114 protein-coding genes, 3 tRNA genes and 1 pseudogene (2 of these 118 only partly in view) are annotated in these 113,140 nt (G+C 58.3%); 58 read left to right on the top strand and 60 right to left on the bottom strand.

Features of this window, described 5'->3' with window-relative positions; genetic code table 11:
- The 3 genes in view from J4721_RS09160 to dnaQ are tightly spaced (each overlapping or abutting the next) and all read left to right on the top strand, a layout consistent with a single transcriptional unit that may run on beyond the window.
- Positions 1-617: the 3' portion of a shikimate dehydrogenase gene (locus J4721_RS09160; protein ID WP_211002586.1), read on the top strand. Its footprint begins 217 nt before the window's first position; only the last 617 of its 834 coding nucleotides appear in the window; the start codon falls outside the window, past its left edge; its stop codon occupies positions 615-617.
- The gene (coaE, locus tag J4721_RS09155; RefSeq protein WP_211002587.1) at positions 614-1,207 is read left to right on the top strand and encodes a dephospho-CoA kinase; all 594 of its coding nucleotides are present in this window, start codon (positions 614-616) and stop codon (positions 1,205-1,207) included. The genes J4721_RS09160 and coaE overlap by 4 nt, the downstream gene beginning before the upstream one ends.
- On the top strand, positions 1,200-1,937 hold the full coding sequence (gene dnaQ, locus J4721_RS09150; RefSeq protein WP_076618167.1) for a DNA polymerase III subunit epsilon: 738 nt from the start codon (positions 1,200-1,202) through the stop codon (positions 1,935-1,937). Before coaE ends, dnaQ begins: the two co-directional genes overlap by 8 nt.
- 79 nt (positions 1,938-2,016) lie before the next feature.
- Here the strand turns inward: dnaQ and secB are convergent, their stop codons facing one another.
- Together secB and J4721_RS09140 are read right to left on the bottom strand one after the other, a co-directional pair.
- On the bottom strand, positions 2,017-2,511 hold the full coding sequence (gene secB / locus J4721_RS09145) for a protein-export chaperone SecB (RefSeq protein WP_014876402.1): 495 nt from the start codon (positions 2,509-2,511) through the stop codon (positions 2,017-2,019).
- A gap of 78 nt (positions 2,512-2,589) precedes the next feature.
- Positions 2,590-3,096 (bottom strand): FxsA family protein, encoded by a 507-nt coding sequence (locus J4721_RS09140; RefSeq protein WP_014876403.1) that lies wholly within the window; start codon positions 3,094-3,096, stop codon positions 2,590-2,592.
- A 115-nt stretch (positions 3,097-3,211) separates the two neighbouring features.
- Here J4721_RS09140 and J4721_RS09135 point away from each other — a divergent pair, with 115 nt between their 5' ends.
- Genes J4721_RS09135 through J4721_RS09125 form a run of 3 tightly spaced genes read left to right on the top strand, consistent with a single transcriptional unit; the run spans position 3,212 to position 5,522 of the window.
- Positions 3,212-3,868, top strand: coding sequence for a Tim44/TimA family putative adaptor protein (locus tag J4721_RS09135; protein ID WP_014876404.1), 657 nt, complete (start codon positions 3,212-3,214; stop codon positions 3,866-3,868).
- Positions 3,865-4,920 carry a murein transglycosylase A gene (locus J4721_RS09130; protein WP_102875206.1) on the top strand — a complete coding sequence of 352 codons (1,056 nt, stop codon included), beginning with the start codon at positions 3,865-3,867 and terminating at the stop codon, positions 4,918-4,920. Before J4721_RS09135 ends, J4721_RS09130 begins: the two co-directional genes overlap by 4 nt.
- Positions 4,920-5,522, top strand: coding sequence for a Smr/MutS family protein (locus tag J4721_RS09125; RefSeq protein WP_014876406.1), 603 nt, complete (start codon positions 4,920-4,922; stop codon positions 5,520-5,522). Before J4721_RS09130 ends, J4721_RS09125 begins: the two co-directional genes overlap by 1 nt.
- Positions 5,523-5,543: 21 nt before the next feature.
- On the opposite strand, the pseudogene J4721_RS09120 reads toward J4721_RS09125, so the two are convergent.
- The 4 genes and pseudogenes from J4721_RS09120 to hslV form a co-directional block, all read right to left on the bottom strand.
- Positions 5,544-6,690: pseudogene (locus J4721_RS09120) on the bottom strand (alpha/beta hydrolase).
- An 85-nt stretch (positions 6,691-6,775) separates the two neighbouring features.
- A complete protein-coding gene (gene hslU / locus J4721_RS09115; protein WP_014876408.1) occupies positions 6,776-8,086 on the bottom strand; it encodes an ATP-dependent protease ATPase subunit HslU in 1,311 nt (436 codons plus the stop codon).
- 12 nt (positions 8,087-8,098) lie between these two features.
- Positions 8,099-9,169 (bottom strand): hypothetical protein, encoded by a 1,071-nt coding sequence (locus J4721_RS09110; RefSeq protein ID WP_211002588.1) that lies wholly within the window; start codon positions 9,167-9,169, stop codon positions 8,099-8,101.
- Position 9,170: 1 nt separating this feature from the next.
- Positions 9,171-9,734, bottom strand: coding sequence for an ATP-dependent protease subunit HslV (hslV, locus tag J4721_RS09105; protein ID WP_014881547.1), 564 nt, complete (start codon positions 9,732-9,734; stop codon positions 9,171-9,173).
- Positions 9,735-10,068: 334 nt separating this feature from the next.
- Here hslV and J4721_RS09100 point away from each other — a divergent pair, with 334 nt between their 5' ends.
- Positions 10,069-10,263, top strand: coding sequence for a DUF1127 domain-containing protein (locus J4721_RS09100; protein ID WP_211002589.1), 195 nt, complete (start codon positions 10,069-10,071; stop codon positions 10,261-10,263).
- Between the two features lie 81 nt (positions 10,264-10,344).
- Here J4721_RS09100 and J4721_RS09095 read toward each other — a convergent pair whose 3' ends face one another.
- The 10 genes from J4721_RS09095 to regB form a co-directional block, all read right to left on the bottom strand.
- Positions 10,345-10,710, bottom strand: a complete 366-nt coding sequence (locus J4721_RS09095; protein ID WP_076618177.1) for a Lin0512 family protein — start codon at positions 10,708-10,710, stop codon at positions 10,345-10,347.
- Positions 10,707-11,054, bottom strand: coding sequence for a Lin0512 family protein (locus J4721_RS09090; protein ID WP_211002590.1), 348 nt, complete (start codon positions 11,052-11,054; stop codon positions 10,707-10,709). The genes J4721_RS09095 and J4721_RS09090 overlap by 4 nt, the downstream gene beginning before the upstream one ends.
- Positions 11,055-11,146: 92 nt before the next feature.
- Positions 11,147-11,467, bottom strand: a complete 321-nt coding sequence (gene trxA / locus J4721_RS09085; RefSeq protein ID WP_014876414.1) for a thioredoxin — start codon at positions 11,465-11,467, stop codon at positions 11,147-11,149.
- 62 nt (positions 11,468-11,529) lie between these two features.
- Positions 11,530-14,898, bottom strand: a complete 3,369-nt coding sequence (addA, locus tag J4721_RS09080) for a double-strand break repair helicase AddA (protein WP_211002640.1) — start codon at positions 14,896-14,898, stop codon at positions 11,530-11,532.
- Entirely contained in the window at positions 14,895-17,828 is a 2,934-nt protein-coding gene (addB, locus tag J4721_RS09075) for a double-strand break repair protein AddB (protein WP_211002591.1), read from the bottom strand. Before addB ends, addA begins: the two co-directional genes overlap by 4 nt.
- Entirely contained in the window at positions 17,818-18,492 is a 675-nt protein-coding gene (locus J4721_RS09070) for a nucleotidyltransferase family protein (protein WP_211002641.1), read from the bottom strand. Before J4721_RS09070 ends, addB begins: the two co-directional genes overlap by 11 nt.
- Before the next feature lie 23 nt (positions 18,493-18,515).
- On the bottom strand, positions 18,516-19,514 hold the full coding sequence (locus tag J4721_RS09065; RefSeq protein WP_211002592.1) for an aminoglycoside phosphotransferase family protein: 999 nt from the start codon (positions 19,512-19,514) through the stop codon (positions 18,516-18,518).
- Complete coding sequence (gene tsaE / locus J4721_RS09060; protein WP_076618182.1) at positions 19,511-19,990, bottom strand: tRNA (adenosine(37)-N6)-threonylcarbamoyltransferase complex ATPase subunit type 1 TsaE; 480 nt, start codon at positions 19,988-19,990, stop codon at positions 19,511-19,513. Before tsaE ends, J4721_RS09065 begins: the two co-directional genes overlap by 4 nt.
- Positions 19,991-20,090: 100 nt before the next feature.
- On the bottom strand, positions 20,091-21,641 hold the full coding sequence (locus tag J4721_RS09055; RefSeq protein ID WP_102875214.1) for a PAS-domain containing protein: 1,551 nt from the start codon (positions 21,639-21,641) through the stop codon (positions 20,091-20,093).
- Positions 21,642-21,733: 92 nt separating this feature from the next.
- Complete coding sequence (gene regB, locus J4721_RS09050; RefSeq protein WP_014881555.1) at positions 21,734-23,131, bottom strand: sensor histidine kinase RegB; 1,398 nt, start codon at positions 23,129-23,131, stop codon at positions 21,734-21,736.
- Positions 23,132-23,519: 388 nt separating this feature from the next.
- Between regB and J4721_RS09045 the strand changes: the two genes are divergently transcribed.
- Together J4721_RS09045 and J4721_RS09040 are read left to right on the top strand one after the other, a co-directional pair.
- Complete coding sequence (locus J4721_RS09045; protein WP_211002593.1) at positions 23,520-24,140, top strand: SCO family protein; 621 nt, start codon at positions 23,520-23,522, stop codon at positions 24,138-24,140.
- Between the two features lie 81 nt (positions 24,141-24,221).
- The gene (locus tag J4721_RS09040) at positions 24,222-24,776 is read left to right on the top strand and encodes an ActR/PrrA/RegA family redox response regulator transcription factor (protein WP_014876423.1); all 555 of its coding nucleotides are present in this window, start codon (positions 24,222-24,224) and stop codon (positions 24,774-24,776) included.
- Positions 24,777-24,819: 43 nt separating this feature from the next.
- Here J4721_RS09040 and J4721_RS09035 read toward each other — a convergent pair whose 3' ends face one another.
- On the bottom strand, positions 24,820-25,416 hold the full coding sequence (locus J4721_RS09035; protein WP_061050088.1) for an HD family hydrolase: 597 nt from the start codon (positions 25,414-25,416) through the stop codon (positions 24,820-24,822).
- 272 nt (positions 25,417-25,688) lie between these two features.
- On the opposite strand from J4721_RS09035, the gene J4721_RS09030 reads away from it, so the two are divergent.
- The 4 genes from J4721_RS09030 to J4721_RS09015 all read left to right on the top strand — a co-directional run bounded on the left by J4721_RS09030 (position 25,689) and on the right by J4721_RS09015 (position 29,046).
- Complete coding sequence (locus J4721_RS09030) at positions 25,689-26,003, top strand: hypothetical protein (RefSeq protein WP_014876425.1); 315 nt, start codon at positions 25,689-25,691, stop codon at positions 26,001-26,003.
- Between the two features lie 144 nt (positions 26,004-26,147).
- The gene (gene ahcY, locus J4721_RS09025) at positions 26,148-27,539 is read left to right on the top strand and encodes an adenosylhomocysteinase (protein WP_014876426.1); all 1,392 of its coding nucleotides are present in this window, start codon (positions 26,148-26,150) and stop codon (positions 27,537-27,539) included.
- Positions 27,540-27,794: 255 nt separating this feature from the next.
- Positions 27,795-28,454, top strand: coding sequence for a PRC-barrel domain-containing protein (locus tag J4721_RS09020; protein WP_102875216.1), 660 nt, complete (start codon positions 27,795-27,797; stop codon positions 28,452-28,454).
- 250 nt (positions 28,455-28,704) lie between these two features.
- The gene (locus J4721_RS09015) at positions 28,705-29,046 is read left to right on the top strand and encodes a DUF2853 family protein (protein ID WP_211002642.1); all 342 of its coding nucleotides are present in this window, start codon (positions 28,705-28,707) and stop codon (positions 29,044-29,046) included.
- 369 nt (positions 29,047-29,415) lie between these two features.
- Here J4721_RS09015 and J4721_RS09010 read toward each other — a convergent pair whose 3' ends face one another.
- The 5 genes from J4721_RS09010 to tsaD are packed head-to-tail and all read right to left on the bottom strand — an operon-like array spanning position 29,416 to position 32,608.
- The gene (locus J4721_RS09010) at positions 29,416-29,811 is read right to left on the bottom strand and encodes a DUF1761 domain-containing protein (protein WP_014876429.1); all 396 of its coding nucleotides are present in this window, start codon (positions 29,809-29,811) and stop codon (positions 29,416-29,418) included.
- 44 nt (positions 29,812-29,855) lie between these two features.
- Positions 29,856-30,278, bottom strand: a complete 423-nt coding sequence (locus J4721_RS09005; RefSeq protein ID WP_211002594.1) for an EVE domain-containing protein — start codon at positions 30,276-30,278, stop codon at positions 29,856-29,858.
- Positions 30,278-30,550, bottom strand: coding sequence for a YciI family protein (locus tag J4721_RS09000; RefSeq protein ID WP_211002595.1), 273 nt, complete (start codon positions 30,548-30,550; stop codon positions 30,278-30,280). The genes J4721_RS09005 and J4721_RS09000 overlap by 1 nt, the downstream gene beginning before the upstream one ends.
- 1 nt (position 30,551) lies before the next feature.
- Positions 30,552-31,514: an NAD(P)H-dependent glycerol-3-phosphate dehydrogenase gene (locus J4721_RS08995; protein ID WP_211002596.1), complete on the bottom strand. Its 963-nt coding sequence runs from the start codon at positions 31,512-31,514 to the stop codon at positions 30,552-30,554.
- A complete protein-coding gene (gene tsaD / locus J4721_RS08990; RefSeq protein ID WP_014876433.1) occupies positions 31,511-32,608 on the bottom strand; it encodes a tRNA (adenosine(37)-N6)-threonylcarbamoyltransferase complex transferase subunit TsaD in 1,098 nt (365 codons plus the stop codon). Before tsaD ends, J4721_RS08995 begins: the two co-directional genes overlap by 4 nt.
- Between tsaD and J4721_RS08985 the strand changes: the two genes are divergently transcribed.
- The 11 genes from J4721_RS08985 to J4721_RS08935 all read left to right on the top strand — a co-directional run bounded on the left by J4721_RS08985 (position 32,502) and on the right by J4721_RS08935 (position 45,976).
- Entirely contained in the window at positions 32,502-33,416 is a 915-nt protein-coding gene (locus J4721_RS08985; protein ID WP_371816065.1) for a uroporphyrinogen-III synthase, read from the top strand. The two genes, tsaD and J4721_RS08985, sit on opposite strands and share 107 nt — an antisense overlap.
- A gap of 53 nt (positions 33,417-33,469) precedes the next feature.
- Positions 33,470-34,828, top strand: a complete 1,359-nt coding sequence (locus tag J4721_RS08980) for a COG4223 family protein (RefSeq protein WP_254659227.1) — start codon at positions 33,470-33,472, stop codon at positions 34,826-34,828.
- Between the two features lie 10 nt (positions 34,829-34,838).
- Positions 34,839-36,362, top strand: a complete 1,524-nt coding sequence (locus J4721_RS08975; RefSeq protein ID WP_211002597.1) for a heme biosynthesis protein HemY — start codon at positions 34,839-34,841, stop codon at positions 36,360-36,362.
- Positions 36,363-36,433: 71 nt separating this feature from the next.
- Positions 36,434-36,509 (top strand) — tRNA-Thr (locus J4721_RS08970).
- A 145-nt stretch (positions 36,510-36,654) separates the two neighbouring features.
- On the top strand, positions 36,655-38,271 hold the full coding sequence (locus tag J4721_RS08965; protein ID WP_211003475.1) for a GMC family oxidoreductase: 1,617 nt from the start codon (positions 36,655-36,657) through the stop codon (positions 38,269-38,271).
- Positions 38,272-38,296: 25 nt separating this feature from the next.
- Positions 38,297-39,916, top strand: a complete 1,620-nt coding sequence (locus tag J4721_RS08960; protein WP_211002599.1) for a long-chain-fatty-acid--CoA ligase — start codon at positions 38,297-38,299, stop codon at positions 39,914-39,916.
- Positions 39,917-40,106: 190 nt separating this feature from the next.
- Complete coding sequence (locus J4721_RS08955; protein ID WP_014881572.1) at positions 40,107-40,943, top strand: flagellar motor protein MotB; 837 nt, start codon at positions 40,107-40,109, stop codon at positions 40,941-40,943.
- A gap of 102 nt (positions 40,944-41,045) precedes the next feature.
- Complete coding sequence (locus J4721_RS08950; RefSeq protein WP_014876440.1) at positions 41,046-42,368, top strand: flagellar hook protein FlgE; 1,323 nt, start codon at positions 41,046-41,048, stop codon at positions 42,366-42,368.
- Between the two features lie 48 nt (positions 42,369-42,416).
- On the top strand, positions 42,417-43,865 hold the full coding sequence (flgK, locus tag J4721_RS08945; RefSeq protein ID WP_102859541.1) for a flagellar hook-associated protein FlgK: 1,449 nt from the start codon (positions 42,417-42,419) through the stop codon (positions 43,863-43,865).
- A gap of 3 nt (positions 43,866-43,868) precedes the next feature.
- Entirely contained in the window at positions 43,869-44,876 is a 1,008-nt protein-coding gene (locus J4721_RS08940) for a flagellin (RefSeq protein WP_102875241.1), read from the top strand.
- Complete coding sequence (locus tag J4721_RS08935; protein ID WP_014881576.1) at positions 44,873-45,976, top strand: flagellar basal body P-ring protein FlgI; 1,104 nt, start codon at positions 44,873-44,875, stop codon at positions 45,974-45,976. Before J4721_RS08940 ends, J4721_RS08935 begins: the two co-directional genes overlap by 4 nt.
- A gap of 431 nt (positions 45,977-46,407) precedes the next feature.
- Here J4721_RS08935 and fliP read toward each other — a convergent pair whose 3' ends face one another.
- The 4 genes from fliP to fliF are packed head-to-tail and all read right to left on the bottom strand — an operon-like array spanning position 46,408 to position 49,718.
- The gene (fliP, locus tag J4721_RS08930; RefSeq protein WP_027248295.1) at positions 46,408-47,151 is read right to left on the bottom strand and encodes a flagellar type III secretion system pore protein FliP; all 744 of its coding nucleotides are present in this window, start codon (positions 47,149-47,151) and stop codon (positions 46,408-46,410) included.
- On the bottom strand, positions 47,148-47,444 hold the full coding sequence (locus J4721_RS08925) for a FliM/FliN family flagellar motor C-terminal domain-containing protein (RefSeq protein WP_014876445.1): 297 nt from the start codon (positions 47,442-47,444) through the stop codon (positions 47,148-47,150). Before J4721_RS08925 ends, fliP begins: the two co-directional genes overlap by 4 nt.
- Positions 47,437-48,033, bottom strand: a complete 597-nt coding sequence (locus J4721_RS08920; protein ID WP_014881577.1) for a hypothetical protein — start codon at positions 48,031-48,033, stop codon at positions 47,437-47,439. Before J4721_RS08920 ends, J4721_RS08925 begins: the two co-directional genes overlap by 8 nt.
- Positions 48,033-49,718, bottom strand: coding sequence for a flagellar basal-body MS-ring/collar protein FliF (fliF, locus tag J4721_RS08915; protein ID WP_211002600.1), 1,686 nt, complete (start codon positions 49,716-49,718; stop codon positions 48,033-48,035). Before fliF ends, J4721_RS08920 begins: the two co-directional genes overlap by 1 nt.
- Positions 49,719-49,836: 118 nt before the next feature.
- Between fliF and fliL the strand changes: the two genes are divergently transcribed.
- From fliL to J4721_RS08865, 10 genes are all read left to right on the top strand, one after another.
- Positions 49,837-50,361 (top strand): flagellar basal body-associated protein FliL, encoded by a 525-nt coding sequence (fliL, locus tag J4721_RS08910; protein WP_014876448.1) that lies wholly within the window; start codon positions 49,837-49,839, stop codon positions 50,359-50,361.
- 9 nt (positions 50,362-50,370) lie between these two features.
- Positions 50,371-50,835 (top strand): hypothetical protein, encoded by a 465-nt coding sequence (locus J4721_RS08905; protein WP_102859542.1) that lies wholly within the window; start codon positions 50,371-50,373, stop codon positions 50,833-50,835.
- Positions 50,835-51,482 (top strand): MotE family protein, encoded by a 648-nt coding sequence (locus J4721_RS08900; protein WP_014876450.1) that lies wholly within the window; start codon positions 50,835-50,837, stop codon positions 51,480-51,482. Before J4721_RS08905 ends, J4721_RS08900 begins: the two co-directional genes overlap by 1 nt.
- A 77-nt stretch (positions 51,483-51,559) precedes the next feature.
- Positions 51,560-52,429 carry a flagellar motor stator protein MotA gene (motA, locus tag J4721_RS08895; RefSeq protein ID WP_014876451.1) on the top strand — a complete coding sequence of 290 codons (870 nt, stop codon included), beginning with the start codon at positions 51,560-51,562 and terminating at the stop codon, positions 52,427-52,429.
- Complete coding sequence (locus J4721_RS08890) at positions 52,429-54,885, top strand: hypothetical protein (protein ID WP_211002644.1); 2,457 nt, start codon at positions 52,429-52,431, stop codon at positions 54,883-54,885. Before motA ends, J4721_RS08890 begins: the two co-directional genes overlap by 1 nt.
- Before the next feature lie 207 nt (positions 54,886-55,092).
- The gene (locus J4721_RS08885; RefSeq protein ID WP_014876453.1) at positions 55,093-55,827 is read left to right on the top strand and encodes a transglycosylase SLT domain-containing protein; all 735 of its coding nucleotides are present in this window, start codon (positions 55,093-55,095) and stop codon (positions 55,825-55,827) included.
- A gap of 27 nt (positions 55,828-55,854) precedes the next feature.
- Positions 55,855-57,933 (top strand): flagellar biosynthesis protein FlhA, encoded by a 2,079-nt coding sequence (gene flhA, locus J4721_RS08880; protein WP_247656047.1) that lies wholly within the window; start codon positions 55,855-55,857, stop codon positions 57,931-57,933.
- On the top strand, positions 57,930-58,709 hold the full coding sequence (locus tag J4721_RS08875) for a flagellar biosynthetic protein FliR (RefSeq protein WP_014876455.1): 780 nt from the start codon (positions 57,930-57,932) through the stop codon (positions 58,707-58,709). Before flhA ends, J4721_RS08875 begins: the two co-directional genes overlap by 4 nt.
- Positions 58,706-59,785: a flagellar type III secretion system protein FlhB gene (gene flhB, locus J4721_RS08870; protein ID WP_061050064.1), complete on the top strand. Its 1,080-nt coding sequence runs from the start codon at positions 58,706-58,708 to the stop codon at positions 59,783-59,785. The genes J4721_RS08875 and flhB overlap by 4 nt, the downstream gene beginning before the upstream one ends.
- Positions 59,785-60,186: a hypothetical protein gene (locus J4721_RS08865; RefSeq protein ID WP_014876457.1), complete on the top strand. Its 402-nt coding sequence runs from the start codon at positions 59,785-59,787 to the stop codon at positions 60,184-60,186. The genes flhB and J4721_RS08865 overlap by 1 nt, the downstream gene beginning before the upstream one ends.
- A 76-nt stretch (positions 60,187-60,262) precedes the next feature.
- Here J4721_RS08865 and J4721_RS08860 read toward each other — a convergent pair whose 3' ends face one another.
- Genes J4721_RS08860 through J4721_RS08820 form a run of 9 tightly spaced genes read right to left on the bottom strand, consistent with a single transcriptional unit; the run spans position 60,263 to position 64,835 of the window.
- Positions 60,263-60,745, bottom strand: a complete 483-nt coding sequence (locus J4721_RS08860; RefSeq protein ID WP_014876458.1) for a flagellar basal body-associated FliL family protein — start codon at positions 60,743-60,745, stop codon at positions 60,263-60,265.
- 9 nt (positions 60,746-60,754) lie between these two features.
- On the bottom strand, positions 60,755-61,495 hold the full coding sequence (gene flgH, locus J4721_RS08855) for a flagellar basal body L-ring protein FlgH (protein WP_014876459.1): 741 nt from the start codon (positions 61,493-61,495) through the stop codon (positions 60,755-60,757).
- Positions 61,495-61,911 (bottom strand): flagellar basal body P-ring formation chaperone FlgA, encoded by a 417-nt coding sequence (flgA, locus tag J4721_RS08850; protein ID WP_014876460.1) that lies wholly within the window; start codon positions 61,909-61,911, stop codon positions 61,495-61,497. Before flgA ends, flgH begins: the two co-directional genes overlap by 1 nt.
- A complete protein-coding gene (gene flgG / locus J4721_RS08845) occupies positions 61,911-62,696 on the bottom strand; it encodes a flagellar basal-body rod protein FlgG (protein ID WP_014876461.1) in 786 nt (261 codons plus the stop codon). The genes flgA and flgG overlap by 1 nt, the downstream gene beginning before the upstream one ends.
- 10 nt (positions 62,697-62,706) lie before the next feature.
- Positions 62,707-63,423 carry a flagellar hook-basal body complex protein gene (locus tag J4721_RS08840; RefSeq protein ID WP_014876462.1) on the bottom strand — a complete coding sequence of 239 codons (717 nt, stop codon included), beginning with the start codon at positions 63,421-63,423 and terminating at the stop codon, positions 62,707-62,709.
- Positions 63,423-63,695: a flagellar biosynthetic protein FliQ gene (locus J4721_RS08835; protein WP_014876463.1), complete on the bottom strand. Its 273-nt coding sequence runs from the start codon at positions 63,693-63,695 to the stop codon at positions 63,423-63,425. The genes J4721_RS08840 and J4721_RS08835 overlap by 1 nt, the downstream gene beginning before the upstream one ends.
- A 4-nt stretch (positions 63,696-63,699) precedes the next feature.
- A complete protein-coding gene (gene fliE, locus J4721_RS08830) occupies positions 63,700-63,996 on the bottom strand; it encodes a flagellar hook-basal body complex protein FliE (protein WP_014876464.1) in 297 nt (98 codons plus the stop codon).
- A 44-nt stretch (positions 63,997-64,040) separates the two neighbouring features.
- On the bottom strand, positions 64,041-64,433 hold the full coding sequence (gene flgC / locus J4721_RS08825) for a flagellar basal body rod protein FlgC (RefSeq protein ID WP_014876465.1): 393 nt from the start codon (positions 64,431-64,433) through the stop codon (positions 64,041-64,043).
- A 12-nt stretch (positions 64,434-64,445) separates the two neighbouring features.
- Positions 64,446-64,835 (bottom strand): FlgB family protein, encoded by a 390-nt coding sequence (locus J4721_RS08820; protein WP_014876466.1) that lies wholly within the window; start codon positions 64,833-64,835, stop codon positions 64,446-64,448.
- Between the two features lie 88 nt (positions 64,836-64,923).
- Here J4721_RS08820 and J4721_RS08815 point away from each other — a divergent pair, with 88 nt between their 5' ends.
- The gene (locus tag J4721_RS08815; RefSeq protein WP_014876467.1) at positions 64,924-66,252 is read left to right on the top strand and encodes a FliI/YscN family ATPase; all 1,329 of its coding nucleotides are present in this window, start codon (positions 64,924-64,926) and stop codon (positions 66,250-66,252) included.
- Between the two features lie 836 nt (positions 66,253-67,088).
- Here J4721_RS08815 and flbT read toward each other — a convergent pair.
- From flbT to J4721_RS08790, 5 genes are all read right to left on the bottom strand, one after another.
- Positions 67,089-67,493, bottom strand: coding sequence for a flagellar biosynthesis repressor FlbT (gene flbT / locus J4721_RS08810; RefSeq protein WP_014876468.1), 405 nt, complete (start codon positions 67,491-67,493; stop codon positions 67,089-67,091).
- A gap of 2 nt (positions 67,494-67,495) precedes the next feature.
- The gene (flaF, locus tag J4721_RS08805) at positions 67,496-67,867 is read right to left on the bottom strand and encodes a flagellar biosynthesis regulator FlaF (protein WP_014876469.1); all 372 of its coding nucleotides are present in this window, start codon (positions 67,865-67,867) and stop codon (positions 67,496-67,498) included.
- A gap of 81 nt (positions 67,868-67,948) precedes the next feature.
- Entirely contained in the window at positions 67,949-68,761 is an 813-nt protein-coding gene (locus J4721_RS08800) for a flagellin (RefSeq protein WP_102855735.1), read from the bottom strand.
- Positions 68,762-68,969: 208 nt separating this feature from the next.
- Entirely contained in the window at positions 68,970-69,329 is a 360-nt protein-coding gene (gene flgN, locus J4721_RS08795) for a flagellar export chaperone FlgN (RefSeq protein WP_014876471.1), read from the bottom strand.
- Entirely contained in the window at positions 69,322-69,612 is a 291-nt protein-coding gene (locus tag J4721_RS08790; protein ID WP_014876472.1) for a rod-binding protein, read from the bottom strand. The genes flgN and J4721_RS08790 overlap by 8 nt, the downstream gene beginning before the upstream one ends.
- A gap of 236 nt (positions 69,613-69,848) precedes the next feature.
- On the opposite strand from J4721_RS08790, the gene J4721_RS08785 reads away from it, so the two are divergent.
- The 6 genes from J4721_RS08785 (at position 69,849) to J4721_RS08760 (ending at position 77,361) form a co-directional block, all read left to right on the top strand.
- Positions 69,849-71,441, top strand: a complete 1,593-nt coding sequence (locus J4721_RS08785; RefSeq protein ID WP_247656012.1) for a flagellar hook-length control protein FliK — start codon at positions 69,849-69,851, stop codon at positions 71,439-71,441.
- Positions 71,442-71,445: 4 nt separating this feature from the next.
- Positions 71,446-72,138 carry a flagellar hook capping FlgD N-terminal domain-containing protein gene (locus tag J4721_RS08780; RefSeq protein WP_014876474.1) on the top strand — a complete coding sequence of 231 codons (693 nt, stop codon included), beginning with the start codon at positions 71,446-71,448 and terminating at the stop codon, positions 72,136-72,138.
- 85 nt (positions 72,139-72,223) lie between these two features.
- Entirely contained in the window at positions 72,224-73,057 is an 834-nt protein-coding gene (locus tag J4721_RS08775) for a phosphotransferase family protein (RefSeq protein WP_211002645.1), read from the top strand.
- 183 nt (positions 73,058-73,240) lie between these two features.
- Positions 73,241-74,227 (top strand): glycosyltransferase family 2 protein, encoded by a 987-nt coding sequence (locus J4721_RS08770; RefSeq protein ID WP_211002602.1) that lies wholly within the window; start codon positions 73,241-73,243, stop codon positions 74,225-74,227.
- A complete protein-coding gene (locus J4721_RS08765) occupies positions 74,224-75,924 on the top strand; it encodes a beta-1,6-N-acetylglucosaminyltransferase (RefSeq protein WP_211002603.1) in 1,701 nt (566 codons plus the stop codon). The genes J4721_RS08770 and J4721_RS08765 overlap by 4 nt, the downstream gene beginning before the upstream one ends.
- A 6-nt stretch (positions 75,925-75,930) precedes the next feature.
- Positions 75,931-77,361: a sulfotransferase family 2 domain-containing protein gene (locus J4721_RS08760; protein WP_014876478.1), complete on the top strand. Its 1,431-nt coding sequence runs from the start codon at positions 75,931-75,933 to the stop codon at positions 77,359-77,361.
- A gap of 21 nt (positions 77,362-77,382) precedes the next feature.
- Here the strand turns inward: J4721_RS08760 and J4721_RS08755 are convergent, their stop codons facing one another.
- The 10 genes from J4721_RS08755 to J4721_RS08710 form a co-directional block, all read right to left on the bottom strand.
- Positions 77,383-77,847: a PTS sugar transporter subunit IIA gene (locus J4721_RS08755; protein WP_014876479.1), complete on the bottom strand. Its 465-nt coding sequence runs from the start codon at positions 77,845-77,847 to the stop codon at positions 77,383-77,385.
- Positions 77,848-77,890: 43 nt separating this feature from the next.
- Entirely contained in the window at positions 77,891-78,454 is a 564-nt protein-coding gene (gene hpf / locus J4721_RS08750) for a ribosome hibernation-promoting factor, HPF/YfiA family (protein WP_014876480.1), read from the bottom strand.
- Positions 78,455-78,791: 337 nt separating this feature from the next.
- Positions 78,792-79,550: an LPS export ABC transporter ATP-binding protein gene (gene lptB, locus J4721_RS08745; RefSeq protein WP_014876481.1), complete on the bottom strand. Its 759-nt coding sequence runs from the start codon at positions 79,548-79,550 to the stop codon at positions 78,792-78,794.
- Complete coding sequence (locus J4721_RS08740; protein ID WP_061050288.1) at positions 79,550-80,029, bottom strand: LptA/OstA family protein; 480 nt, start codon at positions 80,027-80,029, stop codon at positions 79,550-79,552. Before J4721_RS08740 ends, lptB begins: the two co-directional genes overlap by 1 nt.
- Positions 80,030-80,053: 24 nt before the next feature.
- Positions 80,054-80,653, bottom strand: a complete 600-nt coding sequence (gene lptC, locus J4721_RS08735; protein WP_096869728.1) for an LPS export ABC transporter periplasmic protein LptC — start codon at positions 80,651-80,653, stop codon at positions 80,054-80,056.
- 15 nt (positions 80,654-80,668) lie between these two features.
- Complete coding sequence (locus tag J4721_RS08730; RefSeq protein WP_014876484.1) at positions 80,669-81,640, bottom strand: SIS domain-containing protein; 972 nt, start codon at positions 81,638-81,640, stop codon at positions 80,669-80,671.
- Complete coding sequence (locus tag J4721_RS08725) at positions 81,637-82,251, bottom strand: ribonuclease D (protein ID WP_211002604.1); 615 nt, start codon at positions 82,249-82,251, stop codon at positions 81,637-81,639. Before J4721_RS08725 ends, J4721_RS08730 begins: the two co-directional genes overlap by 4 nt.
- A 222-nt stretch (positions 82,252-82,473) precedes the next feature.
- Positions 82,474-82,560: transfer RNA gene (locus tag J4721_RS08720), tRNA-Leu, on the bottom strand.
- A 191-nt stretch (positions 82,561-82,751) separates the two neighbouring features.
- A tRNA-Leu gene (locus J4721_RS08715) sits at positions 82,752-82,838 on the bottom strand.
- 141 nt (positions 82,839-82,979) lie between these two features.
- Entirely contained in the window at positions 82,980-83,336 is a 357-nt protein-coding gene (locus tag J4721_RS08710) for a globin domain-containing protein (RefSeq protein WP_244915619.1), read from the bottom strand.
- A gap of 260 nt (positions 83,337-83,596) precedes the next feature.
- On the opposite strand from J4721_RS08710, the gene J4721_RS08705 reads away from it, so the two are divergent.
- Positions 83,597-84,586 carry a complex I NDUFA9 subunit family protein gene (locus tag J4721_RS08705; protein WP_014881596.1) on the top strand — a complete coding sequence of 330 codons (990 nt, stop codon included), beginning with the start codon at positions 83,597-83,599 and terminating at the stop codon, positions 84,584-84,586.
- A gap of 80 nt (positions 84,587-84,666) precedes the next feature.
- On the opposite strand, the gene J4721_RS08700 is transcribed toward J4721_RS08705, so the two are convergent.
- On the bottom strand, positions 84,667-85,473 hold the full coding sequence (locus tag J4721_RS08700) for an undecaprenyl-diphosphate phosphatase (RefSeq protein ID WP_014876488.1): 807 nt from the start codon (positions 85,471-85,473) through the stop codon (positions 84,667-84,669).
- A gap of 239 nt (positions 85,474-85,712) precedes the next feature.
- On the opposite strand from J4721_RS08700, the gene J4721_RS08695 reads away from it, so the two are divergent.
- From J4721_RS08695 to J4721_RS08680, 4 genes are all read left to right on the top strand, one after another.
- Positions 85,713-87,158 carry an NAD(P)-dependent oxidoreductase gene (locus J4721_RS08695; protein ID WP_211002605.1) on the top strand — a complete coding sequence of 482 codons (1,446 nt, stop codon included), beginning with the start codon at positions 85,713-85,715 and terminating at the stop codon, positions 87,156-87,158.
- A gap of 63 nt (positions 87,159-87,221) precedes the next feature.
- Positions 87,222-91,754 carry a glutamate synthase large subunit gene (gene gltB / locus J4721_RS08690; RefSeq protein WP_102884260.1) on the top strand — a complete coding sequence of 1,511 codons (4,533 nt, stop codon included), beginning with the start codon at positions 87,222-87,224 and terminating at the stop codon, positions 91,752-91,754.
- A 154-nt stretch (positions 91,755-91,908) separates the two neighbouring features.
- The gene (gene mtgA / locus J4721_RS08685; RefSeq protein ID WP_027248281.1) at positions 91,909-92,679 is read left to right on the top strand and encodes a monofunctional biosynthetic peptidoglycan transglycosylase; all 771 of its coding nucleotides are present in this window, start codon (positions 91,909-91,911) and stop codon (positions 92,677-92,679) included.
- A 66-nt stretch (positions 92,680-92,745) separates the two neighbouring features.
- Positions 92,746-93,411 (top strand): glutathione S-transferase family protein, encoded by a 666-nt coding sequence (locus J4721_RS08680; RefSeq protein WP_102870756.1) that lies wholly within the window; start codon positions 92,746-92,748, stop codon positions 93,409-93,411.
- Between the two features lie 418 nt (positions 93,412-93,829).
- On the opposite strand, the gene J4721_RS08675 is transcribed toward J4721_RS08680, so the two are convergent.
- From J4721_RS08675 to J4721_RS08665, 3 genes are all read right to left on the bottom strand, one after another.
- Positions 93,830-94,570, bottom strand: coding sequence for a metallophosphoesterase family protein (locus J4721_RS08675; protein ID WP_102849956.1), 741 nt, complete (start codon positions 94,568-94,570; stop codon positions 93,830-93,832).
- A gap of 102 nt (positions 94,571-94,672) precedes the next feature.
- Complete coding sequence (gene serA / locus J4721_RS08670) at positions 94,673-96,268, bottom strand: phosphoglycerate dehydrogenase (protein ID WP_211002606.1); 1,596 nt, start codon at positions 96,266-96,268, stop codon at positions 94,673-94,675.
- Positions 96,269-96,384: 116 nt separating this feature from the next.
- Positions 96,385-97,539 (bottom strand): phosphoserine transaminase, encoded by a 1,155-nt coding sequence (locus J4721_RS08665; protein WP_211002607.1) that lies wholly within the window; start codon positions 97,537-97,539, stop codon positions 96,385-96,387.
- A gap of 290 nt (positions 97,540-97,829) precedes the next feature.
- Between J4721_RS08665 and serB the strand changes: the two genes are divergently transcribed.
- The 5 genes from serB (at position 97,830) to J4721_RS08640 (ending at position 100,691) form a co-directional block, all read left to right on the top strand.
- Positions 97,830-98,705 carry a phosphoserine phosphatase SerB gene (gene serB / locus J4721_RS08660; RefSeq protein ID WP_044041675.1) on the top strand — a complete coding sequence of 292 codons (876 nt, stop codon included), beginning with the start codon at positions 97,830-97,832 and terminating at the stop codon, positions 98,703-98,705.
- 4 nt (positions 98,706-98,709) lie between these two features.
- A complete protein-coding gene (locus J4721_RS08655) occupies positions 98,710-99,468 on the top strand; it encodes a TSUP family transporter (protein ID WP_014876497.1) in 759 nt (252 codons plus the stop codon).
- A 98-nt stretch (positions 99,469-99,566) separates the two neighbouring features.
- On the top strand, positions 99,567-99,887 hold the full coding sequence (locus J4721_RS08650) for a helix-turn-helix transcriptional regulator (RefSeq protein ID WP_014876498.1): 321 nt from the start codon (positions 99,567-99,569) through the stop codon (positions 99,885-99,887).
- Positions 99,884-100,312, top strand: a complete 429-nt coding sequence (locus J4721_RS08645) for an SRPBCC domain-containing protein (protein ID WP_014876499.1) — start codon at positions 99,884-99,886, stop codon at positions 100,310-100,312. The genes J4721_RS08650 and J4721_RS08645 overlap by 4 nt, the downstream gene beginning before the upstream one ends.
- A gap of 64 nt (positions 100,313-100,376) precedes the next feature.
- On the top strand, positions 100,377-100,691 hold the full coding sequence (locus tag J4721_RS08640; protein WP_040174963.1) for a YciI family protein: 315 nt from the start codon (positions 100,377-100,379) through the stop codon (positions 100,689-100,691).
- 61 nt (positions 100,692-100,752) lie between these two features.
- Here J4721_RS08640 and J4721_RS08635 read toward each other — a convergent pair whose 3' ends face one another.
- Entirely contained in the window at positions 100,753-101,751 is a 999-nt protein-coding gene (locus J4721_RS08635) for an asparaginase (protein ID WP_027248277.1), read from the bottom strand.
- Between the two features lie 173 nt (positions 101,752-101,924).
- Here J4721_RS08635 and J4721_RS08630 point away from each other — a divergent pair, with 173 nt between their 5' ends.
- The 3 genes from J4721_RS08630 to rlmN all read left to right on the top strand — a co-directional run bounded on the left by J4721_RS08630 (position 101,925) and on the right by rlmN (position 104,250).
- The gene (locus J4721_RS08630) at positions 101,925-102,455 is read left to right on the top strand and encodes an invasion associated locus B family protein (protein WP_027248276.1); all 531 of its coding nucleotides are present in this window, start codon (positions 101,925-101,927) and stop codon (positions 102,453-102,455) included.
- Between the two features lie 104 nt (positions 102,456-102,559).
- Positions 102,560-102,970, top strand: coding sequence for a lysozyme inhibitor LprI family protein (locus J4721_RS08625; protein ID WP_247656009.1), 411 nt, complete (start codon positions 102,560-102,562; stop codon positions 102,968-102,970).
- Between the two features lie 95 nt (positions 102,971-103,065).
- Positions 103,066-104,250, top strand: a complete 1,185-nt coding sequence (gene rlmN / locus J4721_RS08620; protein WP_014881608.1) for a 23S rRNA (adenine(2503)-C(2))-methyltransferase RlmN — start codon at positions 103,066-103,068, stop codon at positions 104,248-104,250.
- A gap of 30 nt (positions 104,251-104,280) precedes the next feature.
- On the opposite strand, the gene J4721_RS08615 is transcribed toward rlmN, so the two are convergent.
- Positions 104,281-105,522, bottom strand: coding sequence for a matrixin family metalloprotease (locus J4721_RS08615; RefSeq protein ID WP_102875256.1), 1,242 nt, complete (start codon positions 105,520-105,522; stop codon positions 104,281-104,283).
- Positions 105,523-105,983: 461 nt separating this feature from the next.
- Between J4721_RS08615 and J4721_RS08610 the strand changes: the two genes are divergently transcribed.
- Complete coding sequence (locus tag J4721_RS08610; RefSeq protein ID WP_014876506.1) at positions 105,984-106,193, top strand: hypothetical protein; 210 nt, start codon at positions 105,984-105,986, stop codon at positions 106,191-106,193.
- A 64-nt stretch (positions 106,194-106,257) separates the two neighbouring features.
- On the opposite strand, the gene J4721_RS08605 is transcribed toward J4721_RS08610, so the two are convergent.
- The gene (locus tag J4721_RS08605) at positions 106,258-107,106 is read right to left on the bottom strand and encodes a TIGR00730 family Rossman fold protein (protein ID WP_076618262.1); all 849 of its coding nucleotides are present in this window, start codon (positions 107,104-107,106) and stop codon (positions 106,258-106,260) included.
- Positions 107,107-107,298: 192 nt separating this feature from the next.
- Here J4721_RS08605 and J4721_RS08600 point away from each other — a divergent pair, with 192 nt between their 5' ends.
- From J4721_RS08600 to dapD, 3 genes are all read left to right on the top strand, one after another.
- Positions 107,299-108,243: a threonine/serine dehydratase gene (locus J4721_RS08600; RefSeq protein ID WP_027248273.1), complete on the top strand. Its 945-nt coding sequence runs from the start codon at positions 107,299-107,301 to the stop codon at positions 108,241-108,243.
- 48 nt (positions 108,244-108,291) lie between these two features.
- Positions 108,292-108,897, top strand: coding sequence for a GntR family transcriptional regulator (locus tag J4721_RS08595; RefSeq protein ID WP_014876509.1), 606 nt, complete (start codon positions 108,292-108,294; stop codon positions 108,895-108,897).
- A 124-nt stretch (positions 108,898-109,021) separates the two neighbouring features.
- A complete protein-coding gene (gene dapD, locus J4721_RS08590; protein WP_014876510.1) occupies positions 109,022-109,849 on the top strand; it encodes a 2,3,4,5-tetrahydropyridine-2,6-dicarboxylate N-succinyltransferase in 828 nt (275 codons plus the stop codon).
- Positions 109,850-110,038: 189 nt separating this feature from the next.
- Here dapD and hutU read toward each other — a convergent pair whose 3' ends face one another.
- The 3 genes in view from hutU to hutH are tightly spaced (each overlapping or abutting the next) and all read right to left on the bottom strand, a layout consistent with a single transcriptional unit that may run on beyond the window.
- The gene (gene hutU / locus J4721_RS08585) at positions 110,039-111,718 is read right to left on the bottom strand and encodes a urocanate hydratase (protein ID WP_211002608.1); all 1,680 of its coding nucleotides are present in this window, start codon (positions 111,716-111,718) and stop codon (positions 110,039-110,041) included.
- Positions 111,715-112,500 (bottom strand): N-formylglutamate deformylase, encoded by a 786-nt coding sequence (gene hutG / locus J4721_RS08580; protein ID WP_211002609.1) that lies wholly within the window; start codon positions 112,498-112,500, stop codon positions 111,715-111,717. Before hutG ends, hutU begins: the two co-directional genes overlap by 4 nt.
- Positions 112,497-113,140, bottom strand: partial view of a histidine ammonia-lyase gene (gene hutH, locus J4721_RS08575; RefSeq protein ID WP_211002610.1) — the end only. It continues 880 nt past the right edge of the window; the window shows 644 of its 1,524 coding nt (coding positions 881-1,524); its start codon lies off the right edge, out of view; the stop codon is at positions 112,497-112,499. Before hutH ends, hutG begins: the two co-directional genes overlap by 4 nt.

Raw genomic sequence — 113,140 nt, 5'->3', positions numbered from 1 at the left:
TCATGGAGATCGCCGATCAGGTGACGGATCGTGCGACATTGATTGGGGCTGCCAATACGCTGATATTCCGCGCTGATGGCTCTATCCTTGCTGATAATACAGATGGTTACGGTTTTATCACCAACCTACACCAATCCGCGCCGGACTGGGATCCTGCCGCAGGTCCGGCCGTTGTATTTGGGGCCGGCGGCGCCAGTCGCGCGGTGATCGCCTCCCTGCTTGAGGCAGGCGTGCCTGAGATTCTGTTGAGCAACCGGACGCGGGAACGGGCGGATCAGTTCCGCAGCGAATTTGGCTCCCGCATTCAGGTGGTCGACTGGGTGCAGGTTGGCAATGTCATCGAACAGGCCGCTCTTCTGGTGAATACGACCTCTCTTGGAATGGTTGGAAAGCCGCGTCTGCGTGTGCCTCTGGATGGGCTTCGTTCCAGCACTGTTGTGACAGATCTGGTCTACACACCGCTGAAAACGGAAATGCTGCAATGGGCCGAGGATATTGGCTGTACCACCGTTGATGGTCTGGGAATGCTGTTGCATCAGGCGGTACCGGGATTTGAACGTTGGTTTGGCAAGCGGCCCGAGGTTGACGCCGCTACGCGGGAGGCCGCATTGGCATGAGTTATGCGTTAGGACTAACCGGGTCTATCGGCATGGGGAAAAGCGCAACCGCGCAGATCTTTGCCGAAGAGGGTTGCGCGGTTTGGGACGCGGATGCTGCAGTTCACCGTCTTTATGATGTAGGCGGTGCGGCGGTCGCCCCCATTGGGAACGCGTGGCCCACGGCCGTTATAGAAGGCCGGGTTGACCGGGGTCGCCTGCGGGACATCATCGCTGGCGATAGTCGCGCCCTGCCCCGAATTGAAACCATCGTACACCCGCTTGTGGCTGCTGACCGCGAGGCTTTCAGAACGTCGTCGCCGCATGATGTTCTGGTGTTTGATATCCCGCTGCTGTTTGAAACCGGTGGCGACACAGGAATGGATGCCGTCGCCTGCGTCTGGATCGATGCTGAGACACAGCGCCAGCGGGTCCTTGCGCGCGGGACGATGACAGTTGAGCAATTTGAACAAATCCTGCAGAAACAGATGCCGATAGAGGAGAAGAAAGCGCGGGCCGATTATCTGATCGAGACCGACACCCCGGACCATGCCCAGGCTCAGGTACGGACCATCCTCGCACAGATTAGAAGGCTGATAGCAGATGCGTGAAATTGTTCTTGATACGGAAACCACCGGCTTTGACCCGTTTTCTGGCGACCGGATTGTCGAGATCGGTGCGGTTGAACTGCTCAATCACATGCCAACGGGCGAGACATTTCACGTTTATATCAACCCTCAACGCTCCATGCCGCAGGATGCGTTCAAGGTGCACGGCATCGGGCCGGATCTTCTGGAGCCGCCACAGCAGCCCGGCCCGGGTGCTGTCACCCTGCGCGACAAGCCTGTGTTCGCAAAAGTGGGCCAGAAATTTCTGGATTTTGTCCGGGATTCCAAAATGGTGATCCACAATGCGGCCTTCGACATGAAATTCCTCAATGCGGAGCTGGATTGGATGGGGCTGCCAAAGCTACCGATGGATCAGGCGGTTGATACGCTGGCGATTGCCCGTAAACGTTTTCCTGGCTCGCCGGCGACGCTGGATGCGCTCTGCCGCCGGTTCAATATCGACAACAGCAATCGAACCCTGCACGGGGCGTTGCTCGATTCTGAAATTCTGGCCGATGTTTATCTGGAACTAATTGGTGGCCGACAGCCGGACTTTGGCCTTTCAGCCTCCAATGATAAGGCCAGCAGCGGGGCGACGGTCACAGATGACTGGCGCCCGACTACACGGCCATCCCCGCTGTCGTCGCGGCTGACCGAGCAGGAACAGGAAGCACATGCCAATTTCGTTGCTAAAATGGGGGATGCCGCCCTGTGGAACGGCGCCAATAGCTGATTTCTGACCCTAAGGGTCAAACGCAAAAAAAAACGCCGCTGTTTTCAGCGGCGTTTTTCGTATCCCAAGCAGGGAACGCTTATTGCTGCGGTTGTTCCGCAGCCTCAGCCTGCTGCCGACGCGCCAGTTCGTTGCGATAGATCGCGACGAAATCGATATTATCGAGGTTCAGCGGCGGGAAGCCACCGTCACGGGTGACGTCGGAAACGATGCGACGCAGGAACGGGAAGAGCATGCGCGGGCATTCGATCAGCAGGAACGGATGCAGCTGATCTTCGGGAATGCCGGAAATGTTGAAAATCCCAACATATTCCAGTTCCAGAACGAAGAGGACGACATTGCCTTCTTTGTCCTTGGACTCGATGTTCAGCTTGGTCATCACCTCATATTGGTTTTCCGCCTGACGCTTTTTTGCATCAAGGGCAACCTGCACACTGACATCGGGCTGAACGTCGGCGCCGACGCCTTTTTGTGCCATGACGTTTTCGAACGACATATCGCGGATGAACTGGCCCAGAATATTCATCTGGACTTGCGGCTGCTGCACGCCTTCTGTTGCGCCGTTTTCGGCCATGAAGCTACTCCTAAACTATGTTTTGCTCGTGCTTATCAGCTTGGGAGCGGTACCTCAACGGGGTGTCACACCACTCGCTCAGCCTTGGCCATCAACCCAGCCGGATGGGCCCTTTTGGGGTCGATCATTGCTGACGTCCTCATAATCGGCATCAATGACATCGCCCTGAGGTTTAGGGGAATTGTCGCCAGGGTAGCTGCGTCCGTGCATGCTGCCAGGGCCCATCTGGAACCGGGCAACCGTCACTTTTGAGCGCAGGTAGCGATAAACAGCAATACGTATCTGTGGGACAAGAAGGGCGAAGCCAACCGCATCCGTGAAAAAACCGGGTGTTAGCAGCAGGGCGCCGGCCACCAGAATCATGGCGCCATGCGCCAGGGGTTCGGTGGGGTCATTCAACTGCTCGAAAGAGCTGCGCAGCTGGCCGAGCGCGAGCCGACCTTGCGTACGGACCAGCCAGGTCCCCAACACGGCCGTCAGCACCACGATAGCCAGCGTTGGCCAGAGGCCGATCGCACCACCGACTTGAATAAAAAGTGCGATTTCAATGATCGGAACCATCAGAAAGGCGAGAAAGAGATACATGCTGGGTTTCCTCAGAACTTGCGCGGGACGGTGGACTTGCGCCGACCCGTCACCTACATAAGGTTGGAACGCTTTAGTTTCAAACGAAGCATGAACATCTACCGTAGAGGTTGTTATGGAGTCGCCCGTGATTCAGCTGTTGGTTTTGGCCGGTATTGCCGTGTTTTTGATCCTGCGCCTGAAAAGCGTACTGGGCACCCGTGAAGGGTTCGAAAAGCCGGCCGTGCCGCAGGCCGATCGCCAGAACAGACGCCCCGAACTTGAGGTGATCGAAGGTGGACCAGATCACGATATCGTTGATTATGTCCCCGAAGACAGCCCGCAGGCCAGCGATCTTGCCGCGATGAAAAAAGCCGAACCTTCGTTTGAGGTGCGTGATTTCGTGCAGGGCGCCCGTGGCGCATATGAAATGATCCTCATGGCTTTTGAACGCGGCGAGCTGGATGATATTGAAGCCTTCCTTGCGCCTGACGTCTTTGACAGTTTTGTCACCGCAGTTGCTCATCGTGAGGATCAGGGGCTGACGATTGAGGCAGAGTTTATTGGCGTCCGTGAGACGACGTTGACCGACACCAGCTTTGATCCGGCGACTGGAGATGCACAGATCACGATGCGGTTTGTCGCTGAGTTGACCTCGGTTGTGCGTGATCGCGGTGGAGATATTGTTGAGGGTGATCCCAAGGCGGTGAAGCGCCAGAAAGACACCTGGGTCTTTGGCCGCACCATGGGCAGCGCGGACCCGAACTGGCATCTGGTCGCTACGGACGCATGATGCGTGGGCTCCGGCGGGCACTCTGTGCGCTGGCTCTTGGAGCTGGCGCATATTTGTTTCCGCAGGGCGGACAGGCGGAAATCAGTTATACCATGCTGTCCTTCGCTCAGCTGGAGGGATGGGCAGACGATGATCACGAAGCGGCGCTGGGTGCATTTCTACAGACTTGCCGTGATTTGAATGATCCCGACTGGCGCGCGCTCTGCGCATTGGCCAACGAACAAGACCCTAAGGCAGCGCGTGGCTTTTTTCAGCTGTTCTTTCGCCCGGTCCTGATTGAAGATGGCGCGCCGGCCCTGTTCACCGGCTATTTTGAACCCGAACTCTCAGGTGCTCGCCGACCCAGCTCGCGCTACCGGTATCCGGTTTATCGTCAACCGCCGGAGTCGCGCAAGATCAGTCAGTGGCTGACACGACGCGAACTTCTGACAAGCGGTGTGATGGAGGGGCGCGGGTTGGAAATCGCCTGGGTCGATGATCCGGTGGAACTGTTTTTCTTGCAAATTCAAGGGTCTGGTCGAATTCGCCTGCCCGATGGATCGTCGATCCGTGTTGGCTATGGTGGTGCAAACGGTCATGAATACCGGTCCATCGGCACTGAATTGGTCCGCCGCGGTATTTATAATATCCATCAGGTCAGCGCTGCAGTGATCAAGCGTTGGGTGCGGCGCAATCCCCTCGCCGGCGAGGATCTCCTGATGCACAATCCCTCATATGTGTTTTTCCGTGAGGTGAGCCGCATTCCCGCCTCTGCCGGGCCGCTAGGGGCAATGAACCGCTCGGTGACCACTCTGCGCAGTCTGGCAGTTGATCCACGTTTCACGCCGCTGGGCGCGCCGGTCTGGCTTGAAAAAGACGGAGCGAAGCCGATGCGCCGCTTGATGATTGCGCAGGATACCGGATCAGCGATCAAGGGCGCGCAGCGCGCCGATGTGTTCTTTGGCAGCGGTGACGAAGCCGGGATTGAGGCCGGCAAGCTGCGGGATCCGGGTAGAATGGTCGTTCTGTTGCCGATCCAACGTGCCTATGCGCTGTTGCCAGGGGACTACTGATGACCCGCCGCAAACTGACATCTGAGGAAATCGACCTGTGGCACCGCGTTGCCAAACAGGCTGAGCGGCTGCACCCGAAAACACACACCGCCCCTGCCACGGCCCATTTGCCAAAACCAAAACCGACCAAATCGATACTTCCGCCACAGGAGCGGTTCACGCCAGAGCTGTTCGAGTTGGGGTCCAAGGTTGGGCCAAAGTCGGCCAGACATGATCTTAAGCCCAGTGTCACCAGTGGGCTGATCGCTGCGCCGATGCAGATGGACGGTAAGGCCTATCGCAAGATGAAACGCGGTAAACTGAAGCCCGAGGGTAAGCTGGATCTGCATGGAATGCGGGTTGATTCCGCGCATCCGGCGTTGGTTGGCTTTGTCCTGTCAGCGCATTCTGCCGGCAAGCGGCTGGTGCTGGTGATCACCGGCAAGGGGAAGGATCGCGACGAACCCGGCCCGATGCCGGTCCCCCGCGGCGTCTTGCGACATCAGGTGCCGCAGTGGTTGTCCCTGCCGCCACTGTCGCAGGTGGTGCTTCAGGTGACACCGGCCCATGTCAGCCATGGCGGCGGCGGGGCGTACTACGTCTACCTGCGCCGCCACCGCTGAGATCGGTTCAAGACGCTTGGGTCAGCGATCTTCGCCGCGATAGATGTTAGCCTGATAGTTATCCGACAGCGTGATCTCGACAGCGTTGTCCTCCTTGTCAACGACCAGTCGGCCGGGGAACAGGCGTTGGATCGAGAGCGCCTCGCGGTCAAAGGCCGCAGCAGTCTGGCGGGCCGAATTCAGGATAGACAGCACTGCCGGCGAGGTTGCGGCCACGAAATGCCCGGATTCCGCAGTATCGGCATAGGCCGTTGTATCGACCACTTCGATGGGCAACTCTGACACGTCATCGAGTGATTTGAGATTGCCGAGCCGGCCCCTGTTGTGGGTTCCACGCAGGCGTTGCGACAGGTTCAGTACATTGTCCTTGCGCGAGACCATCACGACAAACGGCTGCGGTACCGGATCGATCCTGCGCATTTGACTGCGGAAGACTTCGACATCCAGATCCGGCGACATCAGGATCACTGCACCAAGGTTTTTGCTGCTCCAGCCGGGTGTCTTGATCTCCATTTGGCGCATGGTTTCCATCACCAGCTGCGATCCCATGGAATGTGCCACCAGCACCACGCGGTTGGACACGCCAGGTTTCAGATTGCGCAGCAATTGCTCCAGGCCATCGCGTGCAAACAACACGCTGTCGCCGTCGTAGGCATAACCCAATGGATTGCCCTGACTGGGCCAGGAGTAGATGATCGTGGCGCCGGGAATACCAATGTCGTTGCTCAGCTGCGCAGCACGAAAGGCCGTTTCAGCTTGGGTTGAGTTGAAGCCATGGACAAAAAACGGTGATGTCACGCTCCCCAATCGGGTAGTTCTTAAGCTCACGCTCGATCCGGCGGTTCAGCTCAGCCATCCCGTCGAGCCGTTGCCGACCCGCCATGGTGAACTGGGTTTCAGGGTTGGGTTCGGCATAGGCAAAATCCAATTGTCCCGGCGAATGACTGGGCGGGATCGACACTGTCAGCTCCAGCAGGCGCAGAGTATCGGATCGTTCCGGGCCAAAGGTCCCGTTGGGCAGCGGCTCACGAGTGGTTGCGCCAAATATGGTTTTGGCCTTGCCGACCTCCAACGCGTCGGGAACGGTTGGTGTAAAGGATCTGTCGGTGCACCCAGCCACAACAATCAACACGATGCAAAGACGGGAGAGGACTCGTGTAAAACGCATGTTTTGGACCACCAATTGACAATGGCGGCAGGCTACTGGGCGCCCACCGCCATGTCCACTGATTGCGCAGATGCCCTAACGGTGGTCAGAGCACATATCGGCTGACATCTGCAGATTTGGTCAGTTCACCAAGGTTCTTGCGAACAAATGCGGCATCCACAGTCACCGTTTCACCTGAACGATCAGGCGCGCTGAAGGACAGTTCTTCAAACACACGCTCAATCACCGTGTAGAGACGACGCGCGCCGATGTTCTCGACGGTCTGATTGACCTCAGCTGCGATCTTTGCCAGCGATGCGATCCCGTCATCGGTGAAGCTGACAGTCACCTCCTCAGTACCCAGAAGAGCGGTATATTGCAGTGTCAGAGCATTGTCCGTTTCGGTCAGGATACGTACAAAATCCTCTTCGCTAAGCGCGCGCAGATTGACGCGGATCGGCAGGCGGCCCTGCAGTTCGGGCAACAGATCTGACGGTTTGGCAATATGAAACGCACCCGAAGCGATAAACAGAATATGGTCGGTTTTGACCGGGCCGTGTTTGGTCGAAACAGTGGTGCCTTCAATCAGGGGCAGCAGATCGCGCTGCACGCCTTCGCGGCTGACGTCGCCGCCGCGCGCGTCTTGACGGGTGCAGACCTTGTCGATTTCATCCAGAAACACGATGCCATTTTGTTCAACTGACTCGAGCGCTGCCTTGGTCACGGTTTCATCGTCCAAGAGCTTATCGGCTTCTTCGCCGATCAGCACATCGTAGCTGTTTGCAACAGTCATCTTCTTGCGCGTGGTGCGTCCGCCCATCGCTTTGCCGAACAGATCGCCGAGGTTCATCATGCCCATGTTGCCGCCTGGCTGGCCGGGGATTTCGAACATGCCTCCCATCGGGTTGGAAGTGTCTGAAACATCCAGTTCAATGATGGTATCATCCAGCTCGCCGGCTTTCAGCTTCTTGCGGAACATATCGCGGGTGGCATCTCGGGCGTCAGTGCCGGCGATGGCATCAATCACCCGTTCTTCAGCAGCCTGGCGGGCCTTGGCCTTTACGTCGTCGCGCATGTGTTCGCGCGTTTGAACAATGGCTATATCCACCAGATCCCGAATGATCTGCTCAACGTCGCGACCGACATAGCCGACCTCGGTGAATTTGGTGGCTTCCACCTTGATGAAGGGCGCGCGGGCCAATTTTGCCAGCCGGCGAGAGATCTCTGTCTTGCCGACACCGGTGGGCCCGATCATCAGAATATTTTTTGGGTAGACTTCGTCGCGCAGATCATCGCCCAGCTGCTTGCGGCGCCAACGGTTGCGCAGCGCCACGGCAACCGCACGTTTGGCATCTGTCTGGCCGATAATGAAGCGATCAAGTTCAGAGACAATTTCGCGAGGAGTGAGGTCAGTCATGTGAGGTCCGTTTCAGTGAGCAGGCGGTAGCCGGTCCAGCGGCAGTACCCGTGAGAGAGGGGAAATCAGCAAGGCCCGGATCCGTGCCCAGAAGGCACCAAGGGTCACCAGGAACAGGCCCAGCACAAGAATGGTAGTGGCGGCGCCGTCCCCGTCGAAGACTGTGGCCGCCAAGGTGACGCTATATCCGATCGCAGCGATCAGAAATGACCGCCGGTCGATGATGATCGCAACCAGCGCGAAGGCGAGGAGCACCGCCATCAGTGTCAGATTGGCGCTGGATGTGCCGTTGTCCAGCAGACTGAGAGCGATGGTGTTGACCAATGCCGGGGCGGCCACCACGTGCAGCCAGAACCCCTGAGCAGAGCGCCGGGTCACCCGGTGCGGATCGCTCAGGTCAAACAGCATCGCAACCGCAAATACGCCGACGCCAACCAGCAGGGTGACCCATGCAAACGGGCCGGAGGCTGACAGTAGAAACAAATCACTCATGACTGTCAGACTGCCCGATTGATTTGCGGCCAGCATTAGCGCCAGCGTGAACACGCCAAGCGCGATCAGTGCCATGGCAAAGGGGACCCGAAACCGCAGCCAGTAAATCGCAATTGAGATGGTGGTCAGGGCAACAGCCAGTGGCAGGCTGGAATAGTCACCCTGCGCGACCATGAACACCTGCGAATATTCTGCCGAAAGTCCGACGCCGGCATTCAGGGTCCAAAGGATCGAGAGCGCAATCGCCGGCGCGACCATGCGGCGGCGGCGGATGAAATACTCACTCAGCAACCATAACACCACGGCACCAATCACAGAGGACATGGTTGCCTTTTGAACCAGACCACCCAACCCTTCGGTCATGGAAATGCCGGTTACAGCGGCCCACCCGGTGGCCAGAATGATCAAGCCGATGACAATGAAGATCTCGTTGAACCCTTTGAACAGCTCAAAAGGTTCATCACCGGGAGCAAGATTTTCACGCGCGCCCCGTCGGCTATGTGCCAAGGCCATGAGAGAGGCCGCCTGTGCCTCGCTCAGCAGACCTGAGCCCACCGCTGCACGAATATCGTTTTGATCGATATGGCTCATGTCAGTCCTTTTGGCTGATGCTTTCGACTGTCAGGCGACCGTTGGTATAGACGCAGATATCAGCGGCAATCGCCATCGCATCCCGGGCAACGGCTTCGGCGTTGCGATCACTGTCCATCATGCCGCGCGCTGCCGCCAGCGCGAAGTTACCGCCTGATCCAATGGCGGCGACGTCATGTTCGGGTTCCAGCACATCGCCGGCGCCGGTGATCACGAACATATCGGCGCCGTCGGTCACGATCAGCATGGCTTCCAGTTTTTGCAGGTATTTGTCAGTGCGCCAGTCCTTTGCCAGCTCAACACTGGCGCGGGCGAGCTGCCCGGGAGTGGCTTCCAGTTTCGCCTCCAGCCGTTCCAGCAGAGTGAAGGCATCGGCGGTGGAGCCGGCAAACCCTGCCACGACATCAAATCCACCGGGCGACAGGCGGCGCACTTTGCGGGCAGAGCCCTTGATCACGGTTTGGCCCAGGGACACCTGCCCGTCGCCGGCGATGACGACTTCGCCGCCTTTCTTCACGCCAATGATCGTGGTGCCGTGCCAGCCCGGAAATTGATCGTCTGCCATCATGTTCTCCTCGTTTCCAGGCCTATATGGGCACTGGTCATTTGTACCTCAACCGGGTGCTATCCGTTGCGGGGGCCGGTGATCAAGCGAATAGCCGCGTGCCGCGCCTGGCCCTGTGCCATGTGAAATGGTTCAGTTGAGCAGCAAAGGCGCCTCGCCGGCGATGCCTGAGGAAAGCCGCGCGCCCGGAATACGGGCAGATCGCCTAAAAAACATGCTATGCAAAAACTGCAATTCGGGGCTGTCGAACCGGCAATTGTGAGACTCGGCAGCTCATCCTACATGAGGCTCACAACCGACATGGTGTCGGCTGGTTCTCATAAGGAATGCGCAAATGGCTACCACAGCAAACATCCATGCGCCGCTCGGAGCAGTGACCGTACTCCGCCTGGTGGACGCAGTCTACAACGCCAAGTCTTCGATCCTGGCGTGGAAAGAAGCACGCGACACCCGCAACGCCCTGTCCGAGCTGACCGATACTCAGCTGGAAGACATCGGTCTGACACGCGCGGATATCGCAAATATCTAAGGGCACGTCCCTCAGTACCAAAGATGATTTGGCCGCTCCTTTCAGGGCGGCTTTTTCTTTTGTTAGAGCCTGTTTCAGTGATCAGGATCGCAATCGGTAGCGTCCTGACTGATCCGGCAACCAGGCCTCAATCGCTGCGGTGGCAACCACATGTTTGCTACCGTCCGCATGATCATCTACATCCAATCCGCCAAAAACCGCCCGCACAGTGGCGCGTCCACGTGGCAGATCGGCGGCCACCAGATCGCAGTCGACCTTGTCAGGCTCCTGAACACCGATTGTGACGTCAACCCGCATTTCAGTATGATCTATGCCCAGTTTGGTAAAGAGCGTGATCGACGAGTGGTGCAGCGCATCCTGTACGGCGCGGCGGGCTGCTTTGGTGTAATCTTGCCCATAAAGATCGTTGCCGGTGCCCATTTCCAGAATAATGCGTTTCTCGGTCATTCTGTCGGCTCCATATCAAATGAGACGATGATGGCTGCATTGGCGATTACTGTGTGGCCAGTGCCTGATTTGTCGATATCGAGGCCGCCTTTGGTCACATGAATTTCGGCTGTTCCATAGGGAAAGACTGCGCTGAGCGCGTCCCGGTCGATGGCGTCGGGGTTTTGTACGCCGATTTCAGCACGGATGCGCATGGCGGATTTTTGGAAGTCGAACAGTTCGGCAACATTGACAGAGTTATGCCAGAGCGCGTCCTTGATCGCGCGTTTTGCAGCCTCGGTATAATCCTGTCGCCGCAGCGACGTCCCCATACCGAACTCTACCAGCACCCGTGTTTCGGCCATGATTCCTCCCCCAATTTTGTCGCTTTGAAAGCGACTTGTGAAAAAGGCGCCCCATTGGGACGCCTTTTGATATTTCTGATTGTCTGTTTGGCTCAGATCGACTCGTCAATCCAGCTTTGCAGCGCAGCTTTGGGTGCGGCACCAGAGCGGTTGGAGACAACCTCGCCGTTCTTGAAAATGAACAGCGCTGGAATGCCGCGCACACCCATGGCTGAAGCTGCGTTGGGGTTGCTGTCGACATCGACCTTGGCGATCTTGACCTTATCGCCGTATTCTGCGGCCAGCTCTTCCAGAGCGGGGCCAATCTGTTTGCAGGGACCGCACCATTCGGCCCAGAAATCCACTACTACGGGGACTTCGGAATTCTTCACTTCGGCATCGAAAGTGGCATCGGTTACGGCGACGGTGGACATTGGAATGTCTCCCTAAGAGTGTGGCAGTTCGGCTGTGAACCTATGAACGCCTTAACGGATCGTCAAGGTATCTGGCGGCGCTTAAGGGCGGATGACACAATATCGTGTGGCAGGTCCATCAGCGTCGCGGTACGGGTCCATAGCAGCGCCGTGTCAATCCGCCGATCAGGGTAGAGTGCTGCCAGCGCATGGGCATAGGCCCCCATTTGCCGCAACAGCCCCTCCGGGCAGGTCTCTACGCTCGTGGGAACGGTGGCGTTCGATTTGAAATCAATCGCCTGAACCCGTTCCGGCGTTACGATCAACCGGTCAATCACGCCGTGAATGCGACGGCCATCCAGATCTGCGGTTATCGCAACTTCCGCCAAAGTGTCTGGAGTGAAGATCGCTTTCAGGTCCGGATTGGTCAGCACATGTGTTGCCTCCGTCAGCAGATCTGCGGTGTCTTCATGTCCAGCCAGCAAAGCGTTGGCCAGCTGAGGCCATGTATCCTGATCCGCCGGTGGCAGATGTTCCAGTAGACTATGCAACCGGCTGCCACGCGCCTTGGCAATGTCTTCGTCCTGTCCCAGATCCCCCGGCAAGGCCTTGGCCCCGCCCAATTCCGACGGGCTGAGTGTTGGGACTGGGGGCTGATAGGGCGGTGGCAGCTGTCTGAACACTTCCGGCAACTGGGGTGCGGACGTGACCACTGGGGGATCTGCATGAAACGGCAGCCCGTCCCAGTCCCCGTGTTGCAGCCGCAGGCCCTCACCATATCCTGTATCATAGGGATTGGCACCGGCTTCCCGCAGCGCGCGCTCGACCATCTGGTACCAACTGTCCCCATCCTTGGACAGTTCGCCCGCAGCAGCGACTATCAGCCATTTTTCTGCACGTGTCAGCGCCACATAGAGCAGCCGCAACCGTTCATTCCGGGCCTTTTCCTGCGCGGTCTCGCGGGCCGCTTGCATCACATCGGGCATCTGTGCGCTGGGCAGTTTCCACATTGGCCCAGCCTCGGCGCGCATGATTTCGTCGTCGCGCGGAGGTTTGCGTTTTGCGGTGTCAGGCAGGATTACGATTGGTGCCTCGAGACCTTTTGACCCATGCACCGACATCACCCGGATCATGTTTCCGGCTGCTCCCATCTGGCGTTTGATTTCCAGATCGTCGGCCTGCATCCAGACCAAAAACCCAGTGAGGCTGGGAATATCCGTGCGTTCATAGGCGAGTGCCTGACTGAGCAAAGCGTTGATGCCATCCTCTGCCTCGGGTCCCAACCGACCAAGCAAACGCTGGCGGCCGCCGTGGCGTGTCAGAACACGTTCTATCAGGTCGTAGGGGCGCAGGAAATCGGTCTGACTGCGCAGGTCATCTATGATGGCCATCGTGTCAGGATATTCCGCTGTGCGATCCCGAAGCGCGGTCCAGAGATAACTGCCGCCCTCGCGCCGGTGGGCCAGATCAAACAGGGTCTGTTCGTCCCAGCCAAACAGAGGCGATTTCAGCGCTGCAGCCAGCGACAGGGAATCCTCGGGCGTGGCGAGAAAGGACAGCAGCGCCGCCAGATCCTTCACCGCCAGTTCTGCGCCAATTTTCAACCGGTCGGCGCCGGCGATGGGCAGTCTCGCAGCCTTACAGGCGCGGATGATTTCCGAGAACAGCTCAGACCGGCGCTGCACGAGGATCAGAAAATCACCGGCCTGTACCGGACGGCGGCGGAAGCTGCCGCGCTCGGGCCCATCCTCCGGCAGGGTAACCTTGCCGTCGATCATTTCCTTGATCGCGGTTGCGATCCGTTCAGCCAGAATGACGGTGTGATGGCGCGCACCGGGACGATCCACCGGATCGGTCCAATCACGCTCTTCTTCGGTGTCAACTTTGTCCACGACAGGCCAAAGATCGACGCGCCCCGGCAATTCCGATTTAAAGGCGCGGTGTAGGGCATCGCGGTGAAACCCAGCACCGGGACTGTCTTTGAACACCAGATCGACCAGCCCAAGAATCGCTGCGGAGGAGCGGAACGAGAATTCCAGCGCCGCGTTTTGTAGCGCACTGCCGGTTTCCGCGAGCCGGTCGGCGAATTCGGCCTGCATTCTGTCAAAGGCGTCGGGGTCTGCACCCTGAAAAGAATAGATCGACTGTTTCTTGTCTCCGACGACAAAGATTGTGCGCTCGACCTCGGATCGCGCGCCCTCGCCGGCGGTAAACTCCTGCGCCAGCTTTTCGACCACATCCCATTGCACCGGGCTGGTATCCTGAGCCTCATCCACCAATATGTGATCAATGCCGCCGTCCAGCCGGTAAAGAACCCAGGCAGCCACGGCTGGATCATTCAGCAGCTGACGTGCCTTCAGGATCAAATCATCGAAGTCGAGCCAGCCGCGCAGCTGTTTGCGGCGATCATATTCCGGCAGGAATACAGCGGCAAAATCATGCAGGATCAGCGATTTCTCCACTGCGGCCAGGGCGAGGCGCTGGGCGCGGGCAGCTTCAACCCGCCGCATCAGAGGTTCCAGCTGATCCATCAGCGCGACATTGCTTTCCCGCAGCTTTTTGGTGGGAAAGGCGTTGATTTTGGCCGTGAAGGGTGCCTTTGCGGAGGCTCCGGTCAGAAACACGGATTCAAGAACTGGCAAATCCGCGAGCGTTGGCTCGGTGATTTTGCGCAGCTTGGTAGCGGCCTTGGCATCGGTACTACCACCCTGCTCCAACATGGAGCAGGTGCGCGTCAGCAGGTCCGCCTCCCCCCCCAGATAGACGCTGTGCTCCAACATTTTTGCATCGAATTCTGCCGGAAGATCGAACAGCGCACGCAATCCGGCGCGATCAAGTGGCACCTCAAAATCGGAGCGGCGCTGACAGATTGCGGCGGTCAGGGTGTCAAAATCGCTATCGGTCACCTGCCGGGCCAGTCTGGCGATCAGACCGGCCTCACCCGGGTTTTCGCTGTTTGCGATGGCTTCCACCACCTCGCCTCGCAACAACACCGCGGTGCGGTCGTCCATTTCGGAAAACTGTGGGCTGACGCCGGCCTCTAGCGGGAACCGACGCAGTAGCGAGGCGCAAAAGGAATGAATGGTTTGGATTTTCAGGCCACCGGGCGTCTCAATCGCACGAGCAAACAGGGTACGCGCCTGCGCCATCCCTTCGGCGGAGATCACATCATGGGCGCCCAGCTCTGTCAGTGCGGACGTTAGCGCATCATCCCCCAGCATGGCCCATTCGCCGAGCCGCTTGAACAGGCGATTCTGCATCTCGCTGGCGGCGGCCTTGGTGTAGGTCAGGCACAGGATATGCTGTGGCTGAACACCGCGCAGCAACAGGCGGGCCACGCGATCCGTCAGCACCTTGGTCTTGCCAGAGCCGGCATTCGCGGCCAGCCAGGTAGAGGCATCGGGACGGGCGGCGCGGAACTGCGCCTCTGAGGCGGCGTCGCGGGCTGTCATGTCAAAATCTCCGATACCGGTGGATCGCTTCGGTCCCATTCACCATAGCGCGCCAGATGATCGTAATCGCCTGTCTGGGTGTCCTGAAATACCATGCGACGGCTGCTATACCCCTGATCCGGCTCGAAATAGGCGCTGATGAGTTTGGTCAACTCCTCCCAGACCTTACTGGGAGGCTCATCCAGGAGCGGGGCTGCGACCTCTTTCAGCGGGCTTTTGAGGCCAAGGAACAGCGCCCGTTCCACCCTGCCCTCGCCGTATCGCTCAAACGCGCCGCGTTCGGCCATGGCGGCCTCAATCAGAAGCTGCTTTTCAAAGGTTTTCTGCTGGCTTTCTGTCGGTGGATCGCCAGTTTTGTAGTCAAACAAATGCAGGCCGCCGCGTTCATCCACATCGATTCGATCAGCTGTACCTGCAATCTCGAAATCAAGCGGTGCAACACGCACCGCGCCAGAAACCTCAAACCCGGATGGCTGCGCAATGGCCTGCCGCTGTTGTTCGCCGGTGATGAAATCCTCGGCGATGCGTTCGAGCCGCGCCAGCCAGAGACTGCGCGCTACCGGCCACGGGACCTTCGCCTCGAGATGTGCCGTGGCGGTGGTAAGAAAATCGGGCACCGTCAGCCTTTTGGGGTCTGTGACGCTGGCCTTGATGAAATCCTCAAGGATCTTGTGCAGCACGATGCCGCGCAGCAGGGCGTCGGGTTCCTGCACCAAGGGATCCAATGGACGCAGTTTGAGGACATGTTTGGCGTAAATCGCATAAGGATCGCGGATCAGCCGCGGAATTTCCGTGATTGTCAGGCGCCGGGGGCGTGCGGCGACGGGGGGGCGTGGCGCGGGTCGTTTGGCGGGAGGCAGAGAGGTTGGTGCCTCCAACACCTCCGCCCAGCCCAGCCATTCCTGACCACGGGCCCTCATATCTGCCAGCGCGGCAGGGCCGCCCTGCCCCGGCAAGCCGGACAGAAGGTTGGTCATCCGGTTGAGCCAGCGTGACGGAACCGTGTCCGCCTCATCCGAACGTTCGGAACGGGTCAACCAGACTTCGGGCGCGGCGACGGCTTGTTGAAAATCATGCGCCGACAGCCCGATCCGACGTTCCGGCAACAGCAGCCCCGCCTGATGGCGCAGTTGGCGGTTGAGCCAGGGATCAGGGGTGGCCGCCTCGGGCCAGCTGCCTTCGTTCAGGCCGCCAAGGATCACCAGATCGGCCCCCTGCACGCGCGCCTCAAGCGTTCCCCAGATCAGAATGGAGCCATAGGGCGCATCGCGGTCCCGCACCTCACCCTGTGACAGCAGCGCGCGCAGAAGATCGGCAAAATCGCGCGCGGTCATCTGGCCGCCATAACCAGCCTCGGCCTGAAGGTTATTTACGATTTCCAGTGCTTTGCGACCGGCCTTTTTGTCCCACAGGCCACCGTCAGCGGCATTCTGACTGCCACGGCTGATTGCTTCGGCTAGGTTCCTCAGGGCATCTACCCATTGTGACAGAGGTTGAGTTCCACTGATGGGCTTGTCAGCAAAACACTGCGTGAGCCAGGCGGTCCACCCAGGCATCAGCTCCCGTCCGATTTCAAACGCGGCAAAGCTGTCAGGATCCGGAAAGGGCGGGCCATAGCGGCGCAGGCGTAACTCCAATTCGCGGGTGTGGCGCAGGTGATCACCGCGCCCTGCCCCATCGTGACAAAGCGGATGTTTCAGCAGGGTCAACAGCGTATCGCAGGCAAGCGGCTTGCAGAATAGCTCCGCGATGTGGCGCAGAAACCGGCCCGGAGGTGACAGCTGCAGCGGCTGGCCCGCGGAATCGTCCGGCAGAATATCCCATCGATCCAGCGCGGCGGCCACCTGACGGGTCAACATACGATCCGGGGTGATCAGCGCGGCCGTCTGTCCGTCCTCGGCAGCCTTGCGCAATCGCAGAGCGATGGCCAGCGCCTCGGCGCGGGGATTGGGAGCCTCCACCAAGCTCACATCGGCGGTGGCCTGATCGATATCGCGCAGCTCCGGCCCTTCGCGCATCCAGGCGTCAGTGACAGGCGCCGGGCGCAGCGCCAGAGAGACCAGCCGATTGCGCGCCATGGATGCCGGTATTGCATCGACCCATGGACGCACCTGATCCGGCGTCATGTCCAGATCGCGCATGATCTTGAAAAAACGATATTGCGGATGATCTTCTGACATCAGCGGATCATCTAGGTGTTCCCAAACGTGGCCCGGCTGCTGGTCATCAAAACCGGGCAGGATCACTGCGCCCTGCGGCAGGCGCGCAATCGCTTCCATCAGCATCAGCGTGGTGCCGCGCGATCCGGTAGAGCCGGCCAGGATGACCGGGTGTTGCGGTGGGCTATCTTGCCACTCTTCGATCAGATCAAGAACGACCTGTCGCTGACGGGCCTGCGCATCCATTGCGTGTTCGTGGGTTTCGGCAAATTCATCGGCGATTGCGATGAACTGCTGCGCTCGCGCCCAATGGCCGGACATATCGGAGACATCCAGCGACCGAATAATCTCCGGGCTGACCCCTTCGCCCTGCATTTCGTCAAACAGTGCTGCGAGACTATCTGATAGGTCGTAGAGTGAGGACCGGGCCGCAAGATCGGGCTGGGCTTCCAGCAATTTGGCAATCAGCTGCGATAGCTCCAGCCGTCGCCGCAACGGCGGAAGGGCTGGCGGCAAACCACGTAAGGTGGCGCGCATATCGAGATCACTCAGCAGCGAAATACGCGGCAAAAGCAGGGCCGGTCCCTGATCGAACAGATCTCGTACCCGGCGCGCCATGCGGGAGGTGTTAACGATAAGTTCAACCTTGGCCAGTTCTTCTGGTGATGTGTTCTGACTGCGGGCAACCAGCCCGTCGACCAGGGCGCGTGGGAAATCAACGCCGCAGGGAACGGCAAAAAGGCGCGGCGTGTCTTGCGGCTCAAATCTCATCTTGGGCTATCAGGTCCTCAGCCAGGGGGATCCCTTCGGGGGTGCCGACATCGCACCAATGGCCGGGATATTCCAGCGCAAACAGGCGTCCTTCGGCGGCCATCAAATCCCACAGGGTGTTCAGCGAAAACACGGTCTCGTCGATCTCGGCCAGCCTGTTGGTCCGTAGCAACTGAACACCGCCATAGACCAGATTACCGCCTCGATGCAGACGCCCCTTTTCATCTGTGTGAAAATCACCATCGCCGCTGCGCCCGACAGTTCGACTCATTGGAATACAAGTTAACAGCGCGTCCATGCGCGCAGGGTCCCAAGCGTCGCGCAGCAGGCGCAGCGGGTTCGGCCCGCGCCAAACCACATCCGGGTTCACGGTATAGACCGGTCCCGAGCGTGTTCCGAGCAGCGGCAGCGCATGTCGCAGCCCGCCACCGGTGTCGAGTATCTGAGGATCCTCATGGCTGATCACCACCTCGCTGCCTGCGAGGTGGTCGGCCAAAGCGTCACTCTTATAGTGGCTGTTGGCCACGATCACCGGCGGTGTGACCTCCCGCGCCAGATCCAGCGCATGGTCGATCAGCGGGCGACCGGCGACCGGGATCATCGGTTTGGGCTGATGTTTGGTCAGATGACGCATCCGGGTGCCGAAACCAGCAGCGAAGATCATAGCGGGATAAGTTATCTCTGCCATCAGCCGCGCAACCGGTTCAGCACCTCAGGGGTGGGTGCAGGCATTTCCTGATGCAGGAACTCCGCCAGTGGCGCCATCGCCGGGTGATCCAGACCGCGATGGAAATGATCCCAGACGCGGGGAATCAGATCGACGTAGTGCGGTTTGCCATAGTCACGCCCGAGGCGGGCAAAAACACCTAAGATACGCATGTTACGCTGCACACCCAGCACGGTATAGGCGGCGCGAAAGCTGCCCTCATCAACACCGGTCGCAGCAATATACCGCTCCATCATCTGCATTTCGATCACTGCAGGTACGTCGCGGCGGGCATCCTGTAGCAGTGACACAAGGTCATAGGCGCGATGGCCGGCGCGCGCGGCCTGGAAATCCAGCAGACCGACCCGTGCGACGCCGCTGCGTTCCGGGAGCCAGATCAGATTCTCGGCATGGTAATCGCGCTGAACCAGCACCACGTCGCCTTTTATCGTGCGGCGCAGGATATCCTCAAACTGATCGGTGAAGCGGGCGACATGTTCCGGTGAGGGGTCCTCACGAATCACATCGCGGTATTTGGCAAAGGCGAGGCTGGACAACTCCGCCATCAACCGTGGCCCGAGCGGTTCCAGTTCCGGCATCGGGGCCTCATGCAGCGCGACCAGCACATCGGTTGCCGCTTCATATAGGGGGCGCTCCTGCGCTGGGTCGTCGCGCATCACCCGCGCAAATAGTGCGTCCCCCAGATCTTCGATCACCAAGAAGCCATTGTCATGATCCTCGGCCAGGATTTGCGGCGCACTCAGACCCCGATCCCGCAGGTAGTTCGCAATCGCGACAAACGGTGCGACATCCTCTCCCTGATCCGGTGGAGCGTCCATCAGCACCACGGTGGCGCCATCTGCATCGCAAAGCCGCTCATAGCGCCGATTGGAGGCATCCCCGGCCAGCGGCGCGCGGGTCCAGTTGTGCCATGGCGTATCGGCCAGGAAGGTGGAAATGAGGCTTTGTCGGTCGGTCATAGGGTAATCTGCTTCATCAAAGGCTCCCAACGCGCATCACTCCAGCGCAATGTGGCGATACGGGCGTCGTCTTCGTTTGGATCCAGGGCCAGCGATATATGCAGCGCGGCAGCTGGCGTTAGTTCGGCCAGCCGATCGGGCCATTCGATCAGGCAGATAGCGGACTCAAAGGCGGAGATCAGGCCGAGCTCCTCAATCTCATCCAAGGAAGACAGGCGATAGAGGTCGGCATGCCACAACTCACCATTTGGCAGATCATAGGTCTGAACAAGGGTGAATGTTGGTGAGGGCACATCCTCAGGTACCGTCATCTGCGACTGGATCAGGCTACGGGCAAAATGGGTTTTGCCCGCACCGATGATGCCCGACAGAAGCAGGCAGTCGCCGTTGCTCAGTTCTGCGCCTAATCGGGTGGCCAGATTGGCAGTTGCCTCGGGCAAGGGTAGCGGGATTACGAGGGTCTTCTGGGTTGTCATGGCGCGACAATGCCGCCCTGCGCGCGGCGCTGCAAGCCGGATCGAAAAAGCCCGGCATCGAACCGGGCAATCTCTTTGATTTCAGAGAATGAGAGCTGTTCTATTTGCCCTGTTTTGTAACCGCAAACCGTTGCTGATCAACCGGGGCGGGGGCTGGTTCCGGGGAGCGGAAGCTGACCATGGTTGCCCCGTTCTGAATGGCGCTGACTTTGCAGACCAGAGGCGTGCCGCTGCGCAGCTGTACATTGGCCCACCAAGCTGTGCGATTCTCGCTGCCGGCAACAAAATCCCGGATTTCACCCCAGGCTGGTGTTGCCGCGCACATATCCTGCCAGACGCGGCTGGAATCCATGATGGTGATCTTGGCGAAGCTGCCGTCGGGATCCATCTGCCAGAGATCGTGATAGGCCGCATTGGAGAAGGTCATCGTGCCATCATTGGCAAAAACCGCGATGGCTTCATCCATCTGATCCATGATCGACTGACCCATTTCCAGCTCCGAGCGGAACTGTCGGGTCAGGGTGATCTCGGCAGTGATATCCTCAAACAGGAACGCGATGGCCCCATCGGGGTGCGGGCGACCGGAGACAGAATAGACCGATCCTGATGGCAGCGACCATGTTTCCTGGTAACGACCCTCAGCCGCGGCTTCCAGCAGATCAGCCATCTGGTGGCGCCAGCTGGAATAGTTCTTCGGTTCGGGCATCATGCGCTGATCGCGCAGCCGGTCAAAGAAGGTCAGCAGATTTGGGCGCGAGCTGAGGAAGTTGGCGGGCAGGGCGGTCAGATCAATCAATACGGGGTTGAACAGAACCAGCTGGCGATTGCGGTCAAAAATCGCAAGGCCAATGGACAGCTGGGCAAAGGTTTTTGCCAATGTCTGCACAAAGTTGCGCTGGGCGATCTCGGCGTCAACAACCGCGTTTACATCCACCGCATGACAAAGCCAGCCTGCCTCGGTTTCGGTGGTCGAGATATTGTACCAGAGTTTTTTCTTGCTCTCAGGCAGCGGGATAGAGATCCGCTCAGGCTTGCCGCTGGCCATCGGGTCATCGAGATCAGTGAACAGAGGTTCGGAGAAATCGACATTGCGTCCGCGGATTTTCTGGCTGAGATCATCATAGGCGAGGTTGGACCAGGTGACGGCACCATCATCAGACTGTAGCCAAACCGGATAGGGCGCCTGATGCACGGCTGAGCGCAGTGTCGTCAGTTCCTGGTCGATGCTGTGATTGTGCTCTTCGGATGAGGTGCTGCGCAGCTGAACGCGGGTCACACCGTCGATCCATTCGCATAGCGCTTCGCGGCTTTCGGCGTTGGCTGTGCCAGAGAGCACAAGCGGTCCGACATCTTTCAGGAAGCCGGGGGATTGGGGTAAGCCTGGATAACTGCGGGCCAGTTGTTCGCGCAGGTTTGCCCAGCTGAAGGTTTCGGCCTGTTCACCGATGAAACGGCGTGCCCCGGAGGACCAGCCGATCAGCGTTGTATCATCAAAGAGAAACACGGCGTCAGACCGTCCATCCCCCTGTAGCAAGTCCTGCTCAAACCCCTTTGGTTTGGGGTTTGGAGACAGCCACCAGACAGCCGCCGCTGCCGTCGCCGCGCAAAGCGTCGCCAATACAAGCCAGTCGGTCGATAGGATCTGCTGCATGATGTCCGTTACCCACAAGTGTTTCGCTCTTACCCCCGATGTTTCCTGATAATGGTTAAATGAAGTTTAATTGGTTGCCTAAAAGTGAATAGTTAAATTTCTATACGTTTATTTTCCCCGATGGGAACGGCATTTTCGCCCGTCAGAGCGTCAATTTTGCTGCGGGGCCAGCTGACCTGCACCAATGCCCCGCGCCGCGCCGGATCACGGGTCAGCGTCTGATTTGGATCTGAGCCGTTTGCAAAGGTCAGCTGAGCGCCGCTGCGCTCCAGCAGGGTTTTGGCAATGAACAGTCCTAGACCCATGCCTTCATACTCCGGCCGCTGGCGCCGGTCGCTGTCGCTGCGTCTGCGGCGCACGAAGGGATCGCCAATTCGGCCCAGCAGATGCGACGGGTATCCCCGCCCGTCATCGCTGATGCGCAGCGTGATCGTCTCATCGTTCCAGCTGGCATCAATCCAGACAGTTGACCGGGCGAAATCCACCGCATTCTGAACCAGATTGCGCAGCCCATGAATGATCTCCGGCTGGCGCAGAATAGTAGGGTGCTGCGGATCGCCGTCGCTTTCGGGGGCCTCTTCAAACAGGATAGTCTTGCCGCGGTACATATGGGGCTCAGCTGCCTCGTTGATCACGGTTGAGAGAGGGGCCTGGCGCAGATGCAGGTCGTCCTTGCCAGCACGGCCCATGCTCCGCAGGATATCACGGCAGCGGTCTGCCTGCTCGCGGATCAACGCGGCATCTTCGCGCAGATCGGGCCTGTCATCCAGTTCATCGATCAGCTCCGCACTGGCCAGTTTGATTGTGGCCAGTGGCGTGCCCAGCTCATGTGCCGCGGCAGCCACCACACCGCCAAGATCGGTTAGCTTTTGTTCGCGCGACAGGGCCATCTGGGTGGCGGCCAACGCATCGGACATGGACCGGATCTCAGCGCTGATGCGATAGGAATAGGCGCCGATGAACAGCACCGCGATCACAATGGCGGTCCAGTTGCCGAAGACAAAGATATCCGGCACCCGCAGCACAAAACCTTGCGGTGTGCGCAACGGCAGATGAAATTCTGCCAGCAGCGTCACCAGGATGATCGCGGTCGCACCAATGATCAGCGTTGAGCGAAGCCGCATCATCGAGGCGGAAATGGTCACCGGGCCTAGTACCAGAAGCGCGAAGGGGTTGTTCAGCCCGCCGGTCAGATACAGCAGAAAGTTCAGCTGCAGGAGATCAAACAGAACCATCAGAAAGTTCTCGAATTCGGACAGGCGCTTGTTCTGCGGAAACAGGATAATCGCAATCAGGTTGCCGAGCACGGAAACACCGATAGCGATATAGCACAGCACCAGTTCCAGCTGCAGATTATACAGCTGCTGGGCCACGGTGATCGCTGACACCTGACCAACAATTGCCACCCAGCGCAGCAGGATCAAGGTACGTAAGCGGATCCAGTGGCTGCGTTCCTGGCCGCTTAGCAGATCAATATTTGTCGCGCTCATCTCGCACTCCATGGCGAAAAAGGGGGCATTGGTGGTCTTGTTGAAATCTGCTTGCATACGGGCCGGTTCCGGGCAAGGTGAAACCGGATAAGACAAAGCAGGACCGTCGCGGTAGTCTCGCATTCCTGGCGGTCACAGACAATTGATCAGCAGGTTAACGGGCCTTTCTCTGGCTCGAAAACCTGCTGATCAACCCCGGCTGCGCTGTTTTGTCCGTCTGGTCATTGGGGGGGGGCCTGCGATAGGTCCGACCCCGCGCAGGATCGCGATGACCCGGTCTGGTTGATGCGTGGCGGTTGCGTCGCTCCGCCCGTTGCATCGCCTGAAATTCTTGGTAGGTCTGGCGCAGCCTGTCGATAAATCTATTCCTTGCGCAAAGTGTGATCTCATGACCCGTCTCTACGCTATCCTTGCTGCCGTTGTTATTGCTGCCCTGGTGGGCGGCGCCTGGTTTGCCACGCGAGGTGGCGGCGCGGGTGATGATTTCGCGCAATGCCGCGCCAGCCAGATCGCCGGCGGCTCTGATACCATTGGCGGCCCGTTTGAGTTGTTGAACGCCAAGGGTGAAACCGTGACTGAGAAGGATGTGATCACCAAGCCGTCACTGGTGTATTTCGGCTATACTTTCTGCCCCGATGTCTGCCCGCTGGACGTCGCGCGCAACGCTGAGGCCATCGACCTGCTGGATGAACGTGGGCAGGATGTGACGCCGGTTTTCATCTCTATCGATCCGGATCGCGATACGCCCGAAGTGGTTGGCGACTTCGCGGCCAATCTGCATGAGCGTATGATCGGACTCACCGGATCGCATGAGCAGGTCAAAGCGGCCAGCCGTGCCTATAAGACCTACTACAAGAAACAGGATGGTGATGAAGACTACTATCTTGTTGATCATTCGACCTTTTCTTATCTGGTCTTGCCAGAACAGGGGTTTGTTGAATTCTTCCGCCGCGATGAGACTCCGGAGCAAATCGCCGATAAGGTCGGTTGCTTCCTGGAAAATCTGTAACCTGGATGAAGGTTTGACGTTTCCGGGGTGAGACGTAATATCAAGCCTCACGACCTGACGACATTGCGGGGGACCGACAGTATGGGCGAAGCTGCTATGCAGGAGATAGGACCAGACAAGACACTTTTGCTGGTCGATGACGACGAGCCCTTTCTGCGGCGCCTGGCCAAAGCCATGGAAAAACGTGGTTTTGAGGTTGAAACAGCTGGCTCCGTTGCGGCAGGCAGTGCGATTGCCACAGCGCGCCCGCCCGCCTTTGCGGTGGTGGATCTAAGGCTTGAGGATGGCAATGGTCTGGATGTTGTGGAGATCCTGCGGGAACGTCGCCCTGACAGTCGCGTTGTTGTTCTGACCGGCTATGGTGCGATTGCGACCGCCGTCGCCGCAGTGAAAATCGGTGCGACAGATTACCTGTCAAAGCCGGCAGATGCGTCGGACATTATGAACGCGCTGCTCGCCAATGAGGAAGAGCTGCCACCCCCGCCGGAAAACCCGATGAGTGCGGATCGTGTCCGTTGGGAGCATATTCAGCGGGTCTATGAGCTTTGTGACCGCAATGTTTCTGAGACCGCTCGGCGGCTCAATATGCACCGGCGCACATTGCAGCGGATCCTCGCCAAACGCAGTCCCAAATAAGGCCAGAGCCTCTCCTGAACTTGGAGAGGCTTTTTTCTTGAGATCAGAGCTGCGCCAGGAGATTGGCGTGGCGGGTAACGTAGTCCTTGCGCACCTCGACCGGGGGGCGCAGGCGGATGGAGAGACCGTCCAGCAGCGTTTGATCCGGTTTCCCAAACAGGCGGTCGGCTTCCTCACGGGAAAACCCGGCAATTTCGACCGCTTCCATCCATGCGCTGATCCGGTCCGCTTTCTTGATCTGCGCCTTGACCGTCTTGGGAAGGGTTGCAGGCAGGCCAAAGCGGATGTGAATGGCGGCGGTCAGCCGCTGATCCAACTCACCATAGCTGGGGCCAACCGCGTTTTTTACGGGCGAGATCATGTCCCCAATGACATATTCCGGTGCGTCATGGAGCAGTGCGGCCAAGTGCCATCGGACTGGCGCCTTGGGATTGAGGCGACCGTAAATCGTTTCCACCAACAGCGAGTGCTCTGCGACAGAATAGGCAAAATCGCCAATGGTCTGGCCGTTCCAGCGCGCCACAAAGGCCAGACCGTGGGCGATATCCTCAATCTCGACGTCAACCGGAGTCGGGTCGAGCAAGTCCAGCCGACGTCCGGAGAGCATCCGTTGCCAGGCGCGTGGAGGTTTGGGGGGCATGGTCTGTCCCTTCTTGTTGACGGCGCCTTCTGACTAGCTGGTGAGGGGAGGTCATGCAATTGCCTGCTGCGCTGTTGGCGGTGATCAGCGGTGCGGTTTCTCAGATAATATGGCTGGTTGCCCCAGCCCGATCACGCGGATCACCACAAACAGTTGAGCGCTCGGCATTTGATAACGCCACGCCAAGGCCCCATATTTATAGGTACGACAGGGGCTCTTGCTCCTCTGGCGAGCCCCTTTCGTCGCTGAGACGCACACGAAAGGATACTGCCATGTTTAAACGTCTTGTCTGTACCTCGCTTGTCTTTGGAATGCTTGCAACCGCACCACCTGCACTGGCGGTGGGGTGTAGTCCGCGCGATCACCTTGTGGATCGCCTGCAATCCTCATATGCGGAACGGCTGACTGCTGGCGGGCTGCAATCCAGCCAGCCTGTGTCCACCGTGATTGAATTCTGGGCTTCTGCAACAACCGGTACCTTCACGGTGCTGGTTTCCCATCCCAACGGGCTCAGCTGTGTAGTGGCCTCCGGTACGGGGTTTTTCCAAGTGACGGACGACCTCGAACCACAAGGCACACCCAGCTGACCTGTCCCCCCGGACCGTTGGGAAGGCCGGGGCGCACGACCGTGGTCACCGCGCCCCGGCGCTCTTGGGGCATCTTCGTTGCTTATAAACCATTGCGGTGTTACCTGCTGCGGTAGACAAAATGTAACCGGAATGGAGCACGCAATGCCCGGGGATTATATCGTCAAGGACATCGCGCTGGCCGAATTTGGCCGCAAGGAACTCGATATCGCTGAGACTGAAATGCCGGGGCTGATGGCCCTGCGTGACGAATACGGCGAGAGCAAGCCGCTGAAAGGGTCCCGGATCGTCGGGTCGCTTCACATGACTATTCAGACAGCGGTTCTGATCGAAACGCTGGTAGCGCTGGGCGCGGATGTACGCTGGGCCTCCTGCAACATCTTCTCGACACAGGATCACGCCGCAGCTGCCATCGCCGCTGGCGGAACGCCCGTGTTTGCGATCAAGGGGCAGACCCTTGTCGAACATTGGGATTATCTGGACCGCTCGTTCCAGTTCCCCGAAGGTGCTAACCTCATTCTGGACGACGGTGGTGATGCCACCCTCTATGTGTTGCTGGGTGCGCGCGTAGAAGCGGGTGAGACGGATCTGATCGAAGTCCCCACCTCGGAAGAGGAAGAGGCGATCTTTAACCAGATCAAGAAACGCATGGCTGAAAGCCCCGGCTGGTTCACCAAGACCCGCGACGCGATCAAGGGCGTTTCTGAGGAAACCACCACCGGTGTCCATCGCCTGTATGAGCTGGTGAAAGAGGGGCAACTGCCCTTCCCTGCGATCAACGTGAACGATTCGGTCACCAAGTCGAAGTTCGACAACAAATATGGCTGTAAGGAATCGCTGGTCGATGGCATCCGCCGCGCCACCGACACCATGATGGCTGGCAAGGTCGCCGTTGTATGCGGTTATGGTGACGTGGGCAAAGGCTCTGCCGCTTCGCTGCGTGGTGCTGGCGCTCGGGTCAAGGTGACCGAAGTTGACCCGATCTGTGCCCTGCAAGCGGCCATGGATGGCTTTGAGGTGGTGTTGCTGGAGGATGTTGTCGACAGCGCTGACATCTTCATCACCACGACTGGCAACAAAGACGTCATCCGGATCGAGCATATGCGCGAGATGAAGGATATGGCGATTGTTGGCAACATTGGCCATTTCGACAATGAGATCCAAGTTGCCAATCTGAAGAACCACAAGTGGACGAACATTAAAGAGCAGGTCGACATGATCGAGATGCCCTCGGGCAACCGTCTGATCCTGCTCTCCGAAGGTCGCCTGTTGAACCTTGGCAATGCAACCGGGCACCCGTCGTTTGTGATGTCGGCCTCTTTCACCAATCAGGTTCTGGCCCAGATTGAGCTGTGGACCCGTGGTGAAACCTATAAAAACGATGTCTACATTCTGCCCAAGCACCTGGACGAGAAAGTCGCCCGCCTGCATCTGGAGCGGATCGGTGTAAAACTGTCGAAGCTGGCGCCTGAGCAAGCGGCCTATATTGGCGTCACACCGGAAGGTCCGTTCAAGCCTGAGCACTACCGGTATTGATCATCATTCTACCTGTGCAACTGCGCAGGCGAGTGACCAAAGCGACACCCCGCCATTGGCGGGGTGTTTTCGGTTATGTGACTGTATTTTCATTGCCTTTTGACTAGACTGACCTAAACGCGTGGCGCGGATGCGCAACGTAATCCCCCATACAGAAGTTCCAAAAATTTAGGTGCGAAATTCCACGAAAATCCTGGAACGTCTGCAAGGTTGGTGACGTTTGGTTGGCGTACTTCAAGCGAAGGAGAAAACGACATGACCGAACTGAAAACCAAGACCCGTATTCTGGCTGGTGTTACTGCTGCTGCACTGATGGCGGGCGCAGGGATTGCCCAGGCGGGCACTTCCGTTCCGCGCGGCGAGAGCAAGTCGGACACCGAGATCGAGACTGTTGGCGGTCAAGACACCACCAGCGGCGCGTCGCTTGACACCACCGAAGGCACGACAATTCCACGTGGTGAATATAAGGTCGACAGCGGCGTTGAGACCGTGAACGACGAGATGCCTGCGGATGGCGATGTAAACGTCAATGCAAGTTCTGACGCTTCCACCACCATCCCGCGCGGCGAATACGACAGCTCGGACGCGGCGGGTAAACCGCTGCCGCCCCTGAACGAGATGACCGTCGCCGATCTGGTTGGGAAGAACGTATTTTCCGCTACCGGTAAGGACGTAGGTGAAATCGACTATGTGATTGAGCAGGATGGCAAACTCGCAGGAGTTATCGGTGTTGGCGGCTTTCTTGGCATGAACGAATACACTGTTGCCGTTCCGCTTTCCGACATGGATTTCACCCGCAACGGTCAGCTGAAGCTGAATACCCGCACTGAAGCGGCGCTGCGTTCTATGCCTGAGATCGACGAAGATATGATCAAGCCTTTGCAGGATGACCGCCTGATCGGCAACAGCGTATAATGACGCTCTGATCTTTTGATCTGGCATCTGATCCAGGTGCCAACCGAATAGAATGGTGCCCCTCTCGCGGGGGCGCCTTTTTGCATTTGGTCAAGGGTTAGCGGGGGTGTATTCCCAGAAATGAGAGGTGGCCGCAGAAATTCCCAGTTGCCCTGTTCCGTTCTGCGGCTAAGCTGTTGGAATAAGAACCGATCAGGCGTTGAGCCTGGCGATAACAATAGTTCCGCTGAGTAACATGGGAGAGAGAATTTTGGGAAAACGCGACGATCTGATCGAGCAATATGCAAATGATCTGAAAACCAAATGTGGCATGGAACCGGACATGGATCTGCTCACAAAGGTCACCATCGGCTGTGGTCCGGCGATTTACGATGCTGATGCATCGACTGTGGCGGCCAGTCAGCCGGCGGAACTGGAAACCGTCAAAAACAACTTCCTGATCAAAAAGCTAGGCCTGTCTGATGGGCCTGAGCTGATGTCTGCGATTGACAGCGTGATCGAAACCTACGGTAAATCGGAGCGGAATAAATATCGCGCCGTTGTCTACTATATGCTGGTCAAGCACTTCGGAAAAGAAGCCGTATACGGTTGATCAATCAGTCAAAATGTCGACAACCAACGCCCGTCGGACTCATCCGGCGGGCGTTTTGGCCTGTGCTATTCAGCCGCCGAAACACCGAAAACGTGTCCGTGATCCTGTGGGTTTCAGAGTGCGCTGCAGCGCAAGGGGACAGTCTCAGGTTGTACATGTGTTGCATTTTACCTGTATTGCCTTTGCGGAATCACCACTGACCAGCCTATCGTCTATATACCGGCCAGGATGGCCAGGATCACAGATTTACGAACACGTGTGGTGGAATTGGAGCACGTGGGGTGAAAGGGAAGATCCTGGCATATGCTCGGATCTTCCCTTTTCTATTAGCATTGCCTGTATCGTGACGTCCGCTGTTGGCCGCACGTCTTAGAATAGCGTCAGGACCACACCGATGGCGCCACAGGCAAGCGTCGCGTAGCCACCGTCGATCACCGACAAACGCAATGGTCTAACACCGTATAGGTTGTTGATCATGATCCACGGCGTGATGAAAAATAGTCCCACGCCCAGACCGCTGACCAAACCGCCACCGACGGTATCGATACCTGAGAGCGCGAAGACATGGCGCATCATACCAGCCACGACGATTTGCAGACCAAAAGTCGCGATAAACACAGCTGGCGTCTGTCCGCCCGCAGGTTTCCCATTCTCATCACGCGGCACTTTTGCCGCTTGCATCCAGGGTTCAGCAAGCAAACCATACCAGACTGCGCCCAGAACAAAGCCAGCGATAGCCGCGGCGATAACATTCAGAATTTCCATTGAACTCTCCCTGAAACCAGCATCAGTGAGAGAATTTTGTCAGATCAATCGGGATCTGTCTTCCCTAACGCGCAGATATGGGCCCATTCCTCTGCGGTGACAGGCTGCACTGATAGCCGGGAGTTCTTCACCAGAACCATATTCTCAAGACGGGGGTCGCCCTTGATCTGATCGAGGGTGACCGGGACAGCAAAGCTGCGCACCGCTTTGATATCAACGCATTCCCAGCGGGGATCGTCTGTGGTGCTGTCCGGGTGGACATCAGCGCAGATTTCAACGATCCCGACCACGGATTTTTCCTTCATCGAATGATAGAAAAATCCGCGATCTCCAATCTTCATTTCACGCATGAAATTGCGCGCCTGATAGTTGCGCACGCCGTCCCATTCCTCACCCGTCTCGCCCTTGGCTTGCTGGTCAGCCCAGCTCCAGGTGGATGGCTCGGATTTGAACAGCCAGTACTCCATCAGCCGACGACTTTCTTCCAGGTGATCAGCTCAACCGCCTCAAACAGGCCGGCTTTGGCGTAGGGGTCGTTGTCGGCCCAGGACTGACCGGCGGCCATATCTTCGACATCAAGGATGATCAGTGAGCCAACCATGCCGCCATCCTGGTCCAGCAAGGGACCGGCCTGCGCCACGAAATCGGTTTCCTCAATATACGCAAGATGCGCCGCCCGGTTGTCCATCCGGGTCTGCAAATGATCGGGTTTATCGCGCGCGATCAGGGCAATCAGCATGTCATTCCTCTTTCAATGGTCTTGCAAGCAGTTGAGCGGTGGCGTCGGCAATCGTCAAGCGCTGATCGAGCAGAGCCACGACAATGGCGGTGATAGGCATGTCCAGATTTCGGGTCTGGGCCTCGGCATGGACAGCACGCGCCGTGGCGGCGCCTTCAACCGTGATGCTGGGGTCAAAAGTCTCGTTCCGCCCGATCGCCAGTCCGAGACGGTAGTTCCTCGACAGCTCCGAGCTGCAGGTCAGAGTGAGATCGCCAAAACCGGAGAGACCTGCCAGCGTATCGGGCTGTGCGCCAGACGCCAGTGCCATGCGCTGCATCTCGGCATAACCACGGGTCATCAGCGCGGCGCGGGCGCTGTCGCCGAGTCCAGCGCCAATAACGGCACCGCAGGCAATCGCCATGACGTTCTTCAGAGCACCGCCGATTTCCGCACCATTTGTGTCCGTAGTACGATAGAGCCGCAGGTTTTTCGTGGTCAGCTGCCGCTGCAATTGCGCACCTGTCTCCGGGTCACGACAGGCCAGCGTCAACGCCGTTGGCAGGCCTTTCGCGATGTCGGCGGCGAAACTCGGGCCAGTCAACAAGGCCGTTCGAGTCTTCGGAAGGCAGGCGTGGAGAACCGCCAGCGGACCCTGACCGGTCTTGAGTTCAATGCCTTTGCAGCAGGCTACAAGAGCCCGGTTGCGCATTAGATCAGCATGGGCGCTGACAAAGCTCCGTAGAGTCTGCATCGGCACGGCAAGCAATATGGTATCAGCCTGCGCTGCGCGCTCCAGATCACTAGTCACCGTCAGTGTTTCGGGCAGATCGGCGCCGGGCAGGCGCCGGGTGTTGCGGCGGGTTTCTTGCATATCGCGCGCCTGATCAGCATCCCGCGCCCATAGTGTAACCGGGTTATTGCCTGCGAGCGAAATGGCCAGCGCCGTGCCAAACGCGCCGGATCCAAGCACTGAAACACTCATGCTTTGGCGCCTTTCTTGCCGCTGCCCAACATGGCGGGACTGCTCCGATCCAATGGCCAACGTGGACGGGCGGAGAGCTCCATGCCGTCCCGCTCCCCACTGCGGAATCGTTCAAGCCCGGCATAGGCGATCATCGCGGCATTATCCGTGCAAAGCGCCAGAGGTGGAGCGACGAATTGAGCATCAACCTCAGTACAAACTGTCTCTAACACAGAACGAATGGCTGTATTCGCCGCGACGCCACCTGCGACAGCAACGGTGCGGGTGGTCGGGACTTCCTCAAGGTAACGCCGAATTGCACGGCGTGTTTTCTCTGCCAGGACGTCGGCAACGGCAGCCTGAAAACCGGCACAGAGATCGGCGCGGTCCTGCCGTGTCAGACCGCCCTTTTCGGCCATCACCTGATCCCGCATGCGCATCAATGCGGTTTTCAGGCCAGAGAATGAGAGGTTGCAATCTGGACGGTCCAAGAGCGGACGGGGAAAGCGGAAACGGCGCGGATCACCGCTTTCGGCTTCCTTCTGCACCGAGGGGCCGCCGGGTTGCGGCAGGCCCAGTAGGCGTGCGGTCTTGTCAAAGGCCTCGCCGGGGGCATCGTCGATTGTTCCACCAAGCCGTTTGAAATCATCGGGTCCCCGAACAATGAGGTACTGACAATGCCCGCCTGAGACCAACAGCATCAGATAGGGATATGGCACCGCATCCGTCAGCCGGGGGGTGAGGGCATGTCCGGCCAGGTGGTTGACGCCGACCAGAGGTAGCCCGGTTGCGGCCGCCAGCCCCTTGGCACACATCACACCAGAGATCACGCCGCCAATCAGTCCGGGACCAGCGGTGACGGCAATGGCATCCATATCCTGCAAGCGCAGGTCGGCCGCGGCCAGCGCATCGCGGACGCAATGGTCAAGCTTTTCGGCGTGGGCACGGGCTGCGATTTCCGGCACCACACCGCCGAAGGCGCTGTGGAGTTCGGTCTGGCCAAACACGATGGAGGAGAGCACCTCCGCCGGGCCTTGCCCAGACTGGCGGACCACGGCAGCTGCCGTATCATCGCAGCTGCTTTCCAATCCCAGAAGGGTGAGGCTTTGTTCCATGGCGTTACCGTTGCATCCTGTCTCTGCCGGGGCTACCACCTATGACAGTGGCGAACAATCCCGAGGGGGTGTGATGGTCGGCCTATTGATGACACGCCCTCGTGTGGTGGCAGAGCGATTTGTCGAAGACTTGCCCGCATCGACCCGAGCGACCTTGCAGGTGATCTATGCCCCGTTAATCAGGACAACCCCGCTGAACCCGCCATCTGATCCTTCCGAACGTGGGCTTTTTTCGGGGGATGCGATCTTCTCATCTGCGAATGGGGTGCGGTATTCGACTGCGCCGGTTGCGGGGCAGGACGCTTATTGCGTCGGGCAGCGCACAACGCAGGCCGCAGCTGCGAAAGGGTGGCGGGCGATTTGCTGTGGTCTGGACGCTGACGCGCTGGTTCAGACCTTGACCGAGGTCCCACCTGCAGGTCCTTTGACCCATCTGCGCGGCGTCCATAGCCGCGGCGACATTGTCGAGCGGCTTCGCTTGGTAGGGATCAATTGCCGGGAACATGTGATCTATGATCAGATCTTGCTGCCTTATGATAGTGAGGCGCGGATCGCGATGGATGCGCAAGCGTCGCTGATCGTGCCGCTTTTCTCACCGCGTACCGCTCAGCAATTTGTCAAATTGGCGCCATATTGCGCAGAGCTACATCTGATCGCATTCAGCAAGGCGGTTGCAGATCCTCTGAAAGGCTTGAAATGCAAAGACTTACAGATATGTAAGTCTCCAACCGCGACGGCAATGCGTACACTGGTGCGTGATGCCGCAGCTAGTCTGGCGCGGGTTGAGGGTGGGCCATCGGCACAGTAAGTTTATTGCTGAGTTGGTGTTAAGAGATTTTGAGAATCGAGGGGGACGTCGGCGTGGCTGACAAGAAAACATCCGATGAGACGCAGGCAGAAGAGAGCCAGACGTCTGTCTCCAAACCGGACGTCGACGACACAACCGCCGGTGACGCGGTTTCTGACGGCTTGATTGTTGAAGATGATGATACATCCGATACGGCTGCTGTGGCGGACTTGAACGACCCGGACAACACGGATCCCCTGCCTGCCGAAGAGGATGCAGTCTCCAATGTGTCGGATGACGATGGTGCGCAAGGGGACGCTGATCTCGATCCAATCGAGACAGCTGAGGCCAAGAGCGCTGAAAACGCGTCGGGGGACCAAACAGTTGATAGCCCGCCTGCCGCTGCGGCATCGGTCCATGAGGTCGAGCGTGTTGTTGAAAAACGTGGTGGTTTTGGAGCCGCTCTCCTAGGGGGAGTCGTTGCCGCTGGGCTTGGCTTTGTGGCGGGACAGTCAAATGTTCTGAATGATTTTATGCCACCCTCTTGGCGCAGTGCAGCGCCCGTTGATGCGGCCGCGCTGGAGCAGCTGAAGGAAAGCCTCAGCGCCCAGATCGCCGATCTGGAAGGCCGGGTCGCCGCTGATATTGCCCGGGATATCGCGCCGCTGACGCAGCAGATAGATACGTTGACAAGGGAGGTTGCCTCCCTGCGGTCCAGTGAGGCGGCGACCGGATCTGATGAATTGGCGGGGGCAATTGAGACATTGGCAGCCCGAGTGGATGCTTTGGAGAGCCGCCCCATCACTGATGCTGCCAGCCCGGCTGCCGTTGCCGCATTCGAGGCGGAATTGAGCAAGCTTCAGGACAGCCTCGCGGCGCAACGCGCCGAGGTGGAGAAGATGGTGGAGGAGGCGCGGGCGATGGACGCCGCCAGCGCCGAAGCCGCACGTATTGCCAGCGCACAGACGATCGTCGCCCGACTGCGGTCATCGATTGATGCGGGCACCAGCTTTGGCGGTATGATCAAAGAACTGCAGGCCGTTGGCGTGACTGCGCCGGAGGCGTTGACCGGTTCCGCAGAGGCAGGCGTCAGCACGCGTGCAAGCTTGCGCGATGGTTTTGCCCCGGCTGCGCGTGATGCCCTTGCTTCAGCCCGTCAGGCAACCAAAGGAACAGGCGGCATTGCGGCCTATGTGCAGCGTCAGCTGGGCGCACGTTCGGTAGCCCCGCGTGATGGAGATGATCCCGATGCGGTGCTTTCGCGCGCCGAAGCCGCCGTGCAAAGCGGCGATCTACAAGGAGCCCTGACCGAGTTGCAGGCTCTGCCGGAAACCGCCCGTGCACCGCTGGCCGATTGGGAGGCCGCTGCGCGTGCCCGTCTGGCCGCTGTTGCTGCCGTGAATGAACTGGCCCAAAGCCTGAACGCCAAATAAGGAAGCTGCCATGCTCTGGTCGTTGTTGAAGATCCTCGTATTCGTCGCCATCGTGGCGGTGCTTGCCTTTGGTGCTGCTTTGCTGACGGAGACGGCAGGGGGCGTTCAGATCACGGTCGCCGGTACCGAATACACCCTGAGTGCACTGCAGTCGGTAATCGCGCTGGCCATTCTGGTGTTTGTAGTCTGGGTCCTGTTCAAACTGTTGTCGTTGTTACTGGCAACGCTGCGGTTCCTAAACGGTGATGAAACCGCGATTTCGCGCTATTTTGACAAGGGCCGCGAGCGGAAGGGCTATCAGGCGCTGTCCGACGGCCTGATGGCGCTGGCCTCCGGTGAGGGGCGTCTAGCTATGGCCAAGGCTGCGCGGGCGGAGAAATATCTGGAAAAGCCGGAACTGACGGATTTGCTGACGGCGCAGGCAGCGGAGCTGGCCGGGGACACAAAGAAGGCGGCTGAGGCCTATAAACGCCTGGTGAGTAACCAGTCGACCCGCTTTGTTGGTGTCCGAGGCATCATGAAGCAAAAGCTATCTGAAGGGGATACTGACACCGCACGCCAACTGGCGGAGAAGGCGCTTAGCCTGCGGCCCAAGCACGAGGAGGTGCAGGATACCCTTCTGACGCTTCAGGCACGGGCGCAGGATTGGGCCGGTGCCCGCAAGACGCTGACCACCAAGCTGAAGACTGGCACCCTGCCACGTGATGTCTACAAGCGTCGCGATGCTGTGCTGGCCCTGTCGGCCTCCAAAGCGATCGTCAAAGAGGGCGCGACGGTCGAGCAGCAGGAACAGGCGATTGAAGCCAACCGGCTTTCGCCGGATTTGGTTCCGGCGGCAGCCATGGCGGCGCGGGCATATCTGGCCCGCGACAAGAAACGGTATGCGATCCGGGTGCTGAAGAAAGCCTGGGAGGCGCAGCCGCACCCTGATCTGGCCCACGCCTTTGCAGAGGTTGAGCCGACTGAAACCGCACAGGAGCGGGTGAAACGGTTTGCCCAATTGTCACGTCTTGCGCCGCAGCACGATGAGACCCGTTTGGTGATGGCCGAACTGTACATTGTGGCCGAGGACTTCCCAGAGGCGCGCCGCGCGCTGGGCGATCTGGTTGAACGCGAGCCGGACGCGCGTGCGTTGACCTTGATGGCGGCGATCGAGAAGGGTGAGGGCGCCAGTGATGCGGTAATCCAGGGCTGGCTGGCACGGGCGTTGAATGCGCCGCGTGGGCCGCAGTGGGTTTGTGGAAACTGCAATCACATCCACGCTGAATGGGCGCCGGTCTGCGAAAACTGTGCCAGCTTTGATACCCTCAGCTGGCGCCGTCCGGAGACCCCGGAGATCGTTGGTGCTACAGGTGCGCAGGTTTTGCCACTGATCACCGGCACGCCTGAGGGCGCAGCAGGCCCGGATGCCTCCGATATTCCAGAGGTGGAATTGTTGGAGGGGGAGGATACCTCTATGTCCGACGTCGGTGAAACACTGCCCCAGGATTCTGATACGGGTGGCGGGGATGCCAAAACCCAAAGCATAAAATAGATCTTTTCCATGCGGTGCGCTGATGCTAGAGCGCGCCGCACAGACTTTTGCGGGCATAACCTGCACGGGTCGCCGCTGTAGCTCAGATGGTAGAGCACGTCATTCGTAATGATGGGGTCGGGGGTTCGAGTCCCTTCAGCGGCACCAGTTTTCCTTTTTCAAGACCGACCTTTGTCCACCCGCTCCGCGTGCGCGATGACGTACCGTCAGAGTGGACAGTTCTCAAAAAAGCGGCGCTGATCTGTCAGCAGCCGGGGAGAGCTGCTGGTACGGTAGATGCGGGGAGGTCGTGATGGAGGCGGACTATGTGATCGTTGGCGGTGGCTCAGCGGGGTCAACGCTGGCGTCCCGACTGAGCGAAGATCCCGATGTGACGGTTTGCCTGCTGGAGGCGGGCGGGCGCGGTGATGGTTTGTTGGTCCGAGCCCCGGCCGCGGTCGTCGCCATGCTGCCCGGACGGCCAAAGATCAACAATTGGGCCTATGAGACGGTGCCACAGCCGGGCCTGAACGGGCGGCGGGGCTATCAGCCACGTGGCAAGGGGTTGGGTGGATCCAGCGCGATCAACGCGATGCTCTATATTCGCGGCCATTCCAAAGACTATGACGAGTGGGCGGCGTTGGGATGTGAGGGGTGGGATTGGCAATCGGTACTGCCCTATTTCCGAAAATCTGAAAACAACGAACGTGGTGATGATGCGCTGCACGGCGCGGCTGGTCCGCTTCAGGTCAGCAATCAGAAATCGCCGCGCCCGATTACAGACGCTTTCGTGAAGGCCGGGCGGTCCCTGCAAATTCGGCACCGTGAGGATTTCAACTCCGGCGATAACGAAGGCATCGGCCACTACCAGGTGACGCAGTTTCACCGGGATGATCGCAATGGCGAGCGGTGCTCGGCTGCAGCGGCCTATCTACATCCGGTCATGGACCGCCCAAATCTTACGGTGATCACGCGCGCGCAGGCATCCTCCATCGCGTTCGAGGGCAAGCGGGCGATTGGGGTTCACTATAGTCAGGGTGGTCGCGCGCATATGGTGCGCGCGCGCCGCGAAGTGATCCTGAGCGGTGGGGCGTTCAATTCACCCCAGCTGCTGCAACTGTCTGGTGTTGGCCGTCCCGACGACATATGCCCGCATGGGATCGATATGGTGCACGAGCTGCCGGGAGTTGGTCAGAATCTGCAGGATCATCTCGATTTTACGCTGGCCTATAAGTCACGGGATCGGGACAATTTTGGCATCTCCTTGCCCGGCAGTGTTTCGCTGCTGCGCCATATCTGGAACTGGCGCAAGACCGGTCGCGGCATGATCGCTACGCCCTTTGCCGAAGGGGCAGCGTTTCTGAAAACAGACCCCAATAAGAAGCGGGCTGATGTACAGCTGCATTTCGTCATCTCAATTGTCGACGACCACGCGCGCAAGCTGCACATGGGGCATGGGTTCAGCTGTCATATCTGCGTGCTGAGGCCGAAGTCTCGCGGCTCTGTTGGCCTCAACAGTGCTGATCCCAAGGCCGCCCCCCGAATTGATCCGCAGTTCCTTGCCGATCCAGAGGATCTGGCCGTGCTGATCAAGGGTGTGCGCAAAACACGGCAGATAATGGCGGCAGAGCCTCTGGCGGGCTATTTACACAAGGAACTGTTCATAAACGGTGAACCGGATGACGCGGCCTTGGAGCAGCATATTCGCGCGCGGGCGGATACGATTTATCATCCGGTTGGCACCTGTAAGATGGGCACCGATCCGTTGTCGGTGGTCGATCCTTCGCTTCGGGTGCACGGGCTGCAGGGGCTACGTGTGGTTGACGCGTCGGTCATGCCCCGGCTGATTGGCGGGAATACCAACGCACCCACCATTATGATCGCGGAAAAAGCCGCAGATATTATACGCGGCGCTTGGGCCCGCAGCTGACATTTCAATTTCGGAGAAGACGACGATGCTTGGCAAGATGATGCACAAACAGCTGACTATAGGCTCGCTGATAGAACACGCGGGGCGTTTTCACAGCTCAACGACGGTCACCTCGGTTGAAACGTCGGGTGAAACCGAGCATGTGACCTGGGGTGACATCGATGCAAATGCCCGCAAACTGGCAGCGGCATTGGGACGCCTGGGTATCGCTCAGGGCGCCCGTTGCGGCACCATCGCCTGGAACAACCGCCGTCACCTTGAGATCTACTTCGGAGTGTCAGGTGGCGGTTATGTTTGTCATACAATCAACCCGCGCCTGAAGCCGGAACAGCTCATCTACATCATCAACCATGCCGAGGATCAGGTGCTGTTCATTGACACCACCTTTGTTCCGGCCGTGGCGCAGCTGCGTGCGCAGTTCACCACTGTGCAGCATATCGTCGTGATGGGACCGAGGGATGCCGATATCGCAGCGCAGATTGAGGGCGTGCTGTTCTACGATGATCTGCTGGATGCGGAGGCCGCGGGTTATGATTGGCCCGATTTGGATGAAAATCTGCCCTCTAGCCTATGCTACACTTCCGGCACCACCGGTAACCCCAAAGGCGTTGAATACACCCACCGGACCAGCGTGCTGCATACGATTGGTGGTAATCAACCCGATGGCCTGGCGCTGCGGGCGCGGGATACAGTACTGGCGGTGGTGCCGATGTTTCACGTGAACGCCTGGGGCACGCCGTATATGACCGCAGCTGTCGGGGCAAAGCTGGTACTGCCGGGTCCACATCTTGATGGGGTGAGCTTGGCCAGACTGATTGACGCGGAAAAAGTGACCGTGGCGCTGGGTGTCCCGACCATCTGGATGGGTTTGCTGCAGGGGCTGGAGGAAACCGGCTGCACTGCCGAAAGCCTTGAACGCACGATTGTAGGTGGGTCCGCCCTGCCAACGGTCATGATACCCACCTTCCGCGACAAATATGGCGTCGAGCTGGTGCATGCCTGGGGCATGACGGAAACCAGCCCCATTGGAACGCTGAACCAGCTGTTGCAGAAGCATAATGAGTTGGATGCCGAAGCCCAGGCCAAGCTGCGCGAAGGCCAGGGACGGCCAATGTATGGCGTCGATCTGCGGATCGTCGACGATAGCGGTGCGGTCTTGCCTCATGATGGCGAGACGCAAGGTAACCTGCAGATCTGCGGGCATTGGGTGATCGACAGTTATTTCCGCGCCGGAGAAACTGCACTGACGGATGATGGGTGGTTTGATACCGGCGACGTCGCCACAATTGATGATGACGGCTATATGATCATTCGCGACCGCTCCAAGGATATTATCAAGTCCGGGGGGGAATGGATCTCCACTGTTGAGCTGGAAGATATCGCCATGTCGCACCCCGATATCGCTCAGGCGGCGGCAATTGCGGCGAAACACCCCAAATGGGACGAACGCCCTGTGGTGATTGCTGTGAAACGGTCCGGCGATGTGACCGAGGCTGATCTGTTGGCGCATTATCAAGGCAAGGTTGCCAGCTGGCAGATTCCCGACCGTGTGGTTTTTGTCGAATCTCTGCCCTTGGGTGGCACCGGCAAGGTACAGAAAAATACGCTCCGGGAAAGATACGAAGAGATCCTACTGGACTCCTGATATCCCGTACCGCCATCGAGTATTAGGCCCGGTGGCGGTGTCCATCCCTTTTTGACGGGGCGCATATATTGCAGGTTATGAGCCCAGCTGAGGCTCGCCGGGCATCATAACTGCCGGCAAATTTATCTGTTAAGGGCCGCTTAAGACCCCGCCTGATATCCCGGTAGTGGGTGAAAATAGGTGGTGGATTATGAGCGCACAAGGAAATGTGGCGCCCATTATCATCAAGAAGAAAAAGTCAGGTGGTGGCGATGGCCACCACGGTGGAGCCTGGAAGGTCGCCTATGCGGACTTCGTGACGGCTATGATGGCGTTCTTCATGTTGATGTGGCTGCTCAACGCAACGACTGAGAAACAGAGAAAAGGGCTGGCGGATTACTTCTCGCCATCCATTCCGCTGAGCCGGGTTTCGGGCGGCGGCAACGGGGCCTTCAACGGGGACAGTATGTTCACCGAGGAGATCAAGCCCCAGAACGGGACCGGAGCGTCCGACATCAGCCCGGCCGATGCACAGCAGGCCAAGGGAGATTCCGGTGTCGAACAGGACAAGGACCGTGAGGCCGCAGACGAACAGTTCCGTGCCTTGGAAGAACAGCTGAAGGGGCGTGGTGGCGAAAGCATGGTCTCAATCGAGATGGCTCAGCATATCATCACACGCGTCACGGATGAGGGTTTGGTTGTCGAGCTTTTCGATACCGAGGAGTCACCGCTGTTCAAAGAAGGAACCGCGGAACCGACGTTGCTGTTCCGGGATATTGTGAAGATGGTGTCACGTGTCACAGGGGTTGTTGAAAACAACATCGCCATTGGCGGGCATATTAGATCTCATGCGGTCGTTGTGGCTAATAATCCGGTCTGGGAACTCTCCCATGCGCGGGCGGATGCCACCCGTGTGATGCTCGAATCAGGTGGCACTAGGTCCAAGCGGATGCACCGTGTGACCGGTCATGCAGATCGCAAACTGACGGATAGCAACCCGATGTCAGCGCGAAACAACCGGGTCGAAATCATCCTTCTGCGGAAATAAGCGCGGGTACGCCGGAAATGGGCGGCCAACAGATCAGACAATTTTATCTGTTAGCCGCCCGTTAATGGCCAATCGGCTAGCTGTTGCATCAAGAAAGATTCGATGCAGCAGAAAGGCGTATCCATGACGATTTCTTCCTCGCTTAATGCCGGCGTTGCCGGGCTTACCGCGAATGCCAGCCGACTGGCCTCCATTTCCGACAATATCGCAAACTCCTCGACCGCCGGCTACAAGCGGGTTCAGACGGATTTCCACTCGATGGTCATGAGCTCATCTGGCGGCACCTATTCGGCCGGCGGTGTGCGGACGACCAATGTGCGTTTGATTGATGAGCGAGGGCCGCTGGTGTCGACCAGCAATGCAACCGATCTGGCGGTGCGGGGCCGTGGTATGCTGCCTGTCACCTCGATGAACGAGGTTGAGACGGGGGCCGCCAACCCGCAGATGATGCTGACAACCACGGCATCTTTCAGAACCAATGCTGATGGTTTGCTTGCAACTGAATCCGGTCTGGTCCTGATGGGCTGGCCTGCGCAATCTGATGGCACAATTCCACCCTATGCGCGTGATACATCTGACGCTCTGGAGCCGGTGCGGTTCAATGTGAACAAACTGTCGGGGGAGCCGACAACCGAGATGTCGCTGGGTGTGAACCTGCCCGCGACAGCGACGGAATCCACCGCGGCAGGCACCAGTGAGAACCTTTCGATCGAGTATTACGACAATCTGGGTAAATCCGAGAGCCTGCAGATCGAATTCGTGCCCACCGTTCCGGCAACGGGCGAGTCGAACGAATGGACCATGATCATTACCGACACCGCGACCGGTTCGACCCCGATCGGGGAATACACATTGACCTTCGACGATAACCGGACGTCCGGGGGAGCCCTGAACGCTGTGGCCGCCACCACAGGTGGCGCATATGACGCTGCAACAGGATCCATCATCGTCCCTGTCGCGGGCGGCCCCATGGAAATCAACATCGGAATGATCGGTGATGACAATGGATTGACTCAATTGTCGGATACCTTTGCCCCTGCCTCGATTTCCAAGGATGGGGCTCCGGTGGGCAACTTCACTGGCGTGGAGATTGATGAGGCCGGCTATGTGCATGCCAACTATGACACCGGTGTCAGCCGCGTGGTCTATCAGGTCCCGCTGGTCGATCTGCCGAACCCGAATGGCATGATCGCCATGGACCGGCAGACCTACATGCCGTCGAGCGAGAGCGGCTCCTACTTCCTTTGGAATGCTGGTGAAGGTCCGACAGGCGACATCCTCGGGTATGCCCGCGAGGAATCCGCAACAGATGTGGCGGGCGAGCTGACCAATATGATTCAGACCCAGCGAGCCTATTCGTCTAACGCAAAAGTCATTCAGACCGTGGATGAGATGTTGCAGGAAACCACCAACATCAAGCGCTGATAGGCGCTCCTCCCTCTGATTTACATTCGCGCAAAGGCTGGATGACCCATGTCCATTACAAGTGCTCTCAATTCCGCAATGACCGGGCTGACGGCGGCTGGTCGCTCGACGTCGGTCGTCTCCGAAAACCTGTCGAATGTTCTGACCCCGGGGTATTCACGCCGAAGCCTCGCGCTTACCAGTGCCGGGGATGGGTTCAGCGGGGTCAAGGTCGGTCACGTGCAGCGGATCAACGATCCGGCCCTGCAATCCAGCGTGCGATCTGCCAATTCGGAGGTCGGCGTTGCCGAGGTGAAATCCGCTTTTTTTGGTCGCATGACCGAATTGGTTGGCAGCGCCGACGACCCCTATTCAATCACGCAGCGGCTAACGGATTTCGACTCCGGTCTGATTGAGGTGATTTCGCGACCCGATTCCGGACCGCGGCTGAATGATCTCGCGATTCAGGCAGAAGAGTTGGTGCGGTCGATTGCAGATGCCGCAGAGGGGCTACGCAATCAACGCACGGCTGCCGACAGGGCAATTGATGTGCAGGTGGACACGGTCAATCAGTCGTTGGAAAAACTTCAAAAACTGAATGCAAAAATTGCGATCAGTCAATCAACAGGGTCCGATTCGGCGTCTCTGCTGGATCAACGAGATCTGCTGATTGACGAGGTGAACAAGATCATTCCGGTCAAGGTGGTCAATCGTGACAGAGGCCAGGTTGCTCTGTTCTCCGAAGGGGGCGCTGTGCTTCTGGATGGCCAGGCAGCAGAGCTGAGCTTTGACGGTAAAGCCGATACATTGCCTTACATGACGTTGGGCAACGGTTTGCTGTCCGGGTTGCAGATCAATGGTATCGACGTCGCGACAGGGCCCGGCGGGCCTATCCGTGGCGGCACGCTTGCCGCCCAGTTCGAGGTCCGCGATGTACTCACCGTCGAGGCGCAGGAAGATCTGGACGCTATGGCAAAGGATCTTATCGAACGCTTTCAAGACCCTGCTCTAGATCCGACCTTGACGGCAACGGATCCTGGCATCTTCACCGATCAGGGTGCCTTTTTTGATCCGGCCAATACTGTCGGTATTGCCAACCGTATTGAGCTGAACGACAAAATTGCCATGCAGGGACAGGCAGAAACCTGGCGGCTGCGCGATGGTCTGAATGCAGCCTCGCCCGGCAACGCCGGGGATGCAACGCTGCTGCGTGGATATGCGGATGCACTGGACGCCAAGCGCACGGTGTCATCCGTTGGTCTGGGGACGGCAAATCTGGATGCCAGCACGCTGAGCGCGAACCTGCTATCTCGGTTTGCACAGAGTGAAAACTCTGCCGAACAGAACGTCGCCTTTGCAGCGGCAACCTATACCGAAATGTACCAGCGCGAGTTGGCGCAGGGTGTCGATAGCGATGCCGAACTGCAGAACCTTATCGTGATTGAAAAAGTCTATCAGGCCAACGCCAGGATGATCTCCGTGGTCGATGAGCTGATGGAAACGCTTCTAAGGATTTAACGCATGATTATGAATTCCTATGGGGATATGGCTCAACACCTGTTCCTTCGCAATCGGTCGGTTGGTCTGAAGAACGATATCTCGACCCTGACGCAGGAGTTGAGCACTGGAAAAACCTCGCAGTTGACGCAGAAACTGGGGGGGGATCTGACATATCTCTCCGATGTGGAGCGTAACTTGGATCGTCTCAAATCCTTTCAGGTTGCAAACACTGAGGCGGCTCTGTTTGCGTCGTCCATGCAGAACAATATCGAGTTGATCTCTGACAATGTGGTCAAGCTTACCGGCGATATTTTCGCTGTAACGACGTCTCCGAATGATGAGACATCGCAGCAATTGTCAAACCAGGCAGAAGTGTACCTGACCGAAGCTATCCGCTCCCTGAATGGCGAAGCCGCCGGTCGCAGCTTGTTTTCCGGAAAAGATACCGAAGCCCAACCTCTCGCTGATCTTAGCACTTTGATGTCCTCATTGGTGACAGAGGTTACCCCCTTCACCACCGCACCTGATATTGTGCAGGCCGTCAAAGACTGGTTCGCTGATCCGCTGGGATTTGATACGGTGATGTATCAGGGGGCGTCGGACCTGATGGATCCGGTGAAAATTGGCCCGACCGAAGAGGTCACTGTCTCTTTGAAGGCCAATGACGATGCGTTTAAACAGACTCTGCAGAGCCTTGCCATTGCAACTTTGGTCAATGACCCAGGACTTAGCCTCACCTCAGATGTGAAGTTCGAGATGTTGCGCAGCACCGGAGTTGAGCTGCGTGAAAGCCAGGTCCAGTTGATCCAGATGCAGTCAGATCTTGGTTTTGTGGAGGGTCGCATTGAGCAGACCGCGACACGCAATGGCGCCGCCCAGACCAGCCTCAGCCTGGTATTCAACGAGCTTGTTCAGGCCGATCCCTATGAAACATCTACCCGTCTGGATGAGGCGCAGTTCCAACTGGAAAGCCTGTTCACCGTCACCGCACGGACATCGCAGCTGTCGCTGATGAGGTTCCTGTCATGATGCGGTTCATCCGGATTCTTCTTGCTGTAATGCTGCTGCCTGCGATGGCTCAGGCCAATGCGATCAGACTGAAAGATCTGGTTGAGTTCGACGGTGTACGCGGCAATGATCTCGTCGGCTATGGTCTGGTCGTAGGGTTGAACGGGACAGGCGACGGTCTGCGAAACTCCCCCTTCACCGAAGAGATCATGTCGAACATTCTGGAGCGGCTGGGCGTTAATGTGACCGGCGAACAGTTTCGGCCAAAGAATGTTGCTGCGGTATTCGTCACCGCGACTCTGCCGCCGTTTGCTCGTGTAGGGGGTACTGTTGATGTGACCGTGTCCGCGATCGGCGATTCAAAGAGCCTGCTGGGCGGGACGCTGGTCATGACACCGTTGAATGCCGCAGATGGCCAGATCTATGCCGTCGCCCAAGGCACCATCCTGGCAGGCGGAGCCGTCGCCGAGGGGGAAGGCGCCTCTGTCACCCAGGGTGTTCCGACTGCTGGCGTCATCCCTTCGGGCGCGCGGGTTGAGCGTGAGATTGATTTCGATCTGTCCTCGCTCACGTCCATGCGTCTTGCGTTGCGAGAGCCTGACTTCACCACCGCAGGCCGTATCGAACGCGCGATCAATGCTGAATTTGGACGAAATGTGGCTCTAATGCAAGATTCCGGAACGGTTGAGGTCGACGTACAGCGCACCAACACCCGCTCCACCGCTCATGCTGTCGGGCGGATCGAGAATATTCTGGTCGAACCTCAGCGCAAGGCGCGTGTGGTTGTCGATCAACGCTCCGGTACCATTGTGATGGGCAGCGATGTGCGTATCTCACGGGTTGCTGTCGCACAGGGAAATCTGACCCTGCGGATTGAGGAAACGCCGCTGGTTGTTCAGCCTAATCCATTTGCCGATGGCGAAACGGTGATTGTGCCGCGCACTGGCGCTGCGATCGAAGAGGAAGAGGGCATTCAGCTGGCAGAGGTCCCGGAAACCACCTCTTTGTCTGAAGTGGTTGCAGGTCTTAATGCGCTGGGCGTGTCACCGCGGGATATGATCGATATCCTCAAGAGCCTGAAGGCGGCCGGTGCGCTGCATGCCGAATTCGTGGTGAGATAGAACGTCAGTACAGAACTGCACGCAGGCGGATGAGCCCCTGGAACCACTGTGTTCCGGGGGCTTTTGCTTAGGCAATAGGCCGCCAATTTTACCCGTTGCTAGCTACCTTTGACCTGGCCGGATTCATGACACCGGATGAGCTGAACGACCGGCCTAGGGCATGTGTCGGCCTCGATCCTGACCCTCTTGTCAGACTTGAGCACGGTCAGTGCGCTGGATGTAATTTACACTATCCGACAGATGTTCCGACACTCATATGGCATCTCAGTGGAAGTATGATCTATCGTCTGACACAGCGTCGCCGCGTGTGGGGTTGAATAGATTTGGGTTGAGACCTGCCGAGATCACGTCTGTCCCGCCAATGCAAAACGCCCCGGTCACTGTTGTGACCGGGGCGTTTTGCAGGGTGCTTCCTGCAAACGGTTGTGTTTTCAGGGAAAGTAGCTGCGGACCAAGGCGCTTGCGATAAGGCTCCAGCCGTCCGCGACCACAAAAAACGCAAGTTTGAAAGGCATGGACACAACTGCCGGCGGGACCATCATCATCCCCATCGACATCAGCACGGCCGCGACCACCAGATCGATTACCAGGAACGGCAGGAAGACCAAAAAGCCAACCTGAAAGGCACGGGCAATTTCCGACAGCATAAAGCTCGACACCAAGGTCGACAAAGGGGCATCAGCGGTCGGGTCTATGCCTGCAGTGGTAGGTCGCAGATCTGCAATCGCATAGAAGGTATCGGGATCAAGGCGCGCGGCCATGAATACCCGAAACGGCTGCAACGCGCGCTCCAGCCCGGTTTCTACATCCAGTTGCTCCTCAATCAGCGGATTGATTCCGGTGGTCCAGGCTTCGGTAAACACCGGTTCCATGACGAAATAGGTGAGGAACAGCGCAAGGCTGATCATCAACATGTTCGGTGGCGCCTGCTGCAAACCAATGGCCTGCCGGAGAATCGACAATACGGTGACAAGAAACGGGAAGCATGTGATCATAATCAACAGCCCCGGGGCGAGGCTGAGGACGGTGATCAGCAGGATCAGCTGGATTGAGCGGGCAGAGATCGACTGTCCATCGCCCAAGGAAAGGCTGAGATCCTGCGCGCTCACAACATCCGGCAGGCCGACGGCCAGAATGGCCGCCAAAACGGCGGCAAGAAGGGCAGTGCGTGTCATCCCAGGCCGCTTTGCAAATCCGCGATTTCGGTCAGTCTTACGGCCAATTGACCAGCCTGCTCGCCTTCCATCTCCTCCAGCTGCCCTCTGGCGACAAGGCGGTCGCCAACATAGAGATCCACGGGATCTTCGACCCGTTTGTCGAGGGTCAGAATCGCGTTTTCGCCAAGGTTTACCAGATCACGGATCAGCGGCCGTGCCTTGCCGACAGAGACGACAACCTCAACTGGTACTGACACAAACGGATTGCCTGCATCGCCAGATTTTCTGTTCATTTCAGCAGACTTATCCATATTTGCTGTCCTCTGTGATGTGGAAAGAGAAGGCCTCGATAGAGTCCTGAATAGAATCGATCAGGGCGGAGCTGTTGATTTCCCGCTCAATGCCGCCGACCTTGAGATAGGCCTGACCAGGAGACAGCACGACGTCCTCGCGGACCTGCACCGGCACAGTGAAACTTTTGGTCAGTAGCGCGCGCACGGTTGCACCTTCGCCCGGGGAGACAACAATATTGATAGCCTGATCGGCCTGACTCTTGGCCATGTCCGTCAGCTGATCGACGATGTGATGGCCGAAACTGGCAGCCATGGCATCTGGCAGGACTGCGCTGGTCAGAACCTTGAACATCGGATCCAACGATTCGAGCAGTTGCGTCTGTGCCTCATGGAAGGTGAAGCTGAGATCTTCAAGCGAGTTGGCCAGTTCTGAAGAGACATGTGTGCTCTCCTTATCCTTGGCCGTTACCGCATCATCCCAACCTGCGCTGTATCCTTTCTCATAGGATTCCAGACGCTTTTCCTCCAGTACTTCTTCGCTCACCTCGGCGACTGGCACCGCCGGAGTGTCCATGGCAAAATCTTCAAGAAGATGGGCAATCGTCATCAGGCTCTCTCCTCATTTTCTTCCAGCCAGCCGCGCAGGATCTGCACGGTTTCTTCCTGGCGTTCGCCAATCATCGAGCGGAGACGATCAACGGGATTGTCGCCACCGCCGCCAAGGGCCGGCAGTCCACCCATATCTCCCATTCCGCCCATGTCACCCATGCCCATACCGGTGCCCATACCCATGCCACCCATGGGTTCAAACTGACCAGTTTCATTGTTCTCAATCTCTCCATCCAGTGCGAGATCCGCGCCGAGATTGGGATTGGCCATGAAACCACCGCCGCCCAGTGCTGGCAGCTCGTCCATGGCATCGCCACCCGGTGCGCCAAGTGCAGGCACGCTCGCCTGGTTCGACAGGATGGGACGAATAACAAAGAGGCCGAGGATCAGAGTGACAAGCGCCAGGGCAGCCATCTGGATCAACGACATCGCATCCAGATAGATGTTGTCGAAGATGGAGGCGCTGACCACGGTGCCCTGTGGCTCCACCGTAGGCATTTCCATAGATTTCAGCGTTATGACGTCTCCACGTTCTTCACTGAAACCGACCGCAGCAGAGATCAGTTCACGGAGTGCGCCGAGCTCTTCTTCTGAGCGGGGTTCCATCACCGTTTCGCCGGTTGCTGTGGTTATTGGCACGCCATTCAGCAGAACTGCGACAGTCAGACGTTTGATTGCGCCAGGGCCACGAAGGATCTCTTTTTCGGTCTCAGATATTTCGTAGTTCACCCGTTCACGGGTGGCGCTGGTACTGGCTTTGGATCCATCGCCCGAGGCGGCATCACCATCCGGAATATTGGAGGCAACGGTTACCTCACCCGATTGATTTTGTGACGAATCGGCGCGTTCTTCCACATCGGTACTGATGGCGACGCGGCTTTCGGGATCAATGCGTTTCTCGCGAATAGATTCGGTGTCGGTCACGGTTTCGACGCTGACCTCGACCACGGCATTGCCGTGACCAACGCGCGCTTCGACCAACCGCATGACCCGTTCGCGAATCGATTGCGAGCGATCATCGGTTCCGGCGCCGACAGCGGCAGCGGCCTCGGGTGAGCCGATCAGCGCACCATTGGCATCAATCACCGCCACGTTTTCCACCGCCAAGCCAGTCACGGCTGAAGAGATCAGAAAGCGAATCGCATTGGCCTGTGCGGGCGTGATGGGCGAACCCATCGGCACAACCGACACAGAGGCAGTCGGTTCAGCCGTGCGCTGAAACGGGTTTGATCCGGTATTTGCGATATGGACCCGGGCCTGGGTCACATACGGGCTGGCCACGATGGTACGGGCCAGTTCCCCTTCCTTTGCACGCCAGTAGGCGGCATCAAACATTTGCGATGTGGTCCCGAACCCGCTCAGCGAATCAAGCAGTTCGTAACCGCGTCCGCCGTTCGCAGGCAGGCCTTCGCTTGCCAGCGTCATGCGTAGTTCGTCGCGTGCCGTAGCTGGAACATAAATTGATCCGCCACGCACTTCGTATTCGGTGCCGCGCTGTTCCAGCGCGCGCACTACATCCCCAGCCGAGCCGCTTTCCAGCCCGGCATATAGTAATTGCATCGTGGGCGTATTCGCCACACGGGACATCGCCAGGACGCTGAGAATCACGATCACCGTGGCCCCCACGGCAATCAGGCGCTTTCGCGTGTCCAAACCTGCCCAGACATTCTTGATCTGCTGCACATTAACCTCCGTAGCACCGGCGTTCTGTCCGATGTGCAACCCTTTTGCCGGATTGCCCTTAACATTCGGTTAGTGTCCGCAAGCTAAGAAGATGGGGCACGACGTATTAGGGATAGTCATGACAGACGCTGTAGTAGACACAGAACAGGACGCCCCGGCCAAGAAGAGCAAGCTGCCCCTTATCATTGGGGTTGTTCTTGCGCTTGTTGGCGCCGGTGGGGGATTCTTCGCTGTCCAGTCAGGCCTTCTTCCCTTTGGTCAGAGCGCAGCCCCAGAAGGGGTGGATGCGACCGAAGTGGCGCCAGAAGGCGTGGACAATGGTGAGTCGGCGGAAGATATCGCCAATCTCGCTTTTATCGAAATGGAACCGATTGTGATCACCTTGCGCAAAGCAAGTGGGTTGAAGCACCTTCGTTTCCGCTCTCAGCTGGAGGTTGATCTCGCCCATCGGGCCGAGGTTGAGAAAATTCTCCCGCGGGTTGTCGATGTTCTCAACAGTTATCTCAGGGCACTGGAGCTGGAGGATCTGACCGATCCGATGGCACTGCCGAAACTGCGCGCACAGATGCTGCGGCGGATCAATATTGCAGCTGGCCAGGGCCGGGTGCGTGATCTGCTGATTATGGACTTCGTATTGAACTAGGAGAACGGGATGGAACTGATTGCGGATATCCTGCTTGCGGCCGGGGCCATGGGGGCAGGCTTTTACTGCCTGGTGCTCTCGCGTCGGCTGAAGCGTTTTAATGATCTGGAAAAAGGTGTTGGCGGCGCTGTTGCAGTGCTTTCGGCGCAGGTCGATGATCTCAACAAGTCACTGCTGGCCGCGCGCCATGTATCGGATGGCTCGAGCAAGGCGCTGGACCAGTTGACCGGACGCGCCGAATCGGTGGCGCAGCGGTTGGAACTTATGATGGCCTCTATGCACGACATGCCAGAGGCCTCGGCGCCTGAGCCAAAACCTGAGACTGCTGCATCTGCGGCTGCCGAAGAAAGCGATGCATTGGCTGCGGCATATGAGGCTGACGCGGAGCCGGAAGTAGCGGCGGAGCCAGAACCCGCAAAACCCGCAGGTCTGATGTTTGTCCGCCATAACCGGGCGCAGGGTCGGGTTGCATAATGGCCAAGGCAGCAAAGACAAAAGCCGCTCCTGCGAAGCCGAAGAAGGCAAAGCGCATCAAGCGGACGCGCAGTGGTGCTCTCATGATGCTGGCCTTGCTGTTGATGGGATCAGCAATTGTGCGCCTCGGTCTGGAGGCCGGTCCAGCCATCGCGCGTGAGGTCGCGAACCTGCAGGACGAATCGACCCTGAAAGACGAGCCGAAAGGCACGCTGAATGGTCAGTCGATGCCCTCTTCTGCCGAATTGCAGAACATGTTGGCCGCCTTTCAGGAACGCGAAGCGGCGCTATCTGCCCGTGAGGCCGAGATCGAAGACCGCATGAAAGCGCTGGAGATCGCAGATGATGCGATTGAGCAGAAGCTTGTCGCACTTGAGCAGGCTGAAGAAGAGTTGAAATCGACGCTCGCCCTTGCCGATGGCGCGACCGAAGCGGATCTGACTCGGCTGACATCGGTTTACGAACAGATGAAACCAAAAGAATCGTCTGCTCTCTTTGAGGAGATGGATCCTGCCTTTGCAGCTGGCTTCCTTGCGCGCATGCGCCCCGAGGCAGCGGCCGGCATCATGGCGGGGCTCAGCCCGCAGGCGGCATATACAATCAGCGTGGTCCTGGCGGGTCGCAATGGGTCTGTTCCAAAGGAGTAAGCAGGTGCTGCTCCTCAGGCTTTTTTAACGTGAATCGCCTAAACTTGTAGAAACAAACGAAATTCGGAGTGGACCTAATGCTCGGTATTGTAGGCATCGTGGTTATCTTTGTCATGGTGTTCGGGGGATATCTCCTCGCAGGTGGCAAGTTTGCGATCATCATCAAAGCTCTGCCATTCGAATTCATGATGATTGGCGGGGCAGGTGTTGGTGCCTTTTTGATCAGCAATGATATGGGCGGCGTTAAACACACGCTGAAAGACCTCGGTAAGGTGTTTAAGGGCCCCAAATGGAAGCCCGATGACTACCGCGATCTTCTATGTCTGCTCTTCTCTTTGATCAGGATCGCAAGAGCGAACCCGGTTGAGGTCGAACAGCATATCGAAGATCCGGAAAACTCATCGGTTTTCAATCGGTACCCGAAAATCCTCGCAGACAAGGAAGCGGTGAACCTGATCAGCGATACCATGCGCTCGGCATCTATGAATTATGATGACCCGCATCAGGTCGAGGAAGTTCTGGAAAAGCGGATTGAGGCGAACCTGCACCACGCCTTGCACTCCAGCCATGCGTTGCAATCGCTTGCTGACGGTCTTCCGGCGCTGGGCATTGTTGCGGCTGTTCTCGGCATTATCAAAACCATGGGGTCGATCGATCAACCGCCAGAAGTTCTGGGTAAGCTGATCGGTGGCGCTCTTGTCGGTACATTCCTGGGTGTTTTCCTTGCCTATGGTCTGGTTGGCCCCTTCGCAGGCAAGGTGAAGTCAGTTGTCGAAGAGGATGCGCATTTCTATTCGCTCATTCGCGAAGTTCTGGTGGCCAACCTGCACAATCACGCAGCGGCGATCTGTATCGAAGTGGGACGTCAGAACACCCCATCCCACATCCGCCCCGGGTTTTCTGAGCTGGAAGATGCATTGAAATCGGTGAAACAGGACGCAGCATGATGTGGCGCGCGCTGACCATTGCAGCAATGACCCTGGCTGCGGCATCTGCGGATGCCCAGACAGTGGTTGCCCGTTCGGGAGAGCATGCCGGGTTTTCCCGACTGGTCATGCGGCTTCCGGCCGGTGCGCCTTGGTCTTTGCGTCAGTCCGGGCAATCAGCCCAGGTGGTGATCGATACGCCCACAGTTGTGTTCGACACGTCGCGGGTCTTTGACCTGATTCCGCGTACACGCCTCCAGTCGGTCTCGCAGGCGGGACCTGGGCAACCATTGCAGTTGCAACTTGGGTGTAATTGCGATGTCACCTCCTTTGTTCAGAAGGACGGGTATCTGGTGGTTGATATTGCTGATGGCACGCCTGGTGCTGATCAGCCTTTGGCAGCCGGATCGCCCTTGCCGCTATTGCCCGGGAACATCAACAGTACCGGATATCGTTTCAATCTTGCAGCGCGGGCAGCTGCGGACGCGCGTGCCGCACTTGACCTTGCTGGTGTAACGTCCAGCCGTACTACTGCTGTTGACCAGGCGCAACGCCTTCCTGTCGCTGTGGCGGATACACCGTCAGCGATCCAACTGCCCCTAGATCTGACCCGAGCCCCTCGCACTGAGGTGCCTGCTGCGCCGGTTGAAGAGGCACGCGTTGCGGTGGATTCTGCCGCTGAACCGAAACCGGTTCCGGTTCAAGTGGACACGGATATGCTGCTTGATTTGTCGGAAACTGAAAGAGCGGCAACCGTCAACGAATCCGAACAGCGACTACTGCAACAGATCAGCCGTGCCACCAATCAAGGGTTGTTGGACTTGGTCGGTGTTGAGGTTCACGATGGCCCGAATGGTCACATCCTTGATCCGCTGAGCAGTCGGGATCGCCCGCTCAACCCGTTGGACCAGATTTCGGTCACCTCCTCTGTGGACCGCGAAACTGGTCTTATCGCGCGCAGGTCTGACACCTCAGGCCAGCCGACACATTGCCTTCCAAGTCAACAAGTGGCCGTACACGAATGGGGCACGGATGAGCCATTTGCGGACCAGATTTCACCGCTGCGCGCGGATTTGGTGCGTGAATTTGATGACGTCGACCCGGAAGCGGTTTTGACACTGGCGCGGGCCTATCTCTTCTTTGGATTTGGTGCTGAGGCACAGGCAATTCTGCGGATGATGCCGTCTGGCGCTGCGGAGCATGATGATGCTGTGGCGCTGACGGCCATGGGGGCTGTGCTTGATGGCCAGCAGATGGAGGTCAACCACGCTTTCGCGGGACAGCAGGTTTGCGATAGCGAAGTGGCGCTTTGGGCGGCCTTGGCTGATGGCACCATCAAGAAAAATGCTAAAACGGATGCAATCCAACAGGCATTTGCCAAGCTGCCACCGCATCTGCGGGTGCAAGTCGGTCCGCGCATCAGTACCTTGTTTGCCAAGGCGGGTGATCCCCATCTGGCGGGCGCGGCATTACGATCCGTAGATCGCACTGGTGTTGAGCATGTTCCTGAAATCAACTTGGCCGAGGCGGAGATCGCCAGACTGGAAGGCGACGTTGAAACCGTCGCCCAGGAGTTGACGGATGAAGTTGCCGAGCGGAGCGAAAACGCACCACGCGCTCTGATCGAACTGATTGACCTCAGCTTCGCCGAGCGCAGCGCGCTGTCGCCGGATGTACCGGATCTGGCCGCCTCCTATGAGGTCGAGAATCGCGATAGCCCATTGGGCGCGGACCTCAGGCGTGCAGTGGTTGCCGCCTTGGCGCTGACCGGTGAGTTTCATGACAGTTTCAATGAACTGGAAGTGTTGAGCCGGCGCGATGGCCCGGCCGCACGTACTGCGGCGTTGGAACCGTTGCTGACGTTGCTGACAGAGCGGGCAGATGATGTCACCTTCCTGCAGTATGCGCTTGTCATCGCGGCCAATGGCACCACCGCAGAGGTAGCACCAGTTGCGGATATTGTGGCCGAACGCCTGCTGGATCTGGGGTTTGCGCAGCAGGCTCAATCGATTCTTAAAAAGCTGGCTATGGAGCCTGGAAACACGAAACGCCGCCTGATCCTGGCCAAAGCTGCGCTGGCGATGGATAAGCCGCATTCCGCTTTGGTGGAGCTGATGGGACTGTCCGGTTCCGCAGCAAACAAACTGCGCGCAGAGGCCCTTTGGCGCAATGGCGAATACGCAAGAGCGGGTGAGTATCTGCTTGAAGAGCAAGAAAAAGATGCAGCCGCGCGCGGGTTCTGGCATTCGGAGGATCGCGATACGCTTGCGACGATGGATGCTGATGATACGGAGCAGTTCGGTGGCGTCGCGCGCGTGACGACACAAATCGAAGAAACTGCGAAAGAGCCCACCGGCCTGCCGCCTTTGGCCCATGCGAGGGCGCTGGTTGAAAGCAGTGAGGGGACGCGTGGCGGTATCGCAGACCTGTTGCAGAAGGTGACGCCGCAGGCGGATCCTTCCGACGATGGATCGTAGCGACCAGCAACCGAGTATCTGAGCTGAGCATTTGCCAAGACCGCCCGATCCGGGCGGTCTTGGCGTGTTTTGTGATAACGGTTTGTCAATGCTCTCGCCTTACGCTCGAACCTAGGGTGAATCCTCATTTGGACAGGCAGAATGCCGAAATCGAGCTATTATTTCCGACAACAGCGGCGGTATGTCCGCTGCGCAGGCAGTTTGCCGATGTGGTCCGTGTTGCTTGTCGCAGCATTTGGCCTCTTGGGACTGCTTATTCCTCGAAACAGCTATGCTGCGTCACCGCAGGTATCGGCGCTATGCGATCTTGCGGCGCGACGGGCGGCGCGCGACCAGGGCGTTCCGTTGGACGTGTTGCGCGCCATCACCAGAACGGAGACCGGTCGTGGTGGAAAGCAAGGGCTGCAGCCCTGGCCCTGGACCGTCAACATGGAAGGTGCCGGCAAGTGGTTTCAGACAGAAGATGAGGCCCGCGCCTATGTCTTCTCCCACTTCAAACGTGGTGCGCGGAGCTTTGACGTCGGGTGTTTCCAGATCAATTTCAAATGGCATGGTCAGGCTTTCGACTCGATCGACCAGATGTTCGACCCGCTTGCGAATGCGCAGTATGCAGCGCGGTTTCTGCGTGAGCTGCATGACGAATTTGGTGACTGGTCACAGGCTGCCGGCGCCTACCACTCGCGCACACCCACCTATGCAAATCGCTATACTGCGCGTTTTGACAGGGTGCGCGCGGACCTGAAACCGGTAGAGACGGTTGCGGCGCTACCGGTAGAGCGCAGCCGCGCCACGTTCACCGCCCCACAACCTCTTGCCATGCTTCACAATCCATCGCCGCTGATCACTCAGGGGGGGGCACCGTCTGGTGCTGCCCGCCTGGGCTCTCTGGTCCCATTGACCGGCGGCGGCACTTCGGCGCAAGCGCTCATCATACTGAAATAAGGGCTGATTTTCGTGCCAAACATTGATATGCAAAAACTGTTCAGCCCAACCGTTCTGCTGGCAATTGCGCTGATGGCGATCATCGTGATGATGATCCTGCCGATGCCGGCATGGGTGCTGGACATCGGGCTGGCGACCTCCTTTGGGCTGGCGATTCTGATCTTCACCATCACGCTGTTTATCGAGCGACCGCTGGATTTTTCGTCTTTTCCGACGATCCTTTTGGCCTCCCTGATGCTGCGCCTGTCGCTCAACGTGTCGTCGACAAAACTGATCATCGGTCAGGGACACACCGGTACCGATGCGGCAGGCGGCGTGATCGAAGGGTTTGCCCAGTTTGTGATGGGGGGCAGCGTTTTCCTGGGACTCGTGGTGTTTGGGGTGCTGCTGATCGTGAACTTCATGGTCATCACCAAAGGCGCCGCACGGATGGCCGAGGTCGGCGCTCGCTTTGCCCTGGATGGTATGCCGGGTAAGCAGCTGGCCATCGACAGCGACATGTCCGCTGGTGCCATTGACCACGCAACCGCGCGCGACCGCCGCGAGACGGAACAGCGCGAGACGACGTTCTTCGGTTCCTTGGATGGGGCGTCCAAATTCGTGAAAGGCGACGCGATTGCCGGTCTGTTGATCACTTTGCTGAATCTGATCATGGGTCTGATCATGGGCGTATTGGTCCATGGAATGCCGGTTGTCTCCGCGTTTGAAACTTATGCAATCCTGACGGTTGGCGATGGTCTGGTGTCGCAAATTCCGTCTGTGATCATTTCCATCGCCGCAGCGTTGCTCCTGGCGCGCGGTGGTGCCACCGGGTCTACCGATATCGCGCTGGCAGACCAGCTGGGCAAACACCCGGCTGCTTTGGCGACTGTGGCCATCCTCATGGCGCTGTTTGCTTTGGTCCCGGGCCTGCCTTTCATTCCGTTCATGGCTGGTGCTGCCGTGCTGGGCTACACCGCCTACAAGATGAGCAAAAACCTGAAGGACCGGGAAGAAGCGGAAATGGAAGAGCAGATTGAAGAGGTCATGGAGCCGAAGGAAAACCGGGCTCTTGGTGACATCCTCGATCTGGATGACCTGCATTTGGAATTTGCGCCCGATCTGGTGAGCATGGTGCTGGACGCGGGGACCGGTCTGGATGCCCGTATCGCCAACATGCGAACACATGTGGCCACGACATTCGGGCTGATCCTACCGGAAATCCGCCTGACGGATGAGCCGGAACTGATGACCGGTACCTATGTGATCAAGATTCAGGGCGTGGAGCAAGTGCGTGGTATTCTGCATCCTGAAATGGTGCTGGCATTGATGCCCGACAATCATGATGCCCTACCGCCGGGGACAGATGTGACCGAACCGGTCTATGGCGCCCCTGCGCGCTGGATTTCCTCAAAAGCGCAGGAAGATGCTGCGCTTTCGGGCGCGACGATCGTGACGGCGCCAGAGATTTTGGCGACGCATCTTTTGGAAGTGATCAAACAGAATTTCCCGCGTTTGCTGTCATTGAAATCCCTCCGCCGCCTGTTGAATGAGATGACGGAGCTGACGGATGAGTTCCGCGCCGAAGCCAATCGAAAGCTGCTGGATGAGCTGGTTCCGGACAAGGTTCCGATCGACACATTACACACGGTGCTGCGGCTGCTGCTGGAGGAGCGGGTATCAATCCGCAATATGCCTCTCATTCTTGAGTCGATTGCCGAGGCCCGCCTGCATACCCCGCAGCCGGAGATCATCTGCGAACATGTGCGCCAGCGGCTGGGCTTCCAGTTGGTTGGTGAGATGAAACGCGAAGATGGCACCATACCGCTGATCCAGCTGGCGCCTGAGTGGGAGGAGACATTCTCGACCTACCAGATCGACGCCCAGGGCGGTGCCGTCGATATTGCGCTGCCTCCGGAACAGTTCAACCGGCTGGCCGAAGGTCTGAGTGATCGGCTGAACACCACTACGGAACAGGGCGTATTTGCAGCGGTTGTAACCTCGACCCGGCGCCGTCGATATCTGCGGACAATCCTCAAATCGCGTGGGATCCTCAACCCGGTCTTGTCATTCGAGGAGATTGGGCTTGAAGCCAGACCGGCGCTCGTTGGTATGGTTCCCGCATGAATCTGGACTTTCTGCCACCTGAGCTGGTCGCCCTTTTGGGCGCCGGCTTTTGGCATGGGGCCATCGTCTTCCTGCGGATTGGGGCGATGGTTTCAGTGTTGCCGGCTTTTGGCGAAAAATATGTGCCGGCGCGGATCAAACTGGCGATTTCCCTGGCGTTTACATTTATCGTGGCGCCGGCCTTGCCGATACTGCCGCCGCCGGCCAGCCCATTGCATTATGGCAGCCTCGCACTTAGCGAAGCGGTTGTTGGTCTGGCGCTGGGGATGGCGATCCGCATGTTCGTTCATGCCATTCAGATTGCCGGTACCATTGCCGCGCAGTCGACCTCACTCGCGCAGGTTCTTGGCGGTATCGGCGCCGAACCCATGCCAGCTATCGGTGCGGTCCTGCTGATCTCTGGCCTGGCGCTGGCCGTGATGCTGGGTCTGCACATCCGGGTGGCTGAATTCATGATCTACAGCTACATGATGTTTCCGGTGGGGGAGTTTCCGAGCGCATCTGGACTGTCGGACTGGGGTGTGCACAGGGTATCGCGCAGTTTTGCGATGGGCTTTTCACTCGCAGCACCGTTCCTGATCGGCTCGATGGTCTATAACCTGACACTGGGCGTCATCAACCGCGCGATGCCTGCGCTGATGGTGGCCTTTGTAGGTGCCCCGGTTGTGACCTTCGGAGGCCTCGCAATTCTGATGGTAGCCAGCCCGATGATTTTGGATATCTGGAGCACGGCACTGATGGGCTTCTTCGCCAATCCGGGGGAGGGCATGCCATGAGCGACGATGATTCAGATAAGTCATATGAACCAACACCGCAGAAGCTTGAGAAAGCTCGTAAGAAGGGCGAGGTGCCGAAGTCGACGGACCTCAATGTGGCGGCATCTTATCTTGGCCTGATTATCGCGATCTATGTGTCGGGTGCGGATGTGGTTGAAGAGCTGGGGACGATATTGATGTCATTCCTGGACCAACCTGACCGTTTGGCCGATTTGTTCTTTGGCGGCGCGGGAACCGTGCCGGTTGGCGGCATATTTATGGCGGTCGGCACGTCCAGCCTGCCAATATTTATTGTGCCGATGGCCGCTGTTCTGCTGTCGATCATCGCACAGCGCGCTCTGGTCTTCGCTCCGAGCAAGCTGGAACCAAAGCTCTCAAAAATTTCCATTATTTCCAACGCTAAGAACAAATTCGGGCGTTCGGGGCTGTTCGAGTTTTTCAAAAGCACGGTCAAGCTGGTGCTCTATTCGGTCTGTATGGGCGTGTACCTCAATTATCGGTTGCCGGATATGATTGCCTCATCGGCTACCGGGGCGTTTGTTGTTGTGATGATGATGGCGCAGCTGGCGCTGGAATTTCTGATCCTGGCGTTGATCATTGCGCTTGGTATCGGTGTGATTGATGCGGCATTCCAGCAGGCAGAGCATAATCGAAAGAACATGATGTCTCGTCAGGAGATCATGGATGAAAGCAAGGAAGCAGAAGGAGATCCGCATCTGAAGGGGGCCCGCCGCCAAAAGGCACATGAAATCGCCATGGGCCAAGGGGTTGCTGATGTGGCCGAGGCAGATGTTGTGATCGTCAACCCGACCCATTACGCGGTGGCGCTGAAGTGGGACCGCGCGCCGGGGCAGGCCCCTATATGCGTAGCCAAGGGTGTCGATGAGGTCGCGGCCGTCATCCGCGAAGTCGCCAATGAGAATGGCGTTCCGATCCACAGCGATCCGCCCACCGCGCGTGCATTGCATGCGGCGGTCGATATCGGCCAGGAAATTCACGAAGAGCATTACGCGCCCGTTGCTGCAGCCATCCGCTTTGCGGAGAAAATGCGTCAGCGGGCCAAGGGGATGGTGTGATGAAGCAGAAGATGCTGGACCAGATGGCAGACGTGACAGAGGCCATGTACCTGCAAGAGCATGCCAAGGTGAAACCGGTTCTGGATGCTGAGGCGCGGGTGCGTGGTCAGCTGGCAAAACTGGACCAGCAGATCAAGGACAGTCGCGAACTAGCCAACTCCGACCATGCGATGAAAGCGCTTGGCGCGGATCTTCTATGGCAGGGCTGGCACAGCCGCACGCGCCGACAACTGAATATGGAGCTGGCGCAGATTACCGCGCAAAAGCTGCGGGCGATGGACAATCTGCGCAAGGCGTTCGGACGCAAGCACGCGGTAGAGACGATGGCGACCCAGGAGCGCCAGAGAGTAAAAAAGGACAGGGCGCAAAAGCTGCACAACCGGCTGATGAATATGGAATGAGATGAGCGCAATATATTTGCATCAAAAAAGGCCGGTTCATCTGAACCGGCCTTTTTTGATGGCGTAGAATTGAGCTTCAGACGTCTTGTCGCGACATTTCAACGATCAGGACATCGTAAATATCTTTGCCCAGTTGCTTCTGCGCAGCTTCGCGTAAGGCAGTTCGCAGGGGCGTCAACATGTCGGAGCGGGTGAAGGCACCGCGAAAACCGCCCATATTGGCGTGATCGAACAGCACCTGCAGGAAGACATCCCGCAGCTTTGGCTCATAGGCGTGGATTTTCTCGTTCATCCCGGCTTTGGTTTCCAGACTGAGAGAGATCACCACCAGAGAGGACAGCTGTTCACGCTCGACAACAGGAACGACGAATTGATTCGCCATCTTGATGTACTCGCGCTGCTCCTCCTCTTCGCCCGGCAGTTCAGGGGTGATTTCTTCGGCATGCTCGCCGATTTCCTCGGCGTGCTCCTCCGGGGCAGGGGCCAGCATGACACCGGCGCCGATCCCACCGGCGGTCCCAACAAGGAGCAGAATGACGGGCAGTAGTTTTGACAACATATGCAGGCCTCAGAATGGCAGAATCACGTCCAGCACCTGCTGGCCGTAACGGGGTTGTTGAACATCTGTGATCTGGCCACGGCCACCGTAGGAGACGCGCGCAGAGGCGATCTTGTCATAGGTGATCTCATTCTGGCGGCTGATATCGTCAGGTCGTACGTAGCCTGTCACCAGCAATTCGCGCATCTCGAAGTTGACGCGCAGCTCTTGCGTGCCGCTGATCGACAGCACTCCGTTTGGCAGCACATCCACTACTGTTGCGGCGACTCGTAGTTCCAGTTTCTCACTGCGCTTAACAGAACCTTTGCCGCCAGAGCTGCTGCTGCTGCCGATATCAACGGCATCAGCCATTGACGCCCCTTCGGGCAGTTTCCGATCCAACCGCTGGGGTAGGCCGAGCAGTTGTGGAACCGCCAGACTCTCGGAGCCGGAGCGCGACCGCTTGGTATCGTTGGAGATTTCTGCCTCTTCGTCGATTTCGATGACGACGGTCAGGATGTCACCCTGTTTGGTAGCCCGGCGATCCCCTAGCAGAGACTGGCGTGACCCGCTCCACAGTGACGCCTGATCAACCGGGCGTTGGTTTTGCGTGTTTACAGGCAAGCCCTGAAACAGCATAGCAACATGTTCAGGAGATTCATTTGCGGGGCTGAAAGTCGGCGGTTTGCCAACATGGTCCAGCCGTCCGCAGGCGCTGAGTGCGACCATAGCTGCAAGGGCAGTATTCGCCAAAAGAGTTTTATTTTTCATCAGTTTACCTCAACTGTTCCATCTGCGGCGATACGCCCGCTGATGGTCGTGCGTGATGATAAGTTCATGACGCGGATTGCTTCGCCATCAGCGCCGCGACCAAGCGAGCGGCCCTCGGCCAGAATGGTCAGACCGCCGCGTTTGAACCGAATGGTGACCAGATCGTTACGCTCGACGATGGCGGGCGGGCCAACATCGCCGTGGCGCATCGGTCGCCCGGCATAGAGCGCCACGCGGGCTTCTTGGCCAATTACCAAAGACGGATCGGAGATCGCGCCCAGCACCTCGGCCTGTTTCAGAACCAGATCCTCGGCCGTCACGATTTCTTTGGCCCGGATGGTTCGCACCGGGACCAGAATGTCGGCCCAGGCGGGCTGGGCGCAGAATAGCATCACAATGGCGAGGATCCGTTTCATCAGCGTACCTGCGTGGTTGCGCCCATCATCTGATCGACGGCAGAGATGACTTTGGCGTTCATTTCATAGCCCCGCTGGGCTTCGATCAGTTCCGTGACTTCGCGGACGGCATCCACCGAACTGGCCTCCAGATAGCCCTGACGCAGGGTGCCGAGACCATTCTCACCGGGAGAGGCGACGGTCGCCGCACCGGAAGCTTCGGTCTCCACAAAGAGGTTGCTGCCCAGGGCTTCCAGGCCTTTGGGGTTGGCGAACCCCGCCAGCGTCAGCTGACCCATCAACTGCCCTTCGGCGGTTTCGTCAAAATAGGCGTAGACCTCACCATCGGCATTGATCGAAACATTACGCGCGTCGCTGGGGATGGTGATATCCGGGGAGACAGTGAAACCGTCCGAGGTGACGACCAGACCTTCGGCCGACCGTTTCAGCGCACCGTCGCGGGTATAGGCTGACTGTCCGGATGGAAGCGTGACCTCAAGGTAACCTTTGCCGTCGATGGCAACGTCCAGATCATTTCCCGTCTGGCTCAGGGCCCCCTGCGCCAGATGAATGGAGATGGCCGAGGCACGGACGCCAAGGCCCACCTGCACACCGGTGGGCAGTACAGTCCCGTCGGAGGCATTTACCGTGCCGGCCCGTGTAACCTGCTGATAATGTAGATCCGCAAATTCTGCGCGCCGGGCGTTGTAGCCCGTAGTGTTCATATTCGCGAGGTTGTTCGAAATCGTCTCAACGCGCAGCTGCTGCGCGGTCATTCCGGTTGCGGCGATCTTCAGGGCGCGCATGGGCTTACTCCTATGACTTCGTCAGATTTTTGATGGCGTTGCGGACACGTTGGTCTTCGGTTTCAAGAAAGCTCTGGCCCATTTCATAAGCCCGCTGAATTTCGACCATTCGCGCCAGCTGAGAGATGGCATTGACGTTTGATCCCTCCAGAAAGCCCTGGAGCACGCGGGCGTCGCCAGCGTCTTCGATTTCGCCATCGACGCGGAACATGACCCCGTCTTCGCGGATCATCTGATAGTTCTCTTCCGGTTTGAAAATACCGATTTGCCCGAGCGCCCGACCATCTGCGCTCAGCGTGCCGTCGGCGCCGAATTTGATCGATTTGGCATCGCCTGGAATGAACACAGGTGCCCGACCGGCATCCAGAACCCGGTGGCCATCCATGGTGACCAGATCACCTTGGGCGTTGGTGGAAAATGCGCCCGAACGGGTCAGCCGCTCACCCATCGGTGTTTCGACCATGAAATACCCGTCGCCTTCGATGGCAAGGTCCAGGTCACCGCCCGATTGGGTCAGGGCCCCCTGTGCCATCGAGGTGTTGCGGATGTTTGCCCGCCCCATCGACAAGGATTCCTGACCGGGAGCGGACTGAATAAACTCGGAAAAGATTATACCTTCGGCCCGGTATCCGGTGGTGGCCGAGTTGGCGATGTTATTTGCGACAACGCGCATTTCGCGCATCAGACCCGATTGGCGGGACAAGGTGGTGTAACCGGTGTCTCCCATTACAGACCTCCTGAAATCAGCGGCACAACGTGCCCATCAAAAAAGGCAACCAAGGTCTGCGTCATGAAACCCATGGTCATCCAGAAAACGACAAGAATAGCGGTAAGCTTAGGTACAAAGGTCAGGGTCATTTCCTGCACCGATGTCAGGGCCTGAAACAGGCCGATGGCGAGGCCAACAACCAGCGCAACCAGCAAAATCGGTGTCGACATCATCACCGACGCCCAGAGGGCCTGGCGTAGAGTGTCGTAGAAAAGCCCTTCGCTCATCATGGGCTTACACCGGCATCCGCAGAATTTCCTGGTAGGCTTCGACCACTTTGTTACGGACGGTCACCGCGGTTTCCACCGCCAGTTCCGTCTGGGCCAATGCTTGTACCAGTGCATGCGGGTCGCCGTTGCCTGTCATTGCGGTGACCGAAACCTGCTCGCTTTGCTGCAGGGTGCCGGCAAATTCTTCAAAGCTGGCTTTGATCTTGGCCTCGGCGCTGCTTGGCATATGCTCCGGATCGACCTTGGTCGCGGGGCGTGCGGCGGCGTAGCCGGTGGTGGCGGAAAGACTGCGAATATCCATTCTGGATCTCCAAGTATGTCAGTATGTTTCAGAAAATCTCGGTGTTATCTACGCAACAGGTCCATCAGCGATGACGACATCTGCCGCCCCTGTTCGAACATTTTGAGGTTGGCCTCGTAGCTGCGCTGTGCCTCGCGGGCATCGGCGATCTCGATCATCAGGTCTACATTCGACCCTTCATAGTGGCCGCTCTCATCAGCCAGCGGATGAGAGGGATCAAAAACCTGCTCCAGATCAGAGCGATCTAGGCGTACAGGGCCGACCTCCACCTTTTCCACGTCGGAGCGCAGATCGCGTACCGCTTCAAAGGGGACGGTCTTGCGGCGATACCCTGGGGTATCTGCGTTGGAAATATTCTCAGATACATGACGCAGGCGGCTTGCCTGGGCTTTCAATGCGCTTGCAGAGACGGAGAGGGATTTGGAAAATTCGCTCATGATTTAATCTCCTCAGTTCCTGCCAAGGCTGCTGCGCAGCACGTTCATCGAGGATTTGTAGATCGCCAATGCACGGTCATGTTGGCGCTTTACCTCAACCCCTTTCAGGATTTCGGTTTCGATCGAGACCGTGTTGTCATTGGGATCGCCGCCGCCGCGCGTTGCGGTGACGGCCCAGTCCATGCCGTTGCCGGATGCGCCGTGCAAATGGTTGGAGCGGCTGGCGATCATGTCGCCAGCGCGGGGCCCTTGCGCATAGACTTCTTTGAAAGGCTTGATGTCCTTGGCATTATAGCCAGGCGTATCGGCATTGGCGATGTTCTGCGACACCAATGCCTGGCGCTTCCCTGCATGGGTGGCCATTGAGTAGGCAATCTTAAAGACGTTCAGTTCTTTAAACACCGGGGCTTCTCCCTCGATCAATTTCAATCAAGGCTTAACCCCGATTCCTTTAGAAATTGTTTTCAGGAACAGTTGGAGACACCAGAACATGATCTCAGCCATCAACGCATTGACCCAGGATTTGGCGAACAAGAAACTGTCGTCAGCCGTGGGGCGCGTGTCGGAAATTTCAGGCGGCGCGATCACGGTATCGGGGTTGAATGGTCAGGCGCGTATAGGTGATCGGTTGATCCTTCGTCGGGCGGGGAGTGACCCGTTAGAAGGTGAGGTTATGCGAATTTCTGGTAGCGAAGTCAGCATGTTACCAGATACAGCGCCGGATCGCGTTGCTGTCGGGGATGCGGTTCTGTTGCATCCAACCCCGGATTTCGCCCCGGCTGACAGTTGGATCGGTCGCGTGATTGATCCCTTCGGTGCGCCCCTGGACGGACGGCCGATGATGCGTGGCGAGGCAACGCGGGACCTGATGGCAGCGCCGCCAAAAGCTGCCTCACGCCGTCCGATGGGTGAACGACTCGCCACCGGTCTTGCGGTTTTCAATACGATTCTGCCGATCGTAAAAGGGCAGCGCGTCGGTCTTTTTGCCGGGTCAGGTGTGGGAAAATCCACGCTGTTGGCCACATTGGCACAGAATATGGAAGCTGATGTCGTCGTCATCGCGCTGATCGGGGAGAGGGGACGTGAGGTCAACCACTTCGTAAAGGACGTCCTGGGCGATGAGGGGATGCAGCGTGCAGTTGTCGTCGCAGCTACGTCGGACCAATCGGCGCTGGTGCGTCGCCGCTGTGCTTGGTCGGCGATGGCTGTGGCGGAGCATTTTCGAGATCAGGGAAAAAATGTGCTGTTTCTGGCAGATTCGGTGACCCGATTTGCCGAAGCGCATCGCGAGATCGCCGTTTCATCTGGCGAAGCGCCGGCCCTGCGTGGATACCCGCCGTCGGTGACACCCCTGATTACCGGTCTCTGCGAGCGTGCGGGGCCTGGCAGTGGCGACCAGGGCGATATCACCGCGATTTTCAGCGTGCTGGTCGCAGGTTCCGACATGGATGAACCGATTGCCGATATTCTGCGGGGCGTTCTGGATGGGCATATCGTGCTCAACCGTGAGATTGCGGAGCGAGGGCGGTTCCCGGCTGTGGATGTTTCTCGGTCGGTCTCCAGAAGCCTGCCCGCGGCCGCAACAGCGGATGAGAATTCAGCGATTCTGGATGTCCGCAAATATCTCGGCGCTTATGAGCAATCAGAGGTCATGATTCGCGCGGGCCTTTATTCCGAAGGCAATGACGTTACGCTGGATCAGGCTGTGAAGCTCTGGCCAGAGTTGGATTCGTTCTTCGGCAGGTCAGATCCTGAAGGGGTACAAAGCAGCTTCAATCGCCTGATGCTGATGATGCGACGTGCCGTGGCCATTCGGTAAGTTGATACAACGCGTAGCTAGATGAACGTAGTGCGCGTTTAACACAGCTCAGCGAGGTGGTGTGGGCGCCTGGATTGCAATGAGGATCCAACAGCGGCGGGTGCGCTGAGTTGCGCGTTTGACAGATGTGTCGTTTCTGCTGGTGTACAGGCTGAACCCGTCGATATCGTGTTGAGGGTCTGGTGCCTCGACCCGACGACCGCTTGGTATCGCTCACATCGAAAGCCTAAGATTGGCCGCGCTGTTTTCCTGGATGGCCCCATCGTGAAGGTAAGTGGACGATCGGATGTCTGGACGTCTTGCGGGATCAGTATATTTCGCACACGGGGTTTCGTATAGCTCTCCCGATCTGGAGAGCTTTCGCGCGCTGATGTCATGGAGGAGGCGTTACCTAAGTGAGTTTAACTCGGGCTGAATTGCTCCGCGCTCCAGGAATAGAAAGATAGGCGACTTTGGTGATCTTGGCTGGATCGATGGAGTCATGACGCTGAAGGAGCGATGATCGCCCTACGGCATTCATTATCTGGTTTGAACGGCTGTTTTCTAACCCAGGAGCCCTACTGCACACCACGGATGACAGAGATATGGGTTGCTTCGAGGGGTAGGGTCCAACGCGCATTAGCAGATTCAACACCCGTATAACGAAGCGGAGGTGTGAAATGTGCAGGGTAGTGGGCCCATCTGCGCATACTATGCGAGATCATCGTTTGGATGACCGAAGCCCGCCAATTTATGCAAAGTAAGGTGAGGTTACACAGCTATTCTCAGGCCAGAACACCTCTACTCAGAGAAATTCCAGCCGACAGTGCCTTTCCAAGACACGATCGGCTGAGAACTCATGATGGGCGTACAGCCATCAGTCGATCTTCGCGTGGCAACAAGGTGCGCAGCGCTTTCAAGCATCGGTAGTGGTTGTCGGAGAGAACAGCATCGGTGGCCTCAGCCAGTGATGCACGGCTGTCAGGATCTGTGAACACTTGGCTAAGTTCCTCGATCCGGCGCAGCATCTGAAGACGATCTTCCTCGCCATCGACATCGCCAGACAGAACCAACTGCGCCGCGTAGCAGACGCGTCGTACTGGCGTATTTGCTTCTTCCGGGTGGATGGCATCACGCAGCCGCAGGATGTTCGCATCCGGGGTTACGATCGACAATCGACTGCGCCGATCTCCGTTTTCAATTACTGCACCGTTCACCAATACCCGCTCTTTCGGGGCAAGTTTCAGGACCAATCCGCTCATATTCAGGACGCTCCGCTGCGAAGGCCACGCATGATGGCCGTGTTGATTTCTACCAGAAGTCGCACATCCGCTTTGCGGGCCAGGACTTTGCTGGTGTGTTGATGGGTGAATTCCCCAAGCGAGAGCAGCTGAGCTTTCAATTCGTCCGGGAGTGGGTTTCCAGGACTGGCAACTTCGACTGAAAAGATCGACCATAGTTTGCGATTGTCGGTCAGTGCTGCGGCAAGTTCGGTAAAGCCTGGCTTACCTTTTTGGGCTGCGGCGACCATGCGACGGGTTACGCGGGCGATGACTTCGTATTCGAGGTTCTTTGCAGTTCGAGTCGGGGCCTTTGCCGCCGAATAGGCGCTCTTCGCCTTTAGAAGGGCATTCACGTGTTATCCTAACATGTAATCTACAGATTCTCTGCGATAGGGGACCTGGGGCGCGCGGTGGCGCCCCAGGTCAAGCTGCTATTAACGGAACAGCTGCATCAAGGTTTGTGGCGCCTGGTTTGCAATCGACAGCGATTGCACGGCCAGCTGCTGCTGGGTTTGAAGCGCTTTCAGCCTCGCAGATGATTCTTCCATATTCGTGTCGGTCATCGTGCTGACGCCCATTGTCAGGGAGTCAGACAGTTTCGACACAAACATGCCCTGGTCGGACAGGCGGTTGGAATCGGCACCCAGCTGAGCTGCGGCATCGATCGCGTTGCCGAGCATGGTTTCGATCTCAGTCAGAGCAGTCGAAGCAGTTGCAACGTCAGTAATGGAGGTGATACCGGATGTATCAAGATCGCTACCGGACGCAATAGACGTCACTGTGATGGTGTCCGCAGATGGATCCAAGCCACCCAGAACAGTCAACTCGGTAGTGACGGCATCGTCGAGTAGGTTGGCCCCGTTGAATTCAGCAGAATCGATGATAGATTCGATCTGTGCTGCTTTCTTGGCGATGCTGTCTTGGATCTTAGCATGATCAACGTTTTCCGAGTTTGCGGAAATCGCCAGCTGCTTCATCTCGGTCAGAGTTTCCACAATCTGCTCGGCACCGGACAGAGCCACAGCAACAGTTGCCTCACCGACGCCCAGAGACTCCTGAACCGACTTGTAGCCGGAAATGTCGGAGTCCATGGTTTTGGAGATCGCCCAAACCGCCGCGTTGTCTTTGGCCGAGCCGATGCGCTTACCGGTCGAAATCTGGCTCTGGGTATCATCAAGGCTGTTGTTCACGGACTGCAGGGTCTGCAGTGCAACCATTGCGCCATTGTTAGTCAGAATGCTGGACATAGCATGTATTCCTTTAATTAGAGGCGTTTTGACCTCTGGTTTCCCTGCCCCGAAGGGCGCTCTCTGACGTCTTTCTGACTATGCGTTCCGCCGTCCGGCTTCCGCGCCACCCTCTCTTGAAGGTGCAAAGTGACATTGGCCTACTATGTGCTAAAGGAGTGCTAATGCCGGAAATTCCATTGCTAGAATTTTCCCTAAATTGGGCCAGTTATGCGCGTTTCTCCAGGTTGGGAGTGCCACCGGTTGAAAAGCGGGTCTTGCGCCCCGACTGGTCATAGACATCCAGCCCTTTGCGCACACGGCGCAATTCCGCCATTCGGGCAGCGACCGCGCGGATACCTTCCATGGCGCTGTCCAGCAGAACCTGATTGCGAGACACTTTGCCCTGAACATGTTCCAGAGCTTCACGCTCCAGATCAGCGGTCATATTCAGTGTCGTTATGATTGTTTCCTTTTTGGCAAGCAGCGGCTCTAGCTCTTGCAGATTGCCACTTACAAGTGCCGCGCGCTCAGCATCCAGCAGAGCATCAAGTTCTTCGATCAGCTGTTGCGGTGTTTGTTCAGTCATTGTCCTGTGCCTCTTTCAATGCGTGATAAAGTGATTCTGCCAGGCCGACGCCGCCCGCTTTGGTGATTTGCTCCGCCTGCGCGCGCACCAGGAAACTGGAAAACTGATCCTCGCCTGCGCCGCCGCCCATTGTTTCGCGACTTTCGCCAAGACCGGCGGATTTCAACATTTCTGTAAGGAAGGTCGCCTCAAGCTCCTGTGCGGCCTTGCGCAGCGGATCTTGTGGCGGCGGGGTGATGGCAGCGGGGCGCCGCATCGCCGGAAGTTGAGCAATTGGTTCCATGATGTACCTCGTTCTGAGATGTCGAAATTGCTTCGATTTTTTCTATTTTGGCGGATGATCGGTTAAAATTGCCGTAACCGATTGGCGTTATGGTGCTGGCATCGAGATAGAATGTCTGGAAGCCAATGTTTATCAACGCACCTACAAACCCCACCTCTGGTGGGGCGCAGGGATCTGAGAAGATCCAGCAAGGCGAATCGGCAAAATCGCGTAATGGCGCAAGCTTTGATGCGGTTATGGCAGAGACTGCAAGTTCGTCAGATGACGCAGGAACCGACGTAACGCAGGTGGAAGAGGTTCCTGAGCAGCAGGCCTCCTCAGCGGGTGCGTCGGAAAAGGCAAATCAAACAACACATGATGGTGAGGCCGAGCCGACCACCGGCGAGGACCCGCAAGATCCGCTGGATCAGGCGGCCGCCGAGGGGGTCCTGGCAGATCAGGACGCTTTGGCGGTTCCGGCGCAGCTGAATGTCAATGTCGCTGAGCAAAAGCGGATTGATAAAGGCCATCGCGATGGTCCATCTGCGGAGAAAGCTGGAAGCCAGGCAGCCGCATTGTCTCACCCAAGTGTTGAGGGCGTGAAGGCAACGGCCGAAGGCAACTCACCTGCGGATGGTTCGCCGGATGGTCCTGCTGTTGCGCCGAGTGCTGCTTCCGATGCCGAGATCACTGTAAAGGACGGTTTGCCGTCAGACGCGAAGAGCGAGGGGGTTAAGACCGACCCTGCCAACGCACAAAAGGCGCTGTCGGAAACAGGCGGCGTCCCGCAGCGGATGGTCAAAGACGCGGATGGCCAGTCAACACGGGGACTGCGCAGCGATTCGGCAGCTGTAGAGACCAAGGCGGCAGGTGATGTCGCTGTGGATGCGCGCCAAACTACGGTCGAGGCAAACGGTACAACATCTGGGCCAAAAGGTCGGATCGTGCAAACCGATGCCGTCTCCAACCATGGCGCCAATTCTCAGCCGGAGGTGAAATTCGCCAGCGCTTCGGAGGCAGCGGCAGCGCAAGCCGAGACGGTGAAAGACGCTGCGAAACCGTCCGTGAGTGCGCAAACCCAACTGGTGCAACAGGCGAACCCAACGGCCAGTCCGTCTCCGTTGGAGGGGGCGACTTCGCCGGTACGCGAAAAACTTGAATTGCGGCGTGCAGAAGTTGAACAAATGCGCGCACCCACGCCGACGCAAACCGCAGCGATGCTGCCTAAGGGCACATATTCGGTTGCCAGTTTTGGTCTGGGTGCGGGGGCGCTTACAGCCGCTATGCCAACATCTACGTCGGCGTTTGCTATTGATCCAGCGCTCTCAGCGGAGGCGGGCAGCAGCGCCGCGTCTGGTGGCAGCGCCGGACTTGAGCTGCCTGGTCTGTCACAGCTGCTGACAGAAGCAACGGTAAGCCCAGGGACCGTGCACAAACCTGAAACGCCCCGTCTGATCGCGAATCAGATGGCCGAAGCGCTGGCAATGAAGGGAGAGCGCAACGTCGATGTGGCGCTGAATCCCAAAGAGCTGGGGCATGTGAATATGCGCGTCTCCGTCACAGAGACTGGAGTCAGCGTCATGATTCAGACAGAGCGCGCTGAAACCGGTGACTTGATGCGACGCCATATCAATGAGCTGGCGGATGAGTTTAAGCGGATGGGGTTTGAGGACATTTCGTTCCAGTTCTCTGGCGATGAAGCCTCGAATCAAAGTGGCGGCCGCGGTGAGGCGAATACTCAGGCTGGCCGGTCCACCGGGCATGCTGATGAGGATCTGGCTGATCTTTCTGCAGAACCGATGACGCAATCACTCAACCTCGGTGAGGTTGGGCTTGATATGAGGATTTGAGATTATGACGACGACTGTATCGAGTGCTTCGGCATCGCAACAACAGCAAGCGGCGTCGACCGCTTCGGCTGAGCCAAAGAAAACCACGGGGATCGCCTCCGATTTTGAGACCTTTCTGAAGATGCTTACCGCACAGGCGCGGTATCAGGATCCCCTGGAGCCTATTGATTCAACAGAGTATTCGGCGCAGTTGGCGCAATTCTCGATGGTAGAACAACAGGTTCAGGGCAATGAGGTTCTGGAAGGGATCCAAGCGCAGCTGGGTCTGGCAAACATGGCAGCCATGTCCGGCTGGGTGGGTATGGAAACCCGATCGGCGGCACCCGCCTATTTCGATGGGACCAACCCTGTGACCGTTTCGCCGAACCCGGCCCAGATCGCCGACACTGTGCATCTGGTGGTCAAGGATGACACCGGTAAGGAGGTGCAGCGAATCAGCTTGCCTGTTTCAGCTGAGCCGTATCAGTGGCAGGGTATTGATGACGACGGATATGCGTTTGATCCAGGCAGCTACAGCTTCACGCTGGAGAGCCAGAAAAACGGTGAAGTAGTCCTCTCCGATACCGCGGAGACCTACACAAGGGTAAAAGAAACCCAGATGCGTGGCAACGAAGTGGCCTTGATCCTGGAAGGCGGCTCAGCGATCTTGGCATCATCGGTGACAGCGCTGCGCGAACCTGTGACGCCTACAGTCTGACGCACAAGGGCACCGGAGATCTGGCTCGTGGGGGACACGGGCCGAAACCACGGAGCCTGACCTGCCAAACCTGTCGCCATATTTTATCGCCCGCTTTCTGGCGTATCTGTCAGACTGCGGAGTGAGCGATGCCACGCCCTCACCTCTTCTGGGGGGGCGCTCCAACCGTGTCTGGCGTTTGGGCGGGATTGTGGTGAAACTCTATGGCGACAGTCACGCCAATCCGCTCTTTGCCAATGATGCCGCACGCGAATACGCAACGCTTCAGGCACTGAACGGCATAGCTTTGGTGCCAGAGTTGCTGACATCCGGCCAGTTTGAGGGGCATGATTGGTTGGCATACCGGCATTCACCGGGCGTAACCTGGTCGTCGGGCACGGCAGAGGTGGCGGCTCTGCTTGGCCGCTTGCATGCACAGCCAGTGATACCAAATTTGCCGATAGGTGTGTCCGGCAGTGAGGAAATCAAAGACCAGACCCGGTCCATTTTGGCTTATTGCGGCGATGCCGGTGATCTGAACCGGCTTGAACCCGGCAGGGAGATACCCGCAACGGGGCGCAAGGTGTTGATCCACGGCGATCCTGTACCCGGAAATATCGTGGCCTCCGGCGGGTGTCTGACCCTCATCGACTGGCAATGCCCACAGATCGGAGATCCGGCTGAAGATCTTGCGCTGTTTCTGTCTCCGGCAATGCAGCAGGTCTATCGCGGTGCGCCCCTGACAGTGGCAGAAGAGGCTACGTTCCTTGCGGCATATCCGGAGGCGGAGATCACCCAGCGCTACCTATTGTTGAAACCCTGGTTTCACTGGCGTATGACCGCCTACTGCCAATGGCGGGACGAACGGGATGGTGATCAGAACAGCCTTGCCTATCGCTTGGAACGGGCCGCACTAGAGGCCTGTCTGGAGCATGCCTGACCCACTCAGGACCACTATCTCGCAACAACAGCGTCAATCCCAAATTCATTGTTTCCAAATAGCTTACATGGCATATTGTGCGGAATGTCGCTGGCGGTGATGCAGTCGGGTTGACGACAGTCCGAGATGGCGCCTTTGCAACCGGGGATGGAAGCAGTCTTGAGTCTTTGGGAGTCTTATCGCATGCGGCTGCGGCGGAAACGTCGCATCCTGCGTGCCATGCGCAAGTCCCGTGAGTTGTCAGCGGTTCAGGACCAGACGGATCGCATTCGGCCGGGTGATATCCTGCTGGTAACCACCTTGCGCAATGAGCAGATCCGGTTGCCCTATTTCCTCGACTACTACCGTAAGCTGGGCGTCAATCACTTCCTTATTGTCGACAACGGATCGGTGGACGGCACGCGTGAGTATCTGCGTGGCATGCCGGATGTCTCTGTCTGGCACACCATGGCGAGCTACAAGCGTGCGGGATTTGGCATCGACTGGATGAACCATCTGAAACGGCGCTATGCCCATGGCCATTGGGTGTTGGTGGTCGATCCGGATGAGCTGTTCATATATCCTTTCTGCGACAGTCGACCCCTGCGCGCGCTGACTGATTGGCTGGACAGTTCGGCAATCCGCAGTTTCTCCGCGATGCTGATTGATGTTTACCCGAAGGGCAAGCTGGACGCCGTGCCTTACAACGCCGGGCAGGACCCGCTGGAGATCGCCAATTGGTTTGACAGCGGCAACTACTCGATCAAGCGTAATCCGACCTATGGCAACCTCTGGATACAAGGGGGACCAAGGGCGCGGGTTTTCTTCTCAGATCAGCCGAAGAAGGCGCCAGCCCTGAACAAGATCCCCTTGGTTAAATGGGATCGGCGCTATACCTACGTCAGCTCGACCCATGCCCTGCTGCCACGGGGGCTGAATCAGGTCTATGAAACCGACGGCGGTGAGAAAGCCAGTGGTGCGCTCCTGCACACCAAGTTTCTGCATACTTTTGTCTCCAAGGCCGAGGAAGAGATGCTGCGTGGGCAGCATTATGCCGGATCCGCCGAATATAAAGCCTATGCCGCGGTTGCCGGAGATCACCCCGAGCTTTGGTGCAAGTGGAGTGAGAAATATATCAACTGGCGCCAGCTGGAAATTCTGGGCCTGATGTCCAAAGGAAATTGGGCATGAGCGCTGTTGGCATCGTGATGCTGGTCCACACGGCACTGGACCGCGCAGAACAGGTTGCCCGGCATTGGGTGGCAGGGGGGTGCCCAGTTGTTCTGCATGTCGACAAAAAGGTCCCCCAGGCGACATATGCGGCGTTCAAGGCTGCGTTTTCCGGTGACCCGATGGTGCGGTTTTCGCGGCGACATCGCTGCGAATGGGGCACTTGGGGCATTGTTGCGGCATCGCAGTCTGCCTCGGAGCTGTTGCTGGCGACATACCCATCGGTGCGGCATGTCTTCCTCGCCTCCGGGTCCTGCCTGCCGCTGCGTCCTGTGTCTGATCTGGTGGACTACCTTGCCGCGCGTCCGCGCACGGATTTCATCGAAAGCGCCACCACCGCTGATGTTCCGTGGATTGTCGGGGGGCTGGATGTCGAACGCTTTACATTGCGTTTTCCCTTCTCCTGGAAAAAACGCCGCTATCTCTTCGACAGATATGTCTCGCTACAACGCAAGTTGGGTATCCGGCGCAAGATCCCCGACGGGTTGGTCCCGCATATGGGCAGCCAGTGGTGGTGCCTGACACGGCAGACCCTGTCGGCAATTTTGGACGACCCGGACCGACCACGATATGACCGGTATTTCCGCAAGGTCTGGATCCCGGATGAGAGCTACTACCAGACGCTTGCGCGGCTCTATTCCGGTAACATCGAAAGTCGATCTCTCACTCTTTCCAAGTTCGATTTTCAGGGCAAACCGCATAATTTCTACGATGATCATCTGCAGCTGCTGCGCCGTTCAGATTGTTTTGTTGCGCGCAAGATCTGGCCTCATGCGGACCGGCTCTATGCGACGTTTCTGGGGGACCGGCCGGATGTGATGAAGAGCAGAGAACCCAATCCTGGCAAAATTGACCGGATTTTTGCCAAAGCGGTTGAGCGTCGGACACGCGGGCGTCCGGGGCTCTATATGCAGAGCCGCCTTCCCGCCAACGGGCTGGAAAATGGCATTACCTGCAATCCTTATTCGATGTTTCAGGGTTTCGCTGAGCTGTTCGAGAATTTTGAGGAATGGCTGACCCAGGTCACGGGCGCCAAGGTGCACGGACATCTGTTTGCAGCTGATGACGTCGAATTTGCCGATCGCCAGACGCTGATCAACGGTGGTCTCAGTGACAGTGCGAAGCTGCGCGACTACCATCCGAAGGGGTTTCTGACCAATCTGATCTGGAACACACGCGGAGAGCGACAGTGTTTTCAGTTTGGGCCACAGGACAATCAGGCCATCAACTGGCTGGTGGCGCGCGACCCCAATGCGCAGGTCTCAGTGATCTCTGGTGCCTGGGCGGTGCCGTTGTTCCGGTCCAACAAAAATTTCGCTGACTTACGGCGCGAGGCGGCGCGATTGCAGCAGATTGAGGCCAAACATATTGAAATCCTCCGCTCCAAATACGTGAAGGCGCGGGTACGGATCTGGTCGATGGCTGAATTTGTAGAGTCGCCGATGGAGCCGATACAGACCGTTCTGGATGAATTTGGAGCGCAGGCGCAGCGCCACTTGAATACCGCGCCGACAATGGTGGATCTGGCGGGCTTTGGCCAGTTTCTGCAAAACCTCAAGAACCAGGGGATGCACCCCTATCTGATGGGCGATTTTCCGGCTGAACAAGGGCCGTTGAACATCCCCAAAACGCCGCGCAAACCTTATCTGGTACAATAACGAACCATGCCTCAGAACTTTGATTACTTCGTTGTGTTTGCTGAAATGCGCACCGGCTCGAATTTTCTTGAAGCCAATCTGAACGCACTGGAGGGGGTCACCTGCCATGGTGAGGCGTTTAACCCTCATTTTATCAGCTACCCAAACTGCGAGACGACACTGGGGTGGACGCAGCAGCGGCGCGATGGCGATGCACTGGGATTTCTGGACTGTTTTTGCAGGGCAGGGGGGGACCTGAACGGGTTTCGCTATTTCCATGATCACGATCCACGCGTGCTGGATCAGATCTTGGACGATCCGCAGTGCGCCAAGATTATCCTGACCAGAAATCCGGCTGAAAGCTATGTCTCCCACCAGATTGCCAAGCGCACTGGTCAGTGGAAATTGACAAACGTGAAACGTCGCAAGACGGGGTTGGCAACGATCAATGCAGAGGAGTTCGCGCGGCATGTAACAGAGCTGCAGAACTTTCAGGTTACCTTGCTAAACCGGCTGCAGAAATCTGGGCAGACGGCGTTTTATGTCGCCTATGAGGATCTGCAGGATCTGGAGGTTCTCAATGGGCTGGCCAAATGGCTGGGCGTTGGAGCCCGGCTGGACCAGCTTGATGATAGCCTCAAGCCGCAAAACCCCACCTCGCTTGAAGAGAAAGTCGCCAATCCGCAGGAGCTGGATCGCGCCATGGCGGGGTTGGATCGTTTCAACCTGTCCCGGACCCCAAATTTTGAACCACGGCGCGGGCCAATGGTCCCTGAGTATGTGGCCGGTCAGCAGCTGCCATTGTTGTATCTGCCGATCAGCGGGGGGCCAACGGATGTTGTCTGCAATTGGATGGCCCGGCAGGAACCTGATGGCAGTGACGCGTTAATCTCGGGGATGAACCAGAAACAGCTGCGTCAGTGGAAGCGGGGTCATCCAGGATTCCGCAGCCTGACCGTGCTGCGCCATCCCGTAGCCCGCCTGCATCATGTTTTCTGCACTCGTATTCTGGACACCGGGCAGGGATCGCTGCGCCAGATCCGCAATCTGATGCGCAACCAGTTCAAGGTACCTTTGCCGAAAGATCCGGCAGATGGGTCGTACACGCGGGACCAGCACCGCTTGGCCTTTACGAGGTTTGTCGAGGTGATTGGCGCTAATCTCTCGGGACAGACCGGGTTTCGCACTGATGCGTCTTGGGCGACGCAGGCGCAGACAATTGCCGGGTTCGCGACCATCCAGTCGCCGGATCTTATCCTGCGGGAAGCAGATTTGGCGCGCACACTGCCGGACCTGGCCCGCTGGCTTGGGCAATCAGAGAGTGTTCTGCCCACTGCGCCAGAGATTGACCACCCCTACCAACTGGCAGACATCTACGATGCTGAGCTGGAGGCGCAGATCGCGTCGGTGTATCAGCGCGATTATCTGTTGTTTGGGTTTGGAGATTGGGGCGCCTGATCGCCAGATGATCAGACCGGATCAGGCCGCCTGAACGGACTGATCTTCTGTCAGGATCGTGTGGAGGGTTGCGGGATCGGGATTCGCCCGCAGTTTCGTGCAGAAACTCTGCTCGCGCAGGGTGCGCGACACCAGCGCGAGAGCCTTCAGGTGCTCGACACCGGCATCTTCGGGTGCAAACAGCGCGAACGCAATGTCGATCGGCTGACGGTCCACAGCGCCAAATTCCAGCGGTGTGTCCAGCACCAGAAACACACCAACCACCTTGTCCAGACCATCAAGACGGGCATGGGGCAGGGCAACGCCGTGCCCGACCCCGGTGGGGCCAAGGCTTTCGCGATCCAGCAAAGCCTCGACCGTTGGTTGCGCAGGCAGCCCGTAGGCGAGTTGAGCAACATCAGCAATCTCTTGAAACAGACGCTTTTTGCTGGATGCAGCGCCAAAGACACGAACGGCCTCTGGCTTCAGGATGTTAGAGATCTGCATACTTCGATTGCTCCGCTCAACTCACGTAAGACGCCGTGACAGGTTACGGATCGATCCACCCGATATTCCCGTCTTCCCGACGATAGACGACATTCAGGCCGTCCTTGCCTTCCTTGCGAAACACCAGAACCGGGGCGCCTGCCAGTTCCATTTGCATCACGGCCTCACCAACCGAGAGGGACGGAATTTGCGTTTCCATCTCGGCGACGATGATTGGCTGCAATGACTCTGGTTCAGACTCGGTGCCGGCGTCTTCAGAGGCGAGGATATAAGAGCTAGCGCCGGAGAGTTCAACCGGCTCGCTCCGGTCGCGGTGATGGTCCTTCAGGCGGCGTTTGTAACGGCGCAGCTGTTTTTCCATTTTTTCACAGCAGGCCTCGAATGCGGCATAAATTTCAGTGGCATGCGCTTTTGCTTGCGCGGTCAGACCTGTGGACAGATGCACGGTCGTTTCACAAACATATTCATGCGCAGACCGCGAAAAGACGACATTGGCGTCAGTCGGGCGTTCAGCATATTTCGCGACCGCCGCTCCAAGCTCCGATTGCACATGGGACTGCAACGCTTCGCCAATGTCGATCTGTTTTCCGCTGATTTGGTAACGCATGTGATCTCCTTCACAAATAGACCTTCAAAACCCAGTTCGGGCCAAGCCCGCCTGCTATCGTTCAGTTTTGAAAGTGGGATTTAGGCAAGACAGTCGATTGCATTCGTTTGGGCCTTGGTAACAAGGCTGGAGCGAGGACAGCATCGGACTGCGGGTTTGCCATGGGTCAATTCGATGACAACCGGGCGGGAGAGTCAATGCAAATCGGCGTCAATCGGTTACCCAAATATGAGGAGGCAGCGGGTTTCCACCTGTTGTCATAGGGTTGACGGATGGCGCCCGAGAGAAGCGGCTATCGGACGCGGAGGCAGCACATCAGGGATTGCAGCTGGTGCGATCAGGAAATTCTGAAGTTATCACCGAGATAAACGCGGCGAACGTTCTCATTGTCGACCACCTCTGCTGGGGTGCCGGACATCAGCACCTTGCCGTCGTGCAGGATATATGCCCGGTCCACGATCTCCAGTGTTTCGCGGACATTGTGGTCGGTAATCAGCACGCCGATACCGCGTTTTTTCAGATCGCCGACCAAATGGCGAATGTCGCCTACAGAAATCGGATCCACCCCGGCGAAGGGTTCATCCAGCAGCAGATACTTAGGGTCTGCGGCTAGGCAGCGGGCGATTTCGACGCGGCGACGCTCGCCACCCGACAATGCGAGAGCCGGCGCGCGGCGCAGATGCTCGATTGAAAAATCTGACAGCAGCTCCTCCAGCCGCTCGCGCCGCTTGTGAGCGTGCTTTACCGCAATATCCAGCACGGAGGAGATATTGTCTTCTACCGACAGGCCGCGGAAGATCGACATCTCCTGCGGCAGATAGCCGATTCCCATGCGGGCACGGCGATACATTGGCAAGGTAGTGGCATTCTGCCCGTCAATCGTGACAGAGCCTGCTTCCGGAAATACAAGGCCAGCAATGGCGTAGAAGCTGGTGGTCTTACCCGAGCCGTTGGGCCCAAGCAGGGCGACCACCTCGCCTCGGTCCAGCGACATGGAGACGTCGCGGATCACCACTTTCTTGCTGTAGGATTTACGCAATTTTTCAATGCGCAGGCCTGAGCTGCCGCTGGTGACTGTCAGTTCCGGTTTTGCCATCAGTCACTGCCGCCGTTAAGGATGGTCTTGACGCGACCGGACAGGCTTGCGGTGCCGGTGGTCAGATCCACCACAAGACGGTTGGAGGTCAACGTGCCTGTTGACTGGCTCAGCAGGACATTGCCAGTCATCACAACAGTGCCAGAGTCGATGGTATACTCTGCCTTGTCGGCCTCAGCTGCGTCGGGACCATTGACCAGGATCACATTGCCGGAGGCTTCCAGCCGCTCGACGCCGGTCTTTCCGGTTTCGTCCTGTTTGTAAATCACCAGCACGTCATTTGCCGATAGGCGCATCACACCCTGAATAATCACCACATCACCGATAAACCGTGCCGAGCCATCAGCCTGATTTACATCCAGTGTTTCTGCGGTGACCTCAACCGGTTGGGAGGGGTCTGCCTTGACTGCGCCAAATGCAATGGACGCAGATTGCGCCGACAACCCTGTGGAAAACAGGGCGACAGGCAGGCAGAACATCAAAACACGCAGATACAACACAGGTTATCTTTCCGATTGTTGCGGGTCATATAGCAGCTTGACCCCTTTGTTGAAAACCATATGTACCGCCCCGCTATCGGTTTTTGTATCGATCTGCATGGCACCAGCGGTCAGATCGCCCATGGCACCGCTGGCCTGAACCGGGCCGGGGCTGTCAGCGCGTACACCATTGAGGGCGGCATTCAATTCCTGAGTCGTGACACGCAAACCATCGCTGGACAGGATTTCAACATCGCCGCGAAAGTTTGCCATATCCTTATCCGGGCGCAAGGCGCCGGTGTCGGAACTTAGCAGGAAACGGCCACCGCCGGTCATCTTGATCTCCGCCTCAAGGTTCACAGCCGTCGCCGGCGCATCTGCTCCGCCTGGGCGGGCGAGGGCAGCGGTCACCATGATCTCATCGCCCTGCGCCGTGGTGCCTGAGAAAAATGGCGCGGTGATCTGCTGACCACGGGTGCGGTCTTCCAGATCCTGCTCCGCAAAAGGGATCACTGCATCGGTGTTCACGCCGCGCGAAATCAGGAACATGGTCGACATCAACGCCAGTGCCATCAGCGGCAGCAGGACCTTCAGGTAGGCCACAAGGCGGGAATAGCCGTCCATCGTCCTTGGCCTCCGTTAGCCCAGCCCGACGCGCAGGCAGTCGTGAATATGCAGCAATCCCACCGCCTGTGCTGTGTCACCTTCGGGATCGACAACAAACAGGCAGGTAATCTTACGGTCGTTCATGATCGCGACGGCCTCTTCGGCCAGGGAACCGGGGGCAATCGTGGTTGGGCTGCTGGTCATCACATCTGCGGCCGTCTTGTCCAGCAATCCATCCATATGCCGCCTTAGGTCACCGTCGGTGATAATGCCCTGCAGAGTGCCATTTGCGCCTGTCACGCCTGCGACACCAAATCCTTTCTGGCTGATTTCAATCAGCGCATCGGACATGGGGGTGTCGGCACCGACCAGTGGCAGCGCGGTCCCGTCATGCATAAGATCGTCAACCTTTGACAGCCGCGCACCCAATTTGCCACCGGGGTGGAAGGCGCGGAAGTTCTCAGGCCGGAAATCGCGATGCTTCATCAGAGCGATGGCCAGCGCGTCGCCCATCGCCAGGGTCAGCGTTGTTGAGATCGACGGCACCATGCCGAAGCCGCAAGCCTCCCCCAACGCGGGAATTTGCAGGTGCACATCTGCCTCTTTCATCAGGGTGCTGTCCATGCGGCTGGACAGGCCGATCAGCGGGATACCGAAGCGACGTGTGAAGGACAGAAGATTGGCCAGTTCGGGCGCTTCGCCTGAGTTGGAGATCGCCAGAACCACATCACCCTTGGACAACATGCCGAGGTCACCATGGCTGGCTTCCGCTGGATGAACGAAATAGGCGGGCGTCCCGGTTGATGCGAGGGTGGCGGCGATCTTATGACCGATATGGCCGGATTTGCCGATCCCGCTGACGATGACGCGGCCTTCAGCTTGCAAGACCAGATCAACCGCTTCGGCAAAGCGCGCATCCAGGCCGTCCGCCAGCGCATCAAGTGCGCGGGCTTCATCGGTGATTACCTGTCGCGCGGTGGCGAGGAATGTCTCTGCGCTGCTCATGAGTGTGCAAAGATGTCGGTGTCAGACCAACCCGCGAGGTCCAACTTGGCGCGCATTGGCAGGAAATCGAAGCAAGCTTGGGCCATTTCGCTGCGGTCTTCGCGATCCAGACGCTTGTCCAGAGCGGCACGCAAACGGTGTAGGTGCAGCACGTCGGAGGCGGCATAATCAAGCTGTGCGTCGCTCAGCTGGGTTGCGCCCCAGTCGCTCATCTGCTGTTGTTTGGAAATATCCACGCCGATCAGCTCCTGCGTCAGGTTTCTCAGCCCATGGCGATCCGTATAGGTCCGCACCAGACGGCTGGCGATCTTTGTACAATACACCGGGGCCGCCAATGCGCCAAAGGCATGATACATCGCGGCAATATCGAACCGGCCAAAATGAAACAATTTCAGAACGTTGGGGTCCTCAAGCATCGCGCAAAGATTTGGCGCTTCGGACTGCCCTTTGGCGATCTGCACCATGTGGGCATTGCCGTCACCGCCCGACAGCTGGACGACACAGAGCCGATCCCGATGCGGGTTGAGCCCCATTGTCTCGCAGTCGATCGCGACCACCGGCCCCAGATCGAGCCCGTTGGGCAAGTCGTTTTGATAGAGGTGATTGGCCAAGAGACAGGATCCTTTGTCGTGCCGATGCGGCGGGTTTGGCACCGAGATAGGGGTTTCGGCAGGCAAACTCAACTCTTGCAGGGCGTAGGATCGGTCGGCACGTCTGCAATCAGGCGGAACCTCAGGTCAGGTCAAGGCGGAGCATAGTGAGTAACGGAGAGGCCGATACGCAATACCCAGCGCCATAGGGTGCTGTTCGTGCAAATTATACTGTCGGGGATATGGTGCCCAGGAGAGGACTCGAACCTCCACGTCCATACGGACACTAGCACCTGAAGCTAGCGCGTCTACCAATTCCGCCACCTGGGCAGGTGTCGTGAGGGGGCGTATAAGCAGAAGCGGCAGGGCCGTCAAACGGAAAATTCACTGCGTAGCAGATCCGGAAATTCGACGTCTGATCCGCGGGGATGGCAGGGAAATTTAAGGCGTGACATCAAGGGCGCAAACCGGCCATGCGCTCAATATAAGCGGCGTTATACGTTTCTTGATATCGGAGGATATGGTGCCCAGGAGAGGACTCGAACCTCCACGTCCATACGGACACTAGCACCTGAAGCTAGCGCGTCTACCAATTCCGCCACCTGGGCAGGTGTCGTGAGGGGCGTATAAGCAGAAGCGGCAGGGCCGTCAAACGGAAAATTCATGGGTCTTGTTTCTTGCCATATCGGTCAGGGCGAGTGGCGGCTGCAGGCCACAGCTGATGTAGCCCCTAGATCTGGCAATGGTGGTCATGTGGGTCTGAGAAAGTTCATGTTAAGCGCCACATCAGTCAGAAAGACGCGCCAGGCGCTATGTGTGTCTTCGCTCCATTCCGGGCCGAGGGTCTCTGCCAGGGCACTGGTGAAGCTGTAAATGAACCCATCAAAATGTGCATCGGTGATCCGGATCGCACGATGGCGCTCTCCCTGATGTTTCAGAATCGCCGACAGTTTTTCCGGGTGATCCAATGCTTCTATGATATACGTGAGCGAAGTCAGCAATTTTTCGTGCTGACCTGCCATATCATTGGGGAAGAATGTGCGAACATCGGGGCAGGTTTCGAAAAATTTCGTGTAGAACAGGGGCACAAAGTGATCCAGTTCCATACGTTCGCTTTCAACACTTCTGTGAATCAGGGTTCTGTCGTCCGCTGACACCATGATGCCGGGCCTCCGATCTGCCTTTGACATTTGATGAACTGGTATTCGGGATTGGTACACAGCCTATATCACGGAGCTAAATCAGCCGTTAATGGTCCTGTGGAATAAGGCGCAGAGCGAGTTGTGCCGTGATGGGGCGATTTGCGCCTTGTTCCAAAGGGCACGGAGCGGTAAATCGGATCAACAGCTAATGTAGGAGCCAAAAGATGTCCAAACTGGTCACGATCTATGGTGGGTCCGGTTTTGTCGGCCGTTACATCGCGCGCCGCATGGCCAAGGAGGGCTGGCGCGTCCGTGTCGCCGTACGCCGCCCGAATGAGGCGATGTATGTCAAACCCTATGGCGTGCCCGGCCAGGTGGAGCCTGTCCTGTGCAATATCCGCGATGATGCGTCGGTTGCCGCAGTGATGCAGGGGGCAGATGCGGTTGTGAACTGCGTTGGCATCCTGAATGAGCTGGGTAAAAACACATTTGATGCGGTGCAGGCAGATGGTGCTGATCGTATCGCGCGAATCGCTGCCGATCAGGGCGTCAGCACCATGGTGCATGTGTCTGCAATCGGTGCAGATCAGGATAGCGACAGCGCATACGCCCAATCCAAGGCTGCGGGCGAAACAGCCGTGCTGACCCATATGCCAGAGGCCGTGATTCTGCGTCCGTCCATCATTTTCGGTGCCGAAGATCAGTTTTTCAATCGGTTTGCTGCGATGACACGCCTGTCGCCGGTCCTGCCGATTGCCCATGCTGATACCAAGTTCCAGCCTGTTTATGTCGATGATGTCGCCAAGGCAGCTGTTGCTGCGCTGTTGGGACAGGCGAAGCCGGGCGTTTATGAGCTGGGCGGTCCGGAGGTGAAGAGCTTTGGCGCGCTGATGCAGCAGATGCTTGAGGTGATTGATCGCCGTCGTCTGGTGTTGTCGCTGCCCGGCCCGATTGCAAAGCTCGTGGCGCTTGGCTTTGATGTGATGCAATTCGTGAGCTTCCAGCTGATCGAGAACAAGATGCTGACCCGCGATCAGCTGAAGAACCTTGAGGCTGACAATGTGGTCTCTGATGGCGCCAAAGGTTTTGATGAGCTGGGGATCCGCCCGGTTTCCCTGGCGTCGGTTTTGCCGGACTACCTGTGGAAGTTCCGCCCCTCCGGTCAATACAATGAACTGATGGACTCCGCGCGCAACCTGCGCAACGATCTCTGATCACCCGGACCTGTCCGGAAAAGTTAAGGCGCGGCGCAGGTCCGCGCCTTTTTTATTTGGCGTGGTTTGGCGCCGACTTGTCAGCTCTGATAGGCGATGGTCAGCAGCACTAGGCCCAGAGCCACGCGATAGATAACATAGGGTGTGAAGCTGACGGAGCGCAGCAGCCGCATCATCAGGGTCAGGGCCGCAAGCGCGGCAATCATCGACAACAGCGCTGCTATGGCCGCATCCCGCATCACCGCGGTGTTTGCATCTATGGCCACTTCAGCGCCCAGCAACACGCCCGAGGCGATGATTGTCGGGATCGACATCAGCATGGAGAGGCGCGCTGCATCCATCCGGGTATACCCCAGCTGGCGGGCGCCAGTGATGGTGATGCCGGACCTTGATGTGCCAGGGATCAGCGCCAGCATCTGCCACAGCCCCATGATCAGCGCATCGCGCAGATTCCAGTCGCTGCTTTCCTTATGTGCTGGCCCGTAGCGATCTGCCACATAAAGTACGAGGCCAAAGCCAAGCATCGTCCAGCCAATCACCTTCATAGACCGCAGCGCGTCACTCATCCCGCTGAAATGCAGAAACGCGCCAAACAGAACGGTTGGAATGGTCGCAACGATCAATCCCATGGCCAGTCGGGCGCCGGGTGTGTCTAGGCGTCCAGTCAGGGCGCGCGGCAGACCAATCAGCCCGGCTCGCACATCTTGCCAGAAGAACAGCATCACCGCCGCCAGCGTACCGACATGGACGGCGACATCGATGATCTGCCCCTGATCTTCCAGCCCTGTCAGCCCTGGCAGTAGGATCAGATGGCCGGAGGAGGACACCGGCAGGAATTCGGTGATACCCTGAATCAGGGCAATGAGGATCAGCTGATAGAGTGGCATTATATTGGTCCGATTGGGGATCCCGCAGGGATGGCAAAGAACAGCAGGCGTGTAAATCCGTTGATTTCATTGGGAGTCGCCGCGCATTGGTCCGAAGTGGACCTAAAATTACTGTACATTTCCGCTCAGGAGAGTATCAGGACATAACTGCTGCCATATTAGGTCAGTATAGTTGACTTTTAATTCGCTTCGCTCCGATCGCTCATATATCGCAGCCAGCCCAACATGGAGTCCGCCCCGTGGCCAAGCAACCGATGCTCAAATTCGTGCAAATCGATCGCGACATGCCCAGCAAACGGGCCGCAGAAGATCGCAGGGAAGATTTCGACGAAATCTATGCCGAATTCGCGGCCGCCAAGGCTGAAGAACAAGCCAGCCGCTGCAGCCAATGTGGCGTGCCGTACTGCCAGTCGCATTGCCCTTTGCACAACAATATCCCTGATTGGCTTCGCCTGACGGCCACGGGCCGCCTGCAAGAGGCGTATGAGACCAGCCAGGCCACCAATACGTTCCCGGAAATTTGCGGTCGGATTTGTCCGCAGGACCGTCTGTGCGAAGGCAACTGTGTGATCGAACAATCGGGTCATGGTACGGTCACCATCGGCGCGGTTGAAAAATACATCACCGATACGGCTTGGGACAAAGGTTGGGTGCAACCGATCAAACCGGCGCATGAGCGCAGCGAATCTGTCGGTATCATTGGCGCAGGCCCGGGTGGTCTGGCCGCAGCGGACATGCTGCGTCGCGCTGGTGTGAAGGTCACCATCTATGATCGCTACGATCGCGCCGGTGGTCTGCTGACCTACGGCATTCCCGGCTTCAAGTTGGAAAAAGACGTCGTGATGCGACGCAATCAGTTGCTTGCGGATGGCGGTGTTGAGTTCGTGATGAACTGCAACGTGGGTCAGGACATTTCCTTTGACGATATTCGTGCCAAACATGATGCGGTGATCATTGCCACCGGTGTCTACAAGTCCCGCGATCTGGAAATGCCGGGTTCCGGTGCCGCCGGGATCGTAAAGGCGATTGATTTCCTGACCGTGTCCAACAAGGCGTCGAACTTTGGCGACAGCATTGAAGAATTCGACAACGGCACCCTCAACGCTGATGGCAAGCGTGTCGTGGTGATCGGAGGTGGTGACACTGCGATGGACTGCGTGCGGACGTCTATTCGTCAAGGCGCAACTTCGGTGAAATGTCTCTATCGTCGTGACCGTGCCAATATGCCGGGCTCGCAGCGCGAAACCCAGAACGCCGAGGAAGAGGGCGTGGTGTTTGAGTGGCTATCTGCGCCCAAAGGCTTCACCGATGACGGCGGCAAGGTTGCAGGCGTGATGGTGCAGAAAATGCGCCTGGGGCAGCCTGATGCTTCTGGCCGTCAGGCCCCCGAGGTGATCGAAGGTGCCGATTATATTGAGCCCGCTGATCTGGTGATCAAGGCGCTTGGGTTCGAGCCTGAGAATCTGCCGACGCTCTGGGAACAGCCAGAACTGCCGGTGACCCGCTGGGGCACCGTCAAGGCGGCATTCCAGACCGGCGCGACCGAGCTGGATGGCGTCTACGCTGTCGGTGATATCGTGCGCGGTGCGTCGCTGGTCGTCTGGGCTATCAAGGATGGACGCGACTGTGCCGAGGCAATCCTGAGCCGTTTCAACACCGCCGCCAGCAGCATGGCCGCCGAGTAAGACAGATATTCTACCGGGCAGGTGCCGCCCCCAAGGGGCCGCCCACCGGAACGGGAGTAAGACATGACAAAATATGATGCAGAATGGGTACGCGCCGAAGAGGCAAAGCGTCAGTGGATGGCTGAAAATGGTCTTTATGCCGAAGAGGAGGAGCATTCTTCCTGCGGTGTCGGCCTTGTTGTTTCGGTCAACGGTAAGCGCAGCCGTAAGGTGGTTGAGGCTGGCATCGACGCGTTGAAAGCGATCTGGCACCGGGGGGCGGTTGATGCCGACGGCATGACCGGCGATGGCGCCGGCATTCACGTGCAGATTCCGGCACCGTTCTTCTATGATCAGGTTCGTCGCACGGGCCACGAACCGCGTGAAGATCAGCTGATGGCGGTTGGTCAGGTATTCTTGCCGCGTACTGATTTTGGAGCACAGGAACGCTGCCGGACCATCGTGGAAAGCGAAGTTCTGCGGATGGGTTATTACATCTATGGCTGGCGCCATGTGCCGGTGGATGTCACCTGTCTGGGGGAAAAGGCAAACGCGACCCGCCCCGAGATTGAGCAGATCCTGATCTCCAACTCCAAAGGCGTGGATGAGGAAACCTTTGAGCGCGAGCTTTATGTGATTCGTCGCCGGATCGAGAAAGCCGCTGCTGCCGCGCAGGTTGGTCAACTTTATATCGCGTCGCTGTCCTGCCGCTCAATCATCTACAAGGGCATGATGCTGGCCGAGCAGGTCGCCGTGTTCTACCCCGATCTGATGGATGAACGGTTTGAGAGCGCCTTTGCGATCTATCACCAGCGTTATTCCACCAATACCTTCCCGCAGTGGTGGCTGGCCCAGCCGTTCCGCATGTTGGCTCACAACGGCGAGATCAACACGCTGAAGGGCAATATGAACTGGATGAAGAGCCACGAGATCCGTATGGCCTCTTCGACTTTTGGTGATTACGCCGAGGACATTAAACCGATCGTTGCAAGCGGGTCATCTGACTCTGCGGCATTGGATTCGGTGTTTGAGGTGCTGGTGCGCGCGGGCCGTTCCGCGCCAATGGCCAAGACCATGATGGTGCCGGAGAGCTGGTCCAAGCAGGCGGTGGAACTGCCGCAGGCCTGGCGTGACATGTATTCCTACTGCAACTCTGTGATGGAGCCCTGGGATGGCCCGGCCGCACTGGCAATGACCGATGGTCGCTGGGTTTGTGCTGGTCTCGACCGCAACGGTCTACGTCCCATGCGCTATGTGGTCACCGGCGATGGTTTGGTGATTGCGGGTTCCGAGGCAGGCATGGTCCCGATTGACGAGGCTACAGTTGTTGAAAAGGGCGCGCTTGGCCCAGGTCAGATGCTGGCTGTTGACATGAAAAAGGGCAAACTGTTCCACGACACTGCAATCAAGAACAAGCTGGCCTCGGCCTTGCCGTTTGGTGATTGGGTGAAGAAGATCAACGATCTGGACAGCACGCTTGCCACCGCTACAGAAAAGCCGCTGTTCAGCGGAGATGAGCTGCGCCGTCGTCAAATTGCTGCTGGCTATACCATCGAAGAGCTGGAGCAGATCCTTGCGCCTATGGCTGAAGACGGTAAGGAAACCCTTGCTTCCATGGGCGATGACACTCCGTCTGCGGTGCTGTCAAAAATGTATCGCCCGCTCAGCCATTTCTTCCGGCAGAACTTCTCGCAGGTGACCAACCCGCCTATCGATTCCTTGCGCGAATACCGCGTGATGTCGCTGAAAACCCGGTTCGGTAACCTCAAAAACGTGCTGGATGAAGACAGTTCTCAGACCGAGATCATCGTGCTGGAAAGCCCCTTTGTCGGCAATTCCCAGTGGGACGAATTGGTTCAGAACCTGAACGCGCCGCTGGCAGAAATCGACTGTAGCTTTGCCCCCGGTCAGGGGTCGCTGAACGCTGCCTTGGCGCGCATCCGTGCCGAGGCGGAAGAGGCTGTCAGCTCCGGTGCCGGTCACATCGTCCTGACCGACCAGCATTCCGGCGAGGGGCGCGTGGCGATGCCGATGATTCTGGCGACGTCTGCCGTGCATTCGCATCTGACCCGCAAGGGTCTGCGGACCTTCTGCTCGCTCAATGTACGCTCCGCCGAGTGTATTGACCCGCATTATTTCGCGGTGCTGATCGGCTGTGGTGCCACTGTGGTCAACGCCTATCTGGCCGAAGATTCGCTGGCTGACCGTATCGATCGTGGTCTGCTGGACGGCAATCTCACTGAAAACGTCGCCCGCTACCGCGAAGCCATCGACCAAGGTCTGCTGAAGATTATGGCGAAGATGGGTATCTCGGTAATTTCTTCTTATCGCGGCGGTCTCAACTTTGAGGCGGTGGGCCTGTCCCGTGCCATGTGTGCGGAATTCTTCCCCGGCATGACCTCACGTATTTCTGGTATCGGCGTGACCGGCATCCAGAGCAAACTGGAAGAGATCCACGCCAAGGCATGGGATAATGGTCAGGATGTTCTGCCCATCGGCGGTTTCTATAAGGCCCGCAAGTCGGGTGAGACCCACGCCTGGGAAGCGACCTCGATGCATATGATGCAGATGGCCTGCAACCGCGCCTCGTTTGAGCTGTGGAAGCAGTATTCGGCCAAGATGCAGTCGAACCCGCCGATCCATCTGCGGGATCTGCTGCAGATCAAACCGATGGGGGAAGCGGTGCCGATTGAAGAGGTTGAATCAATCACCTCTATCCGCAAACGGTTCGTCACGCCGGGCATGTCCCTTGGCGCGTTGTCGCCCGAGGCGCACAAAACGCTGAATGTGGCGATGAACCGGATCGGTGCGAAATCTGATTCCGGTGAGGGTGGCGAAGATCCGGCGCATTTCGTACCAGAGCCGAACGGCGACAATCCGTCTGCAAAGATCAAGCAGGTGGCGTCGGGCCGCTTTGGTGTGACTGCTGAATACCTGAACCAGTGCGAAGAGCTGGAAATCAAGGTGGCCCAGGGCGCCAAGCCCGGTGAGGGCGGCCAGCTGCCGGGGATGAAGGTCACCGACCTGATCGCCCGCCTGCGTCACTCGACCAAGGGAGTGACCCTGATCTCGCCGCCGCCGCACCACGATATCTACTCGATCGAGGATTTGGCGCAGCTGATCTATGACCTGAAGCAGATCAACCCGCGCTGCAAGGTGACGGTGAAGCTGGTGGCATCTTCCGGCGTTGGCACCATTGCCGCAGGCGTGGCCAAGGCCAAGGCTGACATCATCCTGATTTCAGGCCACAACGGCGGCACCGGCGCGTCGCCTGCGACCTCGATCAAATATGCCGGTCTGCCGTGGGAGATGGGCCTGACAGAGGCGCATCAGGTGCTGGCGATGAATAACCTGCGCGAGCGGGTGACCCTGCGCACCGACGGCGGATTGCGCACTGGGCGCGATATTGTGATGGCGGCGATGCTAGGGGCCGAGGAATATGGCATCGGCACCGCAGCACTTATCGCGATGGGCTGCATCATGGTGCGCCAGTGCCAGTCCAACACCTGCCCCGTGGGGGTCTGCACCCAGGACGAAGCGCTGCGCGGCAAGTTCACCGGCAATGCAGATAAGGTCGTGAACCTGATCACCTTCTACGCTCAGGAGGTACGGGAAATCCTTGCCTCGATCGGTGCGCGGTCGCTGGATGAGGTGATCGGTCGCGCTGACCTTCTGGCGCAGGTCTCGCGCGGATCGGCACATTTGGATGATCTGGATCTTAATCCGCTGCTGATCACCGTCGATGGCTCTGCCAATATCGTCTACAACCGCGATAAAGACCGCAACGCGGTGCCTGATACGTTGGACAAGGAAATTGTCCGCGACGCGGCGCGGTTCCTGCAAGATGGCGAAAAGATGCAGCTGTCCTATGCGGTGCAGAACACCCACCGGACCGTCGGCACCCGTACCTCCAGCCACATTGTCCGCAACTTCGGTATGCGCAACACGCTGCAGTCCGATCACCTGACGGTGAAGCTGCAGGGCTCTGCTGGTCAGTCGCTGGGTGCCTTTGCAGCACCGGGTCTGAAGCTGGAAGTGTCCGGTGATGCCAATGACTATGTCGGTAAGGGCCTGTCGGGCGGTACCATCGTCGTGCGTCCGCCGATGGCGTCGCCGCTGAATGCGAGCGAAAACACCATTGTCGGGAACACTGTTCTCTATGGTGCGACCGATGGCTATCTGTTTGCTGCAGGTCGTGCCGGTGAACGCTTTGCCGTCCGTAACTCCGGCGCGAGCGTGGTGGTCGAAGGCTGTGGCGCCTGTGGCTGTGAATATATGACCGGTGGTATCGCGGTAATCCTCGGCTCCATTGGTGCCAACTTCGGTGCAGGCATGACCGGCGGCATGGCCTATATCTACGATCCCGAGGGCAAGGCCGAAACCATGATGAACATGGAGTCACTGGTGACCTGTGCGGTGACCGTCGCCCATTGGGAAGATCAGCTGAAAGGTCTGATTGAACGCCATCTGCAGGAAACAGGTAGCCGCAAGGCCGCTGAAATCCTGCAGCATTGGGAGAACGAGAAGGGCAATTTCCTGCAAATCTGCCCGAAGGAAATGCTGAATAAGCTGCCGCAGCCTCTGACGCTTGAGGCTACAGCCGTTCCGGCGGAATAGGCCCCGCCACCTCCTCTGCATGTGCCTTGGATGGGCTCCGACCGCTGCTGTGGTCGGGGCCTTTTCACATCCGGACACTGCAGCTGGGCAATCTCTTGCGGGCGAAGGGATTTCCCGGTTGGAGCAAGCCCGATCTCTGCCGTATAGAGACCTTATGGCGAAGGCAGAAAAATCAACCAAAGCATCGAAACCCTCAACAAAGGGCAAGAAGCAAAGCAAGGCAGCAGGCAAAAGCAAGGCCCGCGCAAAGCTCTCTCCCCGCCGCCTGTTGCGGCGCTGGCTGGGGCGGGCCACCTTGGGTTTTCTGGTTGTGACCCTGCTACCGATCCTGTTGTTTTCGGTGATCAACCCGCCCACCACACATACCATCTGGTCGGAATATCGCCGCCTTGGGGATGTTGATCGTGAGTGGGTGCCGATCGAACATATCGCACCGGCGCTGGGGCGGTCTGTCGTGGCGGCTGAGGATGCCCGATTCTGCCAGCATTGGGGGCTGGATGCGCAGGCCATTCGCGCTGCAATCGCTGACGGTGGTCAACGCGGCGGCTCCACCATTTCTCAGCAGGTGGTAAAAAACGTGTTTCTCTGGCAGGGGCGCAGTTGGTTCCGCAAGGCGCTGGAAACGCTGATGACCCCGATGGTTGAGGCCGTTTGGACCAAGCGGCGTATCCTTGAGGTCTATCTGAATGTTGCTGAAATGGGCGAAGGTGTGTTTGGCGCCGAGGCTGCCGCGCGGCATTATTTCGGAGTCGGTCCGGATGAGCTGAGCCGCAGGCAGGCCGCCCTTCTGGCCACCGTTTTGCCCAACCCCAAAGAGCGTTCAGCGGCCAAACCCACCGCGTTCATGCGCAAACGCGCAGCCCAGATCATGGATGGTGCGGCCACCATTCGCGCAGATGGCCGCGCGGCCTGTTTCGAGGATTGAAACTTCTGCCGCTTTTGGGCATTGCTGTCTGACCCCAGCCGCCCGCAACAGGAGATCCGCTGTCCCATGGCCCGCCTCTATCATGTGCCCCTCTCACCCTTTTGCCGCAAAGTGCGCCTGTCTCTGGCCGAAAAGCGGATCGAGGTTGAGCTGGTCGAGGAGCGTTACTGGGAGAAAGAGGCCGATTTCCTGCGTCGCAATCCTGCCGCCAAGGTGCCGGTGATCCGTCTGGATGGTAAGTTGATGGCCGAAAGCGCTGCCATCTGTGAATATCTGGAAGAGACCCGCCCCGACCCCTCTCTGATGCCCAGCGACCCCGAGGGTCGTTATGAGGTGCGCCGTCTGGTCAGTTGGTTTGACGACAAATTCCACCATGAGGTCACCTCCAAACTGCTCTATGAGCGGGTGAACAAGAAGGTGACTGGCGAAGGTTATCCTGACAGCGGCAACGTCAAAGCCGGTGCGCGGGCAATCAAGTATCATCTGGATTATCTGGCGTGGTTGCTCGATCACCGCCGCTGGCTTGCTGGCGATCAGATGACACTGGCAGACTTCGCGGCGGCCGCGCATCTGTCGTCGCTGGACTATATTTCGGACGTGGATTGGAACCGATCGGCGGTGGTCAAGGATTGGTACGCCAAGATCAAATCGCGTCCGGCCTTCCGCTCGATCCTTGCCGATCAGATTCCCGGTTTCAGCCCACCTGCGCATTACGCCGATCTGGATTTTTGATATACGTGGGGGAGGGGCTGTCTGCTCCCTCATTGGCCTTAGGCCGCAATCCACCTCGAGGATATGCAATCGCTTCGTTCAGTATCTTCCCTGAGGAGATGAAGGGAGTAGAATATACGCTCTACTGGCTATGCAGCATGTTAGATAGATACTTCGCCGAGACCTCAATCCAACAGGGTCGCCGATGGTGACGTGACCGATGTCCGCCTGACGGATCTGAACTTCCGCGATCTCGCCGATATTGACTATCAGCCTTGCGCCAGACTGCAACAGGTCTCTGGAATCTATTGTTAAGCCCAGCGTATCCTGTTCCAAGATGATGGGCGGCTTCACGTTTACTCCGTCGCATGGCGTGCCCTCGCTACGGAGCTCTTCCCGCAAAGTCGGTCACTCCGCATATTCGGCCAAGGGAAGATGGCTATGGGGCTAGCTTTCGTCGCCCTGTGTCACTGAGAGACCAGGCTGAGGCACCTTCAAAGACAGCTGTTGTGAGCGGTTTGCCGTAGCCCGCTCCGGTGTCGAGGTTGACGCGGTTACCATAATGCGTGGGGGTATCCACCGGTGTATGGCCGTGAATGATCAGTTTCGGGTGCTGGGCGGTGTGTCTGTGGAAGGGCTGGCGGATCCATACCAGATCGTTTTCGACTTGGTCATCCAGTGAGATACCGGGTTTGATCCCTGCGTGGACGAAAGCCAGATCATCGGTCTGATACATTGGTTTTAGCTGTCGAAGGAAGGTGACATGGCTGTCTGGCACAGCAGCCCTTGCCGCTGCATGGACGTCCTCCAGCCGGGTGCGTTCAGGGACTGCAACGCCGTAGCTTTCCAGGGTTTCGATCCCGCCGATGCGTTCATGCAGCCAGTGATAGCCAACCAGCATATGCGGGTCGTGACGCGGGATATCTTCCATGAACCATGCGAACATGCGGTCATGATTACCAAGGAGCGTGATCCAGTCACGTCCTTCTGTCTGGCCGCGGATCAGCAGGTCAATGACACCCCGGCTATCAGGTCCGCGGTCAATATAATCGCCAAGGAACACCACCTGTGCGTCGCGGCCGCCGTCTGCTTCGATACATTCCAGGGCTTGCTCCAACATCTCCAGCTGGCCGTGAATATCACCGATGGCGTAGATTGGGCTTGTCGTAGGTCTGGTCATAGGGCGGGGTCCCTCAGGGTGTCATCAACAGAGGCGAAACGTAAAATGCGCCGCCCTTATACCCGGGCGGCGCATCTGTTCAAATCGTAGCTGAACTAGAACTCAGCTGACATCGAATTGCAGCGGTTTGATCTGGTTGAAGAACTCGGTTTCTGCCAAAGCTGCCCGGGCGGCTGCGGGCACCGGTTCATCAACGTAAAGAAGCGCGATGGCCTCCCCACCAGCCTCGGACCGACCGAGGGTAAAGTTGGCGATATTGACGCCCATGTCGCCCAGGATCTGCCCCAGTGTACCAATGATGCCGGGGACATCTTCGTTGGTGGTATAGAGCATATGCGCGCCAACCTCGGCGTCGATATTGATGCCCTTGATCTGGATGAAGCGTGGTTTGCCGTCGGAGAACACGGTTCCGGCCACCGAACGCTCGCGCTTGCTGGTGACCACCGTGACCTTGATATAACCGTCAAAGGTGCCGGACTTATCCTGATTGGTGGTGGAGATCTGAATGCCGCGCTCGCGGGCCACCACTGGTGCGGACACCATATTCACGTCCGGGTTCAGCTTCTTCATGATGCCTGCCACAACCGAGCAGTTCAGTGCGGCGAGGTTCATCTCGGAGGCCACACCGTCATACAGGATATTGATGGCCTGAATGGGTTCATCGGTCATCTGTCCGATAAAGCCGCCGAGATGGCCGGAGAGTGCAACCCAGGGACCCATCACACGGGCTTCCTCCGCGGTCATCGAAGGCATGTTCAGCGCGTTTTCGACAGCACCGTCCAGCAGATAGTTGGACATCTGTTCCGCGACCTGCAGGGCGACATTTTCCTGTGCCTCACTGGTGGCGGCGCCCAGATGCGGGGTACAGACCACGTTCGGTAGGCCGAAGAGCGGATTAGTTCTGGCCGGTTCTTCGGAAAAGACATCGAAGGCTGCACCGGCAACATGGCCGGAGGTCAGCAGCTCTGCCAGAGCAGCTTCATCCACCAGACCACCACGGGCGCAATTGATGATACGGACGCCTTTCTTGGTTTTTTCCAGATTTTCCTTGGACAGGATGTTCCGGGTCTGATCGGTCAGAGGCACATGCAGAGTGATGAAATCTGCCCGCGCCAGCAGCTCATCCAGCTCGACCTTCTCGACGCCGATCTTGTCGGCCTTTTCCTGGCTGAGGAAGGGGTCATAGGCGACGACTTTCATCTTCAGTCCACGCGCACGGTCGCAGACAATGCCACCGATGTTTCCGGCACCGATCACACCCAGCGTCTTGTTGGTCAGTTCGACCCCCATGAATTTGGATTTCTCCCATTTGCCTGCATGGGTCGAGGCGGAGGCCTCAGGGATCTGTCGCGCGACAGCGAACATCATGGCGATGGCGTGCTCGGCGGTGGTGATCATGTTACCAAAAGGCGTGTTCATCACGATCACGCCTTTTTGCGAGGCGGCATCCTTGTCGATATTGTCGGTGCCGATCCCGGCGCGGGCGATCACCTTTAGGTTGGTGGCGTTGTCGAGGATCTTCTGCGTCACCTTGGTTGCCGAACGGATCGCAAGGCCGTCGTAGTCGCCGATGATGGCGGCCAGTTTGTCCTTGTCCTTACCCAGGTCGGGCTGGAAATCAACGTCGATACCACGATCGCGAAAAATCTGAACGGCGGCTTCGGAAAGCTTATCGGAAATGAGTACTTTGGGAGCCATGGATGGGGTCCTTCATGCGGCGGCCGGTTGGGCCAGATATCTGGAATAACGCGCTTTGGTCCGCGTCGGATCTTATGTGACCTGCCTCGCGGGGGCCGCGGGGCAGGGCGTCCGTATCAGGCAGCCGCAGATTGCGCTGCGATTTCGGTTTCAAAGGCCCATTCGAGCCAAGGCAACATCGCCTCGATATCTGATGTTTCGACAGTGCCGCCGCACCAGACGCGCAGGCCGGCCGGCGCGTCGCGATAGGCACCGATATCCAGAGCGATGTTCTCCGTTTCCAACCGCTTGGCGATTGCCTTGGCAAACCCAGCGCCATCCTGAATGCGATGATCGGTAAACTTCAGGCAGACCGAGGTGTTCGACCGTGTTGCGGGATCTGTTGCCAGATTGGCGATCCAGTGGCGGTTGGCACAGAAGTTGAAGATCGCCTGAGCATTTGCGTCTGCGCGTGCCTTCAATCCGTCGAGACCACCAACAGACCGCGCCCAGTCCAGCGCCAGCAGGTAATCTTCAACAGCCAGCATGGACGGGGTGTTGATTGTTGCACCTTTGAAGATACCGTCGATCAACTTGCCGCCTTTGGTCAGGCGGAAGATCTTCGGCAGAGGCCAGGTCGGCGTATAGCTTTCCAGGCGTTCTACTGCGCGCGGGGACAGGATGATCATGCCATGCGCGGCCTCACCACCCAGCACCTTCTGCCAGGAGAAGGTGGTCACATCCAGTTTGTCCCAGGGCAGATCCTGTGCAAAGGCGGCCGAGGTTGCATCGCAGATGGTCAACCCATCACGGTTGGATGGAATCCAGTCACCGTTGGGGACACGCACGCCGGACGTGGTGCCGTTCCAGGTGAAGACAACGTCATTGCTGAAATCGACAGAGGCCAGATCAACCAACTCACCGTAGTCGGCGGTCTTCACAACCGCGTCCAGTTTCAACTGTTTGACCACATCGGTGACCCAACCTGCGCCAAAGCTCTCCCAGGCCAACATTTCCGCGCCGCGCGCGCCCAGCAGATTCCACATCGCCATCTCGACCGCACCAGTGTCCGAAGCGGGTACGATGCCGATCTTGTAGTTGGCTGGTACGCCAAGGATCTCGCGCGTGCCTTCAATCGCGGCGAGCAGCTTATCCTTGCCGATGGCGGCACGGTGGCTGCGACCCAGGGGGGCGCCTACGAGTTTGGTCACATCAAATGCGGGGGGTTTGGCACAGGGGCCAGAAGAAAAACGCGGATTACCCGGCCGCGTTGCCGGTTGTTCAATAGCCATTACTGCTATCCTTCCAGATAAGCGCCTCTCGTTGGGGAGAGGTGTCCCACAGATAGGGCTACTGGCTGAAATCCGCCCCGGCAACAGGGAAAACGACAAATTGCGGCTATTCTGCAATCATTCGCGACCAGTCGTGACGCCTTTCGGAAACAGATGTTTCATAGGGCGGCAGGCGATGGGGATGTGCGACATTCGCGGCACCGTTCTGGCATCCCGGTGGATTCGAGGGCTTGGCGATGGTGGGCGTGGGGGCGTATGACGGGCACGACCTTGCCGAATGGAGCCTGCCGATGTTTGTTGCCACCCTACTTTGCAATCCGCAAAACCCGTGCCTTGCGCCCGCGCTTGTCGACTCCCTGCGCAATGCCTGGGGTGGCGGAGACGCGTTATGGCTGGCGCCGGACGTTGCCGCAGAGTTCTCTCTGGAGCAGTTGCCTGACAACCAATGGGAGGTCTGGGCCGATCTACAGGATCTTGGCGTGGATCTGGTGATCCAGCCAGAGAAAGGGCGCCGGAAGAAGATGCTGTTGGCCGATATGGACAGCACCATGATCCAGCAGGAATGTATTGACGAACTGGCCGAGGAGGCGGGCGTCGGTGCGCGCGTGAAGGAAATCACCGCACGCGCCATGAATGGTGAGCTGAATTTTGACGGTGCCCTGCGAGAGCGCGTGGCGCTGCTGAAAGGGCTGCCTGTCGAGGTGATTGCTCAGGTGTTGGATCGCCGCATCACGCTGATGCCCGGCGGTGCGGCTCTGCTGGCTACGATGAAGGCAGACGGAGCCTATGCGGCGCTGGTGTCTGGCGGGTTCACGGCCTTCACCTCACGAGTGGCAGAGCAACTGGGATTCGATGAGAACCGTGCCAATACGTTGTTGGTCGCTGATGGTTTGCTCACTGGTGAGGTCGGTATGCCGATTCTGGGGCGTGCGGCCAAGGTTGAGGCATTGGAACAGATCACTGCCCGCCTCGGGTTGAGTGAAGCAGATGTCATGGCGGTTGGCGATGGGGCCAATGATCTAGGCATGTTGGGTCGGGCGGGTGCAGGGGTTGCCCTGCACGCCAAACCATCCGTGGCCGCAGAATGTGATATCCGTATCAACCACGGCGATCTGACTGCACTGCTTTACCTTCAGGGCTATGCCCTCACTGATTTCAAAGGCTGATATCATGTTCGAAGTGGGGTTTGATCTGCTGCTGCTATTGATGGCAGCGGGGTTTGCGGCTGGGTTCATCGATGCGGTTGCGGGCGGCGGAGGGTTGATCACAGTGCCCGTATTGTTGCTGGCGGGTGCCAATCCCATCACCGCTTTGGCGACCAACAAGATTCAAGGGTTGTTTGGAGCGGCCACGGCGGCGATCAGCTATTCCCGCGGCGGTCATGTAGACTTGCGGGCGCAGGCCGGATCGGCGTTGATCGCCGGCCTCGCCTCAATCTGCGGAGCGCTGTTGATATCCGTTCTGCCGACAACGTGGATCCGATGGATCCTGCCGTTGCTGCTAATTGGGATTGCGGTATTCTTTGCCACCAAAAAGGGGTTGGATGACAGCGACCGGACACGGCGCCTGTCGCCCACGCTTTTTGCAGTCACAATTGTGCCACTCTGCGGGCTCTATGATGGTCTTCTGGGACCTGGGGCCGGTAGTTTCTACATGCTTGGTTTCGTGTCGCTGGCCGGTTTCGGCATTTTGCGGGCGACCGCACATACAAAGCTGCTGAATTTTGCATCTAACGCCGGGGCGCTGCTGGCCTTTGCTTTTGTTGCGACGCCTTGGTGGGGTGTGGGATTGGCCATGGGCGCTGCGCAGATCGTCGGCGCACGCGTAGGCGCCGGGATAGCGCAGAAACAGGGTGCGCGGATGATCAAGCCGTTGCTGGTGCTGACATCGGTTGTGCTGGCGTTGCGTCTCTTGTGGGACATGCTGTGATCCCCTGATGTTCTGAAGCCGCGTCAATGCCAGTCCGGTTGCCGTGTCGTCCATAATTTAACCTATATATTAATTAACGATTGTGTTAATGTAGGGATATGACACCTCTGCTCAAATCCTTTTCCGCGCTGTCTGACGGCACCCGCATGGCCATCGTCGAACAGTTGATGGAACACGGCGAATTGCCCGCCGGGGATCTTGTTCGGGGATCGGGCATCACGGCGCCAGCAGTCTCCCGGCACCTCAAGGTCCTGCGCGAGGCGGGGCTGGTTGCTCAGCGCGCCGATGGGACGCGCCGATTGTATTCTGCGCGACCGGAGGGGCTGAAGCTGATCGCGGATTGGACGATATCTCGACAATCGTTCTGGCAAAGCAGCCTTGACCGGCTGGAGGCGGCGCTAAAGGAGGAAATGGAATGACAGATTTGCGATTGGAACGCGAATTTCCAGTCACACCGGAGCGCCTGTTTGCCTGGATCAGCGACACCGAAAAACTGCTGCAATGGTGGGGGCCTGAGGGGATGACCGTGCCTGAACATACATTGAATTTCCATCAGGAGGGGCCGTGGTCCACGGTCATGACCAATGCGGATGGGGATCGCTACCATGTGTCCGGCGTGGTCACCCATGTGCGGCCGCCGCAATCGATCGGGTTTACCTGGGGATGGCACGATGAGACCGGCGCGCGGGGTCACGAAAGCCATGTGACCCTGACTGTTGAGGCTGTCGATGCGGGGGCCCGCCTGGTCATCGACCATCGCAATCTGGACAGTTCCGAACAGGCCGCAGGCCATCAGAAAGGCTGGGAATCAACCCTGCGCAAACTGGCGTCCAAGATCCAGTAATCTTGGCAGATACAGGCGGCTGCGAGTGTTTTTAACGAAGACCCAAACGGGAGAGGAGTACCCAATGCCACAATTCATCTTTGCGTATCACGGCGGCAAGACACCAGACACACCTGAGGAGGGGGCGAAGGTGATGGATGCTTGGAAAAGCTGGATGGGAGAAATGGGCGATGCGCTTGTCGTGCCCGGCAATCCCGTTGGCATGTCCAAGACGGTTCAGCATTCCGGGGTCGAGGACAATGGCGGGGCCAATCCGCTTTCCGGGTATTCTGTGGTCGAGGCGGTCGACATCGACGCCGCCTGCAAAATGGCAAATGGTTGCCCGATGGTCGCCAGCGGCGACGGTTCGGTTGAGGTGGCCGAAATCATCGAAATGTAATGACAGGCTGCTGTCTTAAACATCGCCCCGGTCGCCATATGGCTGCCGGGGCGATTTACGTTCAGAATGTCATTTCGGCGGATGGCCGGATTGAACCACAGTCAATACCGCGACGATTGATCAGGGGGGCGTTGCGGTATTTCAGTGTTGCTGGATGATCCGCATCCAGAACGCCCAGCCCCACCAGGATGCTTGCAATGGCGCATTCGCTGGCGCGGGTGGCGCCGTCGGTGATTTTCAGCGCCACACCCAGTTTCTGTTCGGGCAGGATGGCGATGAAGACGGCTTCGGCGCCGGTTTTGATGGCTACCTTGCCACCCATCGCGCGCATCAGGTTAGTGCAGGCGCGGGTTTCACCTGCAACCAGCTCGGGATGAGCCATCATCGCGCTGACCAACTGCTGTGCGGCGTCTGCGTCGCGGTCTGAGCGGTCCGACGCGGCGGCGAACCAGGCCATCGCGCGGGCTAGACCCTTTACGGAGGTTGCGAAATTCGGGGCCGAGCATCCGTCGATACCGTAGCCGGGGCTGACTTCTTCTGTCACCTGCTCAAAGGCGCTGCGGCAGGCCTGTTGTACCGGGTGGTCAATCTCGACATACTCGGGTCCGGCGCCCAGATGCTGTGACAGGGTCAAGAAACCCGCGTGTTTGCCGGAGCAATTATTGTGCACCTGACAGGGGCTGGTGTCTGTTTTGATCAGCGCGTTGCGCGCGGGAATATCGTCGGGCAGCTGCGGGCCGCAGCGGAAATCATGATCGGTCATGGAGAGCTGATCCAACCAGGCGTTAACGCGGCTTGTGTGGATTTCGGCTCCATTGTGGGAGGCGCAGGCCAGGGCCAGCTGTTCAGACGTCAGCCCGTATTTTGCGGCAGCACCCGAGGTAATCAGCGGCAAGGCCTGGATCATTTTGGCCGAGCTGCGAGGGTAAATCACCGCATCGGGATCGCCCCAGCTGCGCACGATCTCGCCCTTGGCGTTACAGACCACGGCATGCCCTAAGTGGAGGCTTTCCAGGAGTGGACCGCGCCATACTTCGGTCATTGGTACGGGGTTGGTCATCACAAAACGCCTTTCCTGTTGGCAATTTCCCGCCAAAACGGGCTTTCACACGTGGCGATAGTTACGATAGTGTGTATGAGTACACAAGCGAGGGGATCGGGACCAGACGGCGGAGGCAACGCCGCATGTCCTCTGGCTTATTTGAGGTAAAGACAGTCTTGGAGTTGGGACAAATGACATCAAAACTCGTCCGCTGCATCGCGGGCCTGTGTCTGGCCGCAATGGCCACCAGCGCATCCGCACAGCAGGCAGAATCTGACAATCGCGTTGCGAGCAATGTCGACTGGAGCGTGTTCCAAGGCGAAAGTCCCAAGGAATGCTGGGGAGTCTCAGCGCCCAAGGAAACCGTGAACACCCGCGACGGGCGGGTCAAAGCGGTGCGTCGCGGCAAGATTCAGTTGTTTGTCTTCTACCGACCCGAGACGGGCGACAAGGGTCAGGTGACCTTTACTGGCGGGTATCCTTTTGCTCCGGGTTCGACTGTGAACCTTGCTGTGGGTGACACCGAATTTGAGCTGTTCACCGAAGGCGAATGGGCCTGGCCTGCGACTGCTGCGGATGACGCGAAGATCATCACCGCAATGAAACGCGGCGCGCAGGCAGTTCTGACCGCCCGGTCCGCACGCGGCACGCAGACCAAGGATACGTTCTCGCTCCTGGGCTTTACCGCCGCGGTCGAAGACGCGGAAAAGCGCTGTAACTGAGGGCATCCGGAGATCTCTCTGGTGCTTCAACCGAACGCTTATAAACCCCGGCCTTTGTCCGGGGTTTTGTATTTGCGCAAACAAAACTTCATTTCGGTGAAGCGATGACAAAGAAAAAGGACATTCAGATCATGCGGCCGTACATGCTTTCAGCCCTTCTTGCGCTGCCGCTGCCCGCTCTTGCGGATCCCGCGATGGAATGCGGTGGTACCGGTTCCCAGATTGAGTTGCGCGACTGCCTGAATGGTGACCAGATTCGCGCGAACGCCGCACTGTCACGAGCGCTCGATTATGCCCGAGAGGCGGCCGCCGATCTGGACGGCATTACAGGGCGTCAAAGTGTCGGCCCGGCGTTGGAGACAGCGCAAAAGTCCTGGGAGGCGTTTCGGGATGCTCATTGCGATTTTGTCGGCGCGACCTTCGGCGGTGGTTCCGGTACCGGTATCGCCATTCTGTCCTGTCGCATCACCCTGACGCGGGATCGGGTCGAGGCGCTGATGGACCACGCAGGATAGCGGGCGCAAAAGATCAATCTGCAGGATTCCTTTTGATCTTCGGTGAGAATCCTATATAGAGCCGCATCCACCCAAACAGACCGAGTCTTTTTGCCATGACCGCCAATGCGCCGATCACCCAAGACGTCCTGACCCTGCCCCGCAAACTGCCAGAGGGCGGCAAGATCAATCTTGTGGGCCTGACCCGCGACCAGCTGCGCGAGACCCTGATCGCACATGGAACACCGGAAAAGCAGGCCAAAATGCGGGTGGGGCAGATCTGGCAGTGGATTTATCAATGGGGCAAGCGTGACTTTGCCGAGATGACGAACCTCGCCAAAGCTTATCGCGCTGACTTGGATGAGCATTTCGAGATTGCGACCCCGGAGGTCGTGAGCAAGCAGGTCTCGACCGATGGGACGCGCAAATATCTGGTGCGCATTGCTGGCGGTCACGAGGTTGAGGTCGTCTATATCCCGGAGGAAGGGCGCGGCACGCTCTGCATTTCCTCCCAGGTGGGGTGCACCCTGACCTGTTCCTTCTGTCACACCGGTACGCAGAAGCTGGTCCGCAACCTGACCGCCGCTGAAATCGTCGGCCAGATCATGATGGCGCGTGACGATCTGGACGAATGGCCTGTGCCCGGAGCCCCCAAGGACGAGACGCGTCTGCTGTCGAACATCGTGCTGATGGGCATGGGTGAGCCGCTCTACAACTTCGAAAACGTGCGCGATGCGATGAAGATTGCGATGGATCCTGAGGGGATCAGCCTGTCACGCCGTCGTATTACTCTCTCGACCTCGGGGGTGGTGCCGGAAATTGCCCGCACGGCCGAAGAAATCGGCTGCCTTCTGGCGGTGTCCTTCCATGCCACCACAGATGAGGTGCGCGACAAGCTGGTGCCAATCAACAAACGCTGGAATATCGAAGCACTTCTGGAGGCTCTGCGAGCGTATCCCCGTCTGACCAATTCGGAGCGGATCACCTTCGAATATGTGATGCTGAATGGTGTGAACGATAGCGATGAAGACGCCCATCGCCTGGTCGAATTGATCAAGGGGATCCCGGCGAAAGTGAACCTCATCCCATTCAATGAATGGCCTGGCTCGCCTTATACGCGGTCGTCGAACAACCGGATCCATGCGTTCGCGAACATCATCTATCAGGCCGGCTATGCCTCGCCTATCCGTACCCCGCGTGGTGAAGACATTCTGGCGGCCTGTGGCCAGTTGAAATCCGCAACCGAGCGTGCGCGCAAGAGCCGTAAACAGATTGAGGCCGAGGCGGGGCTCAACCCCTGACCTCGACCTCCAGGCAGGTCCCCGGCTGCCTCAACTGAATATGAAATCCGATCCCGTTAGGGGGTCGGTGTAATTGGTCAGCTCCAGCTCAAACCAATTGGAATAAGAGATGGTGGTGGTGCCGCTGTCTTTTGCGATGTCCAGCTGGTCCAGACTGGTAAGCCAAAGACCCGACAGGTCGATCACATCTGCGCCCCGACCAAAATCGGTAATCCGGTTGGTGTCGAAGGCATCAGCCTGATCAAAAACAAAGGTATCCGCACCAGTACCACCGGTCAGGGTATCGCTGCCGTCGCCGCCCACCAGCGTGTCGCGGCCAATACCACCCAACAGGTGGTCGTTGCCGGATCCGCCGTGTAGCATGTCATGCCCGCGATTGCCGTAGAGGACGTCATCATCGCTACCACCGGAATAGGCGTCGCCCCCGGTGCCGCCAATCAGGAGGTCGGCGCCATTACCGCCAAATAGGCGGTCCTCTCCCAAGCCACCGACCATCGTATCGCGCCCATCCGCGCCGCGCAGTGTGTCATCTGCTTCACGGCCCTGAACGTGGTCATGGCCGCCCTTGGCATTGATGGTGGTATTTTGATCGGTTCCGATCACCGTTTCAGAAGCATTCGTACTGCGGATGATGATCGGGTCGCTTCCGCCGCCCAGTATTTCCCATCCGGTGAAGCTATCGGAATTGCCGTAGAGATGTTGCATTGCCTGGATATCAAAAGTGCCCAATTCGGTCACATAGGCAGGGCTATGATTGTAGGTCATCACTGTGTTTTCGGGTGTGTCTGCGTGGTGATCTAGTGTCAGGCCGCCGTCATGAGAGTGTTGCAGTCCGAGAGTGTGACCTATCTCATGCAACACCGTGACATAGCCATAGGTGCCTTTTGTCATGACGTCCGTATCAACGGTCAGGTCGCCTCGGCCAGTGAAGCCATTTCCGGACATCGCGATATTGGCCCAGCCACCAGCACTGCTGCCGGTTGTACCAAACGCATTGATCATGCCCCGGCCTTCGACTTCGATAAACCGGACCCCCGAAATGTCTTCGTAGAGGGAAAGTCCTTCGCGAAAGATGTCGCGCTGATCCTCGTCAAATGACCAGTATTCCGTCGCGCCATAGGGGTCGCTTGCTGCAGGGTCTGCAAGGCTACCGGTCTCTGTGAAGCTATACGTGATGATTGCCTGGGTCCCAATTTCGGCAGGGGCGTTCCAGCGAAAATGGTCACCATCAAGATAGTATAGCAGCGCTGAATAATCCGAGACTCTTGGCATGTGACCACTCCACATTGGGTAGCCATCAACCTCGTCAATGAATGTGGCGCTGATACGCCCAAGATTGGGACTTTTTGCGCAGTCTTGGGACACGCGACCTATCTGAGTGATGCAATCGGCACTGATCTGTTCCTATCGCTGTTTTTGCGATCCCTTTTGAAAATTCAGTTTATTCAAAGCGATACCTGGATGTTGGAGGGGCTGGGCAGATGCTTTTCCATCAGATTTCAGAAAATGGCATTTCTGCGCCGGAAGATCATATTCAAAGCAATCCTCTTAATGACGGAAGACTAGGATGCTGATTTGATGGCTTTCGATCTCCGGTTGCCAGGCGGCGGTTCTGAACTCCGTGACTTGCGGTTTTGGCTGCTGCCCAGAAATTTCCTCAATCACGGTACATTTCTGCCATTTCGGCAGGACAGTTTCCAAATCGTAGACAGTCAATGGAAGGGAAAGAGATCATGGCACGTCATACACCGGCCGCCACGCCGATTGAGCCCACCGTTTTGGATCTGGTGCGCGAAGAACGCGGCAAGGCGCTGAGCCCACGTGAATGGAAATTCCGTCTGCGTGGCTACGGCTATGCGATCAAGGATATCGAAGGGGCACAGATTTTGACCCGCCTGCCGCATGGCAAACCGTTGGGTGCCCTGCCAGCCGAATTTGCCTGATCCATTTGCGCATCTAGCGGTCCCCGCCACGCACTTTTTCTGCGCGACGGGGAAGGTTACATGATTACTCGTCGCGACCGGGCAGGCTGTCGCGTGGTGGCGCTGGTTCCCAGTTGTCGATAATGTGGATCGCCTCCTCGGCGGTTTCCACAAAACGGAACAGATCAAGATCTTCCTCGGAAATGGTACCGGCATCCGCCAGCGCCTCCCAATTGATGATCTTTTCCCAGAAGGCACGGCCAAAAAGCAGGAATGGAACACGCTCCATCCGGCCGGTCTGAATGAGTGTCAGGGTTTCAAACATCTCATCCAGGGTGCCAAAGCCGCCTGGGAACACGGTGATGGCGCGCGCGCGCATCAAGAAGTGCATCTTCCGGATCGCAAAATAGTGGAAGTTGAAACATAGGTCGGGCGTCACATATTCATTCGGCGCCTGCTCATGCGGCAGCACGATATTGAGGCCAACCGACGCCCCCCCAGCATCAATCGCTCCACGGTTGCCCGCCTCCATCACACCCGGGCCACCGCCGGTGACGATGACATCATTCTTGCCACCGGTGGTCATGGATTTTTCGGTCATCAGCTTTGCAAATTTGCGAGCCTCATCGTAGAAATGCGACAGGTCACGCAACGTCTTGGTGCGCGCTTTATCCTTGTCCTTGGGCGCCGGGATCCGCGCACCGCCAAACATGACGATTGTGCTTTCAATACCATGTTCATCCAGCATTAGCTGGGGCTTCAGCAGCTCCAGCTGCAACCGCACCGGGCGCAGCTCGTCGCGACAGAGAAAATCTTTATCTGCAAACGCCAGACGATACGCGGGAGATTCGGTCTGCGGTGTCGATGGCACGTGCTCGGCGCGATCCCTGTCAGAATGTGCATCCCGGAATCGGCTGTGGCGATCATCATTCATTGCAAACCTACTGTGTTATTTTTGAAAAAAGCGGAGTTCCAGTTCTACCGCTTTGGCTGTCATGGCGCTAGCCCGGAATGGCGCGCCGACACGAAGGTGATCCATGGTGAAGCCCGGTCAGGTGTAACGAGGGCTTGCACCCGCCGGTACAGGGATTACGGTCAGCGCGCCGAGGGCAAAAGGGGACAGCATATGCATTGGACACAGGATATCAGGGCCGCTGACACGCGGATCCGCCCGTATATTCAACGCACACCGATACTCGAAACCACCGGCTTTGGATTAGATTACCCAATATCGCTGAAGCTGGAGCATATGCAGCACACCGGCAGCTTCAAGGCGCGGGGTGCCTTCAACACCCTGTTGGGCGGATCTGTGCCGGATGCGGGGCTGGTGGCGGCTTCGGGTGGAAATCATGGCGCAGCGGTTGCCTATGCGGCAAAGCGGCTTGGAGTGCGCGCGCGCGTCTATGTGCCTGAGATGGCAGGCCCCGCGAAAATTGCGCTGATCCGGGCCTGCGGCGCCGACCTGGAGGTCGTGCCGGGCGCCTATGCCAATGCGCTAGAGCAGGCGCAGGCCTATGAGCAGCAGACTGGCGCCATGCAGGTCCATGCCTACGACGCAGCTGCAACGGTGATTGGTCAGGGAACCTGTTTTGCCGAATGGGATGCCCAGGGTCTGGAGGCCGATACCCTTTTGATCGCGGTGGGCGGCGGCGGCCTCATCGCAGGCGCGATGGCCTGGTATGGTGGATCGAAGAAGATTGTGGCAGTGGAGCCCGAAACCAGCTCGGCGCTGAACGCCGCGCTTGCCGTCGGCAGGCCTGTTGATGTCGAAGTGTCGGGTGTTGCTGCAAATGCGCTTGGTGCTCGGCGAATCGGAACCCTCTGCTATGAGCTGGCACAGGGCCAATCTGATACCGTGACCTCGCTCACCGTGTCGGATGAGGCAATTAGCGCAGCGCAGAACAAACTGTGGAAGGAGCGTCGGCTTCTGGTGGAGCCGGCAGGTGCAACTGCCTTGGCAGCGCTGACCAGCGGTGCCTACCAACCCGCCCCGGATGAGCGGGTCGCTGTGCTTCTCTGTGGTGGCAATATTGCCACTGATCCGCTGGAGGCACTGAATGTACCTTCGTGAGTGCTGCGTTGGAAATTGGTTCTCTCATCGATGTTGCGGGGCCGTATCATGAGCGTCAGCGCCACAATCTCTGACCGTATTTATCATGCGTTGAGCGAACGGATCGTCACCGGCGCGCTGCCAGCAGGTGAGAAACTGCGCCAGGATCATATCGCGCGTGAGTTCAATGCCAGCCATGTGCCGGTCCGCGAAGCACTCCTGCGACTGGAGGCACATGGACTGGCCCAGTCCATTCCGCGTCGGGGAATGCGGGTGACCGCTCTGGACCCATCGGAAATACGCGAGGTCATTGAAATGCGTGTCTCGTTGGAATTGCTGGCGTTGCAGAATGCCTTTGCCCATTTGGGGTCGGCAGAGCTGGAGGCGGCGGATGCCGCCCGGCTGGCCTGTGATGCTGCAACCGATATGGCTGATTGGGAGCAAAAAAATCGGGCCTTTCATCGGGTGATCCTGTCGCCCTGTGGTATGCCGCGCCTGCTGGCGACAATTGATGACCTGCATATTGCCTCCGCTCGGCATCTTTTTGCGAACTGGAAGCACCGCTGGAGTCAGCGCGTTGACACCGACCATGCCCTGATCGTGCAGGCCATGCGCCGTCGCGATGTGACCACTGCCTGCGATATTCTGCGTCGTCATTTGCGTCGCGTCCGCTAGGTGCCAGTAACTGGTACCGCGATTGGCCGCTGCGGAGGGGAATATTGACGCAATCCGCACATGACCTCGCGGCAAAATGCGGGTATGTAGCAGCGAAACCAACCACACGCCGGAGAGACCCCTGATGTCCAACGCTCAGCTGGAAACCGCAATTGAGGCCGCTTGGGAGGCCCGTGATACCATCACATCAGCCACCACAGGTGAGCAGCGCGATGCGATCGAAGAGACCCTGAACGCATTGGATTCCGGCAAGCTGCGTGTGGCTGAGCGTCAGGACAGTGGCAACTGGCATGTCAACCAATGGGCCAAGAAGGCAGTGCTGCTGGGCTTCCGCATCAAGGATATGGAAGAGCAATCCGGCGGCCCGCAGGGCTCCGGCTGGTGGGACAAGGTCGACAGCAAGTTCAAGGGCTGGGGTGAAGCCGAGTGGAAAGAGGCAGGTTTCCGTGCCGTGCCCAATTGCGTTGTTCGCAAATCTGCCTATATCGCGCCGGGCGTGGTTCTGATGCCGTCCTTCGTGAATCTCGGGGCCCATGTCGATGAGGGCACCATGGTTGATACCTGGGCGACCGTTGGCTCCTGTGCCCAGATTGGTAAGAACGTGCACCTTTCTGGCGGCGTCGGTATCGGCGGTGTCTTGGAGCCGATGCAGGCCGGCCCTACGATTATCGAAGACAACTGCTTCATTGGGGCGCGCTCGGAAGTGGTCGAAGGCTGTATCGTGCGTGAAGGCTCTGTCCTCGGCATGGGCGTCTTTATCGGCCAGTCCACCAAGATCGTTGATCGCGAAACCGGGGAAGTCATGTATGGCGAAGTGCCGCCCTATTCGGTTGTTGTTGCGGGCTCTATGCCGTCGAAAAACGGCATCAATCTCTATTGTGCGGTGATCGTGAAGCGCGTCGATGAAAGAACTCGCTCCAAGACCGGGATCAACGAGCTGCTGCGCGACTGATTGCGCGGCACAGTCTGCAAAAGAAACGCGCTCTCTAGAATATTAGGGGCGCGTTTTTTGTATTAGCCGGGGCTTTGCCCCGGACCCCAGAGTATTTTCGGGAAAGATGACAGACGCTTGGCCTTGTCACGTTTCTCTAAATACTCCGGGGTGAGGCCGGAAGGCCGAGGGGCAGCGCCCCTTTTGACCTCAGAGGATGCCGGGCAGGTTCAGCCCGTGCTCGCGCGCGCAGTCCTTGGCGATATCGTATCCCGCATCCGCATGGCGCATGACACCGGTTGCCGGATCGTTCCACAGAACGCGGCCAATGCGGCGCTCGGCGTCGTCACTGCCATCACAGCAGATCACCACGCCGGAATGCTGCGAAAAGCCCATGCCAACGCCGCCGCCATGATGCAGCGACACCCAGGTGGCACCCGATGCGGTGTTCAGCAGCGCATTCAGAAGCGGCCAGTCGGACACTGCGTCCGAGCCATCCAGCATCGATTCCGTTTCGCGGTTGGGCGACGCCACCGAGCCGCTATCCAGATGGTCACGGCCAATCACCACTGGCGCCGACAGCTCACCCGTGCGGACCATTTCGTTGAAGGCAAGGCCCGCCTTGTGACGGTCACCCAGGCCGATCCAGCAGATCCGCGCCGGCAGCCCCTGAAAGGCAATCCGCTCCTGCGCCATGTCCAGCCAGCGGTGCAGGCCTTCGTTCTCGGGGAACAGCTCCTTCATCTTGGCGTCGGTCTTGCGGATATCTTCCGGGTCGCCCGACAGGGCTGCCCAGCGGAACGGGCCGATGCCGCGGCAGAACAGCGGGCGGATATAGGCGGGCACGAAGCCGGGGAAGTCGAATGCGTTCTCCAGCCCCTCCTCCAGCGCCATCTGACGGATGTTGTTGCCGTAATCCACCGTGGGCACGCCCATCGCGTGGAAATCGCACATCGCCTTCACTTGCACCTTCATCGAGGCGCGGGCGGCTTTCTCAACCGCTTTCTTGTCGTTCTCGCGGCGCTCTTTCCATTCACCCATGGTCCAGCCCAGCGGCAAGTAGCCGTTCACCGGATCGTGCGCCGAGGTCTGGTCGGTGACGATATCGGGGCGGATGCCGCCTGCTTCCGCACGCTTCACCAGCTCCGGGAAAATCTCAGCCGCATTGCCCAGAAGGCCCACGGATTTCGCCTCGCCCGCTTTGGTCCAGCGCGCGATCATCTCCAGCGCCTCGTCCAGGGTTTCGGCTTTTTCGTCCAGGTATTTGGTGCGCAGGCGGAAGTCGATGCTGTCAGGGTTGCACTCCACCGCCAGGCAGCTGGCCCCGGCAAAGACAGCCGCCAAAGGCTGCGCGCCGCCCATGCCGCCAAGGCCGCCGGTCAGGATCCACTTGCCCTTGAGACTGCCGCCAAAATGCTGGCGGCCGGCCTCGGCAAAGGTTTCATAGGTTCCTTGCACGATCCCTTGCGTGCCGATGTAGATCCAGGACCCCGCGGTCATCTGGCCGTACATCATCAGGCCCTTCTTATCGAGCTCGTTGAAGTGGTCCCAGTTGGCCCAATGCGGCACCAGATTGGAGTTGGCGATCAGCACCCGCGGCGCGTCCTTGTGGGTCTGGAATACGCCGACCGGCTTGCCCGACTGCACCATCAGGGTCTGGTCTTCCTCCAGGTTCTTCAGGGTCTCGACGATCAGGTCGAAATCCTGCCAGGTGCGCGCGGCGCGGCCGATGCCGCCATAAACCACCAGCTCATGCGGGTTTTCGGCCACATCGGGATGCAGGTTGTTCATCATCATCCGCATCGGCGCCTCGGTCATCCAGGACTTGGCGGTGATTTCCGGGCCGGTGGGCGGGAAGATGTCGCGGGTGTTCTTGCGGGGATCGCTCATGCCGAGGGCCTCCAGTTTTTGAGATCAGTCAGAATTTTGGTGAGATGGGCGCGCAAAACGTCCGCGCGTTCGGGCAGATAGGTCCAAGGGGGGCTTTCCTGGCAGTAGGTGGCCTGCGCCAGCTCCATCTGGATGGCGTGCAGACCATCTGCGGGCCGCCCGTAATGGCGGGTGGTCCAGCCACCCTTGAAGCGCCCGTTGAGGGTGGAGGTATAACCCTCCGCCGCCTCGCAATGGGCCACGGTCAGCGCCTCGATTTCGGGGTCGCAAGTCGTGCCCATGTTGGTGCCGGTGTTGAAATCCGGCAATCGGCCCTCGAACAGAAACGGGATATCGCCCCGGATCGAGTGGCAGTCATAGAGGATCGCAAAGCCATGGATTGCTTTCACCCGCCGCAGCTCCGCCGCCAAGGCCGCATGGTACGGTGCGTGATAGGCATCGCAGCGGCGGGCGGTTTCTGCATCGTCCGGCGCCATTCCATCGCTCCAGATCGGCAACCCGTCAAAATCCGTGAGCGGCACCAAAGTGGTGGTGTTTTGCCCCGGATAGAGACTGATACCACCCGGATCGCGATTCACGTCGATCACATAGCGGTGGATCGGAGTACGGACGGTAGTGATGTCTTCCACCAACCCGGCATAGAGATCATGGATATGCCAGTCTGTGTCGGCCAGCGCCCGGCCCGTCTCATTGAGGCAGTCCCAGATTTCCGGCGGCACATCGGTGCCGGTGTGGGGCAGCCCCAGCACCAGCGGCGAGGCGCCTTGGGTCACCTCGATCATGCTGTCACCTTCACACCTGCGGCATCCGCCACGCGGCCCGCGCGCACCATCGCGCTCGCATCTTCGATGTCCGGGGCCAGATAGCGGTCCTCGGCCAGCGCGGGGATATCCGCGCGCAGCATCGCCAGAACGTCCTGCAGGCGCGCTGAGGTCTTGAGCGGCGCCCGCGCCTCCACCCCTTGTGCGGCGCAGAGCATTTCGACGCCCAGGATCACCGACAGGTTGGCGTTCATCCGTCCCAGCCGCAGCGCGCCATGGGCGGCCATTGACACATGGTCCTCCTGGTTGGCGGACGTCGGCGTCGAGTCGGTCACGCAGGGGTTAGCCAAGTGCTTGTTTTCGCTCATCAAAGCGGCTGTGGTCACTTCGGCGATCATGAAGCCGGAGTTGAGGCCCGGGTCCGGAGTCAGGAACGGCGGCAAATCGTGGCTGAGGGTCGGGTCCACCATCAGCGCCACCCGGCGCTGCGCGATGGCGCCGATTTCGGCCACCGCCAGCGCGATCTGGTCAGCAGCAAAGCCCACGTATTCTGCGTGGAAGTTGCCGCCCGAGACGATGCGGCCCTCGTTCACCAGCACCAGCGGGTTGTCGGTGACGGCGTTGGCCTCGATCTCCAGCGTTTTCGCAGCCATGCGCAGCA

It is taken from the genome of Phaeobacter sp. HS011 (assembly GCF_018101215.1).
Taxonomy (GTDB): Bacteria; Pseudomonadota; Alphaproteobacteria; order Rhodobacterales; family Rhodobacteraceae; genus Phaeobacter; species Phaeobacter inhibens.
This window is presented reverse-complemented; position numbering and strand designations above follow the sequence as displayed.

Bases quoted from the DNA above. Each gene is read 5' to 3' on its own strand.
- J4721_RS09070 (WP_211002641.1), bottom strand. From the start codon at position 18,492: ATGATCTTCGCTGCTGGTTTCGGCACCCGGATGCGTCATCTGACCAAA.
- J4721_RS09125 (WP_014876406.1), top strand. From the start codon at position 4,920: ATGACCCGCCGCAAACTGACATCTGAGGAAATCGACCTGTGGCACCGC.
- J4721_RS08680 (WP_102870756.1), top strand. From the start codon at position 92,746: ATGGCCCGCCTCTATCATGTGCCCCTCTCACCCTTTTGCCGCAAAGTG.
- J4721_RS08610 (WP_014876506.1), top strand. From the start codon at position 105,984: ATGGCACGTCATACACCGGCCGCCACGCCGATTGAGCCCACCGTTTTG.
- J4721_RS09000 (WP_211002595.1), bottom strand. From the start codon at position 30,550: ATGCTGATTGCCCTGATCGCGCGCGATAAACCCGATCATTTGCAGACC.
- J4721_RS08600 (WP_027248273.1), top strand. From the start codon at position 107,299: ATGCATTGGACACAGGATATCAGGGCCGCTGACACGCGGATCCGCCCG.
- J4721_RS09095 (WP_076618177.1), bottom strand. From the start codon at position 10,710: ATGACCGAGAAACGCATTATTCTGGAAATGGGCACCGGCAACGATCTT.
- trxA (WP_014876414.1), bottom strand. From the start codon at position 11,467: ATGTCCACCGTCGCCGTAACCGATGCCACTTTCGATGCCGAAGTGAAG.
- fliE (WP_014876464.1), bottom strand. From the start codon at position 63,996: ATGGATATTCGCAGTCTTTCCGCCACCACCGGCTACGCCGCCGCACGC.
- J4721_RS08740 (WP_061050288.1), bottom strand. From the start codon at position 80,029: ATGTTCTGCCTGCCTGTCGCCCTGTTTTCCACAGGGTTGTCGGCGCAA.
- flgG (WP_014876461.1), bottom strand. From the start codon at position 62,696: ATGCGCGCCCTGAAGATCGCCGCAACCGGAATGACCGCGCAGCAGCTG.
- J4721_RS08890 (WP_211002644.1), top strand. From the start codon at position 52,429: ATGTGGCGCGCGCTGACCATTGCAGCAATGACCCTGGCTGCGGCATCT.
- J4721_RS09005 (WP_211002594.1), bottom strand. From the start codon at position 30,278: ATGGAGTACTGGCTGTTCAAATCCGAGCCATCCACCTGGAGCTGGGCT.
- J4721_RS08860 (WP_014876458.1), bottom strand. From the start codon at position 60,745: ATGTTGTCAAAACTACTGCCCGTCATTCTGCTCCTTGTTGGGACCGCC.
- J4721_RS08675 (WP_102849956.1), bottom strand. From the start codon at position 94,570: ATGACCAGACCTACGACAAGCCCAATCTACGCCATCGGTGATATTCAC.
- coaE (WP_211002587.1), top strand. From the start codon at position 614: ATGAGTTATGCGTTAGGACTAACCGGGTCTATCGGCATGGGGAAAAGC.
- J4721_RS09045 (WP_211002593.1), top strand. From the start codon at position 23,520: ATGACCCGTCTCTACGCTATCCTTGCTGCCGTTGTTATTGCTGCCCTG.
- J4721_RS08605 (WP_076618262.1), bottom strand. From the start codon at position 107,106: ATGAATGATGATCGCCACAGCCGATTCCGGGATGCACATTCTGACAGG.
- serB (WP_044041675.1), top strand. From the start codon at position 97,830: ATGTTTGTTGCCACCCTACTTTGCAATCCGCAAAACCCGTGCCTTGCG.
- J4721_RS08780 (WP_014876474.1), top strand. From the start codon at position 71,446: ATGACGACGACTGTATCGAGTGCTTCGGCATCGCAACAACAGCAAGCG.
- J4721_RS08865 (WP_014876457.1), top strand. From the start codon at position 59,785: ATGAAGCAGAAGATGCTGGACCAGATGGCAGACGTGACAGAGGCCATG.
- J4721_RS08650 (WP_014876498.1), top strand. From the start codon at position 99,567: ATGACACCTCTGCTCAAATCCTTTTCCGCGCTGTCTGACGGCACCCGC.
- serA (WP_211002606.1), bottom strand. From the start codon at position 96,268: ATGGCTCCCAAAGTACTCATTTCCGATAAGCTTTCCGAAGCCGCCGTT.
- J4721_RS08655 (WP_014876497.1), top strand. From the start codon at position 98,710: ATGTTCGAAGTGGGGTTTGATCTGCTGCTGCTATTGATGGCAGCGGGG.
- J4721_RS08700 (WP_014876488.1), bottom strand. From the start codon at position 85,473: ATGCCACTCTATCAGCTGATCCTCATTGCCCTGATTCAGGGTATCACC.
- J4721_RS08955 (WP_014881572.1), top strand. From the start codon at position 40,107: ATGAGCGCACAAGGAAATGTGGCGCCCATTATCATCAAGAAGAAAAAG.
- regB (WP_014881555.1), bottom strand. From the start codon at position 23,131: ATGAGCGCGACAAATATTGATCTGCTAAGCGGCCAGGAACGCAGCCAC.
- J4721_RS09135 (WP_014876404.1), top strand. From the start codon at position 3,212: ATGGAGTCGCCCGTGATTCAGCTGTTGGTTTTGGCCGGTATTGCCGTG.
- J4721_RS08630 (WP_027248276.1), top strand. From the start codon at position 101,925: ATGACATCAAAACTCGTCCGCTGCATCGCGGGCCTGTGTCTGGCCGCA.
- hslV (WP_014881547.1), bottom strand. From the start codon at position 9,734: ATGGCAGACGATCAATTTCCGGGCTGGCACGGCACCACGATCATTGGC.
- flhA (WP_247656047.1), top strand. From the start codon at position 55,855: ATGCAAAAACTGTTCAGCCCAACCGTTCTGCTGGCAATTGCGCTGATG.
- J4721_RS08625 (WP_247656009.1), top strand. From the start codon at position 102,560: ATGACAAAGAAAAAGGACATTCAGATCATGCGGCCGTACATGCTTTCA.
- addB (WP_211002591.1), bottom strand. From the start codon at position 17,828: ATGAGATTTGAGCCGCAAGACACGCCGCGCCTTTTTGCCGTTCCCTGC.
- J4721_RS09140 (WP_014876403.1), bottom strand. From the start codon at position 3,096: ATGTATCTCTTTCTCGCCTTTCTGATGGTTCCGATCATTGAAATCGCA.
- J4721_RS09020 (WP_102875216.1), top strand. From the start codon at position 27,795: ATGACCGAACTGAAAACCAAGACCCGTATTCTGGCTGGTGTTACTGCT.
- J4721_RS08710 (WP_244915619.1), bottom strand. From the start codon at position 83,336: ATGGAACTGGATCACTTTGTGCCCCTGTTCTACACGAAATTTTTCGAA.
- rlmN (WP_014881608.1), top strand. From the start codon at position 103,066: ATGACCGCCAATGCGCCGATCACCCAAGACGTCCTGACCCTGCCCCGC.
- flgK (WP_102859541.1), top strand. From the start codon at position 42,417: ATGTCCATTACAAGTGCTCTCAATTCCGCAATGACCGGGCTGACGGCG.
- J4721_RS08760 (WP_014876478.1), top strand. From the start codon at position 75,931: ATGCCTCAGAACTTTGATTACTTCGTTGTGTTTGCTGAAATGCGCACC.
- J4721_RS08705 (WP_014881596.1), top strand. From the start codon at position 83,597: ATGTCCAAACTGGTCACGATCTATGGTGGGTCCGGTTTTGTCGGCCGT.
- J4721_RS08885 (WP_014876453.1), top strand. From the start codon at position 55,093: ATGTGGTCCGTGTTGCTTGTCGCAGCATTTGGCCTCTTGGGACTGCTT.
- J4721_RS08835 (WP_014876463.1), bottom strand. From the start codon at position 63,695: ATGATGAGCGAAGGGCTTTTCTACGACACTCTACGCCAGGCCCTCTGG.
- J4721_RS08900 (WP_014876450.1), top strand. From the start codon at position 50,835: ATGGCCAAGGCAGCAAAGACAAAAGCCGCTCCTGCGAAGCCGAAGAAG.
- J4721_RS09055 (WP_102875214.1), bottom strand. From the start codon at position 21,641: ATGCAGCAGATCCTATCGACCGACTGGCTTGTATTGGCGACGCTTTGC.
- J4721_RS09100 (WP_211002589.1), top strand. From the start codon at position 10,069: ATGGCTACCACAGCAAACATCCATGCGCCGCTCGGAGCAGTGACCGTA.
- J4721_RS08950 (WP_014876440.1), top strand. From the start codon at position 41,046: ATGCAGCAGAAAGGCGTATCCATGACGATTTCTTCCTCGCTTAATGCC.
- flgN (WP_014876471.1), bottom strand. From the start codon at position 69,329: ATGACTGAACAAACACCGCAACAGCTGATCGAAGAACTTGATGCTCTG.
- J4721_RS09035 (WP_061050088.1), bottom strand. From the start codon at position 25,416: ATGCCCCCCAAACCTCCACGCGCCTGGCAACGGATGCTCTCCGGACGT.
- J4721_RS08985 (WP_371816065.1), top strand. From the start codon at position 32,502: ATGGAGGAGAGCACCTCCGCCGGGCCTTGCCCAGACTGGCGGACCACG.
- J4721_RS08665 (WP_211002607.1), bottom strand. From the start codon at position 97,539: ATGGCTATTGAACAACCGGCAACGCGGCCGGGTAATCCGCGTTTTTCT.
- flgH (WP_014876459.1), bottom strand. From the start codon at position 61,495: ATGAAAAATAAAACTCTTTTGGCGAATACTGCCCTTGCAGCTATGGTC.
- dapD (WP_014876510.1), top strand. From the start codon at position 109,022: ATGTCCAACGCTCAGCTGGAAACCGCAATTGAGGCCGCTTGGGAGGCC.
- tsaD (WP_014876433.1), bottom strand. From the start codon at position 32,608: ATGGAACAAAGCCTCACCCTTCTGGGATTGGAAAGCAGCTGCGATGAT.
- J4721_RS08800 (WP_102855735.1), bottom strand. From the start codon at position 68,761: ATGTCCAGCATTCTGACTAACAATGGCGCAATGGTTGCACTGCAGACC.
- flbT (WP_014876468.1), bottom strand. From the start codon at position 67,493: ATGAGCGGATTGGTCCTGAAACTTGCCCCGAAAGAGCGGGTATTGGTG.
- J4721_RS08925 (WP_014876445.1), bottom strand. From the start codon at position 47,444: ATGGATAAGTCTGCTGAAATGAACAGAAAATCTGGCGATGCAGGCAAT.
- J4721_RS08940 (WP_102875241.1), top strand. From the start codon at position 43,869: ATGATTATGAATTCCTATGGGGATATGGCTCAACACCTGTTCCTTCGC.
- hslU (WP_014876408.1), bottom strand. From the start codon at position 8,086: ATGACTGACCTCACTCCTCGCGAAATTGTCTCTGAACTTGATCGCTTC.
- hpf (WP_014876480.1), bottom strand. From the start codon at position 78,454: ATGCGTTACCAAATCAGCGGAAAACAGATCGACATTGGCGAAGCGTTG.
- J4721_RS09130 (WP_102875206.1), top strand. From the start codon at position 3,865: ATGATGCGTGGGCTCCGGCGGGCACTCTGTGCGCTGGCTCTTGGAGCT.
- motA (WP_014876451.1), top strand. From the start codon at position 51,560: ATGCTCGGTATTGTAGGCATCGTGGTTATCTTTGTCATGGTGTTCGGG.
- J4721_RS08965 (WP_211003475.1), top strand. From the start codon at position 36,655: ATGGAGGCGGACTATGTGATCGTTGGCGGTGGCTCAGCGGGGTCAACG.
- J4721_RS09110 (WP_211002588.1), bottom strand. From the start codon at position 9,169: ATGAGCCATATCGATCAAAACGATATTCGTGCAGCGGTGGGCTCAGGT.
- J4721_RS08920 (WP_014881577.1), bottom strand. From the start codon at position 48,033: ATGACGATTGCCCATCTTCTTGAAGATTTTGCCATGGACACTCCGGCG.
- secB (WP_014876402.1), bottom strand. From the start codon at position 2,511: ATGGCCGAAAACGGCGCAACAGAAGGCGTGCAGCAGCCGCAAGTCCAG.
- J4721_RS09030 (WP_014876425.1), top strand. From the start codon at position 25,689: ATGTTTAAACGTCTTGTCTGTACCTCGCTTGTCTTTGGAATGCTTGCA.
- tsaE (WP_076618182.1), bottom strand. From the start codon at position 19,990: ATGACAACCCAGAAGACCCTCGTAATCCCGCTACCCTTGCCCGAGGCA.
- J4721_RS08640 (WP_040174963.1), top strand. From the start codon at position 100,377: ATGCCACAATTCATCTTTGCGTATCACGGCGGCAAGACACCAGACACA.
- J4721_RS08770 (WP_211002602.1), top strand. From the start codon at position 73,241: ATGCGGCTGCGGCGGAAACGTCGCATCCTGCGTGCCATGCGCAAGTCC.
- flhB (WP_061050064.1), top strand. From the start codon at position 58,706: ATGAGCGACGATGATTCAGATAAGTCATATGAACCAACACCGCAGAAG.
- J4721_RS08755 (WP_014876479.1), bottom strand. From the start codon at position 77,847: ATGCAGATCTCTAACATCCTGAAGCCAGAGGCCGTTCGTGTCTTTGGC.
- mtgA (WP_027248281.1), top strand. From the start codon at position 91,909: ATGGCGAAGGCAGAAAAATCAACCAAAGCATCGAAACCCTCAACAAAG.
- hutG (WP_211002609.1), bottom strand. From the start codon at position 112,500: ATGATCGAGGTGACCCAAGGCGCCTCGCCGCTGGTGCTGGGGCTGCCC.
- J4721_RS08635 (WP_027248277.1), bottom strand. From the start codon at position 101,751: ATGACCAACCCCGTACCAATGACCGAAGTATGGCGCGGTCCACTCCTG.
- J4721_RS08875 (WP_014876455.1), top strand. From the start codon at position 57,930: ATGAATCTGGACTTTCTGCCACCTGAGCTGGTCGCCCTTTTGGGCGCC.
- flgA (WP_014876460.1), bottom strand. From the start codon at position 61,911: ATGAAACGGATCCTCGCCATTGTGATGCTATTCTGCGCCCAGCCCGCC.
- J4721_RS09010 (WP_014876429.1), bottom strand. From the start codon at position 29,811: ATGGAAATTCTGAATGTTATCGCCGCGGCTATCGCTGGCTTTGTTCTG.
- J4721_RS08905 (WP_102859542.1), top strand. From the start codon at position 50,371: ATGGAACTGATTGCGGATATCCTGCTTGCGGCCGGGGCCATGGGGGCA.
- J4721_RS08840 (WP_014876462.1), bottom strand. From the start codon at position 63,423: ATGGGAGACACCGGTTACACCACCTTGTCCCGCCAATCGGGTCTGATG.
- J4721_RS08765 (WP_211002603.1), top strand. From the start codon at position 74,224: ATGAGCGCTGTTGGCATCGTGATGCTGGTCCACACGGCACTGGACCGC.
- J4721_RS08995 (WP_211002596.1), bottom strand. From the start codon at position 31,514: ATGAGTGTTTCAGTGCTTGGATCCGGCGCGTTTGGCACGGCGCTGGCC.
- J4721_RS09090 (WP_211002590.1), bottom strand. From the start codon at position 11,054: ATGGCCGAAACACGGGTGCTGGTAGAGTTCGGTATGGGGACGTCGCTG.
- J4721_RS08615 (WP_102875256.1), bottom strand. From the start codon at position 105,522: ATGCCAAGAGTCTCGGATTATTCAGCGCTGCTATACTATCTTGATGGT.
- flgC (WP_014876465.1), bottom strand. From the start codon at position 64,433: ATGAGCGAATTTTCCAAATCCCTCTCCGTCTCTGCAAGCGCATTGAAA.
- J4721_RS08790 (WP_014876472.1), bottom strand. From the start codon at position 69,612: ATGGAACCAATTGCTCAACTTCCGGCGATGCGGCGCCCCGCTGCCATC.
- lptB (WP_014876481.1), bottom strand. From the start codon at position 79,550: ATGGCAAAACCGGAACTGACAGTCACCAGCGGCAGCTCAGGCCTGCGC.
- J4721_RS08595 (WP_014876509.1), top strand. From the start codon at position 108,292: ATGAGCGTCAGCGCCACAATCTCTGACCGTATTTATCATGCGTTGAGC.
- J4721_RS08730 (WP_014876484.1), bottom strand. From the start codon at position 81,640: ATGAGCAGCGCAGAGACATTCCTCGCCACCGCGCGACAGGTAATCACC.
- gltB (WP_102884260.1), top strand. From the start codon at position 87,222: ATGACAAAATATGATGCAGAATGGGTACGCGCCGAAGAGGCAAAGCGT.
- J4721_RS08785 (WP_247656012.1), top strand. From the start codon at position 69,849: ATGGCAGAGACTGCAAGTTCGTCAGATGACGCAGGAACCGACGTAACG.
- hutU (WP_211002608.1), bottom strand. From the start codon at position 111,718: ATGAGCGATCCCCGCAAGAACACCCGCGACATCTTCCCGCCCACCGGC.
- J4721_RS08645 (WP_014876499.1), top strand. From the start codon at position 99,884: ATGACAGATTTGCGATTGGAACGCGAATTTCCAGTCACACCGGAGCGC.
- J4721_RS08975 (WP_211002597.1), top strand. From the start codon at position 34,839: ATGCTCTGGTCGTTGTTGAAGATCCTCGTATTCGTCGCCATCGTGGCG.
- addA (WP_211002640.1), bottom strand. From the start codon at position 14,898: ATGACAGCCCGCGACGCCGCCTCAGAGGCGCAGTTCCGCGCCGCCCGT.
- J4721_RS09065 (WP_211002592.1), bottom strand. From the start codon at position 19,514: ATGACCGACCGACAAAGCCTCATTTCCACCTTCCTGGCCGATACGCCA.
- J4721_RS08960 (WP_211002599.1), top strand. From the start codon at position 38,297: ATGCTTGGCAAGATGATGCACAAACAGCTGACTATAGGCTCGCTGATA.
- J4721_RS08935 (WP_014881576.1), top strand. From the start codon at position 44,873: ATGATGCGGTTCATCCGGATTCTTCTTGCTGTAATGCTGCTGCCTGCG.
- dnaQ (WP_076618167.1), top strand. From the start codon at position 1,200: ATGCGTGAAATTGTTCTTGATACGGAAACCACCGGCTTTGACCCGTTT.
- J4721_RS08815 (WP_014876467.1), top strand. From the start codon at position 64,924: ATGATCTCAGCCATCAACGCATTGACCCAGGATTTGGCGAACAAGAAA.
- lptC (WP_096869728.1), bottom strand. From the start codon at position 80,653: ATGGACGGCTATTCCCGCCTTGTGGCCTACCTGAAGGTCCTGCTGCCG.
- fliP (WP_027248295.1), bottom strand. From the start codon at position 47,151: ATGACACGCACTGCCCTTCTTGCCGCCGTTTTGGCGGCCATTCTGGCC.
- fliL (WP_014876448.1), top strand. From the start codon at position 49,837: ATGACAGACGCTGTAGTAGACACAGAACAGGACGCCCCGGCCAAGAAG.
- ahcY (WP_014876426.1), top strand. From the start codon at position 26,148: ATGCCCGGGGATTATATCGTCAAGGACATCGCGCTGGCCGAATTTGGC.
- J4721_RS09040 (WP_014876423.1), top strand. From the start codon at position 24,222: ATGGGCGAAGCTGCTATGCAGGAGATAGGACCAGACAAGACACTTTTG.